The organism is Stenotrophomonas sp. YJH_SMC_20 (assembly GCF_059367845.1).
Window position 1 is genome coordinate 113001 of the sequence record NZ_JCAFRG010000006.1, and the last position, 112262, is coordinate 225262.

Annotated in this window: 105 protein-coding genes, 1 tRNA gene and 1 pseudogene (1 of these 107 only partly in view); 43 read left to right on the forward strand and 64 right to left on the reverse strand. The window is 66.6% G+C overall.

Translation table 11 applies throughout. From position 1 onward, the window contains the following. Window positions 1-91: 91 nt before the first annotated feature. Window positions 92-1138, reverse strand: coding sequence for a rod shape-determining protein (locus tag AC5P6A_RS12340; RefSeq protein WP_005419402.1), 1047 nt, complete (start codon window positions 1136-1138; stop codon window positions 92-94). 283 nt (window positions 1139-1421) lie between these two features. Here AC5P6A_RS12340 and AC5P6A_RS12345 point away from each other — a divergent pair, with 283 nt between their 5' ends. Continuing rightward, a complete protein-coding gene (locus AC5P6A_RS12345; protein ID WP_019660686.1) occupies window positions 1422-2360 on the forward strand; it encodes a carbohydrate kinase family protein in 939 nt (312 codons plus the stop codon). A 220-nt stretch (window positions 2361-2580) separates the two neighbouring features. Here the strand turns inward: AC5P6A_RS12345 and AC5P6A_RS12350 are convergent, their stop codons facing one another. The 4 genes from AC5P6A_RS12350 to ubiE all read right to left on the reverse strand — a co-directional run bounded on the left by AC5P6A_RS12350 (window position 2581) and on the right by ubiE (window position 6933). After that, on the reverse strand, window positions 2581-3201 hold the full coding sequence (locus AC5P6A_RS12350) for an HAD family hydrolase (RefSeq protein WP_134730128.1): 621 nt from the start codon (window positions 3199-3201) through the stop codon (window positions 2581-2583). Next, window positions 3201-3932: a hypothetical protein gene (locus AC5P6A_RS12355; RefSeq protein WP_495222319.1), complete on the reverse strand. Its 732-nt coding sequence runs from the start codon at window positions 3930-3932 to the stop codon at window positions 3201-3203. Before AC5P6A_RS12355 ends, AC5P6A_RS12350 begins: the two co-directional genes overlap by 1 nt. A 127-nt stretch (window positions 3933-4059) precedes the next feature. Beyond that, on the reverse strand, window positions 4060-5988 hold the full coding sequence (locus AC5P6A_RS12360) for a M1 family metallopeptidase (RefSeq protein WP_111098682.1): 1929 nt from the start codon (window positions 5986-5988) through the stop codon (window positions 4060-4062). Between the two features lie 183 nt (window positions 5989-6171). Continuing rightward, complete coding sequence (ubiE, locus tag AC5P6A_RS12365; RefSeq protein ID WP_019660690.1) at window positions 6172-6933, reverse strand: bifunctional demethylmenaquinone methyltransferase/2-methoxy-6-polyprenyl-1,4-benzoquinol methylase UbiE; 762 nt, start codon at window positions 6931-6933, stop codon at window positions 6172-6174. Between the two features lie 80 nt (window positions 6934-7013). Between ubiE and AC5P6A_RS12370 the strand changes: the two genes are divergently transcribed. The 5 genes and pseudogenes from AC5P6A_RS12370 to AC5P6A_RS12390 all read left to right on the forward strand — a co-directional run bounded on the left by AC5P6A_RS12370 (window position 7014) and on the right by AC5P6A_RS12390 (window position 9330). Continuing rightward, window positions 7014-7466, forward strand: a complete 453-nt coding sequence (locus tag AC5P6A_RS12370) for a nucleoside deaminase (protein WP_005419409.1) — start codon at window positions 7014-7016, stop codon at window positions 7464-7466. Window positions 7467-7664: 198 nt separating this feature from the next. Beyond that, window positions 7665-7925: a hypothetical protein gene (locus tag AC5P6A_RS12375; protein WP_021203905.1), complete on the forward strand. Its 261-nt coding sequence runs from the start codon at window positions 7665-7667 to the stop codon at window positions 7923-7925. A gap of 75 nt (window positions 7926-8000) precedes the next feature. Further along, window positions 8001-8336 carry a hypothetical protein gene (locus AC5P6A_RS12380; RefSeq protein WP_021203904.1) on the forward strand — a complete coding sequence of 112 codons (336 nt, stop codon included), beginning with the start codon at window positions 8001-8003 and terminating at the stop codon, window positions 8334-8336. Between the two features lie 67 nt (window positions 8337-8403). Beyond that, complete coding sequence (locus AC5P6A_RS12385; RefSeq protein WP_019660693.1) at window positions 8404-8826, forward strand: low affinity iron permease family protein; 423 nt, start codon at window positions 8404-8406, stop codon at window positions 8824-8826. Between the two features lie 52 nt (window positions 8827-8878). Then, window positions 8879-9330, forward strand: a pseudogene (locus tag AC5P6A_RS12390) (REP-associated tyrosine transposase). A gap of 108 nt (window positions 9331-9438) precedes the next feature. Here the strand turns inward: AC5P6A_RS12390 and smeF are convergent. The 3 genes from smeF to smeD all read right to left on the reverse strand — a co-directional run bounded on the left by smeF (window position 9439) and on the right by smeD (window position 15241). After that, the gene (smeF, locus tag AC5P6A_RS12395; RefSeq protein ID WP_346715106.1) at window positions 9439-10824 is read right to left on the reverse strand and encodes a multidrug efflux RND transporter outer membrane subunit SmeF; all 1386 of its coding nucleotides are present in this window, start codon (window positions 10822-10824) and stop codon (window positions 9439-9441) included. 97 nt (window positions 10825-10921) lie between these two features. After that, window positions 10922-14044, reverse strand: coding sequence for a multidrug efflux RND transporter permease subunit SmeE (gene smeE, locus AC5P6A_RS12400; protein ID WP_019660696.1), 3123 nt, complete (start codon window positions 14042-14044; stop codon window positions 10922-10924). Window positions 14045-14056: 12 nt separating this feature from the next. Then, window positions 14057-15241, reverse strand: coding sequence for a multidrug efflux RND transporter periplasmic adaptor subunit SmeD (gene smeD, locus AC5P6A_RS12405; protein WP_155030142.1), 1185 nt, complete (start codon window positions 15239-15241; stop codon window positions 14057-14059). A gap of 207 nt (window positions 15242-15448) precedes the next feature. Here smeD and smeT point away from each other — a divergent pair, with 207 nt between their 5' ends. Both smeT and AC5P6A_RS12415 read left to right on the forward strand, forming a co-directional pair. After that, entirely contained in the window at window positions 15449-16147 is a 699-nt protein-coding gene (gene smeT, locus AC5P6A_RS12410; RefSeq protein ID WP_171952612.1) for an efflux transporter SmeDEF transcriptional repressor SmeT, read from the forward strand. Continuing rightward, a complete protein-coding gene (locus AC5P6A_RS12415; protein ID WP_346715107.1) occupies window positions 16144-17136 on the forward strand; it encodes a Gfo/Idh/MocA family protein in 993 nt (330 codons plus the stop codon). Before smeT ends, AC5P6A_RS12415 begins: the two co-directional genes overlap by 4 nt. A 96-nt stretch (window positions 17137-17232) precedes the next feature. Here the strand turns inward: AC5P6A_RS12415 and hslU are convergent, their stop codons facing one another. From hslU to AC5P6A_RS12455, 8 genes are all read right to left on the reverse strand, one after another. Continuing rightward, window positions 17233-18606 (reverse strand): ATP-dependent protease ATPase subunit HslU, encoded by a 1374-nt coding sequence (gene hslU, locus AC5P6A_RS12420; RefSeq protein ID WP_026347094.1) that lies wholly within the window; start codon window positions 18604-18606, stop codon window positions 17233-17235. 106 nt (window positions 18607-18712) lie between these two features. Beyond that, a complete protein-coding gene (gene hslV, locus AC5P6A_RS12425; protein ID WP_332329381.1) occupies window positions 18713-19264 on the reverse strand; it encodes an ATP-dependent protease subunit HslV in 552 nt (183 codons plus the stop codon). 85 nt (window positions 19265-19349) lie between these two features. Continuing rightward, window positions 19350-20246, reverse strand: coding sequence for a tyrosine recombinase XerC (gene xerC, locus AC5P6A_RS12430; protein ID WP_346715108.1), 897 nt, complete (start codon window positions 20244-20246; stop codon window positions 19350-19352). Between the two features lie 16 nt (window positions 20247-20262). After that, a complete protein-coding gene (locus AC5P6A_RS12435; protein ID WP_346715109.1) occupies window positions 20263-20937 on the reverse strand; it encodes a DUF484 family protein in 675 nt (224 codons plus the stop codon). Continuing rightward, window positions 20934-21785 carry a diaminopimelate epimerase gene (gene dapF, locus AC5P6A_RS12440; protein WP_346715110.1) on the reverse strand — a complete coding sequence of 284 codons (852 nt, stop codon included), beginning with the start codon at window positions 21783-21785 and terminating at the stop codon, window positions 20934-20936. Before dapF ends, AC5P6A_RS12435 begins: the two co-directional genes overlap by 4 nt. Then, window positions 21778-22050, reverse strand: a complete 273-nt coding sequence (gene lptM / locus AC5P6A_RS12445; RefSeq protein WP_031270510.1) for an LPS translocon maturation chaperone LptM — start codon at window positions 22048-22050, stop codon at window positions 21778-21780. The genes dapF and lptM overlap by 8 nt, the downstream gene beginning before the upstream one ends. 82 nt (window positions 22051-22132) lie before the next feature. Next, window positions 22133-22558, reverse strand: coding sequence for a YbaN family protein (locus AC5P6A_RS12450; protein WP_019660705.1), 426 nt, complete (start codon window positions 22556-22558; stop codon window positions 22133-22135). Between the two features lie 53 nt (window positions 22559-22611). Further along, on the reverse strand, window positions 22612-24723 hold the full coding sequence (locus AC5P6A_RS12455) for a S9 family peptidase (protein WP_346715111.1): 2112 nt from the start codon (window positions 24721-24723) through the stop codon (window positions 22612-22614). 205 nt (window positions 24724-24928) lie between these two features. On the opposite strand from AC5P6A_RS12455, the gene AC5P6A_RS12460 reads away from it, so the two are divergent. Beyond that, window positions 24929-26113: a pyridoxal phosphate-dependent aminotransferase gene (locus AC5P6A_RS12460; protein WP_346715112.1), complete on the forward strand. Its 1185-nt coding sequence runs from the start codon at window positions 24929-24931 to the stop codon at window positions 26111-26113. 109 nt (window positions 26114-26222) lie between these two features. Here the strand turns inward: AC5P6A_RS12460 and AC5P6A_RS12465 are convergent, their stop codons facing one another. Together AC5P6A_RS12465 and AC5P6A_RS12470 are read right to left on the reverse strand one after the other, a co-directional pair. After that, on the reverse strand, window positions 26223-28319 hold the full coding sequence (locus tag AC5P6A_RS12465; RefSeq protein WP_021203894.1) for a prolyl oligopeptidase family serine peptidase: 2097 nt from the start codon (window positions 28317-28319) through the stop codon (window positions 26223-26225). A 69-nt stretch (window positions 28320-28388) separates the two neighbouring features. Then, on the reverse strand, window positions 28389-28715 hold the full coding sequence (locus tag AC5P6A_RS12470; RefSeq protein ID WP_021203893.1) for a hypothetical protein: 327 nt from the start codon (window positions 28713-28715) through the stop codon (window positions 28389-28391). Between the two features lie 128 nt (window positions 28716-28843). On the opposite strand from AC5P6A_RS12470, the gene AC5P6A_RS12475 reads away from it, so the two are divergent. Further along, window positions 28844-29446 carry a lipocalin family protein gene (locus AC5P6A_RS12475; protein WP_019660709.1) on the forward strand — a complete coding sequence of 201 codons (603 nt, stop codon included), beginning with the start codon at window positions 28844-28846 and terminating at the stop codon, window positions 29444-29446. A gap of 104 nt (window positions 29447-29550) precedes the next feature. Here AC5P6A_RS12475 and AC5P6A_RS12480 read toward each other — a convergent pair whose 3' ends face one another. The 3 genes from AC5P6A_RS12480 to AC5P6A_RS12490 form a co-directional block, all read right to left on the reverse strand. Further along, a complete protein-coding gene (locus tag AC5P6A_RS12480; RefSeq protein WP_019660710.1) occupies window positions 29551-30240 on the reverse strand; it encodes a methionine ABC transporter permease in 690 nt (229 codons plus the stop codon). Further along, window positions 30237-31244, reverse strand: coding sequence for a methionine ABC transporter ATP-binding protein (locus AC5P6A_RS12485; RefSeq protein WP_021203891.1), 1008 nt, complete (start codon window positions 31242-31244; stop codon window positions 30237-30239). Before AC5P6A_RS12485 ends, AC5P6A_RS12480 begins: the two co-directional genes overlap by 4 nt. 199 nt (window positions 31245-31443) lie before the next feature. Next, entirely contained in the window at window positions 31444-32340 is an 897-nt protein-coding gene (locus AC5P6A_RS12490; protein ID WP_019660712.1) for a DMT family transporter, read from the reverse strand. Between the two features lie 153 nt (window positions 32341-32493). Between AC5P6A_RS12490 and AC5P6A_RS12495 the strand changes: the two genes are divergently transcribed. The 3 genes from AC5P6A_RS12495 (at window position 32494) to AC5P6A_RS12505 (ending at window position 34443) form a co-directional block, all read left to right on the forward strand. Beyond that, window positions 32494-32976 carry a YajQ family cyclic di-GMP-binding protein gene (locus AC5P6A_RS12495; protein ID WP_049411069.1) on the forward strand — a complete coding sequence of 161 codons (483 nt, stop codon included), beginning with the start codon at window positions 32494-32496 and terminating at the stop codon, window positions 32974-32976. Window positions 32977-33076: 100 nt separating this feature from the next. Continuing rightward, window positions 33077-33643, forward strand: coding sequence for a DUF1415 domain-containing protein (locus AC5P6A_RS12500; RefSeq protein WP_026347096.1), 567 nt, complete (start codon window positions 33077-33079; stop codon window positions 33641-33643). After that, window positions 33640-34443 (forward strand): SDR family oxidoreductase, encoded by an 804-nt coding sequence (locus AC5P6A_RS12505; RefSeq protein ID WP_346715113.1) that lies wholly within the window; start codon window positions 33640-33642, stop codon window positions 34441-34443. Before AC5P6A_RS12500 ends, AC5P6A_RS12505 begins: the two co-directional genes overlap by 4 nt. Window positions 34444-34545: 102 nt before the next feature. Here the strand turns inward: AC5P6A_RS12505 and AC5P6A_RS12510 are convergent, their stop codons facing one another. Beyond that, complete coding sequence (locus AC5P6A_RS12510) at window positions 34546-36576, reverse strand: M3 family metallopeptidase (RefSeq protein ID WP_346715114.1); 2031 nt, start codon at window positions 36574-36576, stop codon at window positions 34546-34548. Window positions 36577-36741: 165 nt separating this feature from the next. Here AC5P6A_RS12510 and AC5P6A_RS12515 point away from each other — a divergent pair, with 165 nt between their 5' ends. Continuing rightward, a complete protein-coding gene (locus AC5P6A_RS12515; protein WP_005419475.1) occupies window positions 36742-37146 on the forward strand; it encodes a hypothetical protein in 405 nt (134 codons plus the stop codon). 47 nt (window positions 37147-37193) lie between these two features. Here the strand turns inward: AC5P6A_RS12515 and AC5P6A_RS12520 are convergent, their stop codons facing one another. Continuing rightward, entirely contained in the window at window positions 37194-38306 is a 1113-nt protein-coding gene (locus tag AC5P6A_RS12520) for a PLP-dependent cysteine synthase family protein (RefSeq protein WP_019660717.1), read from the reverse strand. A 126-nt stretch (window positions 38307-38432) separates the two neighbouring features. Between AC5P6A_RS12520 and gloA the strand changes: the two genes are divergently transcribed. Further along, window positions 38433-38951 (forward strand): lactoylglutathione lyase, encoded by a 519-nt coding sequence (gloA, locus tag AC5P6A_RS12525; RefSeq protein ID WP_019660718.1) that lies wholly within the window; start codon window positions 38433-38435, stop codon window positions 38949-38951. Window positions 38952-39075: 124 nt separating this feature from the next. After that, window positions 39076-39504: a VOC family protein gene (locus AC5P6A_RS12530; RefSeq protein WP_019660719.1), complete on the forward strand. Its 429-nt coding sequence runs from the start codon at window positions 39076-39078 to the stop codon at window positions 39502-39504. Between the two features lie 67 nt (window positions 39505-39571). On the opposite strand, the gene AC5P6A_RS12535 is transcribed toward AC5P6A_RS12530, so the two are convergent. After that, window positions 39572-40003 carry a CBS domain-containing protein gene (locus AC5P6A_RS12535; RefSeq protein ID WP_014648481.1) on the reverse strand — a complete coding sequence of 144 codons (432 nt, stop codon included), beginning with the start codon at window positions 40001-40003 and terminating at the stop codon, window positions 39572-39574. 445 nt (window positions 40004-40448) lie between these two features. Next, a complete protein-coding gene (glmS, locus tag AC5P6A_RS12540; protein ID WP_019660720.1) occupies window positions 40449-42287 on the reverse strand; it encodes a glutamine--fructose-6-phosphate transaminase (isomerizing) in 1839 nt (612 codons plus the stop codon). A 203-nt stretch (window positions 42288-42490) separates the two neighbouring features. Here glmS and AC5P6A_RS12545 point away from each other — a divergent pair, with 203 nt between their 5' ends. The 7 genes from AC5P6A_RS12545 (at window position 42491) to AC5P6A_RS12575 (ending at window position 50280) form a co-directional block, all read left to right on the forward strand. Further along, window positions 42491-43768, forward strand: coding sequence for an efflux RND transporter periplasmic adaptor subunit (locus tag AC5P6A_RS12545; protein ID WP_346715115.1), 1278 nt, complete (start codon window positions 42491-42493; stop codon window positions 43766-43768). 35 nt (window positions 43769-43803) lie between these two features. Beyond that, window positions 43804-44529: an ABC transporter ATP-binding protein gene (locus tag AC5P6A_RS12550; protein ID WP_332329003.1), complete on the forward strand. Its 726-nt coding sequence runs from the start codon at window positions 43804-43806 to the stop codon at window positions 44527-44529. A 10-nt stretch (window positions 44530-44539) separates the two neighbouring features. Then, complete coding sequence (locus AC5P6A_RS12555; protein WP_005419489.1) at window positions 44540-45838, forward strand: ABC transporter permease; 1299 nt, start codon at window positions 44540-44542, stop codon at window positions 45836-45838. A gap of 20 nt (window positions 45839-45858) precedes the next feature. Further along, on the forward strand, window positions 45859-47076 hold the full coding sequence (locus AC5P6A_RS12560) for an ABC transporter permease (RefSeq protein WP_019660723.1): 1218 nt from the start codon (window positions 45859-45861) through the stop codon (window positions 47074-47076). Window positions 47077-47092: 16 nt separating this feature from the next. Next, window positions 47093-47461 (forward strand): PDZ domain-containing protein, encoded by a 369-nt coding sequence (locus tag AC5P6A_RS12565; protein ID WP_346715135.1) that lies wholly within the window; start codon window positions 47093-47095, stop codon window positions 47459-47461. A gap of 123 nt (window positions 47462-47584) precedes the next feature. Then, window positions 47585-48931, forward strand: coding sequence for a sigma-54-dependent transcriptional regulator (locus AC5P6A_RS12570; protein WP_346715117.1), 1347 nt, complete (start codon window positions 47585-47587; stop codon window positions 48929-48931). Continuing rightward, a complete protein-coding gene (locus tag AC5P6A_RS12575; protein WP_019660726.1) occupies window positions 48928-50280 on the forward strand; it encodes a sensor histidine kinase in 1353 nt (450 codons plus the stop codon). Before AC5P6A_RS12570 ends, AC5P6A_RS12575 begins: the two co-directional genes overlap by 4 nt. A 68-nt stretch (window positions 50281-50348) precedes the next feature. On the opposite strand, the gene AC5P6A_RS12580 is transcribed toward AC5P6A_RS12575, so the two are convergent. Then, window positions 50349-50882: a GNAT family N-acetyltransferase gene (locus AC5P6A_RS12580; RefSeq protein WP_053497585.1), complete on the reverse strand. Its 534-nt coding sequence runs from the start codon at window positions 50880-50882 to the stop codon at window positions 50349-50351. Continuing rightward, a complete protein-coding gene (glmU, locus tag AC5P6A_RS12585; protein ID WP_346715118.1) occupies window positions 50851-52218 on the reverse strand; it encodes a bifunctional UDP-N-acetylglucosamine diphosphorylase/glucosamine-1-phosphate N-acetyltransferase GlmU in 1368 nt (455 codons plus the stop codon). The genes AC5P6A_RS12580 and glmU overlap by 32 nt, the downstream gene beginning before the upstream one ends. A gap of 83 nt (window positions 52219-52301) precedes the next feature. On the opposite strand from glmU, the gene AC5P6A_RS12590 reads away from it, so the two are divergent. Then, the gene (locus AC5P6A_RS12590) at window positions 52302-52685 is read left to right on the forward strand and encodes a GtrA family protein (protein WP_019660729.1); all 384 of its coding nucleotides are present in this window, start codon (window positions 52302-52304) and stop codon (window positions 52683-52685) included. A 227-nt stretch (window positions 52686-52912) separates the two neighbouring features. On the opposite strand, the gene AC5P6A_RS12595 is transcribed toward AC5P6A_RS12590, so the two are convergent. From AC5P6A_RS12595 to AC5P6A_RS12635, 9 genes are all read right to left on the reverse strand, one after another. Further along, complete coding sequence (locus tag AC5P6A_RS12595; RefSeq protein ID WP_005419509.1) at window positions 52913-53335, reverse strand: F0F1 ATP synthase subunit epsilon; 423 nt, start codon at window positions 53333-53335, stop codon at window positions 52913-52915. Window positions 53336-53448: 113 nt separating this feature from the next. Continuing rightward, window positions 53449-54855, reverse strand: coding sequence for a F0F1 ATP synthase subunit beta (gene atpD, locus AC5P6A_RS12600; RefSeq protein ID WP_005419510.1), 1407 nt, complete (start codon window positions 54853-54855; stop codon window positions 53449-53451). A 37-nt stretch (window positions 54856-54892) separates the two neighbouring features. Next, window positions 54893-55756, reverse strand: coding sequence for a F0F1 ATP synthase subunit gamma (gene atpG, locus AC5P6A_RS12605; protein WP_005411129.1), 864 nt, complete (start codon window positions 55754-55756; stop codon window positions 54893-54895). A gap of 97 nt (window positions 55757-55853) precedes the next feature. Beyond that, on the reverse strand, window positions 55854-57401 hold the full coding sequence (gene atpA / locus AC5P6A_RS12610; RefSeq protein ID WP_005419511.1) for a F0F1 ATP synthase subunit alpha: 1548 nt from the start codon (window positions 57399-57401) through the stop codon (window positions 55854-55856). Between the two features lie 44 nt (window positions 57402-57445). Further along, window positions 57446-57973 carry a F0F1 ATP synthase subunit delta gene (locus AC5P6A_RS12615; protein WP_019660730.1) on the reverse strand — a complete coding sequence of 176 codons (528 nt, stop codon included), beginning with the start codon at window positions 57971-57973 and terminating at the stop codon, window positions 57446-57448. A 2-nt stretch (window positions 57974-57975) separates the two neighbouring features. Continuing rightward, complete coding sequence (locus AC5P6A_RS12620; RefSeq protein WP_005419512.1) at window positions 57976-58446, reverse strand: F0F1 ATP synthase subunit B; 471 nt, start codon at window positions 58444-58446, stop codon at window positions 57976-57978. A gap of 106 nt (window positions 58447-58552) precedes the next feature. Continuing rightward, a complete protein-coding gene (gene atpE / locus AC5P6A_RS12625) occupies window positions 58553-58858 on the reverse strand; it encodes a F0F1 ATP synthase subunit C (RefSeq protein ID WP_005411133.1) in 306 nt (101 codons plus the stop codon). A gap of 73 nt (window positions 58859-58931) precedes the next feature. Continuing rightward, window positions 58932-59732, reverse strand: coding sequence for a F0F1 ATP synthase subunit A (gene atpB / locus AC5P6A_RS12630; protein WP_005411134.1), 801 nt, complete (start codon window positions 59730-59732; stop codon window positions 58932-58934). A gap of 31 nt (window positions 59733-59763) precedes the next feature. Next, a complete protein-coding gene (locus AC5P6A_RS12635) occupies window positions 59764-60129 on the reverse strand; it encodes a hypothetical protein (RefSeq protein WP_014648497.1) in 366 nt (121 codons plus the stop codon). A 458-nt stretch (window positions 60130-60587) separates the two neighbouring features. Between AC5P6A_RS12635 and AC5P6A_RS12640 the strand changes: the two genes are divergently transcribed. After that, window positions 60588-61406: a hypothetical protein gene (locus tag AC5P6A_RS12640; RefSeq protein WP_019660733.1), complete on the forward strand. Its 819-nt coding sequence runs from the start codon at window positions 60588-60590 to the stop codon at window positions 61404-61406. A gap of 454 nt (window positions 61407-61860) precedes the next feature. On the opposite strand, the gene lpdA is transcribed toward AC5P6A_RS12640, so the two are convergent. From lpdA to AC5P6A_RS12655, 3 genes are all read right to left on the reverse strand, one after another. Then, entirely contained in the window at window positions 61861-63669 is a 1809-nt protein-coding gene (lpdA, locus tag AC5P6A_RS12645; protein WP_019660734.1) for a dihydrolipoyl dehydrogenase, read from the reverse strand. Between the two features lie 107 nt (window positions 63670-63776). Further along, window positions 63777-65486 (reverse strand): dihydrolipoyllysine-residue acetyltransferase, encoded by a 1710-nt coding sequence (gene aceF / locus AC5P6A_RS12650; protein WP_111102934.1) that lies wholly within the window; start codon window positions 65484-65486, stop codon window positions 63777-63779. A gap of 167 nt (window positions 65487-65653) precedes the next feature. Further along, window positions 65654-66169, reverse strand: a complete 516-nt coding sequence (locus tag AC5P6A_RS12655) for a DNA-deoxyinosine glycosylase (protein WP_058978691.1) — start codon at window positions 66167-66169, stop codon at window positions 65654-65656. Window positions 66170-66355: 186 nt separating this feature from the next. On the opposite strand from AC5P6A_RS12655, the gene AC5P6A_RS12660 reads away from it, so the two are divergent. The 3 genes from AC5P6A_RS12660 to glpK all read left to right on the forward strand — a co-directional run bounded on the left by AC5P6A_RS12660 (window position 66356) and on the right by glpK (window position 70324). Continuing rightward, window positions 66356-66991: an OmpW/AlkL family protein gene (locus AC5P6A_RS12660; RefSeq protein ID WP_346715119.1), complete on the forward strand. Its 636-nt coding sequence runs from the start codon at window positions 66356-66358 to the stop codon at window positions 66989-66991. 242 nt (window positions 66992-67233) lie between these two features. Next, on the forward strand, window positions 67234-68721 hold the full coding sequence (glpD, locus tag AC5P6A_RS12665) for a glycerol-3-phosphate dehydrogenase (protein ID WP_171952599.1): 1488 nt from the start codon (window positions 67234-67236) through the stop codon (window positions 68719-68721). Window positions 68722-68824: 103 nt separating this feature from the next. Beyond that, window positions 68825-70324: a glycerol kinase GlpK gene (gene glpK / locus AC5P6A_RS12670; protein WP_346715120.1), complete on the forward strand. Its 1500-nt coding sequence runs from the start codon at window positions 68825-68827 to the stop codon at window positions 70322-70324. Window positions 70325-70503: 179 nt separating this feature from the next. Here glpK and AC5P6A_RS12675 read toward each other — a convergent pair whose 3' ends face one another. Beyond that, complete coding sequence (locus tag AC5P6A_RS12675; RefSeq protein WP_021203869.1) at window positions 70504-71298, reverse strand: MetQ/NlpA family ABC transporter substrate-binding protein; 795 nt, start codon at window positions 71296-71298, stop codon at window positions 70504-70506. Between the two features lie 26 nt (window positions 71299-71324). Further along, a complete protein-coding gene (locus AC5P6A_RS12680) occupies window positions 71325-72296 on the reverse strand; it encodes a helix-turn-helix transcriptional regulator (protein WP_019660741.1) in 972 nt (323 codons plus the stop codon). 80 nt (window positions 72297-72376) lie between these two features. Here AC5P6A_RS12680 and AC5P6A_RS12685 point away from each other — a divergent pair, with 80 nt between their 5' ends. Then, window positions 72377-72979, forward strand: a complete 603-nt coding sequence (locus AC5P6A_RS12685; protein ID WP_495222320.1) for a LolA-like protein — start codon at window positions 72377-72379, stop codon at window positions 72977-72979. Window positions 72980-73086: 107 nt separating this feature from the next. Continuing rightward, the gene (locus AC5P6A_RS12690; protein WP_019660743.1) at window positions 73087-73863 is read left to right on the forward strand and encodes a DUF481 domain-containing protein; all 777 of its coding nucleotides are present in this window, start codon (window positions 73087-73089) and stop codon (window positions 73861-73863) included. Between the two features lie 128 nt (window positions 73864-73991). On the opposite strand, the gene hemC is transcribed toward AC5P6A_RS12690, so the two are convergent. The 6 genes from hemC to AC5P6A_RS12720 all read right to left on the reverse strand — a co-directional run bounded on the left by hemC (window position 73992) and on the right by AC5P6A_RS12720 (window position 80431). Further along, on the reverse strand, window positions 73992-74903 hold the full coding sequence (gene hemC, locus AC5P6A_RS12695; protein ID WP_111099183.1) for a hydroxymethylbilane synthase: 912 nt from the start codon (window positions 74901-74903) through the stop codon (window positions 73992-73994). 360 nt (window positions 74904-75263) lie between these two features. Beyond that, window positions 75264-75995 (reverse strand): LytR/AlgR family response regulator transcription factor, encoded by a 732-nt coding sequence (locus AC5P6A_RS12700; RefSeq protein ID WP_019660745.1) that lies wholly within the window; start codon window positions 75993-75995, stop codon window positions 75264-75266. 10 nt (window positions 75996-76005) lie between these two features. Further along, a complete protein-coding gene (locus AC5P6A_RS12705; RefSeq protein ID WP_019660746.1) occupies window positions 76006-77049 on the reverse strand; it encodes a sensor histidine kinase in 1044 nt (347 codons plus the stop codon). A 3-nt stretch (window positions 77050-77052) separates the two neighbouring features. Next, window positions 77053-77712 carry an alpha/beta hydrolase gene (locus tag AC5P6A_RS12710; RefSeq protein WP_019660747.1) on the reverse strand — a complete coding sequence of 220 codons (660 nt, stop codon included), beginning with the start codon at window positions 77710-77712 and terminating at the stop codon, window positions 77053-77055. A 50-nt stretch (window positions 77713-77762) separates the two neighbouring features. Next, window positions 77763-79688 carry a glucans biosynthesis glucosyltransferase MdoH gene (mdoH, locus tag AC5P6A_RS12715; RefSeq protein WP_019660748.1) on the reverse strand — a complete coding sequence of 642 codons (1926 nt, stop codon included), beginning with the start codon at window positions 79686-79688 and terminating at the stop codon, window positions 77763-77765. Between the two features lie 572 nt (window positions 79689-80260). Next, window positions 80261-80431, reverse strand: coding sequence for a hypothetical protein (locus tag AC5P6A_RS12720; RefSeq protein WP_021204097.1), 171 nt, complete (start codon window positions 80429-80431; stop codon window positions 80261-80263). 214 nt (window positions 80432-80645) lie between these two features. On the opposite strand from AC5P6A_RS12720, the gene AC5P6A_RS12725 reads away from it, so the two are divergent. After that, a complete protein-coding gene (locus AC5P6A_RS12725) occupies window positions 80646-81032 on the forward strand; it encodes a DUF2628 domain-containing protein (protein ID WP_019660750.1) in 387 nt (128 codons plus the stop codon). 78 nt (window positions 81033-81110) lie between these two features. Here AC5P6A_RS12725 and AC5P6A_RS12730 read toward each other — a convergent pair whose 3' ends face one another. The 3 genes from AC5P6A_RS12730 to AC5P6A_RS12740 all read right to left on the reverse strand — a co-directional run bounded on the left by AC5P6A_RS12730 (window position 81111) and on the right by AC5P6A_RS12740 (window position 85758). Beyond that, window positions 81111-83642 (reverse strand): methyl-accepting chemotaxis protein, encoded by a 2532-nt coding sequence (locus tag AC5P6A_RS12730; protein ID WP_019660751.1) that lies wholly within the window; start codon window positions 83640-83642, stop codon window positions 81111-81113. A gap of 212 nt (window positions 83643-83854) precedes the next feature. After that, a complete protein-coding gene (locus AC5P6A_RS12735) occupies window positions 83855-84748 on the reverse strand; it encodes an NAD-dependent epimerase/dehydratase family protein (protein WP_019660752.1) in 894 nt (297 codons plus the stop codon). A gap of 98 nt (window positions 84749-84846) precedes the next feature. Then, window positions 84847-85758, reverse strand: coding sequence for a S41 family peptidase (locus AC5P6A_RS12740; RefSeq protein ID WP_227844047.1), 912 nt, complete (start codon window positions 85756-85758; stop codon window positions 84847-84849). Between the two features lie 52 nt (window positions 85759-85810). On the opposite strand from AC5P6A_RS12740, the gene AC5P6A_RS12745 reads away from it, so the two are divergent. Both AC5P6A_RS12745 and AC5P6A_RS12750 read left to right on the forward strand, forming a co-directional pair. Beyond that, window positions 85811-86275 carry a MarR family winged helix-turn-helix transcriptional regulator gene (locus tag AC5P6A_RS12745; RefSeq protein WP_019660754.1) on the forward strand — a complete coding sequence of 155 codons (465 nt, stop codon included), beginning with the start codon at window positions 85811-85813 and terminating at the stop codon, window positions 86273-86275. A gap of 196 nt (window positions 86276-86471) precedes the next feature. Beyond that, the gene (locus tag AC5P6A_RS12750) at window positions 86472-86789 is read left to right on the forward strand and encodes a KGG domain-containing protein (protein ID WP_111101743.1); all 318 of its coding nucleotides are present in this window, start codon (window positions 86472-86474) and stop codon (window positions 86787-86789) included. A gap of 259 nt (window positions 86790-87048) precedes the next feature. Here AC5P6A_RS12750 and AC5P6A_RS12755 read toward each other — a convergent pair whose 3' ends face one another. After that, complete coding sequence (locus AC5P6A_RS12755) at window positions 87049-87399, reverse strand: VOC family protein (protein WP_019660756.1); 351 nt, start codon at window positions 87397-87399, stop codon at window positions 87049-87051. 104 nt (window positions 87400-87503) lie between these two features. Then, window positions 87504-87704 (reverse strand): hypothetical protein, encoded by a 201-nt coding sequence (locus AC5P6A_RS12760; RefSeq protein WP_346715121.1) that lies wholly within the window; start codon window positions 87702-87704, stop codon window positions 87504-87506. A gap of 189 nt (window positions 87705-87893) precedes the next feature. On the opposite strand from AC5P6A_RS12760, the gene AC5P6A_RS12765 reads away from it, so the two are divergent. Then, the gene (locus AC5P6A_RS12765) at window positions 87894-91286 is read left to right on the forward strand and encodes an autotransporter domain-containing protein (protein WP_346715122.1); all 3393 of its coding nucleotides are present in this window, start codon (window positions 87894-87896) and stop codon (window positions 91284-91286) included. A gap of 64 nt (window positions 91287-91350) precedes the next feature. Here AC5P6A_RS12765 and cml read toward each other — a convergent pair whose 3' ends face one another. Together cml and AC5P6A_RS12775 are read right to left on the reverse strand one after the other, a co-directional pair. Further along, complete coding sequence (cml, locus tag AC5P6A_RS12770) at window positions 91351-92538, reverse strand: CmlA/FloR family chloramphenicol efflux MFS transporter (protein ID WP_346474525.1); 1188 nt, start codon at window positions 92536-92538, stop codon at window positions 91351-91353. Window positions 92539-92790: 252 nt separating this feature from the next. After that, window positions 92791-93243, reverse strand: coding sequence for a PA2169 family four-helix-bundle protein (locus AC5P6A_RS12775; protein ID WP_346715123.1), 453 nt, complete (start codon window positions 93241-93243; stop codon window positions 92791-92793). A 472-nt stretch (window positions 93244-93715) separates the two neighbouring features. Here AC5P6A_RS12775 and AC5P6A_RS12780 point away from each other — a divergent pair, with 472 nt between their 5' ends. After that, on the forward strand, window positions 93716-94357 hold the full coding sequence (locus AC5P6A_RS12780) for a glutathione S-transferase family protein (RefSeq protein ID WP_058978725.1): 642 nt from the start codon (window positions 93716-93718) through the stop codon (window positions 94355-94357). A 23-nt stretch (window positions 94358-94380) separates the two neighbouring features. On the opposite strand, the gene AC5P6A_RS12785 is transcribed toward AC5P6A_RS12780, so the two are convergent. Both AC5P6A_RS12785 and AC5P6A_RS12790 read right to left on the reverse strand, forming a co-directional pair. Beyond that, the gene (locus tag AC5P6A_RS12785) at window positions 94381-94788 is read right to left on the reverse strand and encodes a hypothetical protein (RefSeq protein WP_019660761.1); all 408 of its coding nucleotides are present in this window, start codon (window positions 94786-94788) and stop codon (window positions 94381-94383) included. 49 nt (window positions 94789-94837) lie between these two features. Beyond that, on the reverse strand, window positions 94838-95257 hold the full coding sequence (locus AC5P6A_RS12790) for an H-NS family nucleoid-associated regulatory protein (RefSeq protein WP_164143984.1): 420 nt from the start codon (window positions 95255-95257) through the stop codon (window positions 94838-94840). 118 nt (window positions 95258-95375) lie between these two features. On the opposite strand from AC5P6A_RS12790, the gene AC5P6A_RS12795 reads away from it, so the two are divergent. Further along, window positions 95376-95768 carry a DoxX family protein gene (locus AC5P6A_RS12795; protein WP_019660763.1) on the forward strand — a complete coding sequence of 131 codons (393 nt, stop codon included), beginning with the start codon at window positions 95376-95378 and terminating at the stop codon, window positions 95766-95768. A gap of 18 nt (window positions 95769-95786) precedes the next feature. Here AC5P6A_RS12795 and AC5P6A_RS12800 read toward each other — a convergent pair whose 3' ends face one another. After that, window positions 95787-97418 carry a serine hydrolase domain-containing protein gene (locus AC5P6A_RS12800; RefSeq protein WP_495222321.1) on the reverse strand — a complete coding sequence of 544 codons (1632 nt, stop codon included), beginning with the start codon at window positions 97416-97418 and terminating at the stop codon, window positions 95787-95789. An 828-nt stretch (window positions 97419-98246) separates the two neighbouring features. Here AC5P6A_RS12800 and AC5P6A_RS12805 point away from each other — a divergent pair. Both AC5P6A_RS12805 and AC5P6A_RS12810 read left to right on the forward strand, forming a co-directional pair. Then, a complete protein-coding gene (locus tag AC5P6A_RS12805) occupies window positions 98247-98774 on the forward strand; it encodes a hypothetical protein (protein WP_019660765.1) in 528 nt (175 codons plus the stop codon). Then, window positions 98771-99283, forward strand: a complete 513-nt coding sequence (locus tag AC5P6A_RS12810) for a hypothetical protein (protein WP_155030172.1) — start codon at window positions 98771-98773, stop codon at window positions 99281-99283. The genes AC5P6A_RS12805 and AC5P6A_RS12810 overlap by 4 nt, the downstream gene beginning before the upstream one ends. Before the next feature lie 108 nt (window positions 99284-99391). Here AC5P6A_RS12810 and AC5P6A_RS12815 read toward each other — a convergent pair. From AC5P6A_RS12815 to dtd, 4 genes are all read right to left on the reverse strand, one after another. Further along, window positions 99392-99467 (reverse strand) — tRNA-Ile (locus AC5P6A_RS12815). A 124-nt stretch (window positions 99468-99591) separates the two neighbouring features. Then, window positions 99592-100965, reverse strand: coding sequence for a type II toxin-antitoxin system HipA family toxin YjjJ (gene yjjJ / locus AC5P6A_RS12820; RefSeq protein ID WP_229301575.1), 1374 nt, complete (start codon window positions 100963-100965; stop codon window positions 99592-99594). 283 nt (window positions 100966-101248) lie between these two features. Next, window positions 101249-103102, reverse strand: coding sequence for an RNA polymerase sigma factor RpoD (gene rpoD, locus AC5P6A_RS12825; RefSeq protein ID WP_019660768.1), 1854 nt, complete (start codon window positions 103100-103102; stop codon window positions 101249-101251). Between the two features lie 91 nt (window positions 103103-103193). Then, complete coding sequence (dtd, locus tag AC5P6A_RS12830; RefSeq protein WP_346715126.1) at window positions 103194-103634, reverse strand: D-aminoacyl-tRNA deacylase; 441 nt, start codon at window positions 103632-103634, stop codon at window positions 103194-103196. Between the two features lie 60 nt (window positions 103635-103694). Here dtd and AC5P6A_RS12835 point away from each other — a divergent pair, with 60 nt between their 5' ends. From AC5P6A_RS12835 to AC5P6A_RS12850, 4 genes are all read left to right on the forward strand, one after another. Next, entirely contained in the window at window positions 103695-104615 is a 921-nt protein-coding gene (locus AC5P6A_RS12835; protein ID WP_134735056.1) for a lauroyl acyltransferase, read from the forward strand. A 65-nt stretch (window positions 104616-104680) separates the two neighbouring features. Next, window positions 104681-105817 (forward strand): GTP cyclohydrolase II RibA, encoded by a 1137-nt coding sequence (gene ribA, locus AC5P6A_RS12840; protein ID WP_019660771.1) that lies wholly within the window; start codon window positions 104681-104683, stop codon window positions 105815-105817. Between the two features lie 75 nt (window positions 105818-105892). After that, window positions 105893-106393 carry a PH domain-containing protein gene (locus AC5P6A_RS12845; protein WP_021203244.1) on the forward strand — a complete coding sequence of 167 codons (501 nt, stop codon included), beginning with the start codon at window positions 105893-105895 and terminating at the stop codon, window positions 106391-106393. Beyond that, window positions 106390-107928, forward strand: coding sequence for a PH domain-containing protein (locus AC5P6A_RS12850; RefSeq protein WP_134735058.1), 1539 nt, complete (start codon window positions 106390-106392; stop codon window positions 107926-107928). Before AC5P6A_RS12845 ends, AC5P6A_RS12850 begins: the two co-directional genes overlap by 4 nt. 130 nt (window positions 107929-108058) lie before the next feature. On the opposite strand, the gene AC5P6A_RS12855 is transcribed toward AC5P6A_RS12850, so the two are convergent. Then, entirely contained in the window at window positions 108059-109117 is a 1059-nt protein-coding gene (locus AC5P6A_RS12855) for a CDP-glycerol glycerophosphotransferase family protein (protein WP_164143980.1), read from the reverse strand. Between AC5P6A_RS12855 and AC5P6A_RS12860 the strand changes: the two genes are divergently transcribed. After that, on the forward strand, window positions 109116-109922 hold the full coding sequence (locus AC5P6A_RS12860) for a glycosyltransferase family 2 protein (protein ID WP_021203241.1): 807 nt from the start codon (window positions 109116-109118) through the stop codon (window positions 109920-109922). The genes AC5P6A_RS12855 and AC5P6A_RS12860 overlap by 2 nt on opposite strands. Window positions 109923-109952: 30 nt before the next feature. On the opposite strand, the gene AC5P6A_RS12865 is transcribed toward AC5P6A_RS12860, so the two are convergent. After that, window positions 109953-111209 (reverse strand): O-antigen ligase family protein, encoded by a 1257-nt coding sequence (locus AC5P6A_RS12865; RefSeq protein ID WP_155030469.1) that lies wholly within the window; start codon window positions 111207-111209, stop codon window positions 109953-109955. 152 nt (window positions 111210-111361) lie between these two features. Then, on the reverse strand, window positions 111362-112262 hold the 3' portion of the coding sequence (locus AC5P6A_RS12870) for an ArnT family glycosyltransferase (RefSeq protein ID WP_111098729.1). Its footprint extends 809 nt past the window's final position; only the last 901 of its 1710 coding nucleotides appear in the window; its start codon lies beyond the right edge, outside the window; it ends in the stop codon at window positions 111362-111364.

Consider the following 112262-nt stretch of genomic DNA (forward strand, 5'->3'; position numbering starts at 1 on the left):
GGAAACACGCGGGCGCCCCGCCGGTGCCGGCCCGCCATCACGGCGGGCCGCACCCCGGAAGGGCGCGGCGGGCAGGAACGGCCGGGACGGCTTATTCCGGCGCAAAGAACTCGTTGCCGTGCATGTCCACCAGCTCCAGCGCACGACCGCCGCCGCGGGCCACGCAGGTCAGCGGATCGTCGGCCACCTGCACGTGCAGGCCGGTTTCCTCGGAGATCAGGCGGTCCAGGTCGCGCAGCAGGGCGCCGCCACCGGTCAGCACGATGCCGCGCTCGGCGACGTCGGCGCACAGTTCCGGCGGGGTCTGCTCCAGCGCCAGCTTCACCGCGCTGACGATGCCCGACAGCGGTTCGTGCAGGGCCTCGAGCACCTCGTTGGAGCTGATCTTGATCATCTTCGGCACGCCCTCGGCGAGGTTGCGGCCGGAGATTTCCATCTCGATCACTTCCGCCTGCGGGTAGGCGCAGCCCAGCTCGACCTTGATGCGCTCGGCGGTGGCTTCACCGATCAGCATGCCGTGGTTGCGGCGCACGTAGTTGGTGATGGACTCGTCGAAGCGGTCGCCGCCGATGCGGACCGAGGCCGAATAGACGATGCCGTTGAGCGAGATCACCGCCACTTCGGTGGTGCCGCCGCCGATGTCGATGACCATCGAGCCACGGGCTTCGGTGACCGGCATGCCGGCGCCGATCGCGGCGGCCATCGGCTCTTCGATCAGGAACACGTCACGGGCACCGGCTTCCTCGGCCGATTCCTTGATCGCGCGGCGCTCGACCTGGGTCGAACCGGCCGGCACGCAGACCAGCACGCGCGGGCTCGGGCGCAGCACGCGCGACTTGTGCACCTTCTTGATGAAGTGCTTGAGCATCGCCTCGGTGTAGGTGAAGTCGGCGATGACGCCGTCCTTCATCGGGCGGATGGTGGTGATGTGGCCCGGGGTACGGCCCAGCATCTGCTTGGCTTCGGCGCCTACGGCTGCCACCGAGCGGGTGCCACCGATGGCACGGTCCTGGCGCACGGCCACGACCGATGGCTCGTTCAGTACGATCCCCTGCCCGCGCACGTAGATGAGGGTGTTGGCCGTGCCCAGGTCGATGGACAGGTCGTTGGAGAACATGCCACGGAGTTTCTTGAACATCTGAGGAAGGAGTCCTGAGGGGTGTCGTGCCCGCCGCGGGATGGCGAAAAAATGGGCAGAAATCGAGGCCGACAAGCCTAGCAACCCGCCTGCCGCCGAGCAAGGAAAAAACTAGCTGAACCCGCGTCTTCACAGGCTTTCGGCCTGATCAGGTCTCACCCGGTTCTGGCCCTGAGCGGCACCAGCGGGTAACCTTTGCGCCGTCGGGCGCCCAAGGGCGCCGTTTGCTTGCCCGCTGAACCGGGCCGGCCCACCCCAAAATTCACCGCATAGGCTTACATCGATGTCCGCTCTGATCTGTGGTTCTCTTGCCTTCGACACCATCATGGTGTTCCCGGACCAGTTCAAGAATCACATCCTGCCGGACAAGGTGCACATCCTGAACGTGTCGTTCCTGGTCCCACGCATGCGCCGCGAGTTCGGCGGCTGCGCCGGCAACATCGCCTACAACCTGCACCTGCTGGGTGGCCAGCCGATCCCGATGGGCACGGTGGGATCGGACTTCGGCCCGTACCGCGAGTACTTCGAAGGCCTGGGCATCGACCTGTCGCGCGTGCGCGTGATCGATGAGCTGTTCACCCCGCAGGCATTCATCACCACCGATCACGACAACAACCAGATCACCGCCTTCCACCCGGGCGCGATGATGCGTTCCTACGAGAACCACGTGCGTGGCGTGCCGGGCGTGACCCTGGGCCTGGTCGGCCCGGACGGCCGCGAAGGCATGATCCAGAACGCGCAGGAATTCCACGAGGACGGCATCCCGTTCATCTTCGACCCGGGCCAGGCCATGCCGCTGTTCAACGGCCCGGAGCTGCGCGCGTTCATCGATCAGGCCGACTACGTGGTGGTCAACGACTACGAGTCGAACCTGCTGCAGGAGCGCACCGGCTGGGACGAAAAGGAGATCGTCAGCCGAGTCAAGGCCTACATCACCACCCGTGGCCCGAAGGGTGCGGTCATCCACACCCCGGAAAAGAGCTACGACATCCCGCCGGCGCACGAGCGCCGCGTGGTCGACCCGACCGGCTGTGGCGACGCCTTCCGCGCCGGCCTGATCTACGGCATCCAGAAGGGCTACGACTGGCTGACCATCGGCCGCATGGGCAACCTGATGGGCGCGCTGAAGGTCGAACACCCGGGCACGCAGAACCAGCGCTTCACCTTCGATGAGTTCAACGAGCAGTTCAAGCAGCAATTTGGCTACGCGCTTAGCGCGTAACCAAATTGCTCGCGCATTCCACCTTATCCCCGCGCCTTCGGCGCGCCCCCTTGAACAACAAGGGGGCTTTCCACCCGATGCGCTGCTGGGAATGCTGTTGGTAGGTGTCGACCTTGGTCGACACACTGTTTGATTCCTGTAGAGCCGAGCCATGCTCGGCTTGCGCGCGCCAGCGCGATCTGACCGGAGAGCAGCCGAGCGTGGGCTCGGCTCTACATCATCAGGCGCCCTGCCAGGCAGCCAACAAGGCGCGGCAATCGGCGAAATGCCAGTCGGCACGGCCCGGCCACGGATTTTCCGGCAGATTGACCAGCACGGTGTGCGTGCCTGCGGCACGGCCGCACTCCAGGTCGTAGGCGTGGTCACCGACCATCACTGCCTCCGCAGCCCCGATCCCCCAACGCCGCAGATGCTGCTGCAGGCCATCCGGTGAGGGTTTGGGCACCGCTTCATCGCGGCCGATGATGTCGGCATCGTCGAACAACGCCCCGACCCCGATCGCGTCCAAGGTCAGCTTCGCCAGCGCATGATCATTGCGGGTCAGGATGCCGAGCCGGCAGCCTGCCGCCGACAACGCGCGCAGCAGCTTCAGCGCACCCGGTGCCGGCAGTGCGTCCTCGGCCAGCGCGCGCTCATGATCCAGCAGCCACGCGCGCTTGGCCTGCGCCGGTGCGTCCGGCAAGGCCGCAATATGGTCAAGGATGTCTTCCTCGGCCGCGATCTCCAGCGCGCGGCGGATCGCGGCGAAATCATGCACGGCCACGGTCAGCGTGCCATCCATGTCGAACACCCAGTGCCGGATCGCGGACAACGCGTGCACGGCGCTGCCCGCCGCAACGATCACTGCCACCACTGCGGCATGCGGCTGGCGTCGACGCCACCGGTTTCGAACACAGCGGTGCGGGTGCCACCGGCCTTGACCGGGAACTCGATGCTGATCGATTTGCCCTTGCGCGCCAGCTTCCACAGCGCCTTCTGGTCGGTGATGAACAGGGCAATCGCTTCATCGGTCTTCGGCCGCCACGCTGCCATGGAAATCGGCTTGCCGTCGTCCACGGTCACTTTCACCGTGCACTGCGGGCAACGGAAATCGCCGGCCTGCAGCACCAGGTAGGCATGCCGCTTCCACTCCGGATGATCGCGGAACACCAGCTGCACCGGCTTGGCGCCGCTGCCATCCACGTCCACCCGTTCCTTGCTGTAGATCTGCGCCGAAACCTGGTTGCCCTTGTTGCCCACCGGAATCTGGTTGTACTGCCATAGCGCCTGCATGCGGCGCAGGTCGCGCGCGGCATCGCCCTTGGCCTTGACCTCGTCGAAGCCTGCGGCGATGCGGTCGGCGGCAGCGGTGTCCTTGTACTGGTCCAGCAGCGAGGCACCATGCAGGCGTGCGCGTTCCCAGTCCTCCGCGGCCACGGCCATGTCGTACTGCTTGGCCACGTCTTCGGCCTTGGCCTCCTTCTGCGCCTGCACGGCGGCTGCGGCGGCTTCCTGCGCCCTGCGTTCTTCCTCGGGGTTGCTGCAGGCGGCCAGCGCCAGCGTGCAGGCGGTGAGCAGGATCAGTCGTTTCATGGCGGAGGTCCTTTGCGAGTGCATCCCGATTCTATCGGCAGCGAAAAGCGGATACACCAACGGCGGGTTTCCCCGCCGTTGGTGGTGAAGCAGTGACCGGTTGCCGGCCAGCGGCCGGCACTACCGCTTACTTGGCTTCAGCCTTGGCCAGCATGTCCTGGACCGAGGCGGTGGTGATCGGGTGGTAGCCCGGCTTGGCCTTTTCGAAGGCCTGCTTGGCCAGCTCCAGCCCCTTCGGGGTCTTCACCAGTTCGGCGTAGATCGGCAGGATCAGCTTGCGACGGCCGACGCGCTCGATGAATGCCGCGGCGCCTTCATTGGCCTGCTCGTAGCCGCTGCGGATCGCCAGCGGGTACCAGCGCATGGCGATTTCGCCATTCGGGGTGCCGGTGAAGTGGAAGGCCTTGTCCAGCGTGGCCAGCTTGTCCAGCGGCTGGGTCGCGCCCAGGCCGTCGATGAAGCGCACCCATTCCTGGGTGCTCCAGTCGGCGATGACCTGGCTGCTGGGCACGGTGCCGGCGCTGGCAAAGGCGATGCGTGCGGTATCGACGCTGCTGAAGTTGCGCGACTGCGCCTTGGCCGCGAACGCCGGGATACCCGGCTCGTCCAGCCATGCCTTCAGTTCGGCCTCGGTCACTGCCGACGGATTCTTCGGCAGCAGGTTCTTCTTCATGTAGTCGACGAACTGGTCGGTGTTCGCGCTCTGGAAAGCATGGTCATCGAACCAGCCGCGCAGGAACGGATCGAAGGTCTCGCGGCCGAAGCGCTGCTCCAGGAACTCCAGGAACCATGCACCCTTGACGTAGGCGACCTGGCTGAGCGCTTCGTCGGGGTCGCGCTCGTTCAGCGGCGGCAGCGCCAGCGCCTGGTCGGCCGGGCTCATGTCCTTCACTTCGGCCAGCAGGTCGGTCTGGTCGATCTGCTTCTCCATCTCGGCCATCTCCTTGCCGTACAGGGCTTCGGTGATGCGGCCCTGGACGTAGGTAGTGAAGCCTTCATTGAGCCAGATGTCCTTCCAGCTGGCGTTGGTCACCAGGTTGCCCGACCAGCTGTGCGCCAGTTCATGGGCGACCAGCGAGACCAGCGACTTGTCGCCGACGATCACGGTCGGGGTGGCGAAGGTCAGGCGCGGGTTCTCCATGCCGCCGAACGGGAACGACGGCGGCAGCACCAGCATGTCGTAGCGGCCCCAGCGGTATTCGCCGTACAGCTTCTCGGCGGCACCGATCATCTTCTCGGTGTCCTCGAACTCCTTGGCTGCCTTGTTCACCATGGTCGGCTCGGCCCAGACGCCGGAGCGGCCGGAGATCGGCTCGAACACCAGGTCGCCGGCCGCGATGGCCAGCAGGTAGGACGGAATCGGCTGCGGCATCTTGAAGGTGTAGTCACCATCACGCGCGGCCTTCGGATCGTTGTCGGCGCTCATCAGCACCATCACGTCCGGGCGCGAGACCACGTGCGCGCTGTAGGTGAAACGCACGCTCGGGGTGTCCTGCAGCGGCACCCACGAACGGGCGTGGATGGCCTGCGACTGGCTGAACATGAAGGGCAGCTTCTTGCCCTCGGTCATCGACGGCGCCAGCCACTGCAGGCCCGAGGCGGTCGGTGCGGTGTGGTAGGTCACTTCCACCTTGGCCGGCTGCTCCGCAGCCTCGATGGTCAGCTTGCTGCCGAACACCTTGTCGGCCGGGGCCAGTTCGAACTTCAGCGGGCTGCGCGCGCCGTCGGCGGCAACGGCCTCGACCTTGGACACGGTCAGCTCGCGGGTGTCGAGCACCAGCTGCCTGGCGTCCTTCTGTTTCCATTCCAGGGTGTAGGTGGCGGTACCGCCGATCTGCTTCTGGTCGAAGTCCAGCTTCAGATCCAGCGCGATGTCCTTGATGACGACCTTGTCCGGCTCGGCGTACGAGCTTTCGTCGTGGCTGCGGTTCTCGGCGTTCACGGGGGCGGCAGGGGCCTTTGCGGCAGTCGGGGCGGCGGCGGGCGCGGCCGCCTCCTGGGAGCAGCCGGCGGCCAGGGCCACGGCCAGCGGAAGGAGCATCAGCGGATTACGCATGAATCGGGACCGTTACGGGGATCAAACCCCAATGGTAACTCCCTCCGGCCGCGCAGGCGTTGCGCGGTGCGGGGTAATGGCGGCCCACAGCACCGGTAGTGCCGGCCGCTGGCCGGCATCCGCACGGACGACGACCGGGCACGGGGATGCCGGCCAGCGGCCGGCACTACCCGGACACCGGGCTTACAGCTTGTAGCCGGAGTGGATCGAGACGATGCCGCCGGTCAGGTTCTTGTAGTGGCAGCGCTCGAAGCCGGCCTGCGCCATCATCGCCTTCAGTTCGTCCTGCGGCGGGTGCTTGCGGATGCTCTCGGCCAGGTACTGGTAGCTGTCCGAGTCATTGGCGAACAGCTTGCCCAGCTTCGGCAGGATCTTGAACGAGTGGAAGTCGTAGATCGGCTTGAACCAGTCCGCGGTGACTTCGGAGAACTCCAGCACGCGGGCCTGGCCGCCCACCTTCAGCACGCGGTACATCTCGCGCAGGCCAGCGTCCTTGTCGGTCACGTTGCGCAGGCCGAAGGCGATGGTGACCAGGTCGAAGCTGTTGTCCGGGAACGGCAGGGCCTCGGCGTTGCACTGCACGTAGTCCAGGCCCAGCACCAGGCCGCGGTTGGTCAGGCGGTCACGGCCGACCGACAGCATGCCGGCGTTGATGTCGCCCAGCACCACCGAGCCCTCGGCGCCGACGCGCTCCTTCAGCAGGGCGGCGATGTCGCCGGTGCCGCCCGCCAGATCGAGCACGCGGTCGCCCGGCTTCACCTGCGCGGTGGCCACGTAGTAGCGCTTCCACGCCCGGTGCACGCCCAGGCTCATCAGGTCGTTCATCAGGTCGTAGTTGCGCGCGACCGAGGTGAACACCTGGCCGACCAGCTTCTGCTTGTCCTTGGCGGCGACGTCGCGGAACCCGAAATGGGTGGTACCGGCTTTGTAGGGGGATTCGCTCATGGCCCCGATTATCGCACCGCCCGGGGCCAGCGGCACCCCCTGCCCGTATCATGGCGGGCCACGACTTACCGGAGCCCCGCATGATCACCACGCCCGACTACCAGGCCCTGCTGCAGACCGCCATCGCCGAAGCCCGCCAGGGCCTGGCCGAGGGCGGCGTGCCGATCGGCGCGGCCCTGTACCACAACGACGGCCGCCTGCTTGGCTGCGGCCACAACCGCCGCGTGCAGGAAGGCGACCCGTCGGTGCACGGCGAGACCGATGCGTTCCGCAAGGCCGGCCGCCAGCGCCGTTACCAGGACACGATCATGGTCACCACCCTGGCACCGTGCTGGTACTGCTCTGGCCTGGTGCGCCAGTTCAACATCGGCACCGTGGTGGTGGGCGAATCGCGCACCTTCCAGGGCGGCATCGACTGGTTGCGGGAAAACGGCGTCAACGTGATCGACCTCGACAACCAGGAATGCGTCGACCTGCTCGGCGATTTCATCAGCCGCCATCCGGACATCTGGAACGAAGACATCGGTGAATGAGCCACACACCGTCATCCGTTGAACCCGTTTAATGAACGCTTCAGTGCCGCCACCTCTTAGTGCGGACAGCGTTTGCGGCCATTGCCGTGACCGCGCGCACAGTCAGCTGGACTGCGTGCACACACTGCGGTAACACCCCGCCCGGCTGACACGCCTAGGGTGGGGTTACCGGGGCTCGTTTCCCCGGCGGAGCCAGCCATGTGCGCGCACGCCGTACGACCTACGCCCGACCCGATCCTCGAATCCATCCGCGAACGCCTGCAGCAGCACTTCGCGCTGCACCGGCGCAGTGCGTCGTTCTGGAGTGCCTACCAGGGCCTGCAGCTGGAACTGGTGCGCGGCCAGCCACGCGATCACGAGCGACTGTGCAACGCGATGGCCACCATGGCCGAGCAGATGGGGGCGGTCGAGCACGCGCAACTGATCAGCAATCGCCACACCGGCTCCACATCCCGCTGACGCGGCATGCACCGGCAGATACGCCACACTCCGATGAACCCCCACTCCCTTTCCACTCAACCGAACTGGATTGTCATGCACGCTGAAGTCCCCACCATTCCTCCGGTCATCAACGTAGACGCCGAGCTTGACCACTGGCGCCGCCAGCATGCCGAGGGCGCACTGCCGCACAACTCGTTCGGCTCCTACGTGCCGTGGATCAAGTTCGCCTGTGATTCGCTGATCACCCAGCCGCGCGCCAGCGAGGCCGAACGTGACGAAATGTTCCAGACCCAGTACGCCCTGCAGATCATGCCGCGGCTGAGCGAAGCACAGGCCCGCGAGTTCGTCGACCTCTGCTGGCAGCACGTCTATCAGAGCAGCCCGGTGCGCAGCCTGCAGGCGCCACGACTGCAACGCATGCGCGCCTGACGGCCGCTGCACGGCGCCTCCACGCGCCACTGCCGATCATCCTCGTCACCTGAGTGGGACGACGACGATGAAAGCACGAAACCTGTTCAATACGATCGCCAAGAAGGCCGCGGCCGCCACGGGCTCGCCGTGGACCTTCCTGGCTGCAGTGGCGATCGTGGTGATCTGGGGCATCAGTGGCCCGGTGTTCGGCTTCAACGACACCTGGCAGCTGGTGATCAACACCGGCACCACCATCATCACCTTCCTGATGGTGTTCCTGATCCAGCACACGCAGAACGCGGACACCGCCGCGATGCAGATCAAGCTGGACGAGCTGATCCGGGCAACCGCCGAGGCCAACAACGAGCTGCTCGATCTGGAAGAACTGGACGAGGCACGCCTGGAAGAGATCCGCGCCGAGTACGAGCAGATGGCGCGAGAAGCCGGCGATGCGCTCGCGCGGGTGCGCGCCTGCCATGCAGCGCGGCGCGACGATGAAGCGATCTGACGGTCGCCCTCGGCTGATAACGGCGGACATCCCATCAGTGCAGACTGGCGCCATGTCCAGCCGTCACCTGGAACGCGGCCGCCACTCCCGTATCCGGGGCTACTACGTCCTCACCACGGTCGTACGCCACCGGCGTCCGGTCTTTGAAGATCCACGTTGTGCAACGTGTCTTGTGGATGCATTGAGGTATGTTGAACGCTGGGCCTCGGTCGGTCCTTTGCTTGGGTCGTCATGCCTGACCATCTGCACTGGCTGATGCAGCTGCGCGACGGATCACTGGCGCGCATGATGGGAACGGTGAAATCCCGCAGCAGCCGGTTGCTGGGGCAGCAGTTCGGCATACAGACGCCTTTGTGGCAGCCGAGCTGTTTCGATCACGCGGTACGCAGCGAGGAAGCCTTGAGGCGCCATGCGTTGTACATCCTGGGCAACCCCATCCGAGCAGGGTTGACCCTGCATCTCGATGAATATCCGTTTGCATGGTGCCGTTGGCCCATGCGGTAGCGCCTGGCCATGCCCGGCGAGCACGAAGTGCGGTCCGCCCAGACGTCAGGCATGCAGGAACGAAAAGCCGCCGGGCGTGGCCCGGCGCTACCGGTATCGAATTGCTGCTCAGCTGCGCTCGTGCCAGCCACCGCCCAGCACCTTGTACAGCGTGATGCGGTTGGCCTGCTGCGCCAGCTGCGCCTGCAGCTGGGTCTGTTGTGCGTTGTAGGCGGTACGTCGCGCATCCAGCAGGGTCACGAAGCTGTCCAGGCCCGCGTCGTAGCGCGCCTGCGACAGGCGGTTGGCCTGTTCGGCCGCTTCCACCAGGCGCTGCTGTGAACTCACCTGCTCGTCCAGGCTGACATTCAACGCCAGCGCATCGGCGGTTTCGCGGAAGCCCACCTGGATCGACTTCTCGTACTGCGCCAGAGCGATATCACGATCGGCGTTGGCGATGGCCAGGTTGGCGCGCAGCTTGCCGCCCTGGAAGATCGGCAGCGTGATCTTCGGCAGGAAGCTCCACACGCGCGTACCGCTGTCGAACAGGTTGGACAGTTCGCTCGAACCACTGCCGATGCTGCCGGTCAGCGAGATGCTCGGGAAGAACGCCGCGCGTGCCGCACCGATATTGGCGTTGGCCGCCAGCAGCTGGTGTTCGGCGGCCATGATGTCCGGGCGCTGCAGCAGCACATCGCTGGGCAGGCCGGCCGGCGGCGGTGCCAATGCCAGCAGTTGCGGCTCGATGCTGTCTGGCAGCAATGCCGGATCGAGCTGGCCGCCGGCCAGCAGCGCCAGCGCGTTGCGGTCCTGGGCCAGCTGGCCGCGCAGGCGTGCGGCATCGGTGCGCGCGGTTTCCACCAGCGTGCGGGTCTGGGTCAGCTCCAACGCTGAACTACCACCACGTTCGTGGCGGGCTTCGGCCAGGCGCAGCGAGTCCTCGTAGGTCTTCAGGGTGGCCTCGGCGATCTTCAGCTGCTGCGCGTCGGCCCCGTAGGTGAGCCACGCGGTGGCGGTCTCGGCCACCAGGCTCAGTTGCGCGTTGCGGCGGTTGGCGGCCACGGCGAAGTACTGCTGCAGCGCCGCTTCACTGAGATTGCGCACGCGGCCGAACAGGTCCAGCTCGAACTCGGCCACGCCAACGCCGGCGGTGAACTGCTCGCTGACACCGGCATCAGTACCGCGACGGTCCATCTGGCCGGTGACGGCCACGCCAGGCACGCGATCAGCGCGCTGCACGCGGTACTGGCCGCGCGCGCGTTCAACGTTGAGCACGGCCACGCGCAGGTCGCGATTGTTCTGCAGCGACTGCTCGATCACCTGCTGCAGGCGCGCATCGGTGAAGAAGTCGCGCCAGCCGACGGCGGCGACATCGGCCACCTCGCCCTGCGCGGCCTCGGCCGGCCACTGCGCCGGGATCGCCGGGGCGACAGCGGTGTTCTTAGGCACCAGGGTGGAGCAGCCGGCCAGCGCGAGCACGCCGGCCAGGGATACAGCAAGAGAAGAGAATTTCATGGCGACACCTTGGGGGTCACGGTGGTAGCGCCGGGCCATGCCCGGCGGCTACGCGGTGAGGCATCCGCCGGGCATGGCCCGGCGCTACCGGATTTCATCACTCGGCGGTCTTGCGCTTGAACACGCGCTGCACCACCACGAAGAACAGCGGCACGAAGAACACGCCGAGCACGGTGCCGACGATCATGCCGCCGAGCACGCCGGTGCCGATCGCCTGCTTGGCGCCGGAACCGGCGCCGGTGGAGATCGCCAGCGGTACCACGCCCATGCCGAAGGCGAGCGAGGTCATCACGATCGGGCGCAGGCGGTCGCGCACGGCGTGCATGATCGACTCGATCAGGCTGGCGCCCTTTTCCAGGTTTTCCTTGGCGAACTCGACGATCAGGATCGCGTTCTTGCTGGTCAGGCCCACCGTGGTCAGCATCGCCACCTGGAAATAGATGTCGCGCTCCAGGCCCTTGAAGGTGTTGGCCAGCACCGCGCCGAGGATACCCAGCGGGGCCGCCAGCAGCACCGCGGTCGGTACGCTCCAGCTTTCATACATCGCGGCCAGGCACAGGAACACGATCATCAGCGACAGCGTGTACAGCAGTGGCGTCTGCGAGCCGGCCTGGCGTTCCTGGTAGGACATCGCCGTCCACTCGATGCCGAAGCCCGCCGGAAGCTGCTTGGCCAGCTGCTCGATCTCGGCCATGGCATCGCCGGAGGCGACACCCGGGGCCGGTTCGCCCTGGATCTCCATCGCCGACACACCGTTGTAGCGCTCCAGGCGCGGCGAACCGTAATCCCAGTGCTTGGTGGCGAATGCACTGAACGGCACCATCTCGCCCTTGTCGTTCTTCACGGACCAGAGGTCGAAGTCCTCCGGGACCATGCGGAACGGCTGGTCGGCCTGCACGAACACGCGCTTGACGCGGCCACGATCGACGAAGTCATCGATGTACGAGCTGCCCCACGCAGCGGCCAGCGTGCCGTTGATCTGGTCGATCGACAGCCCCAGCGAGGTCGCCTTGGCCGCGTCGATGTCGATGCGGAACTGCGGCGTGTCCTCCTGGCCGTTCGGGCGCACGTTGGCCAGCTTCTTGCTGCCGGCGGCCAGGCCGAGCAGCTGGTTGCGTGCGGCGACCAGTGCCTCGTGGCCCTGGCCGCTGTTGTCCTTCAGGAAGAAGGTATAGCCCGAGGCAGTACCCAGTTCCGGAATGGCCGGCGGCGGGAAGGCAAAGATGAAGGCATCCTTGATCTGGCCCAGGGCCGCCATCGCACGACCGGTGATCGGCATCACGCCATTGTCGGCGTCACGCTCGCTCCAGTCCTTCAGCTTGACGAACGCCATGCCGGCGTTCTGGCCCATGCCGGCGAAGCTGAAGCCCTGCACGGAGAACACCGAATCCACCGCATCCTTCTCGTTCTGCAGGAAGTGGTTCTCCAATGCCGCGATCGATTCCAGCGTGCGCTCCTGGGTGGCGCCGACCGGGGCCTGCACCAGCGCCATCAGCACGCCCTGGTCTTCGTTGGGCAGGAACGAGCTGGGCAGGCGCACGAACAGCACGCCCATCAGCACGAACAGTGCCGCCACGATGCCCATGAAGCGCCACGGACGATGGATGATGCCGCGCACACCACGCTGGTAACTTTCGCTGGTGCGGTCGAAGCCACGGTTGAAACCGTTGAAGAAGCGACCGACCAGGCCGCGGTGGGCAACATGATGCTCACCCTTCTTCAGCGGCTTGAGCATGGTCGCGCACAGTGCCGGCGTCAGCACGATCGCCACCAGCACCGACAACGCCATTGCAGAGACAATCGTGGCCGAGAACTGCCGGTAGATCACACCGGTGGATCCGCTCATGAAGGCCATCGGCACGAACACCGCCGACAGCACCAGGCCGATACCCACCAGCGCACCGGTGATCTGGCCCATCGACTTGCGGGTCGCTTCAAGCGGCGACAGTCCTTCCTCGGACATGATGCGCTCGACGTTCTCCACCACCACGATGGCATCGTCCACCAGCAGACCGATCGCCAGCACCATCGCGAACATGGTCAGCATGTTCACCGAGAAGCCCAGCATCGCCAGCACGCCGAAGGTACCCAGCAGCACCACCGGCACGGCGATGGTCGGGATCAGGGTGGCGCGGAAGTTCTGCAGGAACAGGTACATCACCACGAACACCAGCACGATCGCTTCGAGCAGGGTCTGCACCACGCCCTTGATCGACACGCGCACGAACGGGGTGGTGTCGTACGGGATCTCGGCCTTCAGCCCGGCCGGGAAGAAGCTCTTCATGTCTTCCAGCGCAGCGTCCACGCCGGCCGCAGTATCCAGCGCGTTGGCGCCGGTGGCCAGGGTGACCGCCAGGCCGCTGGCCGGCTGGCCGTTGTAGCGGGTGACGAAGTCGTAGGACTCGGCCCCCAGTTCGACGCGGGCGACATCACCCAGGCGCAGCTCGGCACCGTCCTGCGCGCCGCGCACGATGATGTTGCGGAACTGTTCCGGGGTCTGCAGGCGCGACTGCGCGTTGATGGTGGCGTTGAGCTGCTGGCCCTTCACCGACGGCGCACCGCCGAGCTGGCCGATCGCCACCTGGGCATTCTGTGCCTTGATCGCCGCAGTCACTTCCGCGACGGACAGGCCATAGGTATGCAGCTTGTTCGGGTCCAGCCAGATGCGCATGGCGTACTTGCCACCGAACACCTGGATGTTGCCCACGCCCGGCACGCGGCTCAGGCGATCGACGACATTGGAACCGACGTAGTCGGCGATGTCGTTGGCGTCCATGCTGCCGTTCTCGGACACGAACGCGATGACGTTCAGGAAGCCCGAGCTGGACTTGGCCACGTTGATGCCCTGCCGCTGCACTTCCTGCGGCAGCAGCGGCATGGCCAGCTGCAGCTTGTTCTGCACCTGCACCTGGGCGATATCCGGGTTGGTGCCGCTCTCGAAGGTCAGGGTGATGGTGGCCTGGCCGTTGGACGAGCTGTTGGAGGAGAAGTAGATCAGGCCATCGAGGCCCTTCATGTTCTGCTCGATGATCTGCGTCACCGAGTCCTCGACCACCTTGGCCGATGCCCCCGGGTAGGTGGCGCTGATTTCCACCGCCGGCGGTGCGACGTTGGGGTACATCGAGACCGGCAGCTTGAACAGGGCCAGGCCGCCGGCGAGCATGATGATGATGGCGATCACCCACGCAAAGATGGGTCGATCGATGAAAAAGCGTGCCATGGAGTTCTCCGCTTACTTCGCGTCGCCGGCCGGGGCGGCAGGCTGGGCGGCTGCCGCCGGCTTGGCCGGAGCAGCGCCCTTCTCGGTGGCCTTGACCGGCATGCCGGGGCCGATCTTCTGCAGGCCTTCGACGATGACCTTGTCACCGGCCTTCAGGCCGTCCTCGACCAGCCACTTGTCGCCGACCGTGCGGCTGACCTTGACCGGGCGCACTTCGACCTTGTTGTCCTTGCCGACCACCATCGCCGTGGTGTCGCCCTTCGGATCGCGGGCGATGCCCTGCATCGGCACCAGCACCGCATCGCTGCGCACGCCGCCGCCGATCACCGCACGCACGTACATGCCCGGCATCAGCAGGCCGTCCGGGTTGTCCACCTTCACGCGCAGGCCGAAGCTGCCGGTGGTCGGATCGACGCTGACTTCGGAGAACTCCAGCGTACCCTTGTGCTCGAAGGTGCTGCCGTCTTCCATCAGGATGCTGACCGGCAGGGTCTGGTTGTCCTGCAGGCGGCCGGCGGCCAGTTCGCGGCGCAGCTGCAGCAGCTCGGCGGAGGACTGGGTCAGGTCGACATAGATCGGGTCCAGCTGCTGCACGGTCGCCAGTGCATTGGCCTGGCCGGCGCTGACCAGCGCACCCTGGGTGACGCTGGACTTGCCGATGCGGCCGCTGATCGGCGCGGTGATGCGGGCATAGCCGAGGGTGACGTTGGCCGCGTCCAGCGAGGCCCTGGCGGCACCGACATCGGCCTCGGCCTGCTTCTGCGCGGCGACGGCGTTTTCCAGGTCCTGCTGGCTGACCGCGTCGACCTTGGCCAGCTCGGTGATGCGCTTGGCGCTCAGGCGCGCGGCGTTGGCCGTGGCTTCGGCGCGGGCCAGCTGGGCGCGGGCGCTGTTGGCCTGGGCGCGGTAGCTGGCGTCCTCGATCTGGTACAGCGGCTCGCCGGCCTTGACCATGCCGCCTTCGGTGAACAGGCGCTTGGCAACGATGCCGTTGACCTGCGGGCGCACTTCGGCGACCAGGAAGGCGTTGGTACGGCCCGGCAGTTCGCGGGTCAGACCCACGGTTTCGGACTTCAGCGTGACCACGGTGACGTCACCCGGGCCCTGCTCGGGGGCCTGGGGCTGGCCGCCGCAGGCAGCCACGGCTGCGGCGATGGCCAGCGACAGTGCAAAGGGTCGGATTCGGCTCAGCAACATGACGGAAAGGCTCTTAGGGGAAGGAATCTCAAATCGCGCTGATACAGGCCGAAAGCGCCAGCAGGCAACGCGCACCAGCGGGGAGTGGGAGCCGGACCGGCCTGCCACGCACACGACGGGAATGATGGGAGCGAAATATACATACACGCTTGTTTGTTTGTAAACCGGTACAATTCAGCCACGTTTCACCCGCACTCGTACCTACCCATGGCCCGCAAGACCAAAGAGGACACCCAGGCAACCCGGGAAGGCATCCTTGACGCCGCCGAAGCCTGCTTCCATGAACACGGCGTGGCCCGTACCACGCTGGAGATGATCGGCGCCCGCGCCGGCTATACCCGTGGCGCGGTGTACTGGCACTTCAAGAACAAGAGCGAGGTGCTGGCCGCGATCGTCGAGCGGGTGCACCTGCCCTTCATGCAGGAACTGGAGCGCACCTCCACCGACCAGCGCGACACCCCGGTGCACGACCTGCGCGCGGTGATGATCCACTCGTTCATCGAGCTGTCCGAGGACGAACGCCTGCGCAAGACCATGGAGATCATGCTGCGCAGCGATGCGTCGGCCGACACCAGGGTCCTGACCGAAATGCAGCAGGCCGGCTTCCGCGATGCGCTGGACCGGATGGAGCGCGCCCTGCGCCGCGCCAAGGACCTGGGCCAGCTGCGCGAGGGCGCCGACCCGAAGATCGCCGCACGCATGCTGCACGCCACCGTGCTGGGCGTGCTGCACGGCGCGATGGTCGAACCGGAACTGATGGACCTCAAGCGCGATGGCATGCTCGCGCTGGACATGACCCTGGCCGCCTACGTGAAGGATGGTGTGTTCGTTCCCGGCACCGTCCCCGAGCCGCTGCCCGAGGCTGCTCCCATCGATGCGGCACCCCCTGCAAGGGCAGATCGATGATCCTGGACAACGTGGTGTGGGGCTTCATCGGGTGTGGCAGCGTCACCGAGAAGAAGAGCGGGCCGGCCCTGGCCAACACGCCAGGCTCACGGGTAGTGGCGGTCATGCGCCGCAATGCCGCATTGGCCGAAGACTATGCACGCCGCCACGCGATTCCGCGCTGGTACGCGGACGCCGATGCACTCATCGCCGATCCGGAGGTGAACGCGGTCTACGTTGCAACACCGCCCTCCACGCACATGCACTACGCATTGCAGGCGATTGCTGCAGGCAAGCCGGTCTACATCGAAAAGCCGATGGCCATGAACCACGACGAGTGCCAGCGCATCATCGCGGCCAGCGCCCGCAGCGGCGTGCCCGTGTTCGTGGCCTACTACCGCCGTGCCCTGCCCCGCTTCGCACAGGTGAAGCAGCTGCTGGACAGCGGCGCGATCGGTACGCCGCGCAGCGTGCGCGCCACCCTGCATCGGCCACATTCGGCGGCTGCCGCATCGCCGGACTTCTGGCGAACCAACCCCGCCATCGCCGGCGGCGGGCTGTTCGTCGACCTGGGCTCGCACACGCTGGACCTGCTCGACCATCTGCTGGGGCCCCTGAGCGACGTGCGCGGCCTGGCCAGTTCGTTGACCGGCGCCTACGCCGCCGAAGACAGCGTCTCGATGTGCTTCCGCACCGGGGTGGGGGCGCACGGCATCGCGCAATGGACCTTCTGCGCGTTCCGCCGACAGGACGAGGTCGAGATCACCGGCGACCTGGGGCAGCTGCGCTTTGCCACCTTCGAGGACGTTCCGGTGGTGCTGGAGACCGAAGCGGGCGTGCAGGCATTCGATATCCCGAACCCGCCATCGGTCCAGCAGCCGTTGATCGCCTCCGTCGTGGACGAACTGCGCGGCCACGGGCACTCGCCCTCGAACGGCATCAGCGCCGCCCGCACCAGTGCAGTGATCGACCAGGTACTGCAGGCCTACCTCGCCCGGCAATCGCGCTGAGCGCCAACGCAAGAGGCCGCCCTGCGGCGGCCTTTTCTGTTGCAGCGGATGGAGTCAGGGCCCTCGCCACGGCGAAGGATCCGACCGCGATGCGCACTACAGGATGTAGCGGCTCAGGTCCGGGTCCTGCACCAGCTCACCCAGGTGTGCATCGACGTAGGCGCTGTCGATGGCCAGGGTTTCGCCATCGCGGTCCGGTGCCTCGTAGCTGAGCGAATCCAGCAGGCGCTCCAGCACCGTATGCAGGCGGCGCGCGCCGATGTTTTCCTGGCGCTCGTTCACCTGGAACGCGATCTCGGCCAGGCGCTCGATGGCATCGGCAGTGAAACTGACCTTGACGCCTTCGGTGGCCAGCAGTGCTTCGTACTGCTTGGTCAGCGCCGCCTTCGGTTCGGTCAGGATGCGCACGAAGTCGCCCTTGCTCAACGCGCCCAGCTCAACGCGGATCGGGAAACGGCCCTGCAGCTCCGGAATCAGGTCGCTGGGCTTGGCCAGGTGGAACGCGCCCGACGCGATGAACAGGATGTGGTCGGTCTTGATCGTGCCGTACTTGGTGGACACGTTGGAGCCTTCCACCAGCGGCAGCAGGTCGCGCTGCACGCCTTCGCGGGAGACATCGCCACCGCCCACGTTGTCGCCGCGCTTGGCAACCTTGTCGATCTCGTCGATGAAGACGATGCCGTGCTGCTCGCAGGCCTCGATTGCCGCAGTGCGGATATCGTCCTCGTTGACCAGCTTGCCGGCCTCTTCCTCGATCAGCAGCGGACGCGCGGCCTTGATGGTCAGCGTGCGCTTGTGCGCCTTCGCGCCGCCACCCAGGTTGGCGAACATCGACTTCAGCTGCTGGCCCATTTCCTCCATGCCCGGCGGGGTCATGATGTCCATGCTGACATTGGCCGCCAGGTCGAGCTCGATCTCACGCTCGTCCAGCTCACCGTTGCGCAGCATCTTGCGGAACTTGATGCGGGTCTCGTTGTCCTGCGCCGACGGTTCGTTGCGGGCGACTTCAGGATCGAAACCGATGCCGCCGCTACGACGCGGCAGCAGCGCATCGAGGATGCGGTCTTCGGCGCGTTCTTCGGCCTGGGTACGCACGCGCACCTTGGCCTGTTCGCGATAGAGCTTGACCGCGGTGTCGGCCAGGTCGCGGATGATCTGCTCGACGTCCTTGCCGACGTAGCCCACTTCGGTGAAGCGCGTGGCTTCGACCTTCACGAACGGCGCGTTGGCCAACGTAGCCAGGCGGCGCGCGATCTCGGTCTTGCCGACGCCGGTCGGGCCGATCATCAGGATGTTCTTGGGCATCACTTCATTGCGAAGCTCCGGCGCCAGCTGCATGCGGCGCCAGCGGTTGCGCAGGGCGATGGCCACGGCACGCTTGGCGTCGTGCTGGCCCACGATATGCCGATCCAGTTCCTGCACGATCTCGCGCGGGGTCATGGTGGCGGAGGATACTTCGATCTTCGACATGGATGTGCTCACGAATTCGTTGTCTACGATGCCGGAACCGAACGGCCCCGGACGGTAGCGCCGGGCCATGCCCGGCGAATCTGGAATGTCTGTGACGGGTTCCCCGTCACAGCTCCTCGACCACCACGTTGCGGTTGGTGTAGATGCAGATGTCGCCGGCGATGCCGATCGCTTCACTGGCAATCGTGCGCGCATCCATTTCGGTATGTGCCATCAACGCGCGCGCGGCCGACAGTGCATACGAGCCACCGGAGCCGATGGCGATGATGCCGTCCTCGGGTTCGATCACATCGCCGGTGCCGCTGATGATCAGCGAGGTTTCCTTGTCAGCCACAGCCAACAGGGCTTCAAGCTTTCCGAGGCGGCGCTCGGTGCGCCAATCCTTGGCCAGCTCGACCGCAGCGCGCTGCAGCTGGCCGTGCTTTTCCAGCTTGGCCTCGAACAGCTCGAACAGGGTGAAGGCATCGGCGGCGGCACCGGCGAAACCGGCCAGCACCTGGCCGTCGCGGCCAAGGCGGCGCACCTTGCGTGCATTGCCCTTCATCACGGTGTGGCCCAGCGTGACCTGGCCGTCGCCGGCAATGGCCACGTGCTCGCCGCGACGGACGCAGACGATGGTGGTGGCGTGGAAAACGTTGGGGTTCTGACTGGGGTCCATGATGCCTCCGGGGTGACAGAACCAGAGGTGGGGACTGCGCTGCGCCCTTCAAGCCACCCGCGACCGGCCACCGCAGGGGCATCGTTCAGCTTTCTCCGCTGCCCTCGCTGCTGCGTCGGCGCTTCGCGCGCGGGTGCGCGGCGTCGTAGACCTTGGCCAGGTGCTGGAAATCGAGGTGGGTATAGATCTGCGTGGTGGCGATGTCGGCATGGCCCAGCAGCTCCTGCACACCGCGCAGGTCGCCGGACGACTCCAGGATGTGGCTGGCAAAACTGTGCCGCAGCATGTGCGGGTGCACCTGCTTGAACAGGCCCTGGCGCTGCGCCAGCTGGCGGATGCGGATCTGCACCGCGCGCTGGCTGATCGGCCCGTTGCGGCCAGGAAACACCGGCGAGGCCGGGCCGCCACCACTTTCCGCGCGCCACGCCTGCAGCGCTTCGCGCGCCGGCCGGCCGAACGGCACCCTGCGCTGGCGGTTGCCCTTGCCCAGCACGTTGACCAGGCCGCTGTCGAAATCCAGATCGCGCCAGGTCAGCGCGCAGACTTCGCTCAGGCGCAGGCCCGAGGAATAGAACAGCTCCAGCAGCGCGCGATCACGTCGGCCGAGTTCACCTTCCGGTTCAAGCTCGACCAGCTGTACGGCTTCGTCGGCATCGAGCACCTGCGGCAACCGGCGCGGTGCGCGCGGTGCCTTCAGCGTCGCTGCAGGGCTGACCTCGATGCGGCCGTGCTTGAGCAGCCAGGCATAGAAGCTGCGGCAGGCCGACAGGCGGCGCTGCAGGCTCTTGGCCGACAGGCCGCGGCGATGCTCGTCGGCCACGAACTGGCGCAACGCATCGGCATCGAGTGCCTCCACGGCTACGCCACGCGGCTCGGCCCAGGCCGACAGCGCGTCCAGGTCGCGGCGGTAGGCGTCGAGTGTGTGCGCCGACATCCGCCGCTCCACCTGCAGATGCTGCAGGAACGCCTGTACCGCGCTCATCGCCGTCGTGCCCTGCTCAGCTCGGGAAGCGCTTCAGGCCAGTGGCCAGGGCGTCGCCCATCATGCGCAGGAACAACGTGCCCATGCCCGGGTAGAAACGGTTCGGATCATGGCTGCCGACCGCGATCAGGCCAACCCCCGGCAGCGGCAGCAGCGCGGTGGTCTGCACCTCCTCGCTGCGCGCGCCGTACAGCACGGCGTTCTTCTCCGGCTGCAGGCGGCCGCAGATCGGCTCGCCGTCCTTCAGGCAGTCGCGGAACGGGCCCAGTTGCGGATCATCGGCGGCGATCACCTGCAGCCAGTCGGCCTGTTCCAGCCCGGCCACCGGCGCATGCACCACCAGCCGCACCAGGTCGCCGGCGAAGTCTTCCTGCAACGAAGCGGCCATCGCACGCAGAGTGTCGGCCGCATTGTCCTGCTTCATCAGTGCCAGGGTCAGCTGATGCGTGCGCACCGCCAGCCGCTCGTTGACCTGGGCGGTCGCGCCCAGGTCGGCCAACCGTCGCGCCAGCTCGCGGTTCTTCTCGCGCAGCACTTCCAGCTGGTAGCTGGCCAGCGATGCGGTCGGGCCGTCATCGCGCGGCACCACCAGGGTCAGGGCCAGGTCCGGGAACTGCTTGAGGAAGCCGGGATGACGCCGCAACCAGGCAGCGACTTCGTGGGTCCCGAGCTTGTCGACGGTTTCGCTCATGCCATCCACTCCCCTTCGAAGACGAATGCGGTCGGGCCGGCCATCACCACAGGCTGGCCATCCCCCGGCCACTGGATGCGCAGGTCACCACCGGGCAGGCTGATGCGGGCATCGCGCTGCAGGCGGCCGCGCTGCATCAGGGTCACCGCAGCGGCGCAGGCGCCACTGCCACAGGCCAGGGTTTCGCCGACGCCGCGCTCGAACACGCGCAGGCGGGCGTGCGCCGGGCCCATCACCTGGGCGAAGCCCACGTTCACCGAGCGCGGGAACGAGGCATGCTGCTGCAGCAGCGCACCGACGCGCTCGACCGGCGCAGCATCGATCAGGCCGACTTCGATCACCGCATGCGGGTTGCCCATCGACACCGCAGCAAAGCGGACGCTCTCGCCCTGCAGCGGCAGCAGGTATTCCTCGCGCGGGTGGGCGAAGCCCATCAGCGGCACGTTGGCCGGCTCGAAGGCAGGCACGCCCATCGTCACCGCAAACTGCCCTTCGCCCAGCACCTTCACTTCATGGCTGGCCAGCGGGCTGTCGATGACGAACGCATCGCCCTGCGCACTCCCTTGGCGCACCAGCCAGGCCGCGATGCAGCGCGCGCCATTGCCGCACTGCTCGGAATTGGAACCGTCGGCATTCCAGATGCGGTACGAGGCCACCGAGCCTTCCGCACGCGGCGCTTCGATGGTCAGGATCTGGTCGCAGCCGACGCCGGTGTGGCGGTCGGCAAGGCGCGCGGCCAGTTCGGGCGTAGGCGGCGCGGTGCCGTCACGCAGGTCGATCACTACAAAATCATTGCCCGCGCCGTGCATCTTGCTGAAGCGCAGCGCCGTGGAACTGGCCTTACTCATCCCCGCTGCCCGCCTTCTTCGCTGGCGCGGGTGCCGGCTGAGTGGTCGTTGCAGCCGGGTCGACGGTCGTGGCGGGGGCAACGGCGCCCTGGGCCTCCGCCGGGGTCGCCTCGGTGGCGGGCTCGGCAGCGGGTTCGACGGTTTCTTCCACCGGCACCGGCTTCTGCGGCAGTACCAGCGGGCCCTTGTTGCCGCAGGCGGCGAGGAGCAGCAGCGAGGCCGCTGCCAGCGGAATCAGGATGGCGTTTCGATGGGGGATCTTCATGGCCCGAGTATAGCCATTGGCGGCTGAGCGGTTGGTGCAGGGAATCGGGTTGCCGGCCAGCGGCCGGCACTACCGCAGGCGCTCAATCCTCGGGAGGCGGAAGCGGCCGCGTCCACAGCCAGATCGCCACCACGGTCATGCTGCCGATCGAGAACCACTTCACCCAGGCAATCGGTACGCACCACAGCATGATGGCGGCGCATACCGCCATGGTGATCGTGGCCATCCACTTGCCGTAGCGGCTGACCGCCCCGTGTGCCTGCCAGTTGGCGATGGCCGGGCCGAAGCGTGGATGCTGCAGCAGCCAGTTGTGCAGGCGCTCGGAGCCACGCGAGGCGGCCCAGGCCGAAATCAGGATGAATACGGTGGTCGGCAGGCCCGGCACGAAGATGCCGACGATGCCGGTGCCGAGGCTGACATACGCCAGCAGCCACCACGCCCAGCGGAAACGCACTACGCGCGGAGGCGTGGCGGCATCGCGAGGGGCGGAAGGATCTGGCGCGCTCATGGCCGCAAGGATACCGGTTCAGGGTGCAGGCAGCGCCCGGCACCCTGTCGCGATCACGGCTGGGCGATGCCCAGCTGCTGCAGCACGAACGCGTACGACTCGGACAGCTCGCGGTAGCGCTGGAAGCGCCCCGACTTGCCGCCGTGGCCGGCTTCCATGTTGGTGCGGAACAGGATCGGGTAGTGGCCGGTGTTGTCGTCACGCAGCTTGGCCACCCACTTGGCCGGCTCCCAGTACTGCACCTGCGAATCCCACAGGCCGGTACCCACGAACAGCGCCGGGTACGCCTGCCGCTTCACGTTGTCGTAGGGCGAGTAGGACAGCATGTAGTCGTAATACTGCTTCTGTTCCGGGTTGCCCCACTCGTCGTACTCATTGGTGGTCAGCGGAATGGTCGGGTCGAGCATGGTGGTGACCACGTCGACGAACGGGACCTGCGCCACCATCACCCGGTAATCCTGCGGGGCCTGGTTGGCCACCGCGCCCATCAGCAGGCCACCGGCGCTGCCACCGGACGCAGCGACGCGATCCTTCGCCGCCCAGCCCTGTGCGACCAGGCCGCGGGTGACGTCGATGAAGTCGTTGAAGGTGTTCTGCTTGTGCAGCAGCTTGCCGTTCTCGTACCAGTCGCGGCCCATTTCCTGGCCGCCGCGGATGTGGGCGATGGCATACACCACGCCACGATCAAGCAGGCTTACCGCGGTCTGGTTGAAGTACGGATCCATCGACATGCCATAGCTGCCATAGGCGTACTGGAACAGCGCGCCCTTGCCGTCCTTCTGGTAGCCCTTGCGGTAGACCAGCGACACCGGCACCTTCACGCCATCACGTGCGGTGATCCAGACGCGGTCGGTTTCGTACTTCGACGCGTCATAGCCGATCACCGGCTGCACCTTCAGCTGGCGGCGCTCACCGGTGGCGGTGTTCAGTTCGAACACGGTGGTGGGGGTGGTCATCGAGGTGTAGACGTAGCGCAGCCAGGGCGTATCGGCCTCGGTGTTGTCGCCCAGGCCCATCGAGTACGCTGGCTCATCAGCCTTCACGTAGTCGCTGCGGCCATCCTTGAACAGCAGGCGGATGCGTTCCAGGCCCTCGGAGCGTTCGGCGATGGCGGTGTAGCCATCGAACAGTTCGAAGCCTTCGATGAACACCGCATCGTCGTGCGCGATCCAGTCCTTCCATTGCGCACGCGAAGTGGCATCGGTCGGCGCAGTGACCAGCTTGAAGTTCTTCACGCCGTCGTTGGTGCGGATCACCCAGCGGCCGTCGTAGTGGTCGGCATCGTACTCGACGTCACGCTGGCGAGGGGCCAGCACGGTGAACGTGGTCGGGTCGCCGGCCGGTGCGTAGCGCTCTTCCGAGGACACGGTGCTGTGCACGCCGATGGTGATGAAGCGATCATCGCGGGTGCGGCCGATGCCCATGTAGAAGCTGTCGTCCTTCTCTTCGTAGACGACGGTGTCGGCGCTGGCTGGAGTGCCCAGCACGTGCTTCTTCACGCGCACGGTGAGCAGCGTTTCCGGATCGTTCTCGACATACAGCACGGTGCGGTTGTCGTCGGCCCAGACCAGGTCGCCGGAGCTGCCGGTGATCACATCGGGCAGCACCTTGCCGGTGGCCAGATCCTTGAAGCGGATCGTGTACTGGCGGCGGCCCACATCATCCTCGGCCCAGGCCAGCAGCTGGTTGTCCTGGCTCACTTCCATCGAGCCGACGCTGAAATAGCCCTTGCCGGCGGCCATGGCGTTGACGTCCAGCAGGATCTCCTCGGCGGCCTCCATGCTGCCCTTGCGGCGCGCGTGGATCGGATAGTCCTGGCCGGTCTCGAAGCGGCTGTAGTACCAATAGCCGCGCTCACGCGCCGGCACGCTGGAATCGTCCTGCTTGATGCGGCCGACGATCTCCTTGTACAGGGTGTCTTCGAGCGGCTTGAGCGGCGCCAGCACCTGGTCCGCGTAGGCATTCTCGGCCTGCAGGTAGGCCAGCATGTCCTTGTTCTCGCGCTTGTCGTCGCGCAGCCAGTAATAGTCATCGTTGCGGGTCGCGCCGAACGGCGCCTTGACCACATGCGGATGCTTGGCGGCATCCGGCGGAACAGGCGGAGTGGCGGCGGTGGCAGTAGTGGTCATCAGGCTGGCGAGCAACAGGCAGAGAGTGGATTTCATGTAGTGGGGTTCCTTGAACTGCAATGCAATGGCGTCCTTGTGCCCGAGTCTGGGTTGCAGGAGGGCTGCGGGCAACCCTGCGGATCGTCATGGGGAGTGCCGGCCGCTGGCCAGCAACCTCACGAACCCGGAGACGGTCGGAATGCCGGCCGGCGGCCGGCACTACCAGAACGCATGACCCAGACGCGCGGCGTACCATGGGCACATGAGCACCCTGCCCCACACGCCGGGCTACAGCCGGCGCAGCCATGAAATCGCTCCATTCCACGTGATGTCCCTGCTGGCCCGCGCACAGGCGCTGGAGCAGGCCGGCCACGATGTGATCCACCTGGAAATCGGCGAACCGGACTTCACCACCGCCGAACCTGTCGTGCGCGCCGGCCAGGCCGCATTGGCCGCCGGTCATACCCGCTACACCGCCGCACGTGGCCTGCCGGCTCTGCGTGAGGCCATCAGCGGCTTCTATCGCAGCCATTACGGGCTGGATATCGGCCCTGAACGCATCCTGGTCACACCGGGTGGGTCCGGTGCGCTGCTGCTGGCCAGCAGCCTGCTGGTCGATCCCGGCCGCCACTGGCTGCTGGCGGACCCCGGCTATCCGTGCAACCGCCACTTCCTGCGCCTGGTGGAAGGCGGTGCGCAACTGGTACCGGTCGGGCCGGAGACCGCCTACCAGCTGACCCCGTCACTGGTGGAACAGCACTGGGATGCCGACAGCGTCGGCGCGCTGGTCGCCTCACCGGCCAACCCGACCGGCACCGTGCTTTCCGCCGACGATCTGGCCGCACTGTCGCAGGCCCTGCACGCGCGGGGCGGCCACCTGGTGGTGGACGAGATCTACCACGGCCTCACCTATGGCCTGGATGCGCCCAGCGTGCTGCAGGTGGATGACAGCGCGTTCGTGCTGAACAGCTTCTCCAAGTATTTCGGCATGACCGGCTGGCGGCTGGGCTGGCTGGTGGCACCGCCGGCCGCGGTACCGGACCTGGAGAAGCTGGCGCAGAACCTGTACATCAGCGCCTCGAGCATCGCCCAGCATGCCGCCCTCGCCTGTTTCAGCGAGGAATCGATGGCGATCTTCGAACAGCGCCGCGACGCGTTCCGCCAGCGTCGCGACTTCCTGCTGCCCGCACTGCGTGAGCTGGGCTTCCGTATCGAGGTCGAGCCGCAGGGCGCGTTCTACCTGTACGCAGACGTCAGCGCGTTCACCGACGATGCGCAGGCGTTCTGCGCCCACTTCCTGGAAACCGAGCATGTGGCATTCACGCCCGGGCTGGATTTCGGCTTCCATCGTGCCAACCAGCACGTGCGCCTGGCCTATACCCAGGAAGTGCCGCGATTGCAGGAGGCGGTGGAGCGGATCGCGCGTGGGTTGAAGCATTTCCGGTAGCGCCGGGCCATGCCCGGCGGCATCCTGCCGCGCTACGCGCGCGCCGGGCATGGCCCGGCGCTACCCGATAACGGAAAACGCCGCCCTGGGGCGGCGTTTTCCGTTCTGCTTACTTGCCGCCCAACCGCTCCCACAGGAAGCTGTAGGCCAGCGCCGACATGTGTGCGGCCTGCGCGTTGTTGGCGGCGCCGCCGTGGCCACCTTCGATGTTCTCGTAGTAGGTCACGTCCTTGCCGGCGTCGATCATCTTCGCCGCCATCTTGCGGGCATGGCCCGGATGCACGCGGTCATCGCGGGTGGACGTGGTGAACAGCACCGGCGGGTACTTCTTCTTCGCATCGAACAGGTGGTACGGCGAGAAGGTCTTGATGAACTCCCAGTCGCTGGTATCCGGGTTGCCGTACTCGGCCATCCACGATGCGCCTGCCAGCAGGTGGTTGTAGCGCTTCATGTCCAGCAGCGGCACCTGCACCACCACCGCACCGAACAGCTCCGGGTACTGGGTCAGCATGTTGCCGGTCAGCAGGCCACCATTGCTGCCGCCCTGCACGCCCAGGTGCCTGGCGCTGGTGATCTTGCGCTTGACCAGATCGCGCGCCACCGCGGCCATGTCTTCATAGGCCTTGTGGCGGTTCTGCTTCAGTGCCGCCTGGTGCCAGCGCGGCCCATACTCGCCACCGCCACGGATGTTGGCGACCACGTACACGCCGCCCTTTTCCAGCCAGGCGCGGCCCATGCCACCGGAATAGCTCGGGGTCAGCGAGATCTCGAAGCCACCGTAGCCGTACAGCAGGGTCGGATTGGAACCGTCCAGCTTCATCGCCCGATCGTGCACAACGAAGTACGGCACGCGGGTGCCATCCTTGCTGGTGGCGAAGTGCTGCTCGATCACCTTGCCCTTGGCATCGAAGAAGGCCGGCATGGTCTTCAGCGTTTCCGGGGCCTGGCCGATCTCGGCCAGCGCCAGCGTGGTCGGGGTCAGATAGTCGGTGGCCGTCAGCCACACCGCGTCGCTGTCATTGCTGTCGACCGCAGCCACCCCCAGCGTGCCGAAAGCCGGTGCACCAACGAAGCGGCTGGTCTGCCAGCCATTGGCGCCCGGCGTCAGCACCGACAGGCGGTTCTTGACGTCGTCCAGCACGTTCAGCACCAGATGGTTCCTGGTCCAGGTGGCGCTGGCCAGCGAGGTGGTCGCGGTCGGGGTGAACAGCACGTCGAACTCGCGCTTGCCGGCCAGGAAGTCATCCAGCTTGGTGGCCAGCAACGAACCGGACGCATAGGTCTTGCCCCCGACAGTCCACGGATCACGCAGCTCCAGGGTCAGCCATTGCTTGTGCAGGCCCTTCTCGGCCGAATTCGGCGCGTCGATCTTGGTCAGCGTGCCATCGTCACCGCGCAGGTAGATCTCGTTGTTGTAGAAGGCGAGCGTGCGGCTGACCAGGTTGCGTTCGAAGCCCGGAGTGTCATCGTGCGTCGCCGCGATGTACATGTCTTCCGGCTTGCCTTCGTACACCGTCGTGGCCGAGGCCATCGGAGTGCCACGCTTCCACAGCTTGGCCACGCGCGGGTAGCCGGAGGTGGTCATCGAGCCGGCACCGAAGTCGGTGTAGACGAACACGGTATCGCGGTCGATCCAGTTGAGGCCGCCCTTCGACTCCGGACGGAAGAAGCCATCCTTGATCCAGGTCTTGTTGGCCAGGTCGAATTCGCGGGTGACGTCGGCATCGGCGCCGCCGCGCGACAACGCGATCAGGCAACGGCTGTAGTCCGGGCGCAGGCAATCGGCGCCGTGCCAGACCCAGTTCTCACCCTCGGCCTTGTTCAGTGCATCCAGGTCGAGCACGGTTTCCCACTGCGGCGAGGCCTTGCGGTATTCGGCCAGGGTGGTGCGTCGCCACAGGCCACGCTCGTGCTGCTGGTCCTTCCAGAAGTTGTAGTAGTAGTCGCCGATCTTCTGCACGGCGGGAATCTTGGCATCGGAGTCGAGCACCTCGCGGATGCTGGCTTCCATCTGCTTGAATGCCGGGGTCTGCGCAAGGCGCGCCTCGGACTTGGCGTTCTGTTCCTTGACCCAGGCCAGCGGCTTGTCGCCGGTTACGTCTTCGAGCCAGGCGTAACGGTCGGTGTCTTCAGCGGCCACGGCGGTCCCCACCGAGGCAGCGGTCATCATGCCAGCCAACAGGCAGGCGGAAGCGAATCGTGACATTGCAGCTCCAGGCAGTCATAAGCCTTGGAACGCTAGCATGGATCACCGCTGTCGCCCCCGTGTCGAAGGTCAGGCCGCGGCGGTGGCGCCGCGACGGCGGCGGGCCGCACCGCCACCGCGTCGGTCCGCCTGTCCACCGGTGTGACGCGCCCGCCGCAGCCACGACAGGCGAGGCAACGGGAAGCGCAGCAGCGCCCACCAGGCCACCAGCGGCATGCCCACCAGCCACATCGGCAACCAGCCCAGCCACGCGCTGCTACCACGCGCGGCCGGCCAGACCAGGACCAGTGCCACACCGGCCAGGGCCAACTGCCGCACGCTGCGCAGCAGGCGCGGGTCGGCACGTTCAAGGCTGACGCGTTCAGCTGCAGGGCGACGGACGGAACGTGCGTTCATGGGGCTTCTCCGGTAGACAGTGCAACACAGCTTGGTCAATGCCCTTCTCAAAGGCTGCGACACCATTGACGGATCGCGCACGCTCAGTCGACCATGCTCACGCAAAGCCCTCCTGAGCCCGCTCCCGCATGACTTCGATCCGCCCGCTCTGCGCCATGCTCTTGGCCCTGTCCCTGGCGGGCCCCGCCGTGGCCGCCAGCGAGCCGCCATCGCCCCGTGCCAGCGCCCCACGCGTCGCCGACCCGGATGCGCCGATCGACCTGAAGCGCTTCATGGGTACCTGGTACGTGATTGGCCGCGTGCCGAACTTCGTCGAGCGCGGCCATGTGGCCAGCGTCAACGAGTACGAACTGCGCGACGCGCACAAGGTCGGCATCACCTACCGCTATCGTGATGGCTTCGGCGAACCCCTGCAGGAGATCCGCGCACGCGCCAGTGTCGACCCGGACAGCGGCAATCACGGCTGGCGCACCTGGTTCTATCGCGTGGTGCCCACCCATTCACGGGTGCTGGAAGTAGCACCGGATTATTCCTGGGCACTGATCGGCTACCCGGGCCGCGAGATGGCCTGGATCTTCTCGCGCACACCGGACATGGACAAGGGCCTCTACAAGGAACTGGCCGAGCGCCTGCGTGACGAATACGGGGTGAACACCGACAAGCTCAAGCGTGTGCCACAGCGCCCGGAGCAGGTCGGCAAGCTGGGTTACGAAGTACCCAACGTGCGTTGAGAGAGCGCCGGGCGCAGATGTAGTGCCGGCCGCTGGCCGGCAGCTCCGGCACACCTGGAGCAGCGCATCGTTGCCGGCCAGCGGCCGGCACTATCTGAGGCGGGCTACTTGCGGGTGTAGTGCGCGACCAGGCGGTCGCCGAGCATCTGCAGCAGCTGCACCAGGATCAGCAGCACCACCACGGTAACCAGGGCCACGTCGGTGCGGTTGCGCTGGTAGCCTTCGCGCAGCGCCAGGTCGCCCAGGCCGCCGGAACCGATCGCGCCGCCCATGGCAGTGAAGCCAACCAGAGCAACGGTAGTGACCGTGGCGGCGGCAATCAGGCCCGGCCGCGCCTCGGGAAGCAGCACCCGGGTGACCAGTTGCCAAGTGGTGGCACCCATCGACTGCGCGGCCTCGACCACGCCGCGGTCCACTTCGCGCAGCGCGGTTTCCACCAGGCGCGCGTAGAACGGCGCCGCACCGATGACCAGCGCCGGCAACGTGCCGAGCACGCCGATCGACTGGCCCATCAACCACAGCGATACCGGGATCAACACCACCATCAGGATGATGAAGGGTACCGAACGCAGCAGGTTCACCACGATCGCCAGCGCGCCATAGACCAGTGGCCGGCGTTTCATCTGCGGCGCGCCGAACACGTACAGCAGCACGCCCATCGGCAGGCCGATGGCCAGGGTAAGCGGCAGCGAGCCGGCCATCATCAGCAGCGTCTCGAGGGTGGCCTTGCCGATATCCACCCACTTGTCCGCATCCAAGTGGCGGAAGAAGCCGCCGGCAGTAGCGATGATCATCGACGCAGTTCCTCAACGTGCACGCCGGCGGCCACGAATGCGGCCTGCGCGGCGGACTGGTCACCGCCCACCAGGGCGACGACCAGCTGGCCATACGGGGTGTCCTTGATCCGGTCGATACGGCCGGACAGGATGTTGTAGTCGACCCCGGTCTGCCGCGCCACGCTGCCGAGCAGGGGTTCATAGGTGTCGCCACCGAGGAACGTCAGCCGCACGATGCGGCCACCGACGGCATCGAAATCGCGATGCAGCGCACCTTCGTCCATGTGCTCCGATTCGCTGACGAAACGGCGCGTGGTCGGATGCTGTGGATGCAGGAACACCCGGGTGACCGGCCCGGTCTCGACCATCTGGCCGGCGTCGAGCACGGCGACGCGGTCGCAGACGCGGCGGATCACGTCCATCTCGTGGGTGATCAGCACGATGGTCAGGCCCAGCTCGCGATTGATCTTCGACAGCAGCGACAGCACCGATGCCGTGGTCTGCGGATCGAGCGCACTGGTGGCCTCGTCGCACAACAGGATCTGCGGACGCGTTGCAAGTGCGCGGGCAATGCCGACGCGCTGCTTCTGGCCACCGGACAGCTGCGCCGGATACTTCTGCGCATGCGCTTCCAGGCCAACGGTCTGCAGCAGCTCGACCACGCGTGCGTCGATCTCCGCCTTCGGCGTGCCGGCCAGCTCCAGCGGGAAGGCGACGTTGCCGGCCACCGTGCGCGAAGACAGCAGGTTGAAGTGCTGGAAGATCATGCCGATGCGCCGGCGCAGCGCGCGCAGGCCGTCCGCGTCCAGTGCGGTGACATCCTCGCCACCGATCAGCAGACGCCCACCACTGGGTTCTTCCAGGCGGTTGATCATGCGGATCAGCGTCGACTTGCCGGCGCCGGAATGGCCGATGATGCCGAATACCTCACCGGCCTCGATGGTCAGGTCCAGCGGCTGCAGCGCGCTCACTGCGCGGCCGGCAACGGCATAGGATTTGTGCAGGCGCTGGAACTCGATCACGGGCGTGGCTCACCGGCTGGGTGACGGAAGGGGGCGTGCAGCCTACCAGCGCAGGCGGTCGCGCGCCCGCGCCATGGGCCAGAATGTTATTCCTTTTGGTTCTAAGCCGCTGCCCACGGTAGCGCCGGCCGCTGGCCGGCACCTGCAGCGGTCCCTCCGGCGCGAGGGGTTGCCGGCCGCCGGCCGGCCCTACCCCGGCTCAGGGGTGGTCCAACGGCTTCGGCGGCTCCTGCCGGTTCACCCGCTCGCGATGCAGCAGGTACAGGCCGGACGCAACGATGATCGCCGCCCCCACCCAGGTATAGCCATCGGGCAGCTGGCCCCAGAACGCCAGGTCCCAGCCGATCACCCAGACCAGCCCGCTGTACTCCAGCGGCGCGATCATCGAGGCCTCGCCCAGCTGGAAGGCCCTGGTCAGGGCGATCTGGCCCAGCGCTCCGGCCAGGCCCATGCCGCCGATCAGCGGCGCATGTGCCAGTTGCAGTGGCACCCAGCCGGGTAGGGCCAGCAGGCCGGCACCGATGGCCATGATCACCAGGAACCAGACCACCATCGACTGCGAGGTATCGGTGCGGGTCAGCAGGCTGACCGTGATCGCGGCTACGGCATAGGCGGTGGCCGCGGCCAGCACCATCAGCCCAGGCACCGAAATGAAGCCGTCCACGCCCGGCCGCAGCACGACCAGCACGCCGACCAGGCCGATGCCGATGGCTACCCAGCGCCGCGGCCCGACCCGTTCGCCCAGCAGCGGCACCGACAGCGCAGCGATCAGCAGCGGGGCGACGAAATAGATGGTGTAGGCAGTGGACAGCGGCAGGTCGCGCAGGGCGAACACGAAGCAGCCGATCATCGCCATGCCCAGCGCACCACGCAGCAGGTGCAGCCCCCAGCGGCGCGGCACCAGTGAACGCGGCCCGGCGCTGGCCAGCACCCAGACCAGCACGAACGGCAACGAGGCCGCGCCGCGCAGGAAGGTCACTTCCAGGGTGGGGTAGCTGGCCGACAGCTGCTTCATGCCGGCGTCCATCAGCGAGAAGCAGGCGACCGCAGCGACCATCCAGGCCACTGCGCGCGAAGGGGAGCGTTGCACGTTCATGGCCCATTATCGCCCGGTCGTCGCTTTCTGTAGAGCCGAGCCCACGCTCGGCTGCTCTTCACAAAGCAGCCGAACGTGGGCTCGGCGCTACAAAGGGCGGGCATAGGGCCCTCGCGATAGAATGGCTGCCACTGAATCCTGCGGAGCATCGCCATGCCTTCCTTCGACGTCGTGTCCGAAGTCGACACCCACGAACTGACCAACGCCATCGACCAGGCCAACCGCGAACTGGCCACCCGCTTCGATTTCAAGGGCGTGGATGCCAAGTTCGAGCGCGATGGCGATGTGATCAACCAGTTCGCGCCGACCGAGTTCCAGCTCAAGCAGATGAACGACATCCTGCGTGCACGCCTGGCCGCGCGCGGCATCGATGTGCTCAGCCTCGAATTCGGCGACATCGAGACCAACCTGGCCCAGGCCCGGCAGAAAATCACCGTCAAGCAGGGCATCGAGCAGAAGGTCGCCAAGAAGATCGCCGCTGCGCTGAAGGAGGCCAAGCTGAAGGTTGAAAGCCAGATCAATGGCGACAAGCTGCGCGTGCAGGGCAAGAAGCGCGATGACCTGCAGGACGCCATCGCCGTGCTCAAGGCCGGCAAGTTCGAGCTGCCGCTGCAGTTCAACAATTTCCGCGATTGATCTGGCCGCCGGGCATGGCCCGGCGCCGGCACCTGCGGTACGACGGCGCGTTGCAAGCGACGCGCCTACAATGTCCGCCCCGCCAGCCGACGTGCCCGCCATGACCGACGCCCAACTGCCCACCGAGGACCCGATCGCCGCCACCCGCCTGTGGCTGGAACGCATCGTCATCGGCCTGAACCTGTGCCCGTTCGCCAAGGCGGTGTATGTGAAGGACCAGGTCCGCATCGTGCTCAGCGATGCGACCACGACGGAAGCCCTGGTTGAGCAGCTGGCCGAGGAACTGGTCCTGCTGCGCGATACGCCGGCCGAGCAGATCGATACCACGCTGATCGTGCATCCGCAGGTGCTGACCGATTTCCTCGACTACAACGACTTCCTCGACAACGCCGATGCGGCGATCGAGGCGCTGGACCTGCAGGGCATCCTGCAGGTGGCCAGCTTCCATCCGGACTACCAGTTCGAAGGCGTGGCGCCGGGCGATGCCAGCAACTATACCAACCGTGCGCCCTTCCCCACCCTGCACCTGCTGCGCGAAGACAGCGTGGCGCGCGCGGTGGACGCGTTCCCTGATCCGGACGTGATCGTCGAGCGCAACATCCAGACCTTGGACCGTATCGGCGTGGACGGCTGGCATCGCCGCCTGCGTGGCGAAGACCTGTCGTGAGCACGGTGCCGCCGATTGCCGCTTGGCCGGCCGCGCCGCTGTCGGGCAAGGTGGTGCTGGTCACCGGCGGCGCCAACGGCATCGGCCGTGGCATCGCCCAGTGCGTGCTCGGTGCAGGTGGCCGCGTGTTGATCGGCGACCTGGACGTGGAAGCCGGCCAGGCCTGCCTGCGCGAGTGGCAACGCGGTGAGGACGCCGCATTCCAGCACCTGGACATTACCGACGAAGCCAGTGTGCGCGACTTCATTGCCACGGCCCTGCAGCGTTTTGGTCGCATCGACGGGCTGGTCAACAACGCGGGCATCGCCGATGCGCACGGCTCGCGGCTGCAGGACATGGACTGGGATGAATGGCAGCGCCGCCTGTCGTCGCTGCACGGCGCTTTCCTGTGCAGCAAGCACGCGTTGCCGGCGCTGACAACCAGCGCCGCCGGCGCCATCATCAACATCGCCTCGACCCGCGCCTGGCAATCCGAAGCGCACAGCGAGGCCTATGCGGCGGCCAAGGGTGGCCTGGTGGCCTTCACCCATGCGCTGGCGATCAGCGCCGGCCCGGCGGTGCGGGTGAACAGCATCAGCCCGGGCTGGATCGGCACCTGCGAGTGGCAGGCACCCTCACGGCGACACGAGCCGGAGTACTCGGCCATCGACCACGCACAGCATCCGGTCGGCCGCGTCGGCCACCCAGAGGACATCGGCGCGCTCGCGGTATACCTGCTGTCGTCGCTGTCCGGCTTCAGCACCGGCCAGGATTTCATCGTCGACGGCGGCATGACCCGGAAGATGATCTACGCCGAATGACCCACCACCGGTAGCGCCGGCCGTTGGCGGGCGTTCCGGTAGATCCACGCCATGCGTGGAGGGCGGTGAAGTGCCAACCAAGGTTGGCACCTACCCGACGCCTTACGCCATGCCCGAGTGACGCAGCAGCGCGTCGATCTGCGGTGCACGGCCGCGGAAAGCCCTGAAGTTCTCCGCCGCCGGGCGGCTGCCACCGCGCGACAGGATCTCATCACGGAAGCGTGCACCGGTTTCCGCCAGCGCCTGTGGCGCTTCCTCGAACGCGGCATAGGCGTCGGCGCTGAGCACCTCGGCCCACTTGTAGCTGTAGTAGCCCGCGGCGTAACCGCCCGCAAAGATGTGGCTGAACTGGTGCGGGAAGCGGTTCCAGGCCGGCGGGTGGTTCACCGCCACTTCCGCGCGCACGCGGTCGAGCAGCGCCAGCACGCTGTCCTGCGCTGGCTCGAACTGGCTGTGCAGCAGCATGTCGAACAGGCCGAACTCCAGCTGGCGGACGGTGGCCATGCCGCTGTGGAAGTTGCGCGCGGCCAGCATGCGCTCGTACAGCGTGCGCGGCAGCGGCTCGCCACTGTCCACGTGCGCGGTCATCGCCTGCAGGTGGTCCCATTCCCAGCAGAAGTTCTCCATGAACTGGCTGGGCAGCTCAACCGCATCCCATTCCACGCCGTTGATGCCGGCCACGCCCAGTTCGCCGATGCGGGTCAGCAGCTGGTGCAGTCCGTGGCCCATCTCATGGAACAGCGTGGTCACTTCGTTGTGGCTGAAGGTGGCCGGCTTGCCGTTGGCACCCCGGCCGAAGTTGCACACCAGGTAGACCAGCGGCGTCTGCACGCTGCGGTCGGCGCGCACGCGACGGTTGCGGCAATCATCCATCCACGCCCCGCCGCGCTTGCCCTCGCGTGCGTACAGGTCCAGGTAGAACTGGCCGACCAGCGCACCCTGCGCATCGACCAGGCGGAAGAAGCGCACGTCTTCGTGCCAGACCGGCGCGCTGTCCTCCTGCACGCGCAGGCCGTACAGCTGCTCGATCACCGAGAACAGGCCGCCCAGTACCTTCGGCTCGGTGAAATACTGCTTCACCTCCTGCTCGGAATAGCTGTAACGCGCCTGCTTCAGGCGATCGGCGGCGAACGCCAGGTCCCAGGCCTGCAGCTGCTCGATACCCAGTTGCTCGCGCGCGAACTGCTCCAGCTCGGCACGGTCCTTGGCCGCGAACGGTTTGGCGCGCGAGGCCAGGTCACGCAGGAAACCGAGCACTTCGGCCGGGTCCTGCGCCATCTTGGTCGCCACCGAGTAATGGCCGTACGAATCGAAGCCGAGCAACGCAGCCAGTTCGGCGCGCAGGGCCAGGATGCGGTCGATGTTGCCGCTGTTGTCCAGTGCGTCATCGCCGAATTCGGACGCACGCTGGGCGCTGGCGCGGTACAGGATCTCGCGCAGGTCGCGGTCCTCGCCCCAGGTCTGCACTGGCAGGTAGCACGGCATCTGCAGGGTCAGTTTCCAGCCGGCCTTGCCGTCCTTTCGTGCTGCGGCATGCGCGGTGGCCTTCACGTCTTCCGGCAGGCCCTTCAGCCGCGCTTCGTCTTCGATGATCAGCGACCAGGCATCGGTAGCGTCGAGCACGTTCTGCGAGAACTTCGCCGACAGCGCCGACAGTTCTTCCTTGATCGCAGCAAAACGCTGCTGGGCCTCGGGCGCCAGCTCGGCGCCGCCCAGGCGGAAGTCGCGCAGGGTGTTGTCCAGCACCTTGCGCTGGGCTTCATCGAAATGCGCCGCCTCCGGGCTGGCGGCCAGCGCCTGGTACTGCCGATACAGCGCCAGGTTCTGCCCCAGCGCACTGGCGAAGCGGGTCACCCGCGGCAGGTTGCTGTTGTAGGCCTCGCGCAGTTCCGGGGTGTTGACCACGCCCTGCAGGTGGCCGACCAGGCCCCAGGCGCGCCACAGTCGCTCGGTCGCGTCGTCCAACGGGGTGACGAAGGTCTCCCAACGCACCGGCTGCACCTGCTCGGCCGCGCTGACGGCGGCTTCGGCCTCGGCCAGCAGCACATCCAGCGCCGGCGCGACGTGCTCGGGGCGGATCGCCTCGAAGCGCGGCAGGCCGGAAAAATCGAGCAGGGGGTTGGCAACGGTCACGGCAGATCTCCAGGATACGGGCCCGGCACCCGGGCAGCCCTCCAGATATGGCGCTGCCGGGCGCGGCTGACAAGGGGGCACGGCATTCACATCGGCCTTACGCGCGCCCCCCGAAGCTCTGGATGCGGGGGAGTCCGCAGCGGCACGTACCGAACGAGGCCCCACATGGAAGGTCTGGCTGCAGTTGCATCCGCCTCACCGGCGCGGTCGCTGGCACTGTCTGCCAGCGCGGCCGAACTGGCCTGGATCGCCGCGCTGTGCGATGCCGGCGACGACGCCCCGCGCCACCTGCAGCAGTTGCAGGCGGTGCTGCAGCAGGGCGGCACGTTCAATGAAAGCCAGGAGTGGTACCCGTTCGAAGTGGTCGAGCGCGGCGCCAGCCAGCTGCAGCTGGGCCATGAGCGCGAGTTCGTGATCTGCGTGCTGCTGTGGTTGCAGGCATTGGCCCAGGGCCGCGCCAGCATCCTGGATCCCACCCTGCACCTGGATGACCGCGCGATGGACATCGAGGCCTTGCCCGATGCACTGCGCGACGCGGTACTCGACGCCTTCACCGCAGCGGGTTACTGAGACACCGTCGCGGATGCCGACATGGCCCGGCGACAACGTCGGCCGTCCTACAACGCTTCCAGGCTGCACCACGGCAATTCGGGCAGTCCCTGCCCGGCCACCGCAGCGGCCAGCTGTGCGTCGGCGCCGTCGACATCAATGCCCTGGCGCGCGTACCACGCCGGATCGTAGTAGCTCTGCGCATAGCGCTCGCCGCTGTCGCACAGGATGCTGACGATGCTGCCCTGGTGGCCCGCCTCGCGCATCCACTGCGCCGCCTGCAGCACGCCGATGAAGTTGGTGCCGGTGGAGCCACCGACGCGTCGGCCGAGCTGGCGGCTGACATGGCGCATCGCAGCCAGGCTCAGCGCGTCGGGTACCTTGACCATCGCATCGACGCTGGTCGGGATGAAGCTCGGCTCCACCCGTGGCCGGCCGATGCCTTCCACGCGCGAACCACCACTGCAGGTCAGGTCGCGCCAGTCCTGTTCACCGGCCACGGCGGCCCGGTAGCCGTCGAAGAACACCGACACTTCCGGGTCCGCACACAGGATGCGGGTGTCGTGGCGGCGGTAGCTGACATAGCGGCCCAGGGTGGCGGCGGTGCCGCCGGTGCCGGGGCTGCACACGATCCATTCCGGAACCGGGCTGGGCTCTTCGGCCATCTGCTTGAAGATGGACTCGGCGATGTTGTTGTTGGCACGCCAGTCGGTCGCGCGCTCAGCGTAGGTGAACTGGTCCATGAAGTGGCCACCGGTTTCACGGGCCAGCTTTTCCGAATCACAGTTGAGGTCGCAGGCGCGTTCGACCAGGTGGCAGCGGCCGCCTTGGAACTCGATCGCGGCGATCTTTTCAGGCGAGGTGGTGGCCGGGATCACCGCAATGAACGGCAGGCCGAGCAGGCGCGCGAAATAGGCTTCGGACACCGCCGTCGAGCCGCTGGACGCTTCGATCACCGGTCGCCCTTCGCGCAGCCAGCCATTGGCCAGCGCATACAGGAACAGCGAGCGCGCCAGCCGGTGCTTGAGGCTGCCGGTGGGATGGCTCGACTCATCCTTCAGGTACACATCGATGCCCTCGAACCCGGGCAGCGCCAGCGGGATCAGGTGGGTATCGGCGGAGCGGTTGAAATCGGCTTCAATCTTGCGGATGGCGGCGGCCACCCATTCACGCTGCGACATGGCGGGCAATCGTTGTCAGGACGGAACGGTGCGATCCGGCCATTGTACGTCGCGGTACCGTCAGGTGCTGGCCGGTAGAATGCCCCCATCCGGCCGGCAACGGCCCTGTCTGAAGGACCTCCCCCCATGACCATTCCCGCCCTGCGCGATGTCCCCGGCGTCGCCGCCCAGGCCCCGGCCGAAACCACCGGCTTCGTGTTCAACCACACCATGCTGCGGGTGAAGGACATCACCGCCTCGCTGGACTTCTACACCCGCGTGCTCGGCTACCAGCTGATCGACAAGCGCGACTTCCCCGAGGCCCAGTTCAGCCTGTACTTCCTGGCCTACCTCCCGGCCGGCGTGGTGGTACCGGAAGACGACAGCCAGCGCCGCCTGTGGATGGCCGGCCTGCCGGGCGTGCTGGAACTGACCCACAACCACGGCACCGAAACCCAGGACGGCGCGGTCTACCACGACGGCAACAGCGACCCGCGCGGCTTCGGCCACATCTGCGTGTCGGTGCCGGACATCGAGGCGGCCTGCCAGCGCTTCGAGGACCTCGGGGTAACCTTCCAGAAGCGGCTGACCGACGGCCGCATGAAGAACCTGGCCTTCATCAAGGACCCGGACGGCTACTGGGTCGAGATCATCGCCAACGTCTGACCCGGAAAGGGGCACAATTCCGGTAGCGCCGGGCCATGCCCGGCGGCCTTGAGCAGGCCGCGCTGCGCGCTCGCCGGGCACGGCCCGGCGCTACCGACTCCGTCCCCTTTTTGAAGAGGTTCGTATGGAAACGATGGAACTGCACCGTGGCCGCCTGATCGACCACATCCAGCTGGTGGTGCGCGACCTGGCCGCCAGCCGCCGCTTCTACCAGGCAGTGTTCGATACGATCGGCATCCCACTCGGCGGCGAAGGGCCGGACTTCTTCTGGGCCGACGAGCTGTTCATTTCCAGCGCCAGCAGCCGTGCCGCCGCCGGCCAGCTGACCGGCCGCCATCATCTCGCCTTCCAGGCCCGCGACAGCGCCACGGTCGATGCCTTCCACACCGCTGCCATCGCCGCCGGTGGCACAGACAACGGCGCACCGGGCGAGCGCCCCTACCACCCGGGCTACTACGGCGCCTTCGTGCTCGACCCCGATGGCAACAACATCGAAGTGGTCTACCACGGCCCGGCGAACTACAGTGCCGACTCGGTGAAGGTGACGTTCTGACTTCACCGACGCCGTGAACGAAGAAGCCGGGCAATGCCCGGCTTCTCTGTTTCCAGCGCTGCAGCCCTCAGTGGGCGGCCATGTAGATGTCCTGCAGCACGGCCTTTTCCAGTTCCAGCTCGCCCAGCAGGTTCTTCACGATATCGCCCAGGCTGAGGATGCCGACCAGCTGGTTGCCGTCGGTCACCATCAGGTGACGGCGACGCGAGTATGTCATCAGCGACATGGCCTGCTTCAGCGTGGCGTCCGGCGCAATGCCCTCCAGGCCCGTGGACGGCAGGCTGGAAATCACCCGGCGGCCGGCCTGCGGGCCATCATCGGCCAGGGTGCGCACGATGTCCTTCTCGGAGATGATGCCGACCGGGGCATCGTCCTTCATCACCACCAGCGCAGCGATCCTGTTCGCGCTCATCTTGTGGGCGGCGGCACCGATGGTGTCTTCGGCATCGATGGTGATGACAGCTTCTTTCTTGGATTGCAGGAGTTCGCGGACGTTCATTCTTGTTTCCTGGTGCAGGTCACTGAAGTCAAAAAAGTGTGCTCTTCCGATACGCCCCCTCCCCGGGAACAGACCTTTCAGCGCACGTCTGGCGCACCCGTCTGCCGCATGGGAGGCATCGGCAGACGACGTGCTGCAACGCGAACGAGGTGGGGGTTCAACCGCTCAACCCGGACCTCGGTCAAATCGATTCTACGACTGCGACCATCGGTCACTACCGGCATCGATAGGACAGTTCGTCATGGGAACCAGCTGACGATCCAGAGAATGGCACCGCGGCTGAAACCGCCGCTGAATACAAGCGCAGTTGCGCATTAAAGATTGATTGCCCGCTGCCGACAGCGGACAGAACACCCGGCGGCAATCCCACTTCGCACTGTCCGGCCAAACGAAAGGGCCCACGCGGGGCCCCTTCGCTTGCAGCATCCAACCGGAGCGATGGGTATTACTCCACCGTCACGCTCTTGGCCAGGTTGCGCGGCTTGTCCACGTCGGTGCCGCGTGCCAGCGCAGTGTGGTAGGCCAGCAGCTGCACCGGGATGGTGTGCACGATCGGGCTGAGCACGCCGGCGTGGCGCGGGGTGCGAATCACGTGCACGCCTTCGGACGCGTTGAAGTTGCTGTCCTGGTCGGCGAACACGAACAGCTCGCCGCCACGCGCGCGCACTTCCTGCATGTTCGACTTCACCTTTTCCAGCAGGCTGTCGTTGGGGGCGATCACCACCACCGGCATATCCTCGTCCACCAGCGCCAGCGGACCATGCTTCAGCTCACCTGCCGGGTAGGCCTCGGCGTGGATGTAGGAAATCTCCTTGAGCTTGAGCGCGCCCTCCAGCGCGATCGGGTAATGCAGGCCACGGCCCAGGAACAGCGCATTGGACTTGCGCGCAAAGCGTTCGGCCCACGCCGCGATCTGCGGTTCCAGGTTCAGCGCGTGCTGCACGCTGCCCGGCAGGAAGCGCAGCTGCTCCAGGTAATCCGCTTCCTGCGCCGCGTCGATGCGGCCATGCAGCTTGCCCAGCACCACGGTCAACTGGAACAGCGCGGCCAGCTGGGTGGTAAAGGCCTTGGTCGAAGCCACGCCGATCTCGGCGCCGGCACGGGTGTAGCAGACCAGCTCGCTGGCGCGCGGAATCGCGCTTTCCGGCACGTTGCAGATCGACAGCGTGTGCTTGTGGCCAAGCGCCTTGGCGTACTTCAGTGCCTCCATCGTATCCAGCGTTTCGCCGGACTGGGAAATGGTCACGACCAGATGCTTCGGGTTCGCATAAGCGGCGCGGTAGCGGTACTCGCTGGCAATCTCCACGCTGCACGGCAGGCCGGCGATGGCCTCGATCCAGTAGCGCGCGGTCAGGCCTGCGTAGTAGCTGGTGCCGCAGGCGATGATCTGCACGCCTTCGATGCCCGACAGCACCGCCTCGGCGTTCTTGCCGAACAGCTCGGCCGGGAAGCCACCGGCGTCGATCGCCGCTTCGATGGTGTCGCCCAGCGCACGCGGCTGTTCGTGGATTTCCTTCTGCATGAAGTGGCGGTACGGACCCAGCTCCAGCGAGGCCAGCGACACATCGGACAGATGCACGTCGCGCTCGACCGGCTGGTCATGCTCGTCGAAGATGCGCACGCCATCGCGACGGATCTCGGCGGTGTCGCCCTCTTCCAGGAAGATCACCTTGCGGGTGGCCGAGATCACCGCCGAGACGTCGGAGGCGACGAAATTCTCGCCCTCGCCCAGGCCGATCAGCAGCGGGCAGCCCATGCGCGCGCAGACGAAGCGCTCCGGCTCGGCGCGGCTGACCACGGCCAGCGCATAGGCACCGGTCAGCTCTTTCACCGTGTGCTGCAGCGCCACCAGCAGGTCATCGCCGTCCTTCAGGTGATGGTGGATGAGGTGGGCGATGACTTCGGTATCGGTCTGCGACTCGAAGGTGTAGCCCAGCGCACGCAGCTTCTCGCGCTGCTCCTCATGGTTCTCGATGATGCCGTTGTGCACCAGCGCCACGCCATGGCTGATATGCGGATGCGCGTTGGCCTCGGTGACACCACCGTGGGTGGCCCAGCGGGTGTGGCCGATGCCCAGCACCGCATTGAAGCCCTCTGCCTCGGCCGCGGTGGCCATTTCCGACACACGACCGGTACGACGCACGCGGCGTACATCGCGGCGCTCACCCTGGTCGACTACCGCAATACCCGAGGAATCGTAACCACGGTATTCAAGACGCTTCAGCCCCTCGATCAGTACCGGCACCACGTCGCGATCAGCGATCGCACCCACGATTCCACACATGTCACGCGTTTCCTTGAAGACGATCGGCGCATTCTAGCCCGCGCGTCCGGCGTCGCCCTCCTGTCCGCTTAATGAAAGTGTCCGGAAAGGTGTCCGCGGACACCCGGACACTTCGCCTCCTCATCCAACCTGTTGAACCAAAAGGAAATAAGGTTGGCACGCAACCTGCTTGGTACTGGTTACCACCGTCAGGCACGCATCCGATGATCCGCGACACCTCCGCACAGGACCAGATCGTTTCCACCGCCCCGGCCGGCACCTCCCGCGTGGCCTGGCACCGCTATCGCTGGCCGGCGCTGGGTGCCATCGCGCTGCTGGCCGGCATCGGCTGGGCGGTACATGCCTGGTCCAATGCCAGCCGCTCCTTCGACAGCAGCCGCGTGCGCATCGCCGAAGTGAAGCGCGGCGACCTGGTGCGCGACATCGCCGCCGACGGCCGCGTGATCGCCGCCAACAGCCCGATCCTGTATGCCATCTCGGCCGGTACCGTGGACCTGAAGGTGGTCGCCGGTGACGTGGTCAAGAAGGGCCAGGAGCTGGCGATCATCGACAGCCCGGAACTGCGCAGCAAGCTGGCCCAGGAACAGGCAACGCTGGCCGGGCTGGAAGCCGAGGCCAGCCGCGCCGCGCTGGACGCGACCCTGGCCCGCGCCAAGTCCCGCAAGGAAACCGACCAGGCCACCATCGAGCGTCAGGCCGCCGACCGTGACCTGCAGCGCTACCAGCGCGGCTACGACGGCGGCGCGGTACCGCAGATCGACCTGGCCAAGGCCAAGGATTCGCTGAAGAAAGCCGACATCGCCCTGGCCAACGCCACCACCGATGCGCGCCTGCAGAGCCAGGGCGCCGACCTGGATGCCCGCAACAAGCGCCTGCTGGCCGACCGCCAGAAAGCAGTGGTGGCCGAAGTGCAGCGCCAGGTCGATGCGCTGACGCTGCGCGCGCCCTTCGATGGCCAGGTTGGCCAGGTGCAGGCCGTGCAGTCCACCAACCTGGCCGCCAACGCGCCGGTGCTGGGCGTAGTCGACCTGTCCAAGTTCGAGGTCGAGATCAAGGTGCCGGAAAGCTTCGCCCGCGACCTGGCGATCGGCATGCCGGCCCAGCTGACCGGCGGCAATGGCCAGCCGTTCCCGGGTGAGATCAGCGCGGTGTCGCCGGAAGTGGTCAATGGCGAGGTCAATGCCCGCGTGCGCTTCGCCAGCGCGCAGCCGGAAGGCCTGCGCCAGAGCCAGCGGATGTCGGTGCGCGTGCTGCTCGATACCCGCAAGAACGTGCTGAAGGTCGAGCGCGGTCCGTTCGTCGAACAGGGCAACGGCGTGGCCTACGTGATGGATGGCCGCACCGCCGTGCGCCGTCCGGTCGAACTGGGCGTCAGCAGCCTGGGCGAAGTGGAAATCAAGTCCGGTGTGCAGCCAGGCGACCGCATCGTGGTCTCCGGCAGCGACCTGTTCAAGGACGCCGAACGCGTCTCCGTCAACTGATACCTGAACCCTGAATCCTGGAGAGAGGACACCCCATGTACATGCTCGAAATGCGTTCGGTCGCCAAGGTCTTCCGCACCGAACAGGTGGAAACCCACGCACTGCGCTCACTGGAACTGCAGGTCAAGGAAGGTGAGTTCGTCGCGGTCACCGGCCCGTCAGGCTCCGGCAAGACCACCTTCCTCAACATCGCCGGCCTGCTGGAAACCTTCACCAGTGGTACCTACCTGCTGGACGGGCAGGATGTGAGCACGCTGGGCGACGACGCACGCAGCCGCCTGCGCAACCAGAAGATCGGCTTCATCTTCCAGGGCTTCAACCTGATTCCCGATCTGAATCTGTTCGACAACGTCGACGTACCGTTGCGCTATCGGAAGATGAGCGCCAACGAGCGCCGCGAGCGCATCGAGAAGGCGCTGACCCAGGTCGGCCTGGGTTCGCGCATGAAGCACTACCCGAATGAGCTGTCCGGCGGCCAGCAGCAGCGCGCGGCCATCGCACGCGCCCTGGCCGGCAGCCCTCGCCTGCTGCTGGCCGACGAACCGACCGGCAACCTGGATACGCAGATGGCGCGCGGCGTGATGGAACTGCTGGAGGAGATCAATGCCGCCGGCACCACCATCGTGATGGTCACCCATGATCCGGAACTGGCCGCGCGTGCGCAGCGCAACGTGCACATCGTCGATGGCCAGGTCACCGACCTGGTGCGCGAACCGGTGCTGGCCCCCCCCCCGCGCCACATCGTCGCCGTCAACGAGTGAGGGGCCGGCCATGTTCGCCTACTACGCCCGACTGGCGGTGCGCAGCTTCCGCCGCAACAAGGTCCTGACCGCGCTGATGGTGGTGGCCATCGCCCTCGGCATCGGTGCCTCGATGACCACCCTGACCGTGTTCCATGTGCTGTCCGGTGACCCGATTCCCGGCAAGAGCGACCGGCTGTTCTACGTGCAGCTCGATGCCGCGACCGGCGCCTATGTCGCCGGGGAGGAACCGGAAACCCAGCTGACCCGCTTCGACGGTGAAGCGCTGCTGCGCGAGGCCAAGGGCGAGCGCCAGGCGCTGATGAGCGGCGGCGGCGGCACCATCGAACCGGACAACAGCACCCTCAAGCCCTTCAGCATCGACACCCGCTGGACCTCGGCCGATTTCTTCCCGATGTTCGAGGTGCCGATGCAGTACGGCCGCCCCTGGACGCGCGAGGACGATGAAGGCCGCGCACGCGTGGTGGTCATCTCCAAGGCGCTCAACGACAAGCTGTACCAGGGCGCCAACAGCGTGGGCCGCGACCTGCGCATGGAAGGCCAGAGTTACCGCATCGTCGGCGTGATGAAGGAATGGAGCCCGGAGCCGCACTTCTACGACCTGACCACCGGCAGCTACGGCAAGAACGAAGACCTGCTGCTGCCGATCTCCACCTCGTTCGACCTGAAGCTGGGCAGCAACGGCAACATGAACTGCTTCGGCGAGAATCCCGATGGCAACAGCTACTCGCTCAACGCACCCTGCGCGTGGCTGCAGTACTGGGTGGAGATGGACCCGGCCAAGGCCGCCGACTACCGCCGCTACCTGGAGAACTATTCGAGCCAGCAGCGCCAGGCCGGCCGCTTCAAGCACCCGCCGAACGTGCGCCTGCGCACCGTGATGGAATGGCTGGACTTCAACGGCGCGGTGCCCAGCGACGTGCGCCTGCAGCTGTGGCTGGCACTGGGTTTCCTGGGTGTCTGCCTGGTCAACACGGTGGGCCTGCTGCTGGCCAAGTTCCTGCGCCGCAGTGGAGAGATCGGCGTGCGCCGCGCACTCGGTGCCAGCCGTGGCCAGATCTTCCTGCAGTGCCTGGTGGAAGCCGGCGCGGTCGGCGTGGTCGGGGGCGTGCTGGGCATTGGCCTGGCCCTGCTCGGCCTGTTCGCGGTGCGCCAGCAACCGGTGGAGTACGCAAAGCTGGCCCACTTGGACGGCAACATGCTGCTGCTCGCGCTGGGCCTGACCCTGTTCGCCAGCCTTGCCGCCGGTTTCCTGCCTGCCTGGCGCGCCATGCAGGTCACTCCGGCCATCCAGCTCAAGTCGCAGTAAGCAATCGAACGAGGACTCCCATGGACATCCGCCCCATCCTCAGCACGCTGCGCCGGCACAAGACTGCCGCTGCCCTGATCGTGCTGGAAGTCGCACTGACCTGCGCCATCGTCTGCAACGCGCTGTTCCTGGTCAGCCAGCGCGTGGAGAAGATCAGCATGCCCAGCGGCATCGCCGAGAACGAACTGGTGATGCTCCGCGTCAGCGGCATCGGCAAGCAGACCGATGCCATGGCCCGCACCCGTGAGGACCTGGCGTCATTGCGTGCGCTTCCCGGCGTCAGCAACGTCACCATCATCAACCAGGTGCCTTTCCGCAACGGCTCGTCCAGCAGCAGCATCTCGCGGGAGATCGACCAGGAACGGCCGACCACCAACGCTTCGATGTACACCCTGTCCGAGAACGGGCTGGCGACGATGGGCATCAACCTGATCGCCGGCCGCGATTTCCTGCCCGGCGAGTACCAGAACTTCGAAGACGCCAGCAAGGGGGGCGCCAAGGAAAACGCCATCCCGGTCATCCTCACCCAGGCCACCGCCGCCAAGATGGAACCCAACGGCAGCGCGCTGGGCAAGACCTACTACATGGGCAAGCAGCCGCTGCACGTGGTCGGCATCGTCGACACGCTCAGCACGCCCAATGGCTGGAATGACAACTGGACGAACTCCATGCTGCTGCCCATGCGGCGCACCTTCGACGAGGGTGGCACCTATGTGCTGCGCACTTCGCCGGAACGCCGCCAGGAGGTGCTTGATGCGGGGGCTGCTGTACTGGAGCGCAACGACCCCAACCGGCTGATGCGCGACAAGCTGACCTATGAAGACCAGCGCAAGGACTTCTTCAAGAACGACCGCGCGATGGTTGGCCTGCTGATCACCGTCAGCGTCTCGCTGCTGGTGGTCACCGCACTGGGCATCATCGGCCTGGCCAGCTTCTGGGTGCAGCAGCGCAGCAAGCAGATCGGCATTCGCCGCGCACTCGGTGCCACCCGCGGGCAGATCCTGCGCTACTTCCAGACCGAGAACTTCCTGCTGGCCTCGCTGGGCATCGTGCTGGGCATGCTGGCGGCCTACGCGATCAATCTGGCACTGATGAACCTGTACGAGCTGCCACGCATGCCCCTGTACTACCTGCCGCTGGGCGCGCTGCTGCTGTGGGTGCTGGGCCAGGTCGCGGTGTTCGGGCCGGCCCGGCGCGCGGCAGCGGTCCCGCCCGCAGTTGCCACGCGGGGCGCGTGAGATGCGTGCCTGCCGGATGCTGTTGATGGCAATGCTGCCACTGCCGGCGCTGGCCGGCGGTGGCAGCTCGCAGACGCTGGAATGGCGCCAGGATGATGCCCGCCTGGCGCTGCGCTCGACCGAGGGCCAGGTACGGGTGGACGCCGCGCGTCCGGAAGCCCGCTTCGGCGTGCGCAGCGGCGACCGCATCCTGCGCCTGGACGATACGGCTGTGCGGCGCATCAAGCATCTTGCCGATGCGCTGCGGCATTCCAGTGCCCCGACTGCGTACCTGTTGCTGCGCCGCGACAAACGCGAGCTCACCGTCCCGGTGGACGCCACCTCGTGGCGGCTGGCGCTGGTCGCTCCGCCACCGCCGCCACCGCCGCCACCAGCGCGGCGCTGAAACCAGCCCGCCCTCGTCGCCGCGGCTTTGGCTATGCTTGATGGGTGGCGCCGGGCTCTCCCGGCGTATGGATACGAACACGGCTCCATCGGCGCCGCCCATCCCTTTCTGCAGAACTGCTTGATGCCTTCGATCCTGATCATCGACGACAACGCCAGCGTGGGCACCGCGCTGGACGTGCTGTTCTCCCTGCATGACATCGACACCCTGCAGGCGCAGAGCCCGGCCGAAGGGCTGGCCCTGCTCGAGTCGCAGCCGGTTGATCTGGTGATCCAGGACATGAATTTCAGCGAGGACACCACCTCCGGCGAGGAGGGCGAAGCGCTGTTCGCACAGATCCGCGCGCGCCACCCGGACCTGCCGGTGATCCTGCTCACCGCCTGGACCCACCTGAGCAGCGCGGTGGACCTGGTCAAGGCCGGTGCCGCCGACTACCTGGCCAAGCCCTGGGACGACCGCAAGCTGCTGACCACGGTCAACAACCTGCTCGAGCTGTCCGAGGCACGCCGCGAGCTGGACCGGCGGCGCGCGCGTGAGCTGCGGCAGCGCAACGCGCTGGAAGAGAAGTACAAGCTCTGTGGCGCGGTCTTTGCAGATCCGGCCAGCGAGCGCGTCATCGCGCTCGCCTGCCAGGTCGCGCGCTCCGAACTGCCGGTGCTGATCACCGGTCCCAACGGTGCTGGCAAGGAGAAGATCGCGCAGATCATCCAGGCCAACTCGCTGGTGGCCAAGGGCCCGTTCATCACGGTCAACTGCGGCGCATTGCCGTCGGAACTGATCGAAGCCGAACTGTTCGGTGCCGAGGCCGGTGCGTACACCGGCGCCAACAAGGCACGCGAAGGCAAGTTCGAGGCCGCCGATGGTGGCACCCTGTTCCTGGATGAGATCGGCAACCTGTCGCTGGGCGGGCAGATGAAGCTGCTGCGTGTGCTGGAAACCGGCCGCTTCGAGCGTCTTGGCTCCAATCGCGAGCGCCAGGTCAAAGTCCGCGTGGTCAGTGCGACCAATGCCGACCTGCCGGCGATGATCCGCGACGGCACCTTCCGCGAAGACCTGTACTACCGCCTCAATACGGTGGAACTGGTACTGCCACCATTGGCCGAACGCCCGGGCGACATCGTGCCGCTGGCCGAGCGCTTCCTGACCGCCGGCAAGCCGCTGTCCAGCGCCGCCACCGCGGCCCTGCAACGGCATCCCTGGCCCGGCAACGTGCGCGAACTGCGCAACGTGATCCAGCGCGCCGAGCTGCTGGCGACCGGCAACCGCATCGAAGTGGCCGACCTGAACCTGCCGCGTGCCGCACCTGCTTCGCGACCGGCGCCCAGTGCCGGCAATGATCCTGACCGTGCGCGCATCGAGGATGTGCTGGCGCGCAACCACGGCATCATCGCCCAGGCCGCCGCCGAACTCGGCCTGAGCCGCCAAGCGCTGTACCGGCGCATGGACCGGCACGGCATCCCACGCGAATGAAGCGGCGTTCGTTCACCTTCCGTCTGTTCCTGCGCCTGCTGCCGGTGCTGGCGCTGGCCGCCGCGTTGCCGTGGCTGCTGGCGTACTGGATGGACCACGGCTGGGTTGTGACCACCGTGTCGGCACTGATCCTGCTGTCGCTGATGTGGTGGACGCTGCGCCGTGCCACCGCCCCCGTGCGGTCACTGATGCGGGCCCTGGCGGGCACCACCAGCAGCTATCGCGACGGCGAATACAACTTCGGCGTGCACTGGCCCGGCAATGACGAGCTCGGCGACCTGGTGCAGGCACACCGCGAACTGGGTGATGTACTGCGTGCACAGCGGCAGGGCCTGGTGCAACGCGAGCTGCTGCTGGACACAATGGTGCAGAACACGCCGGTGGCGATGCTGCTGATCGCCTCCGGCGGCGATGGCATCGCCCGCGTGGTGTTCTCCAACCTGGCCGCGCGCAAGTTGCTGCATGGCGGCTGGAAGCTGGAAGGACAGCGCCTGGAGGACGTGCTGGAACAGGTGCCGGTGGAACTGCGCGATGCCATCGCCCGTGGCGGCGACAGCCTGTTCGCGGTGCATGCGGAAGGCGAAGACAGCGACGAGGATGACGAACAGGTCTATCACCTCTCACGTCGTTCTTTCCACCTCAATGGCCGTCCGCACGACCTGTTGCTGGTACGCCTGCTCACCGCCGAGCTGCGCCGCCAGGAAGTGCAGACGTGGAAGAAGGTGATCCGGGTGATCAGCCATGAGCTGAACAACTCGCTGGCACCGATCGCTTCGCTGGCACACTCCGGCGGCGTGCTGGTGCAGCGCGAGCGCTTCGATCGGCTGCCGGAGATCTTCACCACCATCGAAGACCGGGCGCGCCATCTGGAAGGTTTCATTCGCGGCTATGCGCGTTTTGCCAAGCTGCCGCAGCCGCAGTTGCAGACCGTGCACTGGGCCCCCTTCCTGTCCAGCCTGCGCCAGCAGATTCCGTTCACCATGGAGCGCGAGCCGGACGAGGAACTGAGCAGCCGCATCGACATCGCGCAGTTCGGGCAGGCGTTGTTGAACCTGTTGAAGAACGCGCATGAGGCCGGCGCCGAAGCCGATCCGCCCAATGATGACGTGCAGGTGCAGCTGACGCGGTTGCCGCAATGGCTGCGCCTGGATGTGCTGGACCGTGGCAAGGGCATGAACGAGCAGGTGCTGCAGAACGCGCTGATGCCGTTCTATTCCACCAAGCGCAACGGCACCGGGCTGGGGCTGGCGTTGACCCGCGAGATCGTGGAGGCGCACGGCGGGCGTGTGTCACTGCAGAATCGTGGCGATGGCGGGTTGTGCGTGTCGATCCTGCTGCCGGTGGGGTGAGTTGCCGACTTGGCTCGGTCTGCCAGTAGAGCCACGCCATGCGTGGATGTGCCGACCAGGGTCGGCACCTACCAGACCTGCCGCATCGCCACCCGCAGATGCATTGGAAATCCCAGCGCGGCCTCTTCGGCCATCACCGCGCGCAGGCCCTCGCTCCACTGCGCCTCGGGCACTACCTCGAACCCTTCGCTGGCGTAGAAGGCTGCATTCCACGGCACATCGCTCAAGGTGGTCAGCACCGCTGCAGCAAAGCCGGTGGCCCTGGCCTGCGCCAAGGCATGCCGCAGCAATGCACGGCCATGGCCACGACGCGCGTGCGCTGGATCCACATCCATCTGCAGGACATGGAACTCGCCTGCCAGGTCGCCGGCCAGCAGGTAGCCGGCAACACCGCCGGCGGCGCCATCCACCACCCACAGCTGCCCACGCTCAAGGCCTTCCTGCAGCGTCGGCAGGTCCAGGCCGTGGCTGGCAAACACCGGATAGGCCTCGTGACCCCTCAGCAGTTCGCCGGCACGTTGTTCGATCGCCGGCAGCACACCCAGCTCATCGGTGCGCGGAACTCGTGGCTCAGGACTTCTTGACCGGGCGCTTCCAGCCATCGATGGTTTCCTGTCGTGCACGTGCCAGCGTCAGCTTGCCGTCCGGCGCGGTGCGGATGATGACCGACCCGGCAGCGATGGTCGCGCCCTCGCCGATGGTGATCGGTGCCACCAGCGAGCTGTTGGAGCCGATGAAGGCGTTGTCGCCGATGGTGGTGGTCGACTTGTTCACGCCATCGTAGTTGCAGGTGATGGTGCCGGCACCGATGTTCACCCTGCTGCCGATCACCGCGTCGCCCAGATAGGTGAGGTGGTTGGCCTTGCTGCCCACACCGAGGGTGACCTTCTTGGTCTCGACGAAGTTGCCGACGTGCACGCCATCGGCCAGCACGGTGCCCGGGCGCAGCCGTGCGAACGGGCCAATCTGCGCAGCGCCTTCGGTGACCACGCCGTCCAGATCACAGTGCGCACGCACTTCGGTGCCTGGCCCCAGGTTGACGTCCTTCAGCCTGTTGAACGGGCCTACGGTGACGCCGTCACCGAGCACGATGTTGCCTTCAAGGACAACGTCGACATCGATCAGCACATCGCTGCCCACGGTGACGGTGCCACGGATATCCAGGCGTGCCGGGTCGCGCACGCGCGCGCCCTGTGCGCACAGTGCACGCACCGCACGGCGCTGCCAGGCGCGCTCCAGCTGCGACAGCTGCCAGGGATCATTTGCCCCCTCGGCCTCCTGCGCATCGGCGACCAGCGCCATCTCGGCCGGGGTGTACTCGTTCGCGGCGAACGCGAACACGTCAGTGAGGTAATACTCGCCCTGGGCGTTGCTGTTGGACAGCTGCGACAGCCAGCGGCGCAGCGCGGTCGACTCGGCGGCGATGATGCCGGTATTGATCGTGCGCACGCGCAGCTGGTCGTCAGTGGCGTCCTTCTGCTCGACGATGGAGCCGACCTTGCCCTCCGCATCGCGCAGCACGCGGCCGTAACCGGTCGGGTCATCGAGCTCGGCCACCAGCACCGCCAGGCGCCCCGGCTCCGACAGCAGGTGGCGCAGGGTCTGCGCACGGATCAGCGGCACATCGCCGTACAGCACCAGCACCTGCGCCGCATCGGGCACCTGCGGCATCGCCTGCGCCACGGCGTGGCCGGTGCCGAGCTGCTGCGCCTGTTCGGCCCACTGCAGGTCGGGCTGGTCGGCGAAATACTGCCGCACCGCCTCGCCACCATGGCCATGGACCACGTGGATCGCCGTAGGCTGCAACTCGCGGGCCACATCGATCACATGCGCCAGCATCGGCTGGCCGGCGATCGGCTGCAGCACTTTCGGCAGCACCGACTTCATGCGCTTGCCCGCGCCAGCGGCGAGGATGATGACGTGCAGGGGTTGGGTCATGGAAACGGCGGTCCGTGGTTCGTTGCAGATGATTCTAGAGCGTGGGCCGTTAACATGGGCATCCCGCCTCCTTCACCACGCTGATGGGCCTCGTCCGCCAGGGAAGCACCTATCTCGTCATCGGGCTCGTGCAGCTGCTGGTCGATTGGCTGGTGTTCGTGGCCGCCAGCGCGCTGGGCATGCCGGTCGCGCCGGCCAATATCACCGGCCGCTTGGCCGGCATGCTGCTGGGCTTCTGGCTCAACGGCCGCTACACCTTTGCCGAGGCCGGTGCCCGCAAGCTGGGATGGAAGCGATTCGCACGCTTCTTCGGGCTGTGGCTGCTGCTGACGGCAGCGAGCACGCTGCTGGTCAGCCTGGTCGACCAGGCGTTGGGCCTGCAGTACACGTGGCTGGCCAAGCCGCTGGTGGAAGGCGGGCTGGCCTGCGTGTCGTTCCTGTTGATGCGCTACGTGGTGTATCGCTGAGACGGGGCGGGATCCGGGATGCCGGATCGGGATCGGGATCGGGATCGGCATCCGCATCGGCATCGGTAGAGTCGACTGTCAGTCGACTGCTCTTCCATCAGGCCGCGAAATCCCGCGCTGCGCGCGGTAGTCGACTAACAGTCGACTCTACCCAGTCGGCGCTGCCCCGCCAGCACAAACAAGAACGCCGGCACAGGGCCGGCGTTCTCGTGGGTGCAGCGCGAACCTCAGTGCTTGAGATTCTTGCGCAGGCGTTCCAGTGCCTGCAGCTGGACGACGGCCTCGGCCAGCTTCTGCTGGGCTTCGGCCACTTCCATCGCTTCGCCGCGGTTGGCCAGGATGCGTTCGGCTTCTTCCTTGGCCTTGCGGACCGAGGCTTCGTCGATGTCCTGCGCGCGGATCGCGGTGTCGGCCAGCACGGTCACCACCTGCGGCTGCACTTCCAGGATACCGCCGGAGATGGCGAAATCCAGCTGCTCGCCATTCGGCGTGGTCACCACCACCTTGCCCGGCTTCAGGCGGGTGATCAGCGGCGCGTGCTTGGGCGCGATGCCCAGTTCGCCCAGCTCACCGGTGGCCACGACCAGGGTCGCTTCGCCACGGAAGATTTCCTGCTCGGCGCTGACGATGTCGCAACGGATCGTGCTCATGCAAATCTCTTCGCTGTTCGCGGCGGCGCAATGCCACCGTGGGGGTCCACCGGCGCGGGCGGTTGCCCGGCGCCGGCGTCAGGTCGGGCAGGATAGCTCCCGCCCGTCCCGGATCAGGCCTTCTCGGCCATCTTCTTGGCCTTCTCGACCGCTTCTTCGATGCCGCCGACCATGTAGAACGCCTGCTCCGGCAGGTGGTCGTACTCGCCATCGACGATGGCCTTGAAGCCACGGATGGTGTCCTTCAGCGGCACGTACTTGCCCGGCGAACCGGTGAACACTTCGGCCACGTGGAACGGCTGGCTGAAGAAGCGCTCGATCTTACGGGCGCGCGACACGGCCTGCTTGTCCTCTTCGGACAGTTCGTCCATGCCCAGGATCGCGATGATGTCCTTCAGTTCCTTGTACTTCTGCAGGGTCTGCTGGACGCGCTGGGCGGTGTCGTAGTGCTCGTGGCCGATGACCAGCGGATCCATCTGGCGGCTGGTGGAGTCCAGCGGATCGACGGCCGGGTAGATACCCAGCGAGGCGATCGAACGCGACAGGGTGACGGTCGAGTCCAGGTGGGCGAAGGTGGTCGCCGGCGACGGGTCGGTCAGGTCGTCCGCGGGAACGTAGACGGCCTGGATCGAGGTGATCGAGCCGTTCTTGGTCGAGGTGATGCGCTCCTGCAGGACGCCCATTTCCTCGGCCAGGGTCGGCTGGTAACCCACCGCGGACGGCATACGGCCCAGCAGTGCCGACACTTCGGTACCGGCCAGGGTGTAGCGGTAGATGTTGTCGACGAACAGCAGGACGTCCTTGCCCTTGCCGTTTTCGTCCTTCTCGTCGCGGAAGTACTCGGCCATGGTCAGGCCGGTCAGCGCGACGCGCAGGCGGTTGCCCGGCGGCTCGTTCATCTGGCCGTACACCATCGCCACCTTGTCCAGGACGTTGGAGTCCTTCATTTCGTGGTAGAAGTCGTTGCCCTCACGGGTACGCTCACCCACGCCGGCGAACACGGACAGGCCGCTGTGCGCCTTGGCGATGTTGTTGATCAGCTCCATCATGTTGACGGTCTTGCCGACGCCGGCGCCGCCGAACAGGCCGACCTTGCCGCCCTTGGCGAACGGGCACATCAGGTCGATGACCTTGATGCCGGTTTCCAGCAGCTCGGTGGCCGGGGACTGGTCTTCATACGACGGCGCAGCGCGGTGGATTTCCCAGTTGTCGCTGGCAGCGACCGGGCCGGCTTCGTCGATCGGACGGCCCAGCACGTCCATGATGCGGCCCAGGGTGCCGGCACCGACCGGCACCGAGATGCCACGGCCGGTGTTGACGGCAACCAGGTTGCGCTTCAGGCCGTCGGTGGAACCGAGGGCGATGGTACGCACCACGCCGTCACCCAGCTGCTGCTGGACTTCGAGGGTGATCTCGGTGTTTTCCACCTTCAGTGCGTCGTACACCTTCGGCACCGATTCACGCGGGAATTCGACGTCGACGACCGCGCCGATGATCTGAACGATCTTGCCCTGACTCATTGCTGCATCCTCTAATGTGTGCTTTGAACGAACGCGGTCAGACTGCTGCCGCGCCGCCGACGATTTCGGAGATTTCCTGGGTGATCGCTGCCTGGCGCGCCTTGTTGTAGACGAGCTGCAGGGTGCCGATCAGCTTGTTGGCGTTGTCGCTCGCCGCCTTCATCGCAACCATGCGTGCGGCATGCTCGGAGGCGACGTTTTCCAGCAGTGCCTGGTACACCAGCGACTCGATGTAACGCGTCATCACGTGCTCCAGCACGGTCGCGGCATCGGGTTCGTACAGGTAATCCCAGTCGTGGTGAGCGACCTGCTTCTCAGCCGGCGGCAGCGGCAGCAGCTGATCGAAGCTGGCCTTCTGCACCATGGTGTTCACGAAGCGGTTGTACACCAGGTACACGCGGTCGATCTTGCCTTCGGTGAAGGCGTCGAGCATGACCTTGATCACACCGATCAGCGATTCCAGCTTCGGCACGTCGCCGATGTGGGTCACGCTGCCGACCATGTTGACCTTCACGCGGCGGAAGAAGGTCGAAGCCTTCTGGCCGATGGTCACCAGGTCCACTTCGGCACCCTTGTCCTGCCATGCCTTGGCTTCGCCCAGCATCTTGCGGAACAGGTTGTTGTTCAGGCCGCCGGCCAGGCCGCGATCGGAGGAGATCACGATGAAACCGACCCGCTTGACCTGCTCGCGCTCGACCAGGAACGGATGCTGGTAGTCGGTGCTGGCCTGGGCCAGATGACCGATCACCTGCTTCATCGCCTGCGCGTACGGACGCGAGGTCTTCATCCGATCCTGCGCCTTGCGGATCTTGGAGGCCGAGACCATTTCCAGGGCGCGCGTCACCTTGCGGGTGTTCTGCACGCTCTTGATCTTGGTTTTGATTTCGCGTCCGCTTGCCATCTCTTGTTTCCCGTGGCGCGGGGCTGATGCCCCGCGTTGTTCAACCGTTTGTCATCTGGTCCAGCGGAGCCGGAGGCTCCGCTCTACAGGACCGCGATTACCAGCTGCCGGTGGTCTTGAACTCGGCGATGCCCTTCTTGAAGGCACCTTCGATGTCGTTGTCCCAACCGCCGGTGGCGTTGACCTTGCTGATCAGCTCGCCCTGGGTGTTGGCGAAGTGGGCGTGCAGGCCTTCTTCGAACGCCAGCAGCTTGTTGACCGGCACGTCGTCCAGGTAACCCTCGTTGACGGCGTAGATCGACAGCGCCTGGTTGGCAATCGACATCGGCGCGTACTGCTTCTGCTTCATCAGCTCGGTGACGCGCTGGCCACGCTCCAGCTGCTTGCGGGTCGCTTCGTCCAGGTCCGAGGCGAACTGCGCGAAGGCAGCCAGCTCACGGTACTGGGCCAGCGAGATACGGATACCGCCCGACAGCTTCTTGATGATCTTGGTCTGGGCCGAGCCACCGACGCGCGACACCGAGATACCGGCGTTCACGGCCGGGCGGATGCCGGCGTTGAACAGGTCGGTTTCCAGGAAGATCTGGCCGTCGGTGATCGAGATCACGTTGGTCGGAACGAACGCGGACACGTCGCCGGCCTGGGTTTCGATGATCGGCAGCGCGGTCAGCGAACCGGTCTTGCCGGTGACCTTGCCTTCGGTGAACTTCTCGACGTACTCCTCGGACACGCGGGCAGCGCGCTCGAGCAGACGGGAGTGCAGGTAGAACACGTCACCCGGGTAGGCTTCACGGCCCGGCGGACGCTTCAGCAGCAGCGAGATCTGGCGGTAGGCGACGGCCTGCTTGGACAGATCGTCGTACACGATCAGCGCGTCTTCACCGCGGTCCATGAAGTACTCACCCATGGTGCAGCCCGAGTAGGCGCTGATGTACTGCATGGCAGCCGATTCGGAAGCGGTCGCGGCCACCACGATGGTGTGGGCCAGCGCGCCGTTCTCTTCCAGCTTGCGCACGATGTTGGCGATGGTCGACGCCTTCTGGCCGATCGCAACGTACACGCACTTGATGCCGGTGCCCTTCTGGTTGATCACCGCATCGATCGCCATGGCGGTCTTGCCGGTCTGGCGGTCACCGATGATCAGCTCGCGCTGGCCACGGCCGATCGGGATCATCGAGTCGACCGACTTGTAACCGGTCTGCACCGGCTGGTCGACCGACTTGCGCCAGATCACGCCCGGAGCAACGCGCTCCACCGGAGCGGTCAGGTCGGTGCCCAGCGGGCCCTTGCCGTCGATCGGCTCGCCCAGCGCGTTCACGACGCGGCCCAGCAGTTCCGGACCGACCGGCACTTCCAGGATGCGACCGGTGGTCTTGGCGACGTCGCCTTCGCGCAGGTGCTCGTAGTCACCCAGGACCACGGCGCCGACCGAGTCGCGCTCCAGGTTCAGGGCCAGTGCGAAGGTGTTGTTCGGCAGTTCGATCATTTCGCCCTGCATCACGTCGGCCAGACCGAAGATGCGCACGATGCCGTCGGACACGCTGGTCACGGTGCCTTCGTTGCGCGATTCCGCGGCCAGCTTGACCTTCTCGATGCGGTTCTTGATCAGTTCGCTGATTTCGGAGGGGTTGAGCGTGGTTGCCATCGTCAAGTCCTAGTGCCGGCAGCGGGGCCGGACGTTAAATGAATTCAGTTAGCGAGCGCGGTCTGCAGACGGGCCAGCTTGCCCTTCAGCGAACCATCGATGACCACGTCGCCGGCGTCGATCACGGCGCCGCCGATCAGCGAGGCATCGACCGCGGTGGTCACGTCGACCTCGCGGTTGAAGCGCTTGCGCAGCGCGACCTTGATCGCATCCAGCTCAGCGGCCGACAGTTCGGCGGCCGAGGTGACGGTGGCCTTGACCACGTGCTCGGCTTCGGCGCGCAGGGCGTCGAACATGCCGGCGATTTCCGGCAGCAGCGGCAGACGGTGCGACTCGGCCAGGACGGCCAGGAAGCGCGAGTAGGTCTCGCCGTGCGACACCGGCGCCAGCAGGGCGACGGCGTCGTCACGACCCAGCTCCGGGTTGGCGAGCAGGGCCGCCACGCGCGGGTCGGCGGCGACGTGGGCGGAGAACGCCAGGGCGTCCGACCACGGCGCGAACGCGCCTTCGTCGCGCGCGGTCGCGAACGCGGCGCGGGCGTACGGGCGGGCAAGCGTGAGGGCCTGGCTCATCCTTAGATCTCCGAGGCCAGCTCGTCGAGCAGCGCCTTGTGGGCGTTGGCGTCGATTTCGCGCTTGAGCAGCTTTTCGGCACCGGTCACGGCCAGCGCGGACACCTGCTTGCGCAGATCTTCACGGGCACGGTTGGCGGCGGCGTCGATTTCAGCCTGGGCCAGTTCCTTCTGACGGGTGGCTTCGGTGATCGCTTCGTTACGGGCAGCATCAACGATCTGGTTGGCACGCGCGTGGGCCTGATCGATGATCTCGTTGGCCTTGGTGCGGGCTTCCTTCAGCGCTTCGTTGACCTTCTCCTGCGCCTGGGCCAGATCTTTCTGGCTGCGGTCGGCAGCAGCGAGGCCCTCAGCAATCTTCTGCTGGCGCTCCTCGATCGCGTTCATCAGCGGCGGCCAGATCTTGGTCGCGATGATCCAGATCAGACCAGCGAAGGCCAGCGCCTGCGCAAGAAGGGTGAAATTGATATTCATGGTTAGCTCGATCGCTGGTTTCGGGGTGGACGCGCCGCCGTAGCGGCACATCCGGCCTTCATCCGAAACCGGGTGCATCAGCACCCGGTCGTCTCAAACCGCTGTATCAGCCGGCCAGAGCCTTGGTGACGGCGCCAGCGAAGGCAGCCGACAGCGGGTTGGCGAAGGCCAGCAGCAGGCCAACGGCGACCGAGATGATGAACGCGGCGTCGATCAGGCCGGCGGTGATGAACATGCGGACCTGCAGGACCGGGATCAGTTCCGGCTGGCGGGCGGCCGACTCCAGGAACTTACCAGCCATGATGGCCAGACCCAGACCGGCGCCCAGCGCGGCCAGGCCGATCATGATGCCGACGGCAAGGGCGGTGGAGCTCTGAATCTGCGCGAAGTTGGTCAGGACGGCGAAGTACATGGTTATCTCCAGGAACTTAAGTTGCTAAGGGTGATGAAACGGATGAAGGTTGAAACGCGTTGAAGCTTGAAACTCAGTGAGCGTCTTCCGACAGGCTCAGGTACACGATCGACAGCATCATGAAGATGAAGGCCTGCAGCGGGATCACCAGCAGGTGGAACAGCATCCAGCCGAGGCCGAACACACCACCGGCAATGGCACCGAAGAAACCGGCACCACCCAGCACCCAGATCAGCAGGAACACGATTTCGCCGCCGAACATGTTGCCGAACAGTCGCATCGCCAGCGAGATCGGCTTGCTCAGCCACTCGACGATGTTGAGGATCAGGTTGAACGGCATCATCCACTTGCCGAACGGCGCCGTCAGGAATTCCTTGATGAAGCCGCCCAGGCCCTTGGACTTGAGCGCGAAGAACAGCATCAGGAAGAACACGCTGATGGCCATGCCCAGGGTGGCGTTGACGTCAGCGGTCGGGACCGGCTTCCAGTAGTGCACGCCCGCCCATTCCAGCGGCTTGGCGATGAAATCGGCCGGGATCATCTTCAGCAGATTCATCAGCAGAATCCAGAAGAAGATCGTGATGGCGATCGGCGTGACCAGCTTGCTCTTGCCGTGGTAGGTGTCCTTGGCCTGGCGGTCGACGAACTCCAGGCAGATCTCGACGAAGGCCTGCCACTTGCCCGGCACGCCGGCGGTGGCCTTGCGGGTCCCCAGCCAGAACGCGACCACGATCACCAGGCCCATCAGGACGGCGGTGAGGAAGGTATCGACGTGGATATGCCAGAACATACCCTCACCCTTGCCGACCGGCGCGGTCAGGTTGTGCAGGTGATGCTGGATGTAGCTGGTAGGGGTTAGAGCCTCGCCCGCCATGTGTCCGGAACCTTCAGTTAATTGAATTCTGTCAACGCCTGGCCATGGCCAGGACCTGGAACATCAAGCCGACGGCGATACCGGCCAACAGCGCCAACGCAGGCAGCTTGAAGACCAGGAACCCCACCAGCAGGACGCCGAAAACCACGACCCACTTGGCCACGATCGCAATGATCAGGCGAGCCATCGCCGATCCTGCGGCCACCGCACCTCCGCCCAGCGCCATCCGTGCTGCAACCCAGCCACCGGCCGAAATGGCCACACCAGACGCCAGCGCGCCGAGGGCATATTTCGGACCCACCAGCAGGAAGGCCAGGGCCAGGACAGCGACCGCGGCCAGCGGGTAGACCGCGGCGCGCAGCATCAGTCGCCGACCCGCGTCAACGGAGTTCAGCACAGGACGTCCCGCGTGGTTGCATGTGGAGGGTTGAGGCGGCTACAGCAGGGGGGGCCTCATCGAGCCGCCAAATTATAGCAATGGGACAATTTGCGAGACAACCGCTGCCTGTTCATCCCGGGAAGGCGCAAGTTGCGGTAACGGTTACATTTTTGCGTACCACCGGGGGGACAATGACGTCCGCACGATGTTGCACCGCAGTATTGAACTTTGGTCGCAGTCGACGGAACTTTCACCGGATGCGGCGGTCCGATTACTCGACCTGCCTGCAGCATCCTCGTCGGCTCCACCCCGCAGGTCCCACGATGGCCCCGAAGCCCGTCTCCGGGGCCATCTTTTTGCATCGTCGTGACAGCGCTGAACGGTGCACACGCCGTGGACCATACGTTCACGGATGGTGGACGGGCCTGTCCCGCACAGTGGTCTTCATTCTGATGAACCACTGCAAGGACTCTTCGATGCGCCCCGTACCCACCCTGCTCGCCCTCTCCCTGCTCGCTGCCGGCGCCTCGTTCGCCAATGCCGCCCACGCCGCCGAAGGCGACGACCGTTTTGCCCTGCGCCTGGGTGCGATGAACATCGACTCGGACAACACCCTCCGCGGCAACACCAACGTGGCCGGCCAGGACATCGGTTTCTCCGAGGACTTCAAGCTGGGTGGCAAGGAGTGGGAGCCGCGCATTGACGGCATGTTCCGCATCAGCAACCGCCAGCGCCTGCTGTTCAACTACTTCAAGTACGACAAGGACCGCCGCGAGACCCTCGGCCAGGACATCTCCTTCGGTGACGTCAGCGTGCCGTCCGGCAGCTTCGTCAAGGGCGAACTGAAGTACCAGGTGGCCAGCCTGGTCTATGACTACTCGGTGGTGGACACCGACACCTTCGACCTCGGCCTGCAGCTGGGTGCCGAGTACGCCAAGGTCAGCACCAAGGCCTACGCCGATCTGGGCACTGTCTATGAAGGCCAGTTCCTCAACGAGAAAACCGACGGCGTGGCGCCGGTGGTCGGTGCACGCTTGAGCTTCACCCCGTCCGAGAAGTGGATGATCACCCTGCAGGGCCAGTACCTCAACACGCGCTGGGGCAGCTTCGATGACTACAAGGGCGACCTGAGCCGCGCCAACGCCATCGTCGACTACCGCTTCACCAGGAACTTCGGCGTGTTCGCCGGCTACGACTGGTTCAAGCTTGATGCGGACAAGAAGGGCAGCGATGGCACCATCGGCCTGAAGCAGGAATTCAAGGGCCCGGTGGCCGGTATCAGCTTCGTGTTCTGACACCCGCCCCTTCCACGGCACTCTCTCTCCTGGCGCGGCCTCCGGAACATCGGGGCCGCGCTCTTTTGTGCTGTTTTTCCCTGCGTGCAGCAGCAAGAGCAGCTGGGTCGAGCACTGGAGGGAGCGGGGGCCGCGTGCGAATGTCCCCCGGTGCCGGCCTGAGGCCGTCACCTCCTCCTTTACTTCGCACACAGCCCCCGCTCCCTCCGCGTGTCAGGCATCCCGGCGGCCAGAGCACCGGCTCTCGACTATCCGCAAGCCGAGCCGCTGTGCGGGTGGCAGGCGTTTGGACAAAGTAAAGGAGGAGGCGACCGCCGCAGGCGAGTGACGGGGACATTTGCCCAAATGCCTGCCACCCGCGCGGCGGCCCGAACGCTCGCAATGAGAGTGATCGAGGCTCAACAAAAAACCCCGGCAAACGCCGGGGCTTTTCATTTGGAACGGCGCGGGCGCCTTACTTCTTCTTCGGCATGTACAGATCAGTGATCGTGCCGTCATAGATTTCCGACGCCATCGCCACCGACTCGCTCAGCGTCGGGTGGGCGTGGATGGTGTGGCCGATGTCTTCGGCTTCCGCACCCATCTCGATCGCCAGGCCGATCTCGGCCAGCAGGTCACCGGCGTGCACGCCGACGATCGCACCACCGATGATGCGGTGGGTCTCTTCGTCGAAGATCAGCTTGGTGAAGCCCTCGGTGCGGCCGATGCCGATCGCACGGCCACTGGCGGCCCACGGGAACTTGGCCACGCCGACCTTCAGGCCCTTGGCCTTGGCTTCGGTCTCGGTCACGCCGACCCAGGCGATTTCCGGGTTGGTGTAGGCCACCGACGGAATCACACGGGCCACCCACTCCTTCTTGTGGCCGGCAGCCACTTCGGCGGCCAGCTTGCCTTCGTGCGTGGCCTTGTGGGCCAGCATCGGGTTGCCGACGATGTCGCCGATGGCAAAGATGTGCGGCACGTTGGTGCGCATCTGGCGATCCACCGGGATGAAGCCACGCTCGGTGACCTGCACGCCGGCCTTCTCGGCATCGATCTTCTTGCCGTTCGGCGAACGCCCGACGGCCACCAGCACGCGGTCGAAGGTGCCCTGCGCCAGCGCAGGCGCCTGGCCTTCCTCGGCAGCTTCAAAGGTCACGGTGATGCCCTTGGCATCGGCGGTGACGCCCGAGGCCTTGGTCTTCAGGTGGACTTCGATGCCCTGCTTCTTCAGGCGATCGGCCAGCGGCTTGACCAGGTCCTTGTCGGCGCCCGGCATCAGCTGGTCCATGAACTCGACCACAGTGACCTTGCTGCCCAGCGCGCTGTACACGGTGGCCATTTCCAGGCCGATGATGCCGCCGCCGACGACCAGCAGCGAGCCCGGCACTTCGGCCAGCTCCAGCGCATCGGTGGAGTCCATCACGCGCGCGTCGTCCCACGGGAAGTTCGGCAGCTTCACCGCCTGCGAACCGGCAGCGATGATGCACTTCTGGAAGCGCAGCAGCTGGGTGCTGCCGTCAGCGGCGGTGATCTCCATCTCGTTGGCCGAGATGAACCTGCCGACGCCCTGCACGTTGCGGACCTTGCGCTGCTTGGCCATGCCGGCCAGGCCCTTGGTCAGCTGGTTGACGACCTTTTCCTTGTACTGGCGCAGCTTGTCCAGGGTGATGGTCGGCTTGCCGAACTCGACGCCGAAATCACCGGCATGGGCCACTTCGTCGATTACCGCAGCGGCGTGCAGCAGCGCCTTGGACGGAATGCAACCGACGTTGAGGCAGACGCCGCCGAGGCTGGCGTAGCGCTCGACCAGCACCGTATCCAGGCCGACGTCGGCGGCGCGGAAGGCGGCGGTGTAGCCGCCCGGGCCGGAGCCCAGCACGACCATTTCGCATTCGATGTCGGCCGGCTTGCCGCTGGACAGCGCCGGCTTCGGCGCAGCCGGTTCAGCCGGGGCGCGGTGCGATGGGGTCACCGGCGGCTTGCTGGCCGGAGCGGCCGCAGCCGGAGTCGGCGCAGCGGCCTTGGCCGGGGCTTCGGCGGCGCCTTCAGCGTCCAGCACCACGACCACGGCGCCTTCGGACAGGGTGTCGCCCAGCTTGACCTTGATTTCCTTGACCACGCCGGCAGCCGAGGACGGCACTTCCAGGGTGGCCTTGTCCGATTCCAGGGTCACCAGACCCTGATCCTTCTTCACCGTGTCGCCGACGGCGACCAACACTTCGATCACCGGCACATCGCTGTAATCGCCGATGTCGGGAACCTTGACTTCAATCGTGGCCATGGTGGGTTTTCCTCGTGCCCGACCGGCATGGCCGGTGGGCTGTCACTGCATCTGTTCACGCGGCCGCGCCAGGGGCTGCGGCCGCACGGTGGGGGCGAAGCGGTGCTTTACAGCAGCACGCGGCGCATGTCGGCCAGTACCTGGGACAGGTACGTGGTGAAGCGTGCGGCCAGGGCGCCGTCGATGACGCGGTGGTCGTAGCTCAGCGACAGCGGCAGCATCAGCTTCGGTGCGAATTCCTTGCCGTTCCAGACCGGCTGGATGGACGACTTGGAGACACCGAGGATGGCCACTTCCGGTGCATTGACGATCGGGGTGAACGCGGTGCCACCGATGCCGCCCAGCGAGCTGATCGAGAAGCAGCCGCCGCTCATGTCGGCCGGGCCGAGCTTGCCGTCGCGCGCCTTCTTGGCCAGTTCGCCGGTTTCCTGCGCGATCTGCACCACGCCCTTCTTGTCCACGTCGCGGATCACCGGCACGACCAGGCCGTTCGGCGTGTCGGCGGCGAAGCCGATGTGGAAGTACTTCTTCAGGGTCAGGTTTTCGCCGCTGGCATCGAGCGAGGCGTTGAATTCCGGGAACTTCTTCAGCGCCGCGGCGCTGGCCTTGATCAGGAAAGCAAGCATGGTCAGCTTGATGCCGGCCTTCTCGTTCTCCTTGTTCAGCGCCACGCGCAGCGCTTCCAGGTCGGTGATGTCGGCCTGGTCGAACTGGGTGACGTGCGGGATCATCGCCCAGTTGCGGGCCAGGTTCGCGCCGGAGATCTTCTTGATGCGCGACAGCGGCTGGACTTCGGTCTCGCCGAACTTGCTGAAGTCGACCTTCGGCCAGGGCAGCAGGTTCAGGCCACCACCGGCAGCGACGGCAGCACCGCCGGCAGCCGGCACGCCACCGCTGAGCGCGGCCTTGACGAACTTCTGCACGTCAGCCTTGGTGATGCGGCCGCCCTTCTCGGTGCCGTTGATCTGCAGCAGGTCCACGCCCAGTTCGCGGGCGAACACACGCACCGCCGGGGTGGCATACGGCACCTTGGCCGGCAGCACGCCATCAGCGTTGAACTGCACCGGCGGGCTGGACGGGGTACCGGCCGAGGCGATCTCGCGGGCCGCCAGCTTGTCCGGCTGCGCCGGCACGGCGACCGGCTCGACCTTGGTGGCTGTCTCAGCGGCTGCAGGCGCGGCGGCAGCGGCGGCCTTGGTCGGTGCCGGCGCGGCAGCGCCCTCGGCCTCGATGATCGCAACCACATCGCCCTGCGACAGGTTGTCGCCGACCTTGACCTTGATCTCCTTGACCACACCGGCCACCGAGGACGGCACTTCCATGGTGGCCTTGTCGCTTTCCAGCGTGACCAGGCCCTGGTCCTTCTTGACCGTGTCGCCAACGGCGACCAGGACTTCGATGACCGGAATGCCGGCGTAGTCGCCGATGTCCGGCACCAGCGCTTCAACGGCACCACCGCTGGCAGCCGGGGCAGCTGCGGCCGGGGCCGGCGCGCTCTGGGTAGCGGCAGCCGGGGCAGCGGCCTTGGCCGGCGCCGGCGCGGCAGCCGCCGGCTTGGCGGCTTCCGCTTCGCCTTCAGCCACTTCGATCAGGGCCACGACCTTGCCTTCGGACAGGCTGTCGCCCACCTTGACCTTCAGCTCCTTGACCACGCCAGCCACCGAGGACGGCACTTCCATGGTCGCCTTGTCGCTTTCCAGCGTCACCAGCCCCTGGTCCTTCTTGACCGTGTCGCCGACGGCGACAAGCACCTCGATTACCGGGATATCGCTGTAGTCACCGATATCGGGGACAAGTGCTTCCTTGATTTCGGCCATGGGGATAACTCCGGCAATCTGGTGTAGGGAAACGTCTATTGTGCGGCCAGCGGGGTCCAGCGCCAACCGTTACAGGTGTTTTCAGTACGCACGCAGCCGGGACACGCTGTTGCCCATGGGTTGCGCCTGCCACCAGTCGGTAGCGTATTGTCCCTACGATGTCCGCTTCATGTCGCCAGTGCGTCTGCCACCGGCTGCCAGGCCTGGCGCAGGCGCGGCAGCGACCAGGCCGCATTGGCCGGGCTGGTCGACGGCAGTACCACCCGTTTCGGCGGAGCCTCCAACCGTGGCAGCACCCAACGCTGGAATGCCTGCGCTGACGCGGCGCCATTGCAGCCGACCAGCTTCAGCTCGGGCAACGCGGCGATCAGTTCCGGCAGTGCATTGGGCACTTCCGTGCCACGCACGATGTCCGCATCCAGACTGCCCCGGCGCTCACAGCGGCCGATCACATCCCACAGGCCGATGCCTGCGGCGTTCAACGCCTGCAGCCGCGCTGCATAGGGCAGATCCGCACTGAAGCCACAGATATCGGCCATCAACGGCCAGAAACGGTTGCGCGGATGCGCGTAGTAGCGCTGCTCCTGCAGCGACGCCACGCCTGGCATCGAGCCCAGCAGCAGCACGCGGCACTGCACGTTCACCTGCGCTTGCAGGCCAATGCACAACGTTGCTTCGCTCACATCTTCTCCAACTGCATGAATGTCAGCGAGGGCCGAAAACCCCATGAATGCAGGCATTCCGCACCCGTCGCTGAACAAGGAAAACTATTTTTTAACGTGCGTCGGATTCGATTCATGTTGGTGCGACTACGGTGTGCTCGCCCCGCAACCGGGGGCCCAAAACAAGAAACATTAGGAGATACCCCCATGCGCTCCATCCGTATCCTGAGTCTCGCCCTGCTGACCTCCGCCGCCTTTGCACCGGCCGCTTTCGCCCAGGACAGCAGCAGCACCGACACTGCCTCGGGCAAGCATTTTGCCGTGGTTGGCGGCATCTCGCTGCTGGAACCGAAGAACGACCCGATCACCGGCGTGAAGAAGACCGATGGCGGCCCGGCGCCGACCGTCAGCTTCAGCTACTACATCAACGATAACTGGGCCGTTGAACTGTGGGGCGCTGCCGACAAGTTCGAAAACAAGTTCAAGGGCCCGAACAACGCCCGCCTGGGCTCGGTCGAGCAGCAGCCGGTCGCGCTGAGCGGCCAGTACCACTTCGGCCAGGCTGACAACGTGTTCCGCCCGTTCGTGGGCGTGGGCTACTACCAGTCGAGCTTCAGCAACGAGAAGCTGGGCAACGGCGCTGACACCGACATCCGCTTCAAGGATGCCAAGGGCGTGATCGGTACCGTCGGCATGGACATGAACATCAACTCCACCTGGTTCGCCCGTGCCGACGCCCGCTACATGCGCGCCCGCCCGGACGTGAAGGTTGGCGGCGAAAAGATCGGCGAAGCCAAGATGGATCCGTGGACCGTCGGCTTCGGCATCGGCGCCCGCTTCTGATCCAGGCTGCACCTGCTTCACTGATGTAACGCGACGGGCCCTTCGGGGCCCGTCGTCGTTTCCGTCACCGGCGTTCTGTAGAGTCGAACCCATGCTCGACTGCCTTTTATGTAGAGTCGAGCCAAGCCCCTATCCCGAGTCGAGCGGCGGGCTCCGCGCGCATTGCGATGCGTTACGTTCAATGGCGCCCACGGTCAATGGTGGCGCGGCTCGGCTCTAGACAAACAGGGTGCGAAGGCGCGATGGAGGAAGTCGACCTGCTGGTGATCGGTGGCGGCATCAACGGGGCCGGCATCGCCCGTGATGCCAGCGGACGCGGACTGCGCGTCCTGCTGTGCGAACAGCATGACCTGGCCGCGCATACCTCCAGTGCCAGCAGCAAGCTGGTCCACGGCGGCCTTCGCTACCTCGAACAGGGCGAATTCGGCCTGGTGCGCAAAGCGCTGGGTGAGCGTGAGACGGTACGCCGGCAAGCCCCTCACCTGGTCCATCCTCTGCGTTTCGTCCTGCCCTGGGAACCGCACCTGCGCCCGCGCTGGATGCTGCGCGCGGGACTGTGGCTGTACGACCATCTGGGCCGGCGCAGCCCTGCGTTTCCCGCATCGCACGCACTGGACCTGCAACGCGATCCGCTGGGTCGCTGGCTCTCCCCCTCGCTGCGCATCGGCTTCAGCTACGCCGATGCGCAGGTCGATGACGCGCGGCTGGTGCTGCTCAACGCCCTGGATGCCGCGCAGCGCGGCGCACAGGTGCGGGTCCGCAGCCGCTGCATCGACCTGCGCCCCGTTCACGGCCGATGGCAGGCCGTTCTGGAATCCGCCGATGGCCAGCCGCACCCGGTGACTGCGCGCGCCGTTGCCAATGCGGCTGGTCCGTGGGCCGGCGGCCTGCTGGAACAGATGCAGGGGCGCGGCGATGGCCCCGCGCTGCGCCTGGTGCAGGGCAGCCACATCGTGCTGCGCCGCCCCTGGCCCAGCGACAGCGCCTGCCTGCTGCAGCAGCCCGATGGGCGCGTGGTGTTCCTTCTGCCCTTCGCCCACGACCACCTGCTGGTCGGCACCACCGACACCGACTATCGCGGTGACCCGGCGCGCTGCAGCGTGCTCCCTGCGGAGGTGACGTACCTGTGTGATGCGGCCAATCGCTACCTGCGTGATCCCATCGCAGCGGAGGAGGTGGCCTGGCGGTTCGCTGGCGTACGCCCGTTGCTGGCCGATCCCGATCCGCGTGCGGCACGACTCAGCCGTGATTACCGCCTGCAGTTGCAGTCCCACCCGGCACCGGCGCTGCACGTGCTGGGAGGCAAGCTCACCACCTACCGGGTGCTGGCCGAGGAAGCGCTGGAGCTGCTGCGGCCGGCGCTGCCGCAGATGGGCCCGGCGTGGACGGCAGGCGGAGACCCGCTGCCTGGCAGCGACTGGGGCGACGCCACGCAGGCGTGCTCGCGCCTGCAGTTGCTGGCACCGTGGTTGCCCGAGGAAATCGCACGCCGCTGGGCCGACGCCTACGGCAGCCGCAGCGCGGAGCTGCTGCATGGCCTGCAGGGTGTGAACGATCTTGGCGAAGACTTTGGCGGCGGCCTGCACGCGCGGGAAGTCGCTTTCCTGCGTGAGCGCGAATGGGCCTCGAATGCCGAGGACGTGCTGTGGCGGCGGAGCAAGCTGGGGTTGCGGCTGGACGCGGCGCAGGTGGCACGGCTGCAGGCGTGGATGGAGCAAGCCAGCGTGTAGAGCCGGGCCATGCTCGGTTGCATCCGCACAACGCAGCCGAGCATGGCCCGGCTCTGCAGGAAGCTGAGGTACCTTACCCCGACCGCTCTACCGGAGACGCTGCATGACGCCCCGCTACGTGCTGGCCATCGACCAGGGCACCACCAGTTCGCGCGCGATCCTGTTCGACCGTGCCGGCGACATCGTCGGCAGTGCACAGCGCGAATTCGCACAGATCTTCCCCCAGCCCGGCTGGGTCGAGCATGACCCGCGCGAGATCCTTACCAGCGTCTACGCCACGCTGACCGAACTGCTCAGCCGCGAACAGATCGATCCGCGCCATATCGCTGCGCTGGGCATCACCAACCAGCGCGAAACCACCGTGGTCTGGGACCGCGCCAGCGGCCAGCCCATCCATAACGCGATCGTCTGGCAATCGCGGCAGAGCCACGCCATCTGCGAGCGGCTGAAGTCCGACGGGCATGAAGCGCTGGTCCGCGAGCGGACCGGCCTGCTGATCGACGCCTATTTCTCCGCGACCAAGGTGCGCTGGATCCTCGACCACGTGGAAGGTGCGCAGCAGCGCGCCGAGCGTGGCGAGCTCCTGTTCGGCACCATCGACAGCTGGCTGGTGTGGAACCTCAGCGGTGGCCAGGCGCACGTGACCGATTACAGCAATGCCGCGCGCACCCTGCTGTTCAACATCCACACGCTGGACTGGGATGAAGACCTGCTGGCGCTGCTGGACATCCCGCGCGCGATGCTGCCGCAGGTGCGCGACTCCAGTGCGGTGTACGCACACACCCGGCCGCAGTTCTTCTTCGACCACCCGATCCCGATCGCCGGCATCGTCGGTGACCAGCAGGCGGCGCTGTTCGGCCAGGCCTGCTTCCAGCCGGGCATGGTCAAGAACACCTATGGCACCGGCTGCTTCATGCTGATGCACACCGGCGCGCAGGCGGTGCGGTCGCGCAACGGCCTGCTGACCACCATTGCCTGGGGCCTGGACGGGCGCGTGGAGTATGCGCTGGAGGGGTCGATCTTCATCGCCGGCTCGGTGGTGCAGTGGCTGCGCGACGGACTGCGCATGATCGAACGCGCCAGCGACAGCCAGGCGCTGGCCGCACAGGTACCCGACAGTGGCGGCGCCTACCTGGTGCCGGCGTTTGTCGGCCTCGGCGCGCCCTATTGGCGCAGCGATGTGCGCGGCGCGATGTTCGGCCTGACCCGCGGTACCCGCAAGGCGCATTTCGTGCGCGCCGCGCTGGAAGCGATGGCCTACCAGACCCGCGACGTGCTCGATGCAATGCAGTCCGATGCCGGTATCGCGCTGACCGAACTGCGCGCCGATGGCGGTGCGATCGGCAACGACTTCCTGGCCAGCTTCCAGGCAGACATCCTCGGTGTGCCGCTGCTGCGGCCGCGGTTGACCGAAACCACCGCGCTCGGTGCGGCCTATCTGGCCGGCCTGGCCGTCGGGTTCTGGTCCAGCCGCGAACAGATCACCGCGCAATGGGGCCTGGACCGGCGCTTCGAGCCACAGATGGAGGTGTCCCGGCGCGAGAAGCTGTATGCGGGATGGCAGCAGGCGGTGGCCGCCACCCTCGCCTTCCACGTCGATTGAAACTGCAATGCCCTGCCCTGCTGCGGCACACGTGGAGTGACACGGTAGAGCCGAGCCATGCTCGGCCGCCGCCGGTGAAATGCCGGAAACAGCAGAGCCGAGCGTGGGCTCGGCTCTACAGGGAAGGCAGTGTCGACGAAGGTCGACACCCACCGTTCAAATCAACAGATCAGCCGCAATCAGAACGCCGGCAGCACCGCGCCCTTGTACTTGGTCTCGATGAAGGCCTTCACCTGCGGACTGGTCAGGGCCTTGGCCAGTTTCTGCACACGGGCGTCGTCCTTGTTGTCCGGGCGCGCGACCAGGAAGTTCACGTAAGGCGAATCCTTGCTCTCGATCGCCAGAGCGTCCTTGGTCGGGTTGAGGCCGGCATCCAGCGCGTAGTTGGTGTTGATCAGTGCCAGGTCCACCTGGCCCAGCACGCGCGGCAGCATCGCCGAGTCGAGTTCGCGGAACTTCAGGTTCTTCGGGTTGGCGGTGATGTCACGCAGGGTCGACAGCGCGTTGGCCGGATCCTTCAGCTCGATCACGCCGGCCTTGTGCAGCAGGATCAGCGCGCGGCTGTTGTTGCTCGGGTCGTTCGGGATCACCACGTCGGCACCGTCGCGCAGCTCGGCCAGCGACTTGACCTTGCGCGAATAGGCACCGAACGGCTCGATGTGCACGCCGATCACCTTCACCAGATCGGTCTTGCGATCGCGGTTGTAGGCATCCAGGTACGGCTCGGTCTGGAAGTAGTTGGCGTCCACCTGCTTCTGCACCAGCTGGTCGTTGGGCTGCACGTAGTCGTTGAACACGCGCACGTCCAGGTCCACGCCTTCCTGCTTGAGGATCGGCTTGACCACTTCAAGGATCTCGGCATGCGGCACGGCCGTGGCGGCCACCACCAGCTTCTGCGAGGGCTCGCCGGACGTGCCGCAGGCGGTCAGGGCCAGCGCAGCGGCGAGCAGGGGCAGCAACAGGGTCTTCTTCATGGGCGGAAGGGTTCTCGGGGGGAGTGTCAGGATTTTTCGTAGTTGCTCAGGGCCAGCTCGAGCAGCGCCTTGGCCTGCTCGCGCAGCATCACCGGCTCGATGATCTCGGCATCCGAACCATAGTGCAGCACGTCCATCAGCAGCTCGCGCGAGACACTGTACGGCACCTTCAGTTCGTAGCGGCCATCGGCCAGGAAGCGGCCCTGCTGCTTGGAATGCCAGTGCTCGTCGGCCACCCAGCGCGCGGCCTTGGCGCTGAACAGGATGGTCGCCCAGCCCTTCGGCGCACCAGAAAAAATGCCATAGCTGGCGCCGAGCTGCTCGTCCAGCTCGCTGTCGGCGACATCGCGGGCGGTGCTGTCGATCACCCGTGCCTTGTGGATGCGGTCCACGGCGAAACTGCGCAGCGCCTCGCGGTCATGGTCCCAGGCATCCAGGTACCAGTTGTCGCGATAATGGGTCAGGCGCTGCGGCGAGACGGTACGCTTGGTCGGCTCGTCGGTGGAACGGGCACGGTACTCGAACGCCAGCTGGCGGCGCTCCAGCACGGCCGATGCGACGCTGCGGAAGCTGCCTTCGTCAAACTTGCGGCCACGGTGCGGAATCACCCGCACGCGGTCCACCGGCCAGCTGGACACGCCCGCCTGGGCCGCCAGCAGGCTCTCGATGCGCTGCTGCAGCGGCGCCAGCACCGAAGACAGCACGCCACCGCCGGTGCGCGCCAGCAGGTGTTGCGAAGCCAGCAGGGCATGCAGCTCCTCCGAGCTGAGCCATAGGCCAGGCAGTTCGAAGCGGTCGCTCTCGTCGGCCTGGTAACGGAAGCCTGCCTCGCCGTCGCCCTCGATCGGTGCCATCAGCGCATCGCGCAGGAAGGCCAGGTCGCGGTAGACGGTGGCACGGGAACAACCGAGCTTGTCCTGCAGGGTCGCCACCGTCACCGGATAGCGCGCGGACTTGAGCAGACGATGCAGGGCGGTGATGCGTTCGTATCGGTCCATACCCCCGATTATGTCCGAGTCGCGGGTCTTGTGTGGGACGTTTGGGCTATCGTGGTCGCCCCCACCCCATGGAATGCCCGATGCGCCGGTTGCCTGCCCTGTCCCTGCTGGCCTGCCTGCTGCTGGCCGCCTGCGATCGCGCGCCGGCGCCGGCGGGCACCGAGACCCCGGTACCCGCCGCCGATCCGGCACAGGCGGTGCTGGGCGCCAGCCAGCGTTTCGCCGCCCTGCGCAGCTTCCACGCCGAACTGGAAGTGCTGGGCGCGCCGCAGCGGGTACGCAGCGCCATGGACTTCGTTGCACCCGACCGTTTCCGGGTGGAGACCCCGGCCGGGCCGCAGACCATCATCGGCGACACCCTGTTCCTGCAGGCCGACGGTGCGATCCGCCAGGTGCCGGCCCCGCCCGGCCTGCTCGAGCAGTGGCGCAACCCGCTGCCGGCCGGCGCCCTGCCCGCCGACCTGAAGGCCGAAGATCTCGGCAGCCAGGCGCTGGACGGGGTCGAGACCCGTCACTACCGGCTGCGCGGCAACCAGCCCGGCGAACGCCTGGAGTACTGGGTGGATGCCCAGGGCCTGCCACGCCAGATCGTGCGCAGCGGCAGCAGCAATGGCCGCAGTTTCCAGCTGCGGCTGCGCTATTCGCGCTTCAACGACCCGGCGTTGCGCGTCGATCTGCCCTGAATGGGCGGTCGCGGCAACGTCTGCTGAAGCGGGCGTTTGGATCGATTCGGACCGCCATCACGCTTCCAGTATCATCACCGGCTGTCAACCGCTTCGGAGTAGTCCCGATGTTCCTGCGCGTGTCCCTGCTGATCCCCCTGCTGCTGTGCGCGCCGCTCGCGTACGCACAGGATGCCTCCGAACTGGCGGCGATGTCCTCGCCGTGGAGCGGCAGTGGCGGCGAGCTCGGCTTCGCTTCGGCACGCGGCAACAGCAGCACCGAGAGCTTCAACGGCCGCCTGCGCCTTCGCTACACCGACGGCGACTGGGTTCACAGCATGGACCTGGCCGGCCTGCGCTCCAGCTCCAAGGTGACCGAGACCCGCGATGACGGCACCACCACCCGCCGCAACAACACCACGGCCAATCGCTACACCGGCAGTGCCGGCAGCGCGCTGCAGCTGGGCGAGCACCGCCAGCTGACCGCCACGGTGCGTACCGAGCGCGATGACTTCGCCACCTACGACCGCCAGAGCTCGTTCGGCCTGGGTTACGGCACCCGCCTGTGGAACACCGAGCGCTTCTCGTTCGACGCGCAGATCGGTCCCGGTGTGCGCCGCACCCACAGCACCGAGGACGACCGCACCCGCACCGGCATGATCGGCCGTGGCCTGTTCGACATGAAGTACTCGCTGACCGACAACACCGATCTGGTGAACACGCTGCTGGTCGAGTCCGGTTCGTACAACACCTTCGGCCAGAACGACTTCGGTGTCTCGGTGAGCATGAACGAGCACCTGGCGCTGAAGGCCGGTTGGCAGGCGCGTTACAACAGCGACGTCGCTGTCGACAAGCGCAAGACCGATACGCTGACCACGATGAACGTGGTCTACAAGTTCAAATAAGCAGAACGGGCGCCGAGGGCGCCCGTTTCGTTTTTGTAGAGTCGAGCCATGCTCGACTTGAGCGCGAAGCCCGGGATTTTCCCGGCGAAGAGCAGCCGAGCATGGCTCGGCTCTACAGACATCGGGGCTCAGGCGTTCAGCAGTTCGCCGGCGCCATCGTCCAGCAGCATGTTCGCCACGCGCTGGCCCAGCGCTTCCGGGGCATTGGCCGGGCCCACCGCCTCGGCACGCACAGCACGGCCATCGCTGGCGCTGCCAACCAGCCCCTGCAGGTGCAGGTCGTCGCCCTGCCACTGCGCGATGGCCGCCACCGGCACATGGCAGCTGCCATGCAGCGCACGGTTCATTGCCCGCTCGGCTTCCACGCAGGCACGGGTAGCCGCGTCATCAAGCTGGCCGAACAGCGCCCTCAGGTGCGCATTGCCGCCATCGCACTCCACCGCCACCGCGCCCTGCGCCGGGGCCGGCAACCACTGCGGCGGTTGCAGGCGCGCGACGATGCGCTCACCCAGGCCCAGGCGCTCCAGGCCGGCCACGGCCAGCACGATGGCGTCGTAGCCGCCGTTGTCGAGCTTGGCCAGGCGGGTGTTGACGTTGCCGCGCAGGTCGAGCAGCTCCAGGTCCGGGCGCAGCGCGCGCAGCTGGGCCTGGCGGCGCAGCGACGAGGTACCGACCCGCGCGCCGATCGGCAGCGCGTCCAGCGAGGCGTACAGGTTGGAGACGAAGCCATCGGCCGGATCGTGTCGGGGCAGGATTGCCGGCAGCGCGAACGGCTCGTCCAGTTCCATCGGCACGTCCTTCAAAGAATGCACGGCGCAGTCGGCCTCACCGCGCAGCATGGCCAGCTCCAGTTCCTTCAGGAACAGGCCCTTGCCACCGATCGCGGCCAGCGAGCGGTCGAGCACCTCGTCACCGCGGGTGCTCATCGGCACCAGTTCCACATGCAGGCCGGGATGGGCCTGGCGCAGGCGGTCAGCGACGTGTTCGCTCTGCCAGAGGGCGAGCGGGCTCTTGCGGGTGGCGATGCGGACGGTTTCCATCCGGTCATTATCGCGCCTCCGGCGCGGATACGGCCAACGGCGGAGCCCCTCGTGGCTGGCGGAGGGGTCGCGAAAGCAACAGCCGCGCTTGGCCGGGCGGGGTGGGGTCGCGGGACCGTTGGCGCCATGGGCGCGAGGCATGCCTCGGGCGGGTTGGGCAGGACGCCCAACCCCGGTCTTGCCGTGTGCGCAGGACAGCGCACACGAGCAAGGCGCCATCGAGCTTACATGGATGTACTTGCAGCGTGTCCCGCCGCCCCACCCCGGCCCAACCCAGCACGTAGAAACAACGAGCCATGACCCGCTGTTGCTGTTGCTGTTGATTTCACAGCAGTCGCGGCCGCAGGCCGCGCGGACCACTCACAGATGCCGCAGTTCCTGCTTCAGCGTCGCCACGCAGCGGCGGCTGACTTCCAGCGGTTGCTTGCCATGGCGCAGCATCGCCTGCACCTGGCCGCCCGTGCCACGACGCAGCTCCACCAGCTCATGGCGTGCCACCAGGCAGTTGCGATGGATGCGGATGAAGCGGCTGGCGAACTCCTCTTCCAGCGACTTCAGTGACTCTTCGATCAAGTCTTCTCCACGTGCGTGGTGCACCACCACGTACTTCTCTTCGGCCTGCAGGTAGTGGATGTCGTCCAGCGGGATCAGCCGCAGGCTGCCGCGCAGGCGTGCGCACAGCATGCTCCGTGCCTGTTGCCCACGATGGTCCTGCGGCTGGCCATCACGGCCGGCCAGGAACGTGCGTGCGCGTGCAATCGCCGCCGCCAGGCGTTCGGCGCGCACTGGTTTCATCAGATAGTCGATCGCCGCAGCCTCGAACGCCGACAGCGCATGCGCATCGTAGGCGGTGCAGAACACCACCGCCGGCCGGGGTTCGAAGCTGGCCAGATGACGGGCCGCTTCCAGGCCATCCAGCCCGGGCATGGCGATATCCAGCAGGACCAGGTCCGGCTGCAGCTCCGCGCACGCGTGCAGGGCCTGCTCGCCGTTACCGGCCTCGGCCACCACGACCACGCCGTCCTGCGCGGACAACAGGCTGCGCAGGCGCTCGCGCGCCAGCGGTTCGTCATCGGCGATGACTACCCTCACGATCGCTCCCTCACTGGATCGGCACTGTCACCTGGCAGGCATAGTAGCCCTCGCTCCAGCCAGCCGTCATCCGCGCGGCGCTGCCGAAACGCCAGGCCAGCCGATGGCCGATGCTGTGCTGGGCATGGCCGGCACCGCGCGCCAGGGCCAGTCCGGGCGCCTGCGGGTCGGGCGCCGGGTTGCGCACGCGGATCTGCAGCTCGTTGCCCTCGCGCACCAGCTGCAGCTCGATGGTGCCGCCCTCGGGCAGCCGCGAGATGCCATGCAGCACGGCGTTCTCCACCAGCGGCTGCAGTACCAGGCGAGGCAGGGGAAGATTCCAGGGCAGCGGCTCATCGCGCTGCCAGCGCACCTGCAGACGCTCGCCCAGGCGCAGTGATTCAATCGACAGGTAGCGCTCGGCCAGCTCGCATTCGTCACGCAGGGTGGAATCGCCCTCGCCCGCCCCCAGCGCCGCACGGAACAGATCGGACAGGTCCAGCACCGCACGCTCGGCCACCGCCGGATCGCGATGCAGCAGGCTGGCGATCAGGTTCATGCTGTTGAACAGGAAATGGGGGCGGATCCGCGCCTGCAGCGCATCGGCCTGTGCGCGTGCGTTGGCCTGCACCTGCGCGGCCCAGCGGTCACTCACGTAGAAATAGCGCAGGGCCAGCGCGGTGATCAGCGCGGTGGTGGCCGCGCTGCCCAGCGTGAAGCGCCAGAAGCTGATGCCGCGGGCGAAGTTGTCGCCCAGCACCGCGTACAGCGCATGCACGATGCCGGCGCAGATCACCGCGATCAGTGTCGCCAGTGCGATGGCCGCCACAGCCCCCAGCACCTGCGGCAGCCTCGACAGCGCCTGCCGCAGCAGGCACAGGCTGGCGGTCACCGCCAGCGCAAGCCACAACGCGAAGCCGCTGGCCGACAGCAATTCGCCGAAGGTCCAGTGACGGCTACCGTCGGGCGCCAGCGCCAGTACCACCACCACCAGCTCGGCCAGGCCGAGCATCGCCGCCAGCCGCGGCAGGCGGCACAGTTCCGGCATCCACGGCGGGGCGCTGGCCGGTGACATGGCTCAGGCGGCGCCCAGGCGTTCCTGCAACCAGTCACCCAGCGCCTGGATTTCTTCGGCGCAGACCTGGTGGGCCATCGGATAGCTGTGCCACTCCACCTCCAGGCCCATCGCCTGCAGGGCCTGCGCGCTGTGTACGGCCACCGCCTGCGGAATCACCGGGTCGCTGCTGCCATGGGCCATGAACACCGGCACCTGCACCGCACCGTCAGCGCGCTTGGCGCTCTCGGCCTCGGGCAGGTAGGTGGACAGTGCAATCAGGCCGGCCAGTGGCGCCGTGCGTGACAGTGCGGCGGTCAGGATGATCGCGCCACCCTGCGAGAAACCGGCCAGGAAGATCTTCTCCGGAGCGATGCCGCGCTCGATCTCACGCGCGATCAGCGCATCCAGCTGCAGTACCGAGTCCTGCACGCCGGCCATGTCGGCGCGCGAGCGGAAATCCATGCCGACGATGTCGTACCAGCCGCGCATCGGCACGCCGTTGTTGATCGTGATCGGCCGCACCGGCGCATGCGGGAACACGAAGCGCAGCGCTGGCCAGTGCGGACGCACCAGCTCCGGCACGATCGGCGCGAAGTCGTGACCGTCGGCGCCAAGGCCGTGCAGCCAGATCACCGACCACTGCGGCGAGGCGCCGGTTTCCTGTTCCACCGTTTGCAGCATGATGTGGCTCCTTCAAGTTCGAGCCGCATTATGCCGCTGCCGCAGGGCGATCAGTACAGCGGCGGTTGTTCGGCCGCTTCCCGGCGCAGCTGTGCAGCGCGTACCAGCACCGGCGGCGGGATGTTCTCTTCGGGGATATCGAGCAGGCCAAGCCGATGCAGGAAGGTACCCGGCCCGCGCGATGACGTCAGCGCCACCACCGGGACCGCCAGCACCATGCCGATCACCACCGGCGCCATCCACGCGGCCAGCGACGGCGATACGGCCCAGGCCAGCACGCCCATGAAGGCACCGAATACGCCGAGGCCGCCATAGCCGCGGATCAGCGCCAGCCACGAGATACCACCGTCGTCACGCTGCTGCGCGTCCCAGCCGGAATCGCGCCCGGACAGCACTTCGGCGACGCCGCGCGACTGCACGTACATCACCACCGGCGCCATCAGCGCGGCCAGTACGGTTTCCACCAGCATCGAAACGAACGCGCGGATCGCGCCACCACAGCCACGACGGTCGACCGGCTCCAGAAGCATTGCCAGGTACCCCAGCACCTTGGGCAGCAGCAGCACGGCCATGGTGGCAGCGAACAGGCGAACCACCTGTTCTTCGTCCTGTGCGCGCCAGTAAACGCTGGGCGACAGGTGCAGCAGGGCGTTGAAATCAATGCCTTCCTGGAACAATGGAATGGCGATGCCGATCAGCATCAGCATCGCCCACATCGGCGCGGTGAAGTAATGGCCGATGCCGATCAGCATGTGCGTGCGGCTGATCCAGTGCAGGCCACGGCTGCCGACCACCTTGCCGTGTTGCAGGTTGCCCTGGCACCAGCGGCGGTCGCGCACCAGCAGGTCAGTCAGTGTCGGAGGGCCTTCCTCGTAGCTGCCACCCAGGTAGGGCACCATGTGCGCGGCCCAGCCACCACGCCTCATCAGCGCCGCTTCGACGAAGTCATGGCTGAGCACATGGCCGCCGAACGGCTTGCGTCCTGGTAGCGCTGGCAGGCCGGCGTGGTCTGCGAAGGCGCGGGTGCGGATGATGGCATTGTGGCCCCAATAGTTGCTCTCGGCGCCATGCCACCAGGCCACGCCACGCGCAATCACCGGCCCGTACACGCGGCCACCGAACTGCTGCATGCGCGCGAACAGGGTACGGCCACCGATCACCGACGGCAGGGTCTGGATCAGGCCGACGTCGGCGTTGTGTTCCATGCCGGCCACCAGGCGCACGATGCTGTCGCCGGTCATCAGGCTGTCGGCGTCCAGGATCAGCATCTGCGGGTAGGCGCCGCCGAAGCGGCGCACCCAGTCGGCGATGTTGCCGGCCTTGCGCCCGCTGTTGTCGCCACGGCGGCGGTAGAACAGCCGCACCCGGCCATCAGGTACACGCTCGCGCAGTTCGGCAAACACCTGTTCCTCGGCACCGGCGATGTCCTCGCGGCGGGTGTCGCTGAGCACGAAGAAGTCGAAGCGGTCGAGCTGGCCGGTGGCCGCCACCGACTCGTAGATCGCCTGCAGGCCCGCCAGCAGGCGGCGCGGGTCTTCGTTGTAGGTTGGCATCAGCAGCGCGGTGCGGCTGTGTACCGTAGGCAGCGGCTTGTCCGGATCGATGCCCAGCCGGTAACCCCGGTCGAACACCGCCGTCAGGAAGCCGGCCACGGCACTGGCGAACGACAGCGCAATCCAGGCGAACAGGCCGACGAACAGCACCAGCAGGCAGGCTTCAAGCACACTGATGCCGTTGGCCGACAGCACCCGCCACATCATCCGGGTAGCGATGGCGGTCATCGCCAGCGTGCCGCCGAAGATGTAGAACCGGCGCAGGCCGATCAGCCGCGGCGAGGTGCGGTGGCGTCGAACCTTCAGATGGCCCTCGCGCAGGGTCTGCTCGGGCATCTGCAACGGCGATTCCACCGGCAGCAGCGCCCAGCCGGCATCAAGCCGGGGCGTATCCGCTTCCGCATGGATGGTCTGCACCCCCATTGCCGCCTACTCCGCGCGGTCGGCACGGCCGGCCATCCCGGCCGGGCTGCATGCACCAAGGTTCCCGGCGCGCTTTCCCGGCGCCCGCACTTGTCCTGGCTGCGTCGGCCTCACGCCGCGCAGTCGCTGTCTGTCACTACCGGAACCCACACGATCTCCAACAGGGCGGAATCGAAAATGCGGCCCAGTCTAGGGCGCCGGATGTAAGCCGGGTGCGAAGGCCTACGCCGGGATTTATCCCCATTCAGCAAACAGCAGGCGAGTCTGGCAGCCAGGTATCGGATGTCACCTCGTCGCCTCCTGTGCTGGATCGTAACAAATGCGAACGGTTATCATTTCATGAACCAGGCAGGTTGCCGTCGTCCGCACGGTCAAAACCCACCCAGCTGCGCCGGTTCCAGCCCCGGCGCCGTACGACCCATGGAAGGGAGCTGCCCGCTGCCTGCGTGCGCCTGCTGCCTCCATCGGGTCACCCTCCTCCGATGGAAGCCATCATGCCCCTGTCCCGTTCCCGTCCCCCGCGCGCGCCGTGATCGCGCTGGCGTGATGCCAGCGCGATCAACGGTGGCGGATTACTCGCTTTCCAGCGCGGCCGGCGCCGCGTCCCGCGTGGCGGCCGTGCGCGCACGGTCCATCGCCACCGCCAGTTGCTGGCGCGCGAGCAGTTGTTGTGCCTGCACCACTTCAGGTGTCGGCAGGAGCACCGGCCCCGGTGCGTTTTCCGGTGTAGCAGCTGTGGTCATGCAACCTCCATGGACATCCCGCCGCCGCCGGGGTCAACCGCGGCGGCAGCGGAACTGCGCACCCTAACCTAAAAACAAGGCGGGCGGGTGACGGTGCGGCGCCGGGCCGCAGCCGTCGGAACAAGGCAGGCGTCACATTTTTGACGGCAGCGCTTGGATCCTGAATAGGACTTGTCCTATCATGAAAACGTTTTCTCACAGGGATGTTTCCCCAATGAATACCACTGACCTGTCCCAGTTCAGCCCGAAGTGGCAGTTCCGCTTCAACTTCTTCCGCCAGCACGGCGCCCCCAAGAACCCCGGCTTCAAGCAGGCCTGGAAGGCGCTGTCCTTTGGTGACCGCCTGAAGATCAACCTGAACTTCTTCGCGCTGTTCTTCGGCGCCATCTACCTGCTGATCCTTGGCATGTGGCGCAAGGCACTGGTGGTGATCGGCATCAACATCGTACTGGCCATCATCACCATGTTCCTTCCCGACGTTGTCGGGCGCATGCTGTTCATCGCCATGAACCTGCTGGTCGCCTCCAGCACCAACTACAGCTACTACCTGGAGAAGGTGGAAGGGCGCACCAGCTGGAACCCGTTTGAAGGCATGTTCTGAGCCATCAGACCTGCGCAGGGATGCGCGGCAAGGATGCAAGCGACGCCCGGCCCCCGCCGGGCGTCTTCGTTTTCTGGCTCAGGCCGCGCGGCGTGCCGTGGCCATCGGCCCGGCCTGCAGGCGGAAGCGCGACACCGCCACCGCCAGCTGCTCGGCCTGCTCCTCCATCGAGCGGGCTGCTGCACTGGCTTCCTCCACCAGTGCAGCATTCTGCTGGGTGGTTTCGTCCATCTGCACCACGGTCTGGTTGACCTGCTCGATGCCGGCCGACTGTTCGCGCGAGGCGGCCGAGATCTCGGCCATGATCTCATTCACGCGGCCGACCTGACCGACGATGTCCTGCATGGTGCGTCCGGCACCGTGGACCAGCTGCGCACCGGCTCCGACCTGTGCCACCGAAGCGTCGATCAGCTCCTTGATCTCCTTGGCGGCACCCGCTGAGCGCTGCGCCAGCGCACGGACTTCGCTGGCGACCACGGCGAAGCCACGGCCCTGCTCGCCGGCGCGCGCGGCTTCCACCGCCGCGTTCAATGCCAGGATGTTGGTCTGGAACGCAATGCCATCGATCACCGAGATGATCTCGGCGATGCGCTGCGACGAGGCTTCGATCTGCTGCATCGTCTGCACCACCTGGCTGACCACCTCGCCCCCTTCGCTGGCCACGCCCGCTGCGGAACCGGCCAGCATGTTGGCCTGCAGCGCGTGGTCGGCATTCTGGCGCACGGTGGAGGTCAGTTCCTCCATCGACGCGGCGGTTTCTTCCAGATTGGCGGCCTGCTGTTCGGTGCGGCGCGACAGGTCGCTGTTGCCGGCCGCGATCTCGCCAGCGGCCAGGCGGATGCTGGCCGCCGACTGCTGGATCTGTCCGACGATCTGAGTCAGCTGCTGCACGGTGCTGTTGGCATCGTCGCGCATCACCGCGAACACCCCGTGGAACTCACCCTGCATGCGCGCAGTGAGGTCGCCGGCGGCGATCGCGCGCAGCAGCGTAGACAGTGCAGCCAGGTTGTGGTCGCTGACCTGCATCATTGTGTTCAAGGTCTCCACCATGCGGCGGAAATCATGCTCGAAGCGCAGCGCATCACCGCGCACGGCGAAATCACCGGCAGCGGCGGCGGCGGCCAGCTGCTGGATCTGCTCGTTGATCGCAGCCAGGTTGCCCTTGGTGGTTGCCATCGCGGCGGTGAATGCCGCCTTCTCGCCCGGCAGCGCTTCCATGTCCACGCTGAGGTCGCCCACTGCGTAGCGCTGCATCACCTCGACCAGGCGCTGGGTGACCGCATTGCTGGAGGCCACCAGCTGGTTGCTGTCGGCCACCATGCGGCCGTACTCGCCCGGGAACGCCGCAGCATCCATGCGGTAGCTGAGTTCCCCGGCATCGTGGCGGCGCGCCATTTCGGCCTGCGCAGCCATCACTGACTGCAACTGCCCACGCATGCCCTGCATCGCGTCCAGCAGGCGCCCCACTTCGTCGTTGCTGCGCGCCGGCAGCGTGCTGTCCAGCTTGCCGGCGGCGACATCACCGGCCACGCGCACCGCTTCGGCCAACGGACGGATCGCCAGGCGGCGCAGCAGTACATGGACACCGGCGCTGAGGCTCAGCGCGGCGATCACGCCGACCAGCAGGGTCAGCCACAGCAGCTGGCGTGCCTCAGCCACGATCACCGCGTGCGGCATCACCACGCCCAGGGCAAAACGCTGCGGCGCATCGCCGACCCGCAGCGGTACATACACCCGCACATTGCCGGCCGCATCCGGAGTGAAGGCCTCGAACGGACGGTCGGCGGCAATGTCGGCCAGCATGCTGCGGGTCTGCGCGTCGCTGCGCGGCTTGCCGATCTCGGCGGCATTGGCCGAGGCCAGCACCACACCCTTCGGCGACAGCAGTTCGACACGACCGGCCCCCATCGGCTTCAGCGTGGCCAGGTGCTTCTGCAACGCCGCCAGCGAGAAGTCCACGGTGAACACGCCCAGGAATCTGCCGTTCTCGATGATCGGCGTGCTCAGGGTGCTCATGAGCACCTTCTGGCCGGCGATGTCATAGGCGTAGGGTTCGCTGACCTTGGGCAGCTTGTCACGGCTGGGCCCCATGTACCAGTCGCCCGATCCGCTGGCGGTCTCGGTGTAATCGGTCATCACCGACTGCTGCGGCTTGCCGTCCTGCCAGGCCCAGTAGCTCATGTAACGGCCGGTGGCATCGTGTGCTTCGGTATTGACGAACTCCGCATCCTTGCCGTCGAAGGCATCGGCCTCCCACATGGTGCTCTTGCCGAGCCATTGCGGATGAGCACGCAGCTGTTCGCCGAGCACCGCCGCTAGGCTGGCGCGGTCGGGCACGTCGCCACGGGCACGCTGGGCCAGCACGCTTTCAACCATGGCATCGTTGCTGGCAAAGGCGGTGCCCAGGTCAGCCGCCACCTGGCGCGCCTCGGCGTTGGCCTCGCTGGTCATGGTCTGGCGCGAGGCGCTGATCAGACTGGCGCTGGCCTGCCGGTAGATCAGGAACGCGGTCAGGCCGAAGCACAGCAGCGCGATCACAGCGGTGCCCAGCATCAGCTTGTGGGCGATGCTGCCCGGGCGTTGGGCAGTGGCGGAGCGGGAAGAAGGCATGGGAGGGTCCGCAAGGCAATTCAGGACGACCGGCGTCACGAGGACACCGCGCAGGCGCGCGATCCGTCGCGCAGGCCACCGGCCGCCGGGCCGCGCCCGGTGCACGAGGCACACCGGGTTTAGCGGCCGGCCGCCATCGAGATTGAGGCCAGCGGCCTACACATTCCTGAACCTGCTCAGGGTGGGCTCGGTGCCCGCCCCCTGCGACCATCTCATTCGGCGACCCGATCCTTGATCCACTCCGCCCTTGGCAGCACCTCGATGCTGCCGGCGGCGTACTGCTGCAGCACGTCGTCCGGGCCGAAGCGCGGCTGCCAGCCCAGCACGCTGCGCAGGCGGGCACTGTCGTAGACGCGATCGATGCTCAACGGCAGCGGCCAGCCCCGTCGTTCGAACTCGGCCAGCAGCTGTGGCGCGCGGCGTGCCAGCACGCTGCGCGGGTGGGTGGCCAGCTCCAGGCAATCCTCACGCCGGAACGGCGTCGGAGCGCACGCGATGTAACGCGCGAAAGCGGCGCCTTCGTCCAGCAGCAGTGCAGCATGCGCGCTGGCTACATCACGTGCGTCGATACCGCGGTGCAGGCGGAACATCGCCATGCGTTCGGGCGGCTCGGGGAAGCAGCGGGCCATGCGCAGCACGCGCACGCTGAAGGCCGGCGCCGCAGCGGCTTCGGCCAGTGCTTCGGCCTGCAGCTTGGTGCGGTGGTAGATCGTGCGCGGCAACGGCTCGGTGTCTTCATCGATCCAACGGCAGCCACCGGCGACCACGGCGTGGCCGTACAGCGCGGTTGTACTGGTCAGCACGAATCGCCGCGCCCCGGCTTCGCGTGCGGCCTGCAGCAGGTGCGCGGTCGCCTCCACGTTGATCTGGTGGAACACCCCGTCCGGCACCAGGCCGACATGGGGTGCGTGCAGGGCGGCGGTATGGATCACGGCGTCAACGCCCTGCACCGCCCGTGCGACAGCCTGGTGATCGGTGACATCGGCAATGATGCGGGTGGTGGCGAATGGGCTGCGATCCAGCCCCACCACTTCGTGGGAGGCCGCCAATGCGCCGAAGATCGCGCGCCCGATCCGCCCGGAACTGCCGGTCAGCAGAATCTTCATTGAGTCCATTCACTCGAAGCGCCCGGGAACTACCGGGATGCTTCGATTCTAGGCACGCTGCATGTCGTCTGCGATAGGGCGCAATTGCAATTGTGCGTTCATTCCCGCGAGGCCGATCGGGCCAGCAGCTGCCGCGCGACGAACAGCGGATCGTCACCGCCTGCCGCGTCGGGCGTGACACCGGTGCGTTCCCAGTTGGTTCCGGTATGTAGATTGATCGGTTGCCGATCGGGAATGCTGATCTGATAGCCATCCGGCAGCAGCACAGGATCATCGACCATGTGTGCAGCGCCGCCGCTGCGCGTGCCGACAATGCGTGCACGGCCCAGCGCCTGCAGCGAGTAGGCGACGAACTCGGCAGCCGACGCGGTGCGGCGATCGATCAGCACGACCAGCGGCTTCAGGTAAGTGGGCAGGCTTGCCGGCGGCAGTGGTACCAGCGTGCGCCGCCCGCGCTGGTCCAACTGCTGCACCGCGTCGATCTTCGCGTCCAACAGCGTGCGCACCAGCAGGTCGGCACTGCCGTCATCCCCGCCGCCGTTCTGGCGCAGATCCAGCACCAGGCCATCGGTGTCGGCCAGCAGCTCGAGGGCGGCGGCGAGTTTCCGCCGGGCCAGATCCAGCGGATAGAATGTACTCAGCCGCAGGTAACCGATGTTGCCCTCCAGCACCCGTACCTCGCGCACGCCAGCGCCATTGCTGCGCGCATCCGCGCGCCATGCCATCAGCCAGTCGTCCTGGCCGGCCGTTGCGTCCACGCGCTCTACATGGAAGTGGCCATCGAACGTGTCCAGGTCCTGGTTCAGGCGTGCGCTGAAAGCCTTCGGATCCGAGCAGCTGTCCACATAGCGCTGCTGGGTGGACCAGCCGCGCACGGCTTCGGCAATGCGTGCGCCTTCGGCCGCATCCAGGTACTGCGCCTCTATCGCCGTGGCCGCTGCCTGCAGCACGGCGTCCTGCGCCGGGCAGGCGGCCGCCAGCAACGCGCCAAGCATCCACGAAACCGTCATGATCGCCTCCGTCGCCTTGATGATATATAAGTGCTTATATATCATTGTCATCATGGATCTCCAACGTGCAACTCTGGGAACGCTGCTGCGTGCCCTGCTCGACCAGCTCGACCCGGCGGTCGAGCAGGCCTACCGGGACCTGCAACTGGACTACCGGCCGCGCTACACCCCGGTGCTGCGCACGCTGATGGTGCAGGGCCCCTGCCGCATCAAGGATCTGGCACTGGCCTGCGGGCTCAGCCACTCCGCGCTCAGCCAGACGGTTTCAGCGATGGTGCGCGACGGCTGGCTGCACGCTGCGGTGGGCGAGGACAGCCGCGAACGCATCCTGCAGTTGAGCCCGCACGCCCTGCAGGCATTGCCGGCGCTGCAGGCGCAGTGGCAGGCTACGGCGCTAGCGGCCCGCAGTCTCGACGCCGATCTTGGACAGTCGTTGGAACAGGTGCTGCGTGAGGCATTGAAGGTGCTGGAGCAACGACCGTTCGCGCAACGCCTGCGCGACGCCCGCCTGCGCTGATGCAGTGCGTCGGCGACACCCCGCGTGTTCGCCGGTGGTGGTGGTCCTGGCATCCGCCTGAATGGCGGACTCATCAACCACGTGCGCATGCCGGGTGAAGACCACGGCGGGGATGGCGACCTCGGCTTAGCACGCACTGGCCAAGCATTGGCGCTGTCGCCGACCACGGCGCCGCCCATGCAGAAGGATACTTCCCATGACTGAGCAGAATCACCGCTCCAACCGGGGCTTCGCCTCGATGGACCAGGCCAAGCAGCGCGCGATCGCTGCCAAAGGCGGACGTGCGGCGCATGCCTCCGGCAATGCGCATGAGTTCAGCCGCGATGAGGCACGTGCGGCAGGCCGCAAGGGCGGCGAGGCGATCAGCCGTGATCGGCAGCACATGGCCGCGATCGGGCGCGAGGGTGGGCACGCGCGCCACGCCAACGCGCGCCAGCAGCAACAGCAGCAGCAGCAGCAGCAGCAGCAGCAGATCGAGCATGGTGGAGAGGCTCCGCACCGCCAGCAGAAGTGATCATCACGCGGCCAGGCCGTTTCCCGTCGGCGGTGCCATCCTGCAGCCACAAGCTGGGCCAGGGTACCGGCCGATGCCATCGCCCAGCCGACGCCGACGGCCGTGCCACTGCGGTACCACGTAAGCATCCGCGGCGCGGCGTGCATTGCGCCCGGTTGCGCGATGAGCGCACGCGCGTGTCCTGCCAGCCCCTGTGATGTCGATTGCCACGCAGGGTCGGCCTGTCACGTGGTAGCAGGCGGCGTTGGAACCGTCCTGCTCAGGTGTGCACGAGGATGTTCAACAGCCGCCCGAATGGATCGCGGACAAAGAAGCGGCGCACGCCCCAGGGTTCATCGACCGGCCCATACTCCAGCGCGATGCCGGCCTTACGCATGCGCTCCAGCACCTGCTGCAGGTCGTCCACCTCGATCGACAGGTCCGGCACCGCAGTGCCGGAACCGCCTTCACTGGCAAAGCTGACCTGCGCCAGCGCACTGCCCTGCCCGCCATGGGTGACGATCCAGCCATGGTCCATCACCACGGGCATGCCAAGCAGCTCGCCATAGAAGGCAGCGGCCCGTTCCGGCTCAGCCGTGGCGATGTTGGCGACGACGCGTTTGACGGCCATGGCATGCTTCCGTTGGACAGGGCCCATCCAGACTGCCCGACCTTCCACGGAAACAGAAGAGCCCCGTCAGTGACGGGGCTCCCACACGGCTCAATCGGCGCGACTCACACGCCCATGCACAGATCGACCACGCAGGTGTTGTACGCCTGCTGGCATTCCCCAGCGTCGGCCCCACTGGCCAGGCACATCTGGTAGGCCCGCCAGCAGGGCGCGTCGCAAGGCTCGACAGGGCCCGCCACCGCCACCGAACCGGTACACGCCAGCGCGAACAGCGGCGCCACGATCACTTTCCTGACAGTACGCATCACCATCACTCCCTGATAAGCCTGGTGAGCCCAGGCCGGCTCACGGTAGCGGGGGAGCCGCGAGGCAACGTGAACACCGGCGTCACGCAACCTTAACGCGTTCATAAAAATTCCTTCACACTACTGGGGGTGATTGGCGCGCTGCGGGGTTAACGGCGTTGTTGTCCGTCAACCAAGGAATGTTGTCCGATGAATCACCCGCAGCACGGCTGTTCGTCCCACTCCCGCTTCCCGCTGCACAGCCGCCTGGCGTTGGCCGTCGCCAGTTCGCTGTTGCTGGCTGCAGCGCTTCCCGCCATGGCCAGCGAGTCACTCGACGCTTGGCAGCAGCAGCGCCAACTGCAGGCGGCATGGGCGCAGCCCACGTCGATGGCGAGCGCGTCGACCGGCGCCAACGCAGCGGCCGCAACACCCACGGCAGCAGCCAGCAGCACGTCGCTCCTCGGTAACGCAGGTGATCCGGCCAGTTGGCGCACGGAGGAATTCAACGCCGACTGGGGCCTGGCGGCGACCCACGCCGACGACGCCTATGCGCGTGGCCTGACGGGCACCGGCATCCGCCTTGGCGTGTTCGACAGTGGCACCGGCCTGGACCATCCGGAATTCGCTGGCAAGAACCATCGCAGCATCCACATCGCCGACGTGCTCGCCGATGGCACGCGCTGCACCAACACTGCACAGCTCACTGGCCCCGGCGCCTGCTTCTCAAGTGACGGCGACGACGTGCAGGTCAGCTACGTCGGGTTCAACGCAAACGTCCCGCAGAACATCCGCGATCTGATCCTGGCGGGGCCCTATGTACAGCCCGGTATCGGCTACGAAGTGCACGGCACCCATGTTGCCGGCACCATCGCTGCCAACCGTGATGGCAACGGCATGCATGGCGTGGCCTTCGGCGCCGATCTCAGTGTGGCCCGCCTGTTCTTCAACAGCGCCAGCGAATGGCAGCGTACGGCGACCGGGTATTCGGTAGTCTCGCTGGGCAGCGTCGGGCCGGATTCGTCCGCCGTGGTCGACATGTATGCGCAGATGAATGCCCAGGGCGTGCGCGCGGTCAACCACAGCTGGGGCCTGAGCAAGGAACCCGATGCGGTGCTGATGGACCGGATCTACAACGATCCCGATTATCGCGACTACCTTGCCACTTATGCAGACGGATCACGCGCCAGGGGAATGATCCAGGTCTGGGCGGCAGGCAATTCGCCGGCGCGCGGTGCTGCGGCTCCTGTATCGGCCAGCCCCATCGCCGGCATGTACGCCACCCTGCCGCGTGCCTTCGCCGACATCGAAAAATACTGGCTCAGCGTCGTCAACGTTGGACAGGATTTCACCCTCAGCCTGACCTCCAACAAGTGCGGGCTCAGCGCCAACTGGTGCCTGGCGGCCCCGGGTTCCAACATCAACTCCACGGTCTACGGCGATGACTCCGCCGTTGCGGCGTCGTTGGGCGTTGATGCCAACGGCAACCTGTCGCTCGACGTCACCCAGCGCGTGCCAACCTACAGCTACGGGCTGCTCAGCGGCACGTCGATGGCTGCACCGCACGTAACCGGTGCGCTGGGCCTGTTGTTCGAACGCTTCCCCTATCTGGACAGCGCGCAGGTCCGCGACGTGCTGCTGACCACCGCGCGTGATCTTGGCGCACCCGGCATCGACGAGATCTACGGCTGGGGACTGATGGACCTGCGCAAGGCCATCGAAGGCTACGGCTCGCTGCGCGTGGACACCAACGTGGTGATGAACCAGAAGGCCGGTGGCCTGAAGGTGTGGGAAGGCGATGCCTGGGATGACTGGACCAATGACATCGGCGGCCCCGGCAAGCTGACCAAGTCCGGCATCGGCTGGTTGCGCCTGAGCGGTGACAACAGCTTCAACGGCGCGGTACTGCAGGACGGTACGCTGGAACTGAACGGCGCCAACGCGCTTACCGCGGCGGTCGAAGTGCAGGGCGGCCAGTTCCTGCTCAACGGCAGCCTGTTCTCCACCGCACTGACCACTACCGGTGGCGTGAGTACGGTCAGCGCCAGCGCCGTGCTGAAGGACAGCAACCTGAGCGTCAACGGCGGCGTGGTGTCCTTCAACGGCACGCAGACCGGCGGCACCACCACGGTCGGTGCCAACGGCCTGCTGAAGGGTGTCGGTACGCTCGGCACCACCCAAGTCGACGGCATCATCGCGCCCGGCAATTCAATCGGCACGCTGACCATCAACGGTAACTACGTGCAGGGCGCAACCGGCGTCTATGCCGCCGAACTTGCTCCAGGCGGGCGCAGTGACCAGTTGCACGTGACCGGCACCGCCACCCTGGGCGGTACCCTGCTCGCGCTGCCGGAGCCGGGCACCTATTACCTCGGCGAGCAGTTCAATTTCATCCGCGCCGACGGCGGTCTCAACGGGCAGTTCGCGAAGACCGACTTCAGCGCGTTCTCGCCGTTCCTGCAGTTCAGCCTGGCGTACGGTGCCAACGGAGCACGCATCGACGTGGCCCGTGGTGCATCGCTGGCCAGTGCGGCCACTACGCCCAACCAGCATGCGGTTGCGGCGGCGGCCGATGGCCTGGCGATCAACCAGGGCCTGCCCAAGCCGCTGACACAGCTGTTCCCGCAGCAGGTCGGTGCCGTACTCGATGGCCTCAGCGGCGAGCTGCACGCAGCCACCTCGCTGGCGCTGGTGGAAGGCAGCCGTCATGTCCGTGACGCTGCGTTGTCACGCCGTGCCGGCGCAACCGCACCGGGATCCGATACGGGTGACGCCACCGGTGCCTGGGTGCAGGCACTGGGCGGCAACAGCAGGCTGGATGGCAACAGCAACACCGCGCGCACCGATGCCAACAGCAATGGCCTGCTGGTGGGCATCGACCGCGAGTTCGGTGGCTGGCAGGTCGGCGTGCTGGCCGGTACCGGCCGCACCGACGTGAAGCAGCTGGAGCGCCGTGCCAAGTCGAAGATCGACAACACGCACGTCGGCGCCTATGCCAGCCACGCCTGGGGCGGCTTCGGCCTGCGCGGTGGCGTGGCATGGAGCAAGCACAAGGTGAAGAGCACGCGCGATGTCGGCTTCGCCGGCTTCAGTGACAGCCTGAGCGCGCGCTACAACGCGCATGCGCGCCAAGCGTTCATCGAAGCGGGCTATCGCTTCGGCAACGCGGAAGGCGGGTTGGAGCCCTACCTGCAGGTGGCTCGCGTGGAAGTGGACCTCAAGCAGATCAACGAGCGCGGTGGCGCGGCGGCGCTGCACGGCAAGGTGGACGACACCGGCACCACCACCGCTACCGCAGGGCTGCGCTTCGACAAGGGCCTGAAGGCATCATTCCAGCAGGACAGCTGGCTGCATCTGCGCGGTGGTCTGGGCTATCGCCGCGCCTTCGGAGACCGCAGCCAGGTGGCCAACCTGGCCTTTGCCAACAGCAGCACGCCCTTTGCAGTCGAAGGCGCACCGATTGCCGAGAACGCTGTCGTGGCCGAGCTGGGCCTGTCGGCGTGGCTGACGCCGCGGCAGCAGCTGGAGCTGGGCTACAGCGGCCAGTTCGGCAGTGAAAGCCGCGACCATGGGGCCAGTGCTCGCTGGTCCATCCGCTTCTAAACACGTGTTCTCTTGACGGGTTGGGGCGGCCTTGCGGCCGCCCCTTTTTTGCTCACCCCCAGCGCTATGCGCGACGGCGCAGGGCGGCGGCACCTGCCAGACTGGCAAGTGGCAGCAGCAACCCATAGGCCACCAGCGGCCACACGGTATCGCCGGGTAGCACAAGGATCACCAGCGTGCCGATGCCTGCCACGATAAGGCTCTGCACTGCGTAGTACAGGGCCACCGCCGCACCCGACGCATCGGCGAAATCACGCAGCGCACCGTTGGCAGCCACTGAAACCACCATCACCAGCCCCACCGCGATGCCCCACATGGGCAGCACCACGCCGATCAACGAGGGACGCCACGCGGCGGCCGACGCCATCAGCAGCGCCCCGGCCACCATCACCCACAGGCCGCGCAGGAAGGTACCGCGCACGTTCCAGCGCCCAATGCACGCGTTCGCCATCCGCGCCGTGACGATCATCACCAGTGCCACCGTCGCGAAGGCCAGGCTGAACGACAGCGGCGAGTACTGCATGCGCCCGACCAGCAACCGGGGCGCGACTGAGAAGAACACGAAGAATGTGCCCATGCCCGCGCTGAAGCCCAACGTGTAGACCCAGAACGCGCCGCTGCCGAGGATGCGTCGTGCCGCCGGTCGCGCCCCGTCATGGCACTGCGGGCGGGTTTCGTGCCAATGCCGCACCGCGCGCAGGCCGGCGATCATGCCCAGTACGCCGAGCAGAACGAAGATCGCGCGCCAGCCGACGGCACCAGCCAGCAGTGCGCCCAGAACAGGCCCCAGCGCCGGCACGAAGGCCAGCATCGAAGCGAACAACCCATACAGCGAGGCGCCTTCGGGTGTATCGGCATAGACGTCACGGACCGTGGCGAAGGTCGCCACCAATGCCGCCGACGCTCCCACCGCCTGTACGGTTCGCCAGGCCAGAAAAGCGGCGCCGCTGCCGGACAAGGCCAGCGCAAACGACGAAAGCGCGAACAGCAACGCCCCCAGCAACAGGACCGGGCGTCGCCCGATGCGGTCGGACAATGGGCCAAACAGCAACTGGCCCAGCCCGAGCGCCAGCAGGTAACTGCTCAACGTGAGCTGCACCAGCGTCGGGGATGTCTGCAGTGCCTGCGGCATCACCGGCACCACAGGAAGATAGATGTCCATGGCCAGCGAGGCCAGGAGGTCGAACGGCGCCATCAGCACAATGGCCGACGGCAACGGGTGGGCCCAACGCGGGGCCTTTCGATTGAACATGGGGAGTCTCCGCCCGGAGTGATCCGGCGGCGATCCATCCACTTCGCGTGCATCGCAGGGATGATCACCGCAACAACGTCTGCATCGTTGTTGCGGCTCAGCGAACTGTCTGCGGACCGTTCCCGTTGCTCATGGTGTTGATCGTTGGCGGTGCGGAACCGGTGCAAGTGTAGCAGCGACCGGTTCAGGGTGGCCGGGGCAGCGGTGCCGCCCCGGCCGCGGCGACCCTGGGGAGTGGGCCGCCGCTGATCGTCAGGCCGCCTTCATCGCATGCTTGCGCGCGCGCATCACGTTGTGGCACTCCTGCACTTCGGGCAACAACTTAGTGACTTCCTGGCGCACCGCCGGCGGCAGTTCATTGTCCTTCAGCACATCCTTGAACGCGCCCAGCAGGCGATCCTCGGACTCTTCCAGCTCGGCCACGTAGCCATAGTTGGTATCTCCGAACGCGGCGCGGACCTTGCCGTAGAACTGCTGCATCGAACCCACCACGGTGCCATGCTCGGCCGGCTTGCCGCCGCTGGCAGCCACCGAACCGCTCAGCGCCGCGACGATGCGGCCCTTGACGCCGGCGATACGGGTGAACAAGGCCGACAGCTCGGCATCCTTCACCTTGGTTGCGGCCTCTTCGTAGAACGACTTGCCGTCGCGGGCGATCTCGATCAGGTCGTTGAGGCGGTGTTCGATGGTGGACTGGGTGCTCATGGCCTTGCTCCTGTATCTTCGTTTCAGGGGGAGAAAAGCAGCCTCGACTGCGCTGCCTGCGGATCCACTGTGGACATGCTCGTGTGGTTCGCGGGTGAGCAGCGATTGATATGCACATCACTTCACCCAACCCGCACTGACTGCTTCACGCCACAGTGGCGCGTGGCTCACATCGAGCGGTGCTGGCCAGCCTCACCAGGGAACGAACAGGATGATCAGCACGATCACCACGACCGCGGCGAGCGCTCCCATCAGTACGTTTCTCTGGCGCCAACTGGGCTTCGGTTTTCCGGGGGTATTCATGCCTGCTACCTGTCTCTGCGGATGACCCCGGCAGACTGATGGATCGGCGGCGGTACGTGCGTGCAGGACGCGTGCAGGTGACGTGCAGGGCGCCGCCATCGATTTCGATTTCCGGGACGCCCGCTCGTCGGATCATCAAAGCCCTTCCCTCACCACGCGGACTGCTGCCATGACCGCCATCCTCACCGCCTTCGCCACCTCTCCCGACCGCGGCCAGGGCCTGGCCCGTGACATGCGCGTTCGCTGGGCGCTGGAAGAGCTGGACGTGCCCTATGACGTGCAGCTGCTCAGCTTTGCCGAGCTGAAGCAGCCCGCGCACCTGGCACGCAATCCGTTCGGGCAGATTCCCACCTGGCAGGAGGGCCACCAGGTCCTGTTTGAATCCGGCGCGATCGTCCTGCACCTGGCCGAACAACATTCCGGCCTGCTCCCGGTTGATCCGGATGCCCGCATGCGCGCGGTCATGTGGCTGTTTGCCGCACTGAACACGGTAGAGCCGCCGATTGTCGAGCGCTCCATGGCCTGGGTGCTGGAGCGCGAGCAGCCGTGGTACGCACAGCGGCTGCCGATGCTGGATGAGCGGGTTCGGGCGCGATTGGCGCAACTGTCAACATGGCTGGCCAACGCGCCGTGGCTGGACGGCGATTTCAGCGTGGGCGACCTGATGATGGTTTCGGTGCTGCTGCGTCTGAAGAGCAGCGGGCTGCTTGACGAGTATCCGCTGCTGGTGGCCTATGTGGCACGGGCAACGCAGCGTCCCGCCTATCAGCGCGCGTTTGCTGCGCAGCTGGCGGTATTCCAGAACGGGTAGTTCCGCGCCATGCGTGGAAATACTCAGCGCAAGCTGCGCCGGCAGGCGGCCTGCACCAGCATCAGCTGCGCCACCAGGATCAGCATCGCGCAGCCGGACAGCAGCCACGGATCGATGTACCACTGCGCGTTGAAACTGAAATCACCGGCGGAAATGCGCTTCCAGCCGTTGAAGTGCTGCATCGCTGCGACCACGAACGCGAAGCCACCGGCTGTGTACGACAACCAGGGCACGATGAGGCTCCCCGGGCGCGCGAACAGCGTGAGCAGGCCGAGCACGCCGATGACCGTGCGCTGCACGCGGCAGTACGGGCAGACATAGGCCATCCCGCTCCATTCCACCGCCCAGGCCAGCAGGCTGACCAGCACGGCCGCGCCTGCCGCGGCGTGCAGGACTTTCGGCGTGATCATCATGCCACTCTCGTGTGCCATCCCGTGCTCCTTGGTTGAAAGACCTAGGCAGGGTAGCAGTGCTGCAGCCTCATCCCTTCTTGATGACGGTCCGCTTGCCGATGGTGCTGGTCTTGCCAGCGGTCGGCCTGGCCAAGCCAGGAATCAGGAAATCGGTGACCTTGTGGCCCATCGACACCTTGGACGCCAACCAGCGCGGCATGCGCCCGCGACCGGTCCAGGTCAGGCGCTTGTATTCCGGGTCGCGATACTTGGGCGCGACTTTGCCGGATTTACGGCGGGCGGGTTTGCGGGCGGGCGCAGGTGTTTCCGAGGCTTGGCCGCCAAAGAGTTCTTCGAGGGTGTATCCGGCTTCGGCGGCGGCGGCCTTCAGCATCCGGCGCACCGCACTGGCCGGACGGCGGCTGGAAATCAGCTGTTTCCGCCGTTCAGCGGCAACCACCAGGGCACCCAGCTCGCGAAGGCTGAGCGATTCAATATCGATCGTCATGCGGGAAAGGTCTACTGCAGCGCGGCAGCTGTCAAGGCGCCCTGCCCGGCGCGTAGACACGGGCTTCACCGCCGGTGGGCTCCGATCGCCTGCGTCGGCCATCTCCGAGGACCTCGACGTGAGCACTTCATCGCATTCGCTCGCCTACCTGCTCGCACGCATCCTGCTGATGGCCCTGTTCCTGGTCTCCGGGCTGGGCAAGCTCGGTGATCTCAGTGGTACCCAGGGCTACATGGAGGCAATGGGAGTTCCCGGCATCCTGCTCTGGCCGACCATCGCTTTCGAAATCGGCAGCGGCCTGTGCATCCTGCTCGGCTTCCAGACCCGGCTGGTGGCGGTCGTACTGGCAGGTTTCAGCCTGGTCACCGCTTTCATCTTCCACCACAACTTCGCCGATCAGACCCAGCAGATCATGTTCCTGAAGAACCTGGGCCTGGCCGGTGGCTTCCTGCTGCTGGCCTGCACCGGAGCCGGGCGCTACAGCATTGATGGGCGTGGGCGGCGCGGATAAGCAGGCTGCATGCCGCCATCACCCCTGGCCCACGGGCGGGACGCGCTGCAGACGCAGGTTTCGCCATGTCGGCTGGGAGCTGCGGAAATCCACCGCTTCGCCATCGCTGGTGAACAACAAGCCTGGCTCCACTTCGGTGACCAGGCGGATGCCATCGATGTACAGCCAGCCCTGTCGCTGCTCCAGCACAACGGACATCGACGGTTTTCCCCACTGGTCGATGCGATAGCGCCCCAGCCAGGGTTGCCAATGGGGCGCCTGCGGCCCCGTGGGCCCATCGATGGGATCGTTCTGGTCCAGGCCGTCCTCGCCGTTGCTGCATTCCAGGTGCGCCGGCAGCATGTCCGTCGCCGCATGGTAGCGGTACGTCGCAACTTCTCCATCGGTGTCCACGGTGAACAGTTGGTCGCCGTCGATGGCCGCAAAACGGCCGCCCACAGCTTGCGCCCCACGATGCAGTTGCAGTTCATCGCTTCCGGCAACCACGATCTTCGCCTTGCCGCTGCGCCCGATCCAGCTTCCCGCCATCCGCTGCACCTGGTCCTGGATCAACCTGATCGGCGCCAGGGAAGACAGGGGCACACGCGGCTGACGAGGCCCGAAACGCGCCGACAACAGCTGATCGAGCAGACGCTCGCCAATGCCGTACCCCGCAGACGTCGCGCGATTGAACATCGCGGCAAATCCAGCGTTTGCCTGCCTGCAGTAGGTGAACACGCACCCGAACCCGAAGCCCCCGCCGCGGTGGTGCAGCAGCCTCACCGATGTACTGCCGTAGAGGCGTTCGCTGCGCATGACACCGAGCCCGTAGTCACCGCCCAGGCCGAAACCATGCATCTCGTCCCAAAGGTGAGGCTCGAGCAGTTGCTGCGCACCGGATCGACCGCCATCGAGCAGGAAGCCAAGATACTTCGCCATGTCGGCGGCACTGGTCCAGACGCCTCCCGACACCACCAGCGGCGTCACCGGCGGTACCTGCGCATGGCCTTCCTGGGTTCCCAGTGCCCGCCCCTTGCTTGCCAGGTAGATCGAGGCATCGGCCGTACTGTCGTGCATTCCCAGCGGCTCGAAGATCCGGCGCTGCAGCCAGGCCGGATAGCTGATGCCCGCAACCTGCTCAATGACATGACCGGCAAGGTCGAAGCCCAGGTTGGAGTAGCGATAGCGCGTACCCACTGGAAAGCGCAGCCATGTCTGCGAGATGCTGCGGACGTGCGCATCAAAGCCCGGCGACGCCGGTTCGTAGTTGTTGCCCAGTGGCGCCTCGTGCGTGAATCCCGCGCGATTGGCAAGCAGCAGGCGCAGGCTGATGCGCTCCTGTGGAGCATGCTCGAAGCGGCTGCGCACCGTGAACGACGGCAGATAGCGGGTAATGGGCACGTCCAGATCAAGGATGCCGTCCTGCACGGCCAACAGCACCGCCACCGCAGCGAAATTCTTCGAGGTGGACTGGATGCTGAACATCGTGCTGGCGTCTACGGCCGCGCTGCCCTGGCCTGATACGTGACCGAAGCCTTCAGCCCAGCGCACCTGCCCGCCTTCGACCAGGCAGACGGCAGCGGCACCGATGCCGCTGCCGTCCATGGCCGAGCGGATCACGCCGCGTTCCGCGTCGATCAGGCTCCCGGTGGTGACGGTTGGCTGCGCCACCGCAGCAACGCCGGTGGGCACGAGCGTGGCCGCCGGAACGGCAGCAGCGTTGGCCAGGAAGGCGCGACGACTGAGCGTACCAGGCATCAGATCACTCCACTTCGGGATGCCGCCATCTTCCCGCCAGCAGAAATGGCGGGGCATGTGTCATTCGGCACAGAGTGCGGTGATCGACACTGCTGCACCTTCGCCGGCTGCGCAGGCCTCAGCCCGGAGAGAGCGGCAAGCGGATTCCCTGCGCCGCAACAAAGGCGCGGCACTCGCTCCAATAGGCCTGTGGCGGTTCCCGGAGCTCTGGTCGTGACCAGTCGTCGGTGATGTGCAACGGCTCGCCCGGCACCGGGTCCGAAGCGCGTGACGGACCAGAACGTAAACAAGGACTGAATACGAACCAAGGCGGACCGGGGGAGGCTGCACCACTTTTCCGTTCTCTGCGGGCGATGCAGATGTGCACAAGACGATCGAGTCCATCTCTGGGGACTTGCATGCACTCCGTTTCAGTTGCGCGAGCAGCTCCAACGTTGTTGCGTCGCCTACCCGACCCAGTGTTAGTCGCAAGGAAACTGCACCACCCTCATGGAATACAGAAGTTCATCGCAGAAATTCGCTGCAGCACTCGTCGTTGCCGTACTCGCCACGGGAGCGGTGGCGGCCCTTCTCCTCCTTCGCCCCACGCCACAGTCCTCGCAAACGGCACCGAATGTTGAACAGGCGGGCGGGCAGCGCAAGGATCCTTCTGCGCCGACACCCTCGGCTGCGTCACCCGCGTTACGGCCTGCCAACAGCACGAGCATGCTGTTTCCTGGTGTTCCGCAGAATCGCGATGGAATGGAACCCAAGGACGATGATCCATTTGATGGGCGTAGCCGCGAGGAGCAACGCTGGCTGGATGAACACGGCTATCCGAATACCGCGCAGTGGGCTTCCTATTCCAGCGCGCCCGATGCGTTGCTGGAACAAGCCGCCCACGGCGGCGACAAGCTTGCGCGCACCATGCTGGACTCGCGAAAGCTGCCCGATCGAACCGCCTTGGACCGGATGATGTCGTCCGCAGTGGACGGCAACTACTTTGCACTGCAACTGCTTGCGACTCATTTCGCATCCACCGGTCGAGCGGGAAACATCAACGCATACGCGGTTTCGCGCGTCCTGGAGATGCGCGCAGACCCTTCCGCCGCGCTTGGCAGGGAAATCATGTTCTCTGCACCGCTCACTATCGAAGAGCGGATGCAGGGGGAGGCCGAAGCGCTTCGGCTGAATGCCACATTCAACCAGCTCTACCAGGAACGAACCGGCGTCCCGTTCGTTCCCGATTACCGCCCGTTCCCCGTTGACAACTCGCAAGGATGGCAATGAAACCTGCAAGTAAATTCGTCCTGGCCACCGCTGCTTTCACCGTTACCGGTGTTGCTCTGGCCTGCACCGTTCTTCCAATGCTCCCGTTCTCGATATCGGTCGACCTGAAGGATATCGCGGCGGCCAAGCAAGCCGGTGCCTCATCCGCAGATGCGCCCAACCGGGCATTCCTGAAGAAGCTGGATGAGACCGCTGAAAGGACGTTCGGTGCGGATGCATGGCGCAACACGTCCTTCGTCGGCAACGTCATGTACAAAACAAAAATCATGATGATGACCGGCTCAAGCATGATCACCGTCAGCAAGCCGTGCGGGAAGTCGGCAGAAGAGTCAGGCGGCACCGAGGACAGCTTCGCCTCGACGCCCCCGTCTGGCGGTGGTGGTGGTGGCAGCACTGGCGGTGGTGGCGGGATCGGCGGCTGGTTCCCCGGTGGTGGCGGGTGCTTCGGCAACTGTCAGCCGCCGCCGCCCGGTCGCGTTGGTCCTATCGAGAATCTGCCACGATCCTGAGGGCACCACAATGAAAGGGCATCGCCGCAAGGTGCTGCCCTTGGCGCCCCTGACGCACCAGCCAGACGCCATCGGGGCGTCGTCTCTGGACTTCGCTGGACGTCAATGTGGTGGGCCCACCAGGATTCGAACCTGGAACCAAGGGATTATGAGTCCCCTGCTCTAACCGTTGAGCTATAGGCCCGGCGCAGCGCCACAGTGTAGTGGAGCCTGCGCTCAACCGGCTAACCGCCGGCGCCAAGACACACTGGAAAACCCTCAGCCATCGCTGCGCAACGCCGCGCGCCCAGGCTTGCGCAACAGCTGGCTCACCCAAACCGCGCGCCCATCTCCCGCACCCGCTCGGCGTTCGCCCCCGCCAATGACCGCATTGCTGGCGACTGGATCCGCCCGTCAACAGCCACGCACTGCCAGAATGCTTCAGCCACCGGTGCCGCCCAGCGCAGATGCTGCAGATCACCACTGCCCAGCGGTGCGACCGGCGACAGCGGCTCGTCCGCGCGCAACACGCCCAGCTTTGACGGCGCCAGCGACATCGGCAGCATGTCGTAGACCGGCGCCAACGGCAGCGGGCCGCGATCAACGAAGTGGAAGGCGATGTTGCCGTGGTGCATGTCGCTGTTGCCGATCAGCCGCCCGAACGCGTGGCGTCGGCCCATCGCCTGCACGGTGTCGGCCGTCAGCCAGCCTTGATCACGCAGTTCGGCGCCTGCAACCGGCCACGCTGGGGTGACCTCGCCGGTGAACGCGGACGATAGCGACAGCAGCGAGACCAGGCCTCGCCGCCCCAGCAGATCGGGCGTGCGGTCGAAGCGCTCGATTTCCAGGAAGGTGTGCGTGGGCGACTGCAGCAGTTCACTGGACGCCGCGGCTTGTCCGGACTGGCGCAGGGCCTCAAGCGCCAGATGTTCGCAGACCAGCAGATCGCTCCAGCGCTGGGCGGCGGCGCCTTCATCGGGCTGCGCGAACTTGACCAGCACCGAGCGGCGCCTGCCGTGGACCTCCACGGTGGCGGTGAACTTGGGTTGCTCGCCACCCGGCGAGGAGCCCACATCCTCTCCGTCCAGCGCAGCACGCGCACGCTCGCGATACTGTGCAAGACGATCGTCGGCCGCAACCCGATCGATCGGCGCCTGCAACGTCTCCATCGCCGCCTCCACAGCAGCGATACCGAGCAGCAGATCGCCCGCTTCAGTCCCGCCAGCGGTTACCAGGGCCATCAACACATCGTCCGGTTGCCAGCCCTTGAGGTCCTTCGGCAGGCCGAGCGCCTGCCCACGGCCATGGGCGAAGCTGCGACCAAGAAATCCCTGCGGTCGCAGGTCATCCAGGTACCACGGTAAGTCAGGAAAGAAGGCAGCAACGTCACCTTCGGGCGCGCGTCGCAGGTTCGGGCAGTCAGGCCCGGCGTCGACATGGAAGCCGCCTCCTACCAGCGCAATTACCCGCCCCAGCTCCTCCAGCGTCGCATCTTCGCGCAGCCGGTACAGCGGCCATTCGCTGCCTGCCCGGGTGGGCCGCCGCAGCGCATAGGCGGTTGCCCGCGTTCTGCCCATGCGCACCACCTGCGGGCCACTGGCGGCCACCAGCCGACTGAGCGCCATCCGGTCCACCCCCAGACGCTCGGCCAGCGCCGCGGCTGGTAGCGGCTGGCCGGGGGCCAGCTGAGCGATCAGATCCAATACCTGTGGGCGTTGAGCGCGTGGCATGTGCATTACGTAATACGAAACTTGTTACGTAATTAGCATCAAAAAAACGGGACTGCAAGCACGATCTTGCATCTATGAGCCTGAAAATAATGGACATATCCACGAAGCGCCAGCTTCGATGCGGATCTTTGTTACATTATTTGTTACGTAATTATATGGCCCTGCCGAGCACTGGCGGAGCGTTACAGGGATGTGGTGGCAAAGAAAAACCCCGCCGAAGCGGGGTTTCTCTCAACACATCAGCCATCGCCGGATATCAATCGATATCCAGGAAGCTGCGCAGCTGCTCCGAGCGGCTCGGGTGACGCAGCTTGCGCAGGGCCTTCGCTTCGATCTGGCGGATGCGCTCGCGGGTCACGTCGAACTGCTTGCCGACCTCTTCCAGCGTGTGGTCGGTGTTCATGTCGATGCCGAAGCGCATGCGCAGCACCTTGGCTTCCCTCGGGGTGAGGCCGGCCAGCACGTCGCGCACGGTTTCAGACAAGTTGATGTTGGTGGTGTTCTCGATCGGGGACTCCACGTTGGTGTCCTCGATGAAGTCGCCCAGATGGGAATCCTCGTCGTCACCGATCGGGGTTTCCATCGAGATCGGCTCCTTGGCGATCTTCATCACCTTGCGGATCTTGTCTTCCGGCATGTCCATTTCCTTGGCCAGCTCCTCCGGCGTGGCCTCGCGGCCGTACTGCTGGAGCATCTGGCGGGAAATGCGGTTCAACTTGTTGATCGTCTCGATCATGTGCACCGGGATACGGATGGTGCGCGCCTGGTCGGCGATCGAGCGGGTGATCGCCTGGCGGATCCACCAGGTGGCGTAGGTCGAGAACTTGTAGCCGCGGCGGTATTCGAACTTGTCCACCGCCTTCATCAGGCCGATGTTGCCTTCCTGGATCAGGTCCAGGAACTGCAGGCCGCGGTTGGTGTACTTCTTGGCAATCGAGATCACCAGGCGCAGGTTGGCCTCGACCATTTCCTTCTTGGCCTTGCGCGCCTTGGCTTCACCGTAGGCCATGGCACGGCTGATTTCCTTCAGCTCTTCCAGGTCCAGCTGGGTCAGCTTCTCGATGTCGATCGTCGCCTGCTGTTCGGCAATGATCTGGTCCTTCACTTCGCGCAGGGCCGACGACCACTTCTGCTTGCGCTTCAGTGCGTCTTCCACCCATTCCAGGTTGGTCTGGTTGCCTTCCCAGGAACGGATGAAGTCCTTGCGCGGCATGCGCGCGGTGACGGTGGCCAGGTTCAGCACACGGCGCTCATGCGACTTGATGTCGGCCATGGTGTCGCGCAGCTGCTTGGTCAGCACGTCGGTCAGCGGCAGCGGCAGCTTCAGGGTGACGAACACCGCCGACATCTCTTCGCGCAGGCGCGGCAGGTTCTTCTTGTCGCCCTTGGTCGCGGCCTTCTTGAACGCATTGAAGGCATCGCTCAGCGCCTGCATGCGCGCGGCGACTTCCTCCGGGTCCGGACCGGTCGGTGCGGCTTCTTCCTCGCCACCCTCGACATCATCGTCCTCGTCCTCGTCGCCTTCGGCGTCGGCATCGCTGCTGTCATCGGCAGCGACCGCCGGCGGCGCCGGCTCTTCGTCGACCAGATCATTGAACCCGACGATCACTTCGGCCAGGCGCTTCTTGCCTTCCTTGTGGGCTTCGTAGTCGTTCAGCAGCGACTCGACCGACACCGGGAACTGGCCGAGCGCGGCCTGGACCTGGGAGAGGCCTTCCTCGATGCGCTTGGCGATGGCGATTTCGCCTTCGCGGGTCAGCAGCTCGACGGTGCCCATTTCGCGCATGTACATGCGCACCGGGTCGGTGGTACGGCCACCTTCGGTGTCGAGCGCGCTCAGCGCGGCGGCAGCTTCTTCGGCCGCGGTGTCATCGACTTCGCGGTTGCCGGTGTTGCCGTCGTTGAGAAGCAGGGTTTCCACATCCGGCGCAACTTCATGGACATCGATGCCCATGCCGTTGATCATGCCGATGATGTCTTCGATCTGTTCCGGGTCGACCATGTCGTCCGGCAGATGGTCATTGACTTCGGCGTAGGTCAGGTAGCCCTGTTCCAGGCCCTTGCTGATCAGTTGCTTGATTTCGGATTGGGCAGGACGTTCGTTGGCCATGTAGTGCTCGCGCCACCGGCTGGGTAGGAAATAGGGAACGTAGCATTATACCAGCCCGGGGCCCCGCCTGCCGGGCGGTGGTCCCGCAGGCTCAGGGCCGGAGAAGGAAGGTCACAGGACCGTCATTGACCAGGCTGACGACCATATGGGCACCAAACCGGCCTGTTTCCACCCCTGGCGCGTGATTTTCACGGCAGATCTCGACAAATTGATTGAACCCGCGTTCAGCCTCCTCCGGCGCTGCGGCGCTGGTGAAGCTCGGCCGCATGCCCGAACGGGTGCCAGCGGCCAGGGTGAACTGGCTGACCAGCAACAGGCCGCCGCCGGTGTCACGCAGCGACCGGTTCATTTTCCCGGCCTCGTCGGCGAACACCCGGTAGCCCAGCAGGCGCTCGGCCATCCGTCGCAGCTGGGCCTCGGTATCGCCCGGCTCCATGCCCACCAGCGCCAGCAGGCCTGGTCCGATCTGGCCCACGGTTTCATCATCTACATGGACAGCAGCCTGGCTGACACGCTGGATCAGGACGAGCATCTGGGCTTCCAATGAACAGGGCCGGCCACGATAGCAGCGCCCTTGGCTAAACTGGCGCCAATGAATCCGCAACGCAAAGCCCGGCTGGTCCACCGCGCCACCACCCTGTTCGCCCGCCTGCCCTGGCCGCTGCTGCGGGCGTTCGCGCGCACCCTGGCGTGGGCCTGGATCCGTCTCAATGCCCGTGAGAGCCGTGTCACCCGGCGCAACCTCGAACTGGCCTACCCCGACCTGGACAGTGCCGCGCGGGACCGCCTGCACCGCGATCTGCTGCGCTCCACCGCGCTGCAGGCCATCGAGACCCTGCGGCTGTGGAGCCAGAGGCCGGCCGACAACCTGCGCCTGCATCTGAAGCAGCGCCGCGGCGAGGCCCTGTACGACGCAGCCCTGGCCAGCGGCAAGGGCGTGATCGTGGCCGCGCCGCACTTCGGCAACTGGGAGCTGCTGAACCAGTGGCTGGCCTCGCGCGGGCAGATCGCCATCGTCTACAAGCCGCCGGAGGACGAGGCCAGCGATGCCTTCCTGCAGCTGGTGCGCGGCGGCCAGAACGTGCAGCAGGTGCGCGCCGAGGGTCCGGCCGTGCGCCAGCTGTTCAAGGTGCTCAAGGACGGCGGTGCCACCGGCATCCTGCCCGACCAGCAGCCCAAGGCCGGCGACGGCGTGTTCGTGCCGTTCTTCGGCGTGCAGGCGCTGACCATGACCCTGGTCAACCGGCTGGCCGAGCGCACCGGCGCCACCGTGCTGTACGGCTGGTGCGAGCGCATCGGGCCGGACATGCAATTCGCCCTGCACATCGAACCGACCGACCCGGCCGTGGCCGACCCGGACCCGCAGGTGGCCGCCACCGCGCTCAACGCCGGCATCGAGCGCATCGCCCGCCGCGACCCGGCGCAGTACCAGTGGACCTACAAGCGCTATACGTTGCGGCCGCCGGGCAGCGGCGAGGAAGACCCGTACGCAACTGAGGAACACCCCCACTGACGGCCGCCTGCGACCACTGGCCGCACCACGTTGAATACGACGCCGTCGCCCCCATAGAGACTGCGATGTCCGCCTCCCCCGGTCCTGCCATGCCTGCTGCTTCTTCCCTGTTCGGCGATCCGGCCGCGATCCGCTGTGAGCGCGCGGTGGCCGAACTGCGCGCCGGTCGCCCGGTGCTGCTCCACGATGGCCACGGCCAGCGCCTGGCGGTGATCGCGCTGGACAGCGCCACGGCCAGCAGCTTCGCTGCCTTCGCCAATGCCGCCCGCGAGCGGCATTACCTGTTCCTGACCGCCACCCGCGCCCGCGTGCTCGGCGTGGAGGCCCCGCAAGGCGCACGCCTGCCGCTGGCCGGCGTTGCCTTCGATGCCCTCCCCTCGCTGGGCTACCTGCGCGAGCCGGGCCCGATGCCCGACGGCTGGACGGCGGGCGATGCCTTCGATGCCGGCGCGGTGGAGCTGGCCCGCCTGGGCCTGTTGCTGCCGGCGATGGTGGCGGTACGCCTGGACGTTGATGACCGCACCTTCGAGGGTGCCGCCGAGGTGGCCCTGTGCGACCTGGCCGAAGGCGCAGCACATGCGGCCCACGACTACGAACTGGTGGCGCGTTCGCCGGTGCCGCTGCGCGACGTCGGCATGACCACCTTCGCGGTGTTCCGCGGCGGCGTGGCCCAGCGCGACCAGGTCGCGATCATCGTCGGCGAACCGGACCTGTCGGCGGTGGTGCCGGTGCGCGTGCACTCCTCATGCCTGACCGGCGACCTGTTCGGTTCGCTCAAGTGCGACTGTGGTGACCAGCTGCGGCGCGGCCTGCGCAAGCTGAAGGAGCTGGGCGGCGGCGTGTTGCTGTACCTGGACCAGGAAGGCCGTGGCACCGGCATCGCAGCCAAGATGCGTGCCTACGGCTACCAGCACGACGGCCTGGACACCATCGACGCCGATGCGCAGCTCGGCTTCGGCGCCGACGAGCGCCGCTACGGCAGTGCGGTGGCCATGCTGCACGGCCTTGGCATTTCGCGCGTGGCGCTGCTCAGCAACAACCCGACCAAGGCACAGCGCCTGCGCAATGCCGGCATCGAGGTACTGGACTGCATTCCGGTCACCGGCGAGATCACCGCCGAGAACGAGCACTACCTGCGCACCAAGGCCGATCGCGCAGGACATCTGCTGGACGTGGATGCGCTGATCCAGGCTGCCCAGTAACGCAGCCGACCTGCTACCGTCTGCGCGATGCGGCTACCGCCGCCACCGCTCGCCCTGCCACCTGACGGAGCCCGCGTGACCGACATCTCCCTGACCGCTCCGCCCGCCGACGCGTGGCAGTCGCTGCCGCGCCGCGCCGCGCGGCTGGCGGCATTGGAAGGCGCTTTCGGCGGCCTGTTTGTGCCAGGCCTGCCGCTGGCGGCCGCATGGTGGTTCTTCGATCTACCCGGCGGCGCGTGGGTCGCCGCCCTCGGGCTGCTGGCAGGGGCTGCATGTGGCGCATGGCTCAGCCACCGCCGCCTGGTCCGCACCCGTTGGCGGCTGGACGCACAGGGCCTGGGCCTGCGGCGAGACCTGATGTGGCAGCTGGAAACCCGTATTCCCATTTCGCGCGTACAACACCTGGACCTGCGCAGGGGCCCGCTGGAACGCCGTGCAGGACTTGCCACGCTGATCGTGCATACCGCCGGCACCCGCATGAGCGCGGTGACCGTGAGCGGCCTGGATGAAACCGACGCCGAGCGTCTGCGCGACACCCTTTCGCACCAGCTCGACCAGGACGCTGACGCCCTGTGAGCCTGCCACCGCCTCTGCCTGCAGCACTGCGCGCCGGTGGCGAGGACCACCGCCTGCACCCGTGGTCATGGCTGTTCGTGCTGCTGATGCAGCTGCGCCACTACTTCCTGCCGCTGGTCGCACTGCTGGTATTCGGTCAGCGCGGCGACCACGATCCGATGTGGGCGCAGTTGATCCCACTGTCGGCGATCGCCGCGCTGGTCCTGGTCTCGGTGCTGCAGTACCTCAGCTACCGTTACCGCATCGGCAGCGATGCGATCACCGTGCGCAGCGGTCTGCTTGCGCGCAACCGGCGCGAGATTCCGTTCGCCCGCATCCACAACGTGGAAGTGCGGCAGAATCCGCTGCACCGGCTGTTCGGCGTGGCCGAGCTGCGCCTGGAGTCGGCCGGCGGCGTGCGCCCCGAAGCGGAAATGCGAGTGCTGAAGCTGGACCAGGCGCTGGCGCTGGAACGTCTCGTGCGCCAGCGCGGGCAGGCACCACAGGCCACCGACGCTGTCCCCGCGCCTGCGGTCACCGTGGCCGACTCCGAACACGTCCTGCTGCGCCTGTCCAGCTGGGACGTGATGCGCATGGGCCTGCTCTCCAATCGGGGCTGGGCACTGGCGGTTGCCGCCTTCGGCGTGCTGTTCCAGACCGTGCCGCGGCCGGTGATGGACGAAGCCATCCAACGTGGTGGCCGCGAGGCTTTCGGTTACGCCAGCCACCTGCACCCCGGCGTGGCAGGCGCTTTCCTGCTGCTGGCCGCCGCACTGCTGCTGGGCTGGCTGGCGCTGCGCGTGCTGTCGGTGGTGCTGACCCTGCTGCGCTATCACGGCTTCACCCTCAGCGAGCAGGATCGCCGCCTGACCGTCTCGGCCGGCCTGCTCAGCCGCACCCGCAGCAGTGTCGCGCGTCGCCGCATCCAGGCCTGGACGCTGCGCGAAACCACCCTGCATCGCTGGTTCGGCCTGCGCCAGCTGCGCATCGACAGCGCTGCCGGTGGCCCTGCGCGCGATGAGGACCGCGCCCTGCGCGAGCTGGCACCACTGGCCCAGGCGACGCGCTGCGAGCAGCTGGTGCAGCACCTGTTGCCTCAGCTGCAGTGGCCGCCGACGCAATGGCACTCCATTCCGCAGCGTGGCTGGTGGCGGCTGTGCCTGGGAACGCTGCTGCTGGTACCCCTGTTGGCCGCAGCCGCGTACTGGCGCTGGGGGCCATGGGGCCTGCTGGTGCTGGCGTGGCTGCCGGTGGCGCTGCTGGTCGCTCATCGGCAGATGGCACGCATGGCCTGGCACCTGGACGAGCACTACGTGGCAGTGCGTGGCGGTTGGTGGAAGCGCTGGTGGCGCTGGGCCGAACTGGACAAGGTGCAGGGCCTGCGCCTGCTGCGCTCGCCGCTGGACAAGCTGTTGGGCACCAGCAGCCTGCAGCTGGATACTGCCGGCGCGCATGGCGATGTGGCATTGACCCTGCACCATCTGCCGCAGGCACAGGCGCAGCAGGTGATGGATCAGCTGGCTGCGGCGCTGGCGCGGCGCAAGCTGCGCTGGTAGGTAGTGCCGGCCGCTGGCCGGCAGCCGCAGACATCCCCGAGCTTGCCGGCCAGCGGCCGGCACTACCGCGAGCGGGGGCGCGCATCCACGCACGGCATGGATCTACTCTAGAGCCGAGCCAATGCTCGGCTTACCGCTGCGACGGGCCCCAGTAGCCCAGGTCCCTGCGGATCTGCAGATCACGCATCCAGCTGCCGAACGGCTTGCGCCGCAGCGCACCCATTTCACCGGACAGGAAATCCTCGGTGGCCGCGATTACCCGCTCGCTGGACAGGCCGTCGCGGTACGGATGGATGGCATCGGCATAGCGCACGATCTCCGCCTGCAGCGCCGCGTCCGGGTGCAGCGCACGCGTCAGCATCGCCTGCAGCTGCGCAGGATCATTGAAGTCGATCATGTGTGGCTTGGGCACGCGGTTGCGGAAGGTCACCACCGGCTTGTGCTGCACGATGAACTCCGAAACGATCGACGAGGTATCCGACACCAGCACATCGGCGGCGCGCTGCGCGGCCATCACCTGCTCCGGCTCGATGAAGCGGGCATTGGCGCCGGCCAGCGCGCGGTAGCGTTCGAACAGGTCCTGCGGGCACTTCGGGTGCAGGGTGAGAAGCCAGTAATGGTCACCGGCGGCGATATCGGCGGCGATCTGCGGGTGCAGGTGCGGCGCTGCGCTCAGGCGCTCGGTGAAGGTCGAACCGAACAGGATCACCGGGCGTCCTCCAGCGGCGGCGCGCAGCGCGGCGCTCTCGCCACCATCGTCGCGGAACAGCGGATCCAGCTTCGGCCAGCCCGTCTCGGCCACCGCGAAGTGGCCCTGCAGGGCCGCGATCTCACGAAACGGCGCGGTGGTGGCCGGCCCCTGCGTGCAGTACAGGTCGAACATGCCGCGCACCCGGAAGTGGCCGCGCGCGCTGTCCCGCTTCTCCACGTTGAAGCCATGGAACAGCTGCACCTTGGCGCCCGAAAGGAACGTCGGCACCCAGTTGGCCGCGCTGAACACCGCCCGCGGACGCAGGGCCAGGGCCTGCTTCAGGCCCACGTTGGGCACCCCCGGCAGGCTGCTGCCGGCCGCGCCGTCCTCGAACCAGGCCGCCACCTCCTGCCCGGATGCGTGCAAGGCCTGCGCCAACGGGGCGAGAATAGGCAGCGCATAGCGCTCCGTCGCAAACAACAGGTACCCGGCCATCATGTCCTCCACGACCGCTCCCATCGAACGGCCTCGCATTTCGGCGTGCATTATCGCGTTCAACGAGGCCGGGCGCATCGGCGACTGCCTGGCCTCGCTGGCGTTCTGCGATGAGATCGTGGTGGTGGACTCGTACTCCACCGATGCCACCGTCGCCATCGCCGAAGCTGCCGGCGCCCGTGTTCTGCAGCGCCGGTTCGACGGTTTCCGCAGCCAGAAGGCATTCTGCGTCGAGCAGGCCCGCCACGACTGGGTACTGTGCCTGGATGCCGACGAACGGATCAGTCCGGAACTGCGCGCGGCCATCGAACAGGCCCGCGACAGTGGCTTCAGCGGCCATGCCGGCTACCGTTTCGCCCGCCTGTCGGAGTATTTCGGCAGGTTCCTGCGCCATGGCAACGCCTACCCGGACCGGGTGTTGCGCCTGTTCGACCGCCGCCAGGGCGGCTGGCGCGGCAAGCGCGAGATCCACGAGGCTGCCAGCGTCGACGGCAGCGTCGGTACCCTGCGCGGCGACCTGGTCCACTATCCCTACCGCTCCTTGCAGCAACAGCTGGCCAAGACCGAGAAATACGCGCGGATGATGGCCGAGCACGAGTTCGCACGCGGCAAGCGGGCCACGCTGGGCAAGCTGGTGCTGGCGCCGGCCTGGCGGTTCTGGCGCGGCTTCCTGTTCCGTGGCGGCTTCCGCGACGGCTGGCATGGACTGGTCTATGCCTACGTACGCGCCAACTACGTGCGGCAGAAAACCATCATGCTGTGGATGCTGGGCAACGGCCAGGCCGTGGCTGACCCGCCGAACCCCTGATCGCCCGGCCCTGTCCGGGGCGCCGCTGGATCACGCCCCGGTGATTGCCCGGTGGCGCGCGCCCTCGACGATCGACAGGCCGGTCAGCAGGCCGACCAGGGTCACGTAGAAACTGGCTGTCATCTGGTGCGCGAACATCGACTGGGTCAAGCCGCACAGTGCGTAGGTGATCACCAGCATGATGCCGGCTGCGGCCGGCCCCCGGAAGGTCGACCGTCCGCTGCGGCGATGCAGGCGCACGAACAACCAGAGCGGGATGCCATACACCGCCAGCAACAGCAGCAGGCCCGGTACGCCCTGGGTCGCTGCCCATTCGGCAACATCGTTGTGCGCATGCCCCAGGTGGCAACGCAACTCTTCCGGGTTCTCACGGCAGACCGGCACGCGCAGCATCGCGCTGTCGAAATGACCGATGCCAACACCCACCAGCGGGTGGTCGAGGAAGGTCTCCCAGGCCACCTGCAGGCGTTCCACGCGGGCACCGGCGGAAGAATCACTGTCGCCCAACTCCATCCGCTGCACGTCACTGTGCAGCTCGCTCAGGCGGACCTGGTGGCGCAGTTCCGGTACCGACAGCAGCAGGGTCGCACCGATCGCCAGCATGCCTGCCAGCACCGACAGGCGCGCCGCGCCGGTGCGCCAGCGCAGGCTCAACGTCAGCACCACCAGCAGCGCCAGCAAGGCGGCGAACACACCGCGGCTGCCGGTCAGCACGATGGTGCCGCAGCCGGCCGCCATGCCGAGGATCACCAGCGACCAGCGCCGCGACGGGCGACAGAACACCAGCAGCACCATCAAAACCATCACGATGTCGGCCAGCACGATGGCGTTGGTGAACAACTCTGCGCGCGGGGCGCCACCCAGCACCTGCCACAGTGACATCGAGAAGGCGGCGAGCAGGCCGGTCAATGATCCGTACCAGAGCCACCGCACGTCGGGACGCAGCGCGCAGACCCACAGCGCGATCCACGGGATCACCACGAACCGCGACCGGTTGTCGACGTCACGCAGGCCCTGCTCGAACAACACTACCGACATTAGGCCGAGCGCCAGCACCGCCAGCATCAGCCAGGCCAGCACTTTCACCGGCTGGCCGGCCATCCCGCGCGCGCGCCACAGCAGCTCCGGCGCCAGCAGCGTGCTCAGCAGCAGCAGCAGGCCATACGGCAACAGGTTGATGGGCACGGTCAGCACCAGTGCCGGCAGGCAGAACAGGCCCAGTTGGGCCAGCCCATGCGCCACCCGCTGACGTCCGCCGGCGGGAACGCCCAGCGGATCGCCGGCCATGAGGTTCAGGTTGTCCGGTGAAGCTGGCACGTCGGGAAGTATCGCTGCAATCGGCTGGAAAGAACGGGAAGGGGCGGTGCAGGCCATCCCGGCCTGCTGTTTTACTGCCTTTGACCCCGCTTGGGCAGACTGGACAAGCAGGAAGGGGGGGACTAGTCATGTTCCTGCAGACGCCGTTCACGTTCCCGCTCCTCTGCGGTGACCACGCAGGGCACCTTCACCGCCGTCGCCGGCACCAGCCACCAGCGCCGCCGGTTGGCTACGCCGGCCAGTTCAGAGCGGCTGCGGTCGACGCACGACAGCATTGCGTACTCGTGGACCAGCAACCAACGGCGTTCGGGCGCAAGCCGCTGCCAGCGCGTGGCCGCAATCAGCTGCTCGTCCCAGTCCGACTCGAAACCGAAGGTCGCTGCGGGGCGGTCGGCCAGCAGCAGATGCTGCTCCTTCCAGGCCACCAGCCCAAGCTCGGCATCCGGGCCCAGCCGTGTACCAACCGTGCGCATCAGGCCGCGGGCGGAACTGGAATCGTTCAGCAGCGGGTAGCCGACCAGGCTGTACAGCACCCAGACCATCGCCAGGGTCGACACCAGCGCCAGATGCCGGCGACGACCGCAGGCCAGCAGGCTCAATGCGCCCCACACGCCCATCGCCAGGATCGTCCAGGCCAGCGCGTCGACGGCGCCGGGCGCCAGTCCGCGGCTGTGGGTCAGGCGCAGCTCGAAGGCCGGGTCGCCCAGCACCGCCATCGCGCCAGCCAGGACCAGGCCCAGTGACAGCAGGCCGGTGAACACTCCCACCACGGCCTGCACATCGCGCCGCTTCAGCAGCCCCGGCAGCAACGGCGCCAGCGCCAGGCAGAACATCGGCAGCGCCGGCAGGATGTAGACATCGCGCTTGCCGTCGGGGATCGAGAAGAACAGCACCACCATCAACCACCAGGACAGCGGCAGCAGATAGCGCGGATCGCGCCGGCGCAGCCGCCGCAACCAAGCCGGAAGCGCCCACGGCAGCAGCAGGAACGCGGGGATCCACATCGACGGCATGATCGCCAGG

Bases quoted from the DNA above. Each gene is read 5' to 3' on its own strand.
- AC5P6A_RS12340 (WP_005419402.1), bottom strand. From the start codon at position 1,138: ATGTTCAAGAAACTCCGTGGCATGTTCTCCAACGACCTGTCCATCGAC.
- AC5P6A_RS12345 (WP_019660686.1), top strand. From the start codon at position 1,422: ATGTCCGCTCTGATCTGTGGTTCTCTTGCCTTCGACACCATCATGGTG.
- AC5P6A_RS12355 (WP_495222319.1), bottom strand. From the start codon at position 3,932: ATGAAACGACTGATCCTGCTCACCGCCTGCACGCTGGCGCTGGCCGCC.
- AC5P6A_RS12360 (WP_111098682.1), bottom strand. From the start codon at position 5,988: ATGCGTAATCCGCTGATGCTCCTTCCGCTGGCCGTGGCCCTGGCCGCC.
- ubiE (WP_019660690.1), bottom strand. From the start codon at position 6,933: ATGAGCGAATCCCCCTACAAAGCCGGTACCACCCATTTCGGGTTCCGC.
- AC5P6A_RS12370 (WP_005419409.1), top strand. From the start codon at position 7,014: ATGATCACCACGCCCGACTACCAGGCCCTGCTGCAGACCGCCATCGCC.
- AC5P6A_RS12375 (WP_021203905.1), top strand. From the start codon at position 7,665: ATGTGCGCGCACGCCGTACGACCTACGCCCGACCCGATCCTCGAATCC.
- AC5P6A_RS12380 (WP_021203904.1), top strand. From the start codon at position 8,001: ATGCACGCTGAAGTCCCCACCATTCCTCCGGTCATCAACGTAGACGCC.
- AC5P6A_RS12385 (WP_019660693.1), top strand. From the start codon at position 8,404: ATGAAAGCACGAAACCTGTTCAATACGATCGCCAAGAAGGCCGCGGCC.
- smeF (WP_346715106.1), bottom strand. From the start codon at position 10,824: ATGAAATTCTCTTCTCTTGCTGTATCCCTGGCCGGCGTGCTCGCGCTG.
- smeE (WP_019660696.1), bottom strand. From the start codon at position 14,044: ATGGCACGCTTTTTCATCGATCGACCCATCTTTGCGTGGGTGATCGCC.
- smeD (WP_155030142.1), bottom strand. From the start codon at position 15,241: ATGTTGCTGAGCCGAATCCGACCCTTTGCACTGTCGCTGGCCATCGCC.
- smeT (WP_171952612.1), top strand. From the start codon at position 15,449: ATGGCCCGCAAGACCAAAGAGGACACCCAGGCAACCCGGGAAGGCATC.
- AC5P6A_RS12415 (WP_346715107.1), top strand. From the start codon at position 16,144: ATGATCCTGGACAACGTGGTGTGGGGCTTCATCGGGTGTGGCAGCGTC.
- hslU (WP_026347094.1), bottom strand. From the start codon at position 18,606: ATGTCGAAGATCGAAGTATCCTCCGCCACCATGACCCCGCGCGAGATC.
- hslV (WP_332329381.1), bottom strand. From the start codon at position 19,264: ATGGACCCCAGTCAGAACCCCAACGTTTTCCACGCCACCACCATCGTC.
- xerC (WP_346715108.1), bottom strand. From the start codon at position 20,246: ATGAGCGCGGTACAGGCGTTCCTGCAGCATCTGCAGGTGGAGCGGCGG.
- AC5P6A_RS12435 (WP_346715109.1), bottom strand. From the start codon at position 20,937: ATGAGCGAAACCGTCGACAAGCTCGGGACCCACGAAGTCGCTGCCTGG.
- dapF (WP_346715110.1), bottom strand. From the start codon at position 21,785: ATGAGTAAGGCCAGTTCCACGGCGCTGCGCTTCAGCAAGATGCACGGC.
- lptM (WP_031270510.1), bottom strand. From the start codon at position 22,050: ATGAAGATCCCCCATCGAAACGCCATCCTGATTCCGCTGGCAGCGGCC.
- AC5P6A_RS12450 (WP_019660705.1), bottom strand. From the start codon at position 22,558: ATGAGCGCGCCAGATCCTTCCGCCCCTCGCGATGCCGCCACGCCTCCG.
- AC5P6A_RS12455 (WP_346715111.1), bottom strand. From the start codon at position 24,723: ATGAAATCCACTCTCTGCCTGTTGCTCGCCAGCCTGATGACCACTACT.
- AC5P6A_RS12460 (WP_346715112.1), top strand. From the start codon at position 24,929: ATGAGCACCCTGCCCCACACGCCGGGCTACAGCCGGCGCAGCCATGAA.
- AC5P6A_RS12465 (WP_021203894.1), bottom strand. From the start codon at position 28,319: ATGTCACGATTCGCTTCCGCCTGCCTGTTGGCTGGCATGATGACCGCT.
- AC5P6A_RS12470 (WP_021203893.1), bottom strand. From the start codon at position 28,715: ATGAACGCACGTTCCGTCCGTCGCCCTGCAGCTGAACGCGTCAGCCTT.
- AC5P6A_RS12475 (WP_019660709.1), top strand. From the start codon at position 28,844: ATGACTTCGATCCGCCCGCTCTGCGCCATGCTCTTGGCCCTGTCCCTG.
- AC5P6A_RS12480 (WP_019660710.1), bottom strand. From the start codon at position 30,240: ATGATCATCGCTACTGCCGGCGGCTTCTTCCGCCACTTGGATGCGGAC.
- AC5P6A_RS12490 (WP_019660712.1), bottom strand. From the start codon at position 32,340: ATGAACGTGCAACGCTCCCCTTCGCGCGCAGTGGCCTGGATGGTCGCT.
- AC5P6A_RS12495 (WP_049411069.1), top strand. From the start codon at position 32,494: ATGCCTTCCTTCGACGTCGTGTCCGAAGTCGACACCCACGAACTGACC.
- AC5P6A_RS12500 (WP_026347096.1), top strand. From the start codon at position 33,077: ATGACCGACGCCCAACTGCCCACCGAGGACCCGATCGCCGCCACCCGC.
- AC5P6A_RS12515 (WP_005419475.1), top strand. From the start codon at position 36,742: ATGGAAGGTCTGGCTGCAGTTGCATCCGCCTCACCGGCGCGGTCGCTG.
- AC5P6A_RS12520 (WP_019660717.1), bottom strand. From the start codon at position 38,306: ATGTCGCAGCGTGAATGGGTGGCCGCCGCCATCCGCAAGATTGAAGCC.
- gloA (WP_019660718.1), top strand. From the start codon at position 38,433: ATGACCATTCCCGCCCTGCGCGATGTCCCCGGCGTCGCCGCCCAGGCC.
- AC5P6A_RS12530 (WP_019660719.1), top strand. From the start codon at position 39,076: ATGGAAACGATGGAACTGCACCGTGGCCGCCTGATCGACCACATCCAG.
- AC5P6A_RS12535 (WP_014648481.1), bottom strand. From the start codon at position 40,003: ATGAACGTCCGCGAACTCCTGCAATCCAAGAAAGAAGCTGTCATCACC.
- glmS (WP_019660720.1), bottom strand. From the start codon at position 42,287: ATGTGTGGAATCGTGGGTGCGATCGCTGATCGCGACGTGGTGCCGGTA.
- AC5P6A_RS12545 (WP_346715115.1), top strand. From the start codon at position 42,491: ATGATCCGCGACACCTCCGCACAGGACCAGATCGTTTCCACCGCCCCG.
- AC5P6A_RS12550 (WP_332329003.1), top strand. From the start codon at position 43,804: ATGTACATGCTCGAAATGCGTTCGGTCGCCAAGGTCTTCCGCACCGAA.
- AC5P6A_RS12555 (WP_005419489.1), top strand. From the start codon at position 44,540: ATGTTCGCCTACTACGCCCGACTGGCGGTGCGCAGCTTCCGCCGCAAC.
- AC5P6A_RS12560 (WP_019660723.1), top strand. From the start codon at position 45,859: ATGGACATCCGCCCCATCCTCAGCACGCTGCGCCGGCACAAGACTGCC.
- AC5P6A_RS12565 (WP_346715135.1), top strand. From the start codon at position 47,093: ATGCTGTTGATGGCAATGCTGCCACTGCCGGCGCTGGCCGGCGGTGGC.
- AC5P6A_RS12570 (WP_346715117.1), top strand. From the start codon at position 47,585: ATGCCTTCGATCCTGATCATCGACGACAACGCCAGCGTGGGCACCGCG.
- AC5P6A_RS12575 (WP_019660726.1), top strand. From the start codon at position 48,928: ATGAAGCGGCGTTCGTTCACCTTCCGTCTGTTCCTGCGCCTGCTGCCG.
- AC5P6A_RS12580 (WP_053497585.1), bottom strand. From the start codon at position 50,882: ATGGCTGGAAGCGCCCGGTCAAGAAGTCCTGAGCCACGAGTTCCGCGC.
- glmU (WP_346715118.1), bottom strand. From the start codon at position 52,218: ATGACCCAACCCCTGCACGTCATCATCCTCGCCGCTGGCGCGGGCAAG.
- AC5P6A_RS12590 (WP_019660729.1), top strand. From the start codon at position 52,302: ATGGGCCTCGTCCGCCAGGGAAGCACCTATCTCGTCATCGGGCTCGTG.
- AC5P6A_RS12595 (WP_005419509.1), bottom strand. From the start codon at position 53,335: ATGAGCACGATCCGTTGCGACATCGTCAGCGCCGAGCAGGAAATCTTC.
- atpD (WP_005419510.1), bottom strand. From the start codon at position 54,855: ATGAGTCAGGGCAAGATCGTTCAGATCATCGGCGCGGTCGTCGACGTC.
- atpG (WP_005411129.1), bottom strand. From the start codon at position 55,756: ATGGCAAGCGGACGCGAAATCAAAACCAAGATCAAGAGCGTGCAGAAC.
- atpA (WP_005419511.1), bottom strand. From the start codon at position 57,401: ATGGCAACCACGCTCAACCCCTCCGAAATCAGCGAACTGATCAAGAAC.
- AC5P6A_RS12615 (WP_019660730.1), bottom strand. From the start codon at position 57,973: ATGAGCCAGGCCCTCACGCTTGCCCGCCCGTACGCCCGCGCCGCGTTC.
- AC5P6A_RS12620 (WP_005419512.1), bottom strand. From the start codon at position 58,446: ATGAATATCAATTTCACCCTTCTTGCGCAGGCGCTGGCCTTCGCTGGT.
- atpE (WP_005411133.1), bottom strand. From the start codon at position 58,858: ATGTACTTCGCCGTCCTGACCAACTTCGCGCAGATTCAGAGCTCCACC.
- atpB (WP_005411134.1), bottom strand. From the start codon at position 59,732: ATGGCGGGCGAGGCTCTAACCCCTACCAGCTACATCCAGCATCACCTG.
- AC5P6A_RS12640 (WP_019660733.1), top strand. From the start codon at position 60,588: ATGCGCCCCGTACCCACCCTGCTCGCCCTCTCCCTGCTCGCTGCCGGC.
- lpdA (WP_019660734.1), bottom strand. From the start codon at position 63,669: ATGGCCACGATTGAAGTCAAGGTTCCCGACATCGGCGATTACAGCGAT.
- aceF (WP_111102934.1), bottom strand. From the start codon at position 65,486: ATGGCCGAAATCAAGGAAGCACTTGTCCCCGATATCGGTGACTACAGC.
- AC5P6A_RS12660 (WP_346715119.1), top strand. From the start codon at position 66,356: ATGCGCTCCATCCGTATCCTGAGTCTCGCCCTGCTGACCTCCGCCGCC.
- glpD (WP_171952599.1), top strand. From the start codon at position 67,234: ATGGAGGAAGTCGACCTGCTGGTGATCGGTGGCGGCATCAACGGGGCC.
- glpK (WP_346715120.1), top strand. From the start codon at position 68,825: ATGACGCCCCGCTACGTGCTGGCCATCGACCAGGGCACCACCAGTTCG.
- AC5P6A_RS12675 (WP_021203869.1), bottom strand. From the start codon at position 71,298: ATGAAGAAGACCCTGTTGCTGCCCCTGCTCGCCGCTGCGCTGGCCCTG.
- AC5P6A_RS12680 (WP_019660741.1), bottom strand. From the start codon at position 72,296: ATGGACCGATACGAACGCATCACCGCCCTGCATCGTCTGCTCAAGTCC.
- AC5P6A_RS12685 (WP_495222320.1), top strand. From the start codon at position 72,377: ATGCGCCGGTTGCCTGCCCTGTCCCTGCTGGCCTGCCTGCTGCTGGCC.
- AC5P6A_RS12690 (WP_019660743.1), top strand. From the start codon at position 73,087: ATGTTCCTGCGCGTGTCCCTGCTGATCCCCCTGCTGCTGTGCGCGCCG.
- hemC (WP_111099183.1), bottom strand. From the start codon at position 74,903: ATGGAAACCGTCCGCATCGCCACCCGCAAGAGCCCGCTCGCCCTCTGG.
- AC5P6A_RS12705 (WP_019660746.1), bottom strand. From the start codon at position 77,049: ATGTCACCGGCCAGCGCCCCGCCGTGGATGCCGGAACTGTGCCGCCTG.
- AC5P6A_RS12710 (WP_019660747.1), bottom strand. From the start codon at position 77,712: ATGCTGCAAACGGTGGAACAGGAAACCGGCGCCTCGCCGCAGTGGTCG.
- mdoH (WP_019660748.1), bottom strand. From the start codon at position 79,688: ATGGGGGTGCAGACCATCCATGCGGAAGCGGATACGCCCCGGCTTGAT.
- AC5P6A_RS12720 (WP_021204097.1), bottom strand. From the start codon at position 80,431: ATGACCACAGCTGCTACACCGGAAAACGCACCGGGGCCGGTGCTCCTG.
- AC5P6A_RS12725 (WP_019660750.1), top strand. From the start codon at position 80,646: ATGAATACCACTGACCTGTCCCAGTTCAGCCCGAAGTGGCAGTTCCGC.
- AC5P6A_RS12730 (WP_019660751.1), bottom strand. From the start codon at position 83,642: ATGCCTTCTTCCCGCTCCGCCACTGCCCAACGCCCGGGCAGCATCGCC.
- AC5P6A_RS12735 (WP_019660752.1), bottom strand. From the start codon at position 84,748: ATGAAGATTCTGCTGACCGGCAGTTCCGGGCGGATCGGGCGCGCGATC.
- AC5P6A_RS12740 (WP_227844047.1), bottom strand. From the start codon at position 85,758: ATGACGGTTTCGTGGATGCTTGGCGCGTTGCTGGCGGCCGCCTGCCCG.
- AC5P6A_RS12745 (WP_019660754.1), top strand. From the start codon at position 85,811: ATGGATCTCCAACGTGCAACTCTGGGAACGCTGCTGCGTGCCCTGCTC.
- AC5P6A_RS12750 (WP_111101743.1), top strand. From the start codon at position 86,472: ATGACTGAGCAGAATCACCGCTCCAACCGGGGCTTCGCCTCGATGGAC.
- AC5P6A_RS12755 (WP_019660756.1), bottom strand. From the start codon at position 87,399: ATGGCCGTCAAACGCGTCGTCGCCAACATCGCCACGGCTGAGCCGGAA.
- AC5P6A_RS12760 (WP_346715121.1), bottom strand. From the start codon at position 87,704: ATGCGTACTGTCAGGAAAGTGATCGTGGCGCCGCTGTTCGCGCTGGCG.
- AC5P6A_RS12765 (WP_346715122.1), top strand. From the start codon at position 87,894: ATGAATCACCCGCAGCACGGCTGTTCGTCCCACTCCCGCTTCCCGCTG.
- cml (WP_346474525.1), bottom strand. From the start codon at position 92,538: ATGTTCAATCGAAAGGCCCCGCGTTGGGCCCACCCGTTGCCGTCGGCC.
- AC5P6A_RS12775 (WP_346715123.1), bottom strand. From the start codon at position 93,243: ATGAGCACCCAGTCCACCATCGAACACCGCCTCAACGACCTGATCGAG.
- AC5P6A_RS12780 (WP_058978725.1), top strand. From the start codon at position 93,716: ATGACCGCCATCCTCACCGCCTTCGCCACCTCTCCCGACCGCGGCCAG.
- AC5P6A_RS12785 (WP_019660761.1), bottom strand. From the start codon at position 94,788: ATGGCACACGAGAGTGGCATGATGATCACGCCGAAAGTCCTGCACGCC.
- AC5P6A_RS12790 (WP_164143984.1), bottom strand. From the start codon at position 95,257: ATGACGATCGATATTGAATCGCTCAGCCTTCGCGAGCTGGGTGCCCTG.
- AC5P6A_RS12805 (WP_019660765.1), top strand. From the start codon at position 98,247: ATGGAACCCAAGGACGATGATCCATTTGATGGGCGTAGCCGCGAGGAG.
- AC5P6A_RS12810 (WP_155030172.1), top strand. From the start codon at position 98,771: ATGAAACCTGCAAGTAAATTCGTCCTGGCCACCGCTGCTTTCACCGTT.
- rpoD (WP_019660768.1), bottom strand. From the start codon at position 103,102: ATGGCCAACGAACGTCCTGCCCAATCCGAAATCAAGCAACTGATCAGC.
- dtd (WP_346715126.1), bottom strand. From the start codon at position 103,634: ATGCTCGTCCTGATCCAGCGTGTCAGCCAGGCTGCTGTCCATGTAGAT.
- AC5P6A_RS12835 (WP_134735056.1), top strand. From the start codon at position 103,695: ATGAATCCGCAACGCAAAGCCCGGCTGGTCCACCGCGCCACCACCCTG.
- ribA (WP_019660771.1), top strand. From the start codon at position 104,681: ATGTCCGCCTCCCCCGGTCCTGCCATGCCTGCTGCTTCTTCCCTGTTC.
- AC5P6A_RS12860 (WP_021203241.1), top strand. From the start codon at position 109,116: ATGTCCTCCACGACCGCTCCCATCGAACGGCCTCGCATTTCGGCGTGC.
- AC5P6A_RS12855 (WP_164143980.1), bottom strand. From the start codon at position 109,117: ATGATGGCCGGGTACCTGTTGTTTGCGACGGAGCGCTATGCGCTGCCT.
- AC5P6A_RS12865 (WP_155030469.1), bottom strand. From the start codon at position 111,209: ATGGCCGGCGATCCGCTGGGCGTTCCCGCCGGCGGACGTCAGCGGGTG.